Below are 91,675 nucleotides of genomic sequence, written 5' to 3'. Positions count from 1 at the left end.
AATGACTTTAATTCCGAAGCATCAGAACTGAAATTGTGAAGGCTCGAAGATTGCGAATCAATGAGCCTTTGCTCAAAGCAGCCCTTTTTTTTCTAATCTCTTGTCACCATAGAGACTAGTAGAAGATGTAGTTTTCATTATTTATACTTTTTAGTCCTCACTAAATATATAAAAAATTTATAATATATAAAAAGATGTGTCCTAATGACAGAGCAAAACTGACGGTTGCGGGTGCCTTTCGAATCCGCTCGCCATAAAAGTAAATTGTATTGAAATAAAAAAAAGCTCCAATCATCTAAGATTGAAGCTTTTATCTTGAGGTCGCGAGCACGAACAGCGTAAAAAAAAGGTTTGGGAAACCTTTTTAGCTGAGACCCGAAACTAACACGATCTGACGTTGCGCAGCAATAATGCCAGGGGCATTATAGTCAGTGACCCGTCAGCAAAACTGACGGTTGCGGGTGCCTTTCGAATCCGCGGCTACCATGTTGAAAATAAATGAAATAATAAAAGCTCCAGTAAATTAATACTGAAGCTTAATAGTTGAGGTCGCGAGCACGAGCTGACGATGCGTAGCAATAATGCCAGAGGCATTATAGTCAGTGACCTGCCAGCAAACCTGGCGGATGGGCAGCTTCGAATCCGCGAATAATACCTAGGAAATAAATGGAATAAAAAAAGCTCCAATCATCTAAGATTGAAGCTTTTAACTTGAGGTCGCGAGCGGATTCGAACCGCTGTAACTGGTTTTGCAGACCAGTGCCTAAGCCACTCGGCCACGCGACCCTTTTTGTAAAGGAATGCAAATATAAACGAATTTTTATAAATTATGTTTTCATTCCACAGAATAAGTTTCAAAAATCACGCCAGTAACTTAATTTTTGAAGATATTTGCGGATTCCAATATATATAGTATTTTAACATTTTGTAATTGCTGATAAGGATGAATTTAGAGGAATTAGAGTCAAAGTTTATTGCTGTTTTCAATCAAGAACCTAGTATTTTCAGGGCGCCTGGTCGTGTTAACATTATTGGAGAACATACAGACTACAATCAAGGTCTCGTCCTTCCTTTTCCTATAAAACAAGCCATCTATTTCGCAGCAACAAAGCGTTCCGATCGCGAAATTCACATCCATGCGCTTGATATTCAGAAAGATACCATCATAAATTTGGATGATGTCAAACTTTTAGAGCCTTGGACAAGATTTTTTGTTGGTGTTTTAAATGTTTTAGCTGAAGATAAATTCTCTTTTGGTGGATTTAACATCATGATTAATGGCGATATTCCATTCGGCGCAGGAATTTCTTCCTCTTCTGCATTAACTTGCGGATTCCTTTATACCATTAAATCTCTGTATAACTTAAATTATACTAAGCGTGATATCGTTTTCTTAGCCAGTAGAGCTGAAAATGGAACCGGTGTAAATGGTGGAAAAATGGATCAATTCTCTATTTGTATGGGTGAAGAAAACAAAGCCATACTGCTAGATTGCAAAGATTACTCGTACACACTCATTGAAAATAATACCCAGAACGCTTCTTGGTTTTTATTTAATTCCAATGTTGAACATAACTTAGCAGAAACAGAATACAACGACAGAAGGGCAGATTGCGATGAAGCTCTTCAGATTATCAACCAGAAAAATCCAGAAATTACGTCGCTTAGAGACTTAGATACAGAAAGTGTAAACCTTTACATTGACCTAATCAGTAAAAAGCAATTCGATAGAATTACGCACTATGTAGATGAAAACAAACGCGTCTTGCAAATGGTCAAAGACCTTGAAAGCAATAATCTGGAAAATGCAGGAATCCTTCTTTATGAATCACATCAGAGCTTGGCAGAACTTTACGAAGTGAGCTGCGAAGAGCTTGATTTTATAGTGGCTAAGTTGAAAGAAGAAGATTACTGTTATGGTGCAAGAATGATGGGTGGTGGATTCGGAGGTAGCGTCATTGCACTCTTAAAGGATACAGAAAATGATTTTAAAGACTTGAAGAAAAGCTACTTTGATAGCTTTGGATTAGAAATGGATATCATACCTGTCGTTAGTAAAAATGGTATAGAAAAAATAAAATAACATGTTTAAATTGACTCTTAGCACAACCATGATGCTTTTCCTAATGGTCAATTTTTTAAAAGGACAGCCCATATCTTTAAAGGCTCAAATAGATAAAATACTACCAGGAGTAGAAATTAATAAATTAAATGCTTCGGATCATTTTCTCGAAGAATATGAGATCTTGATTCCTCAGATGGTGGATCATAAAGATCCTAAGGCAGGAACATTCATGCAGCGAGTTTTTCTGGGACACTTTGACTATGAAAGTCCGATAGTAATGGTCACAGAAGGGTATTCTGCCAATGATGTTACCTATGAAATTGCTAAAAAATTAAGATCGAATCAACTCATTGTTGAATACAGATATTTTGGGAAGTCGGTTCCAGAAGATGCAGAATGGAAGTATCTAACCAATGAAAATGCAATGAAAGACTTGCACAGAATTCATGTGCTTTTCTCTAAAATTTACAAATCTAAAAACTGGATTACCACTGGAATTAGCAAAGGAGGAACAACTTGCCTTTTTTATGAAGCTGCATATCCGAAAGACTCTAGAATTGCAATTCCTTATGTAGGCCCGATGGCAGATAGTCCCACAGATGTTCGATGTGATGAACACCTGAAATCAATAGGAGATTCTGGATGTCGACAAGCATTAATGGATTTCCAAGAACGAGTTCTAGATCAAAAAGAAGAGATTCTTCCTAAGCTGGATTCGATGTCTAAACAACGAGATATGGTCTTTTCCATGGGAATCGAGAAGGCACTCGAATATAGCGTCTTAGAATTAAGTTTTTCCTTTTGGCAATATGCACATCAGTGTGATAAAATTCCAACAAACTCTACACCAAACCAAAGTTTTCAATACCTGGAAAGCATCTCTGGCTTCGCTTTTTATGCGGATGCAACCATTGATTATTTCAGACCCTCCTTTTATCAATTCATGACAGAGAATGGTTACTACGGCTTTGTTCATGAGCACCTTGATGATAAATTGACCGAAATAAAACAATTCAATAATCAATATTTCGCTCCGAGAAATACCGACCTAACCTATAGACCAGAGTTTATGATAAAGGCCAAAAAGAAATTGACAAAGAGAAAAAGAGTCCTTCAGATTCAAGGAGAATTGGATCCTTGGTCTGCATGTGGATTAAAACTGGAAGGGAAAGATCAATTTTATTTCGTGAAACAAGGCGGAGGCCACTCGGTTAGGATTGCTAGTTTTGAAAAAGAGAAGCAAGATGAAATTTGGAATATAATTTATTCATGGATGAAGTAATCAATTCTATTCAGACTAGGATGTCTTTAGTTTTTTCTTGCCAATGAAGTAGCCAATCAGAAAAATGAGAACGGCAATAAATGCTGTAATTCTAAAATTTAGATTGTTACCCTTGAAAACGAGAGGTTCTGTGTTACCGTGTAAGATAAAGCTTCCCCAGAAAAAAGGATGCTTCAGTCCATCTACTGTTTGATTTTGGATATAGTTTAGTTTCGCATTACGCAATGCCGAAGCCTTGGATTCTCCTTGTTTTAGTTCACCATAAAAAGCGGTCATTAGTTCTTTAGTCGCTTTGTCCGGTGCACTCCACAGACTAGAAACGATAGATGGAACGCCAGCATAGGTGAATGCTCGATTCACAGAAACCATTCCTTCACCTGTTTTTTCCTTTCCGACACCAGTATTGCAGGCACTAAGAACAGCAAGTTTCGCTTTCAGATTCATACCATAAAGCTCACTAATAAAGAGTTCGTTATCATCATCACCATCATAGAAAACCAAACTACTCAATTCAGGATCTTCATCATTCATAAAGGAGTGCATGGATAAATGTAAAAGGTCGAAACTCCCCGCCTCTTTGACAAAGAGCGCTTTATTCGCCGATTCTCTAATATATTTTTTGCTATTTATGATGTCAGAAATGGCCTCAGCTTCCGCAAGAGCACCCTCTAGATCATATGCTGCACCTCTTACTGCTAATTGCTGATCATTGAGAATATACTGATCATATGATGGGGCAATGATCATTGCGTTATTAATCTTGTTGTCATTCTCGGCCAACTCTAATAAAGACAATGAACTAGCATTACTCACGATATTGTTTTCCAATAAATACATCCCATTCTTTCTCAGCAGATCGAATGGTAAGTAATTAAGCAATCCGTCCGCAACAATTAGAATTTCCGGCTTTAGCGATTCTGGTAATAATATATTATACAACACTCCTCCTAGAGCATTTAATTCCTGGACATCCGAATTCGGAGTTCTTAACAGATTAACAAATTGCTGTACTTTTTCATTAATGATCTGAAGACTGTCCAGAGGCTGAATAGAAATAGTATCCTTCGTTATTTCATAAACATAGAGCATACTATCTAGAAATTCATACTTGAGAACTAACTGGTCGTCTGATAACTTAGACTTAAATGCTGCAAAATTAAAGTCAAAATCTTCGTATTGATAGAAGGAATTAAATTTATTCCTGTTTTCTAACTCTATTCGTTCTAAGTCCAGCTCTCTTTCAAAAATTTCAGCGGAAATTTCAATACTATCCATTCCAGTATTTCCAAGTTTCAAGTCGGTAATCTGAGATCGGAGTTCCTGGATTTTTGCCAGAGTTTCTTTGTCTAACAAGTCCAGCCTTTTATTCTTAAACTTGAATTTTTCCCAAAGATATCTGGAGGTAGCATTTTCGGAGAAACGAATAATTTCATCGTAAGAAAGACCGGACTGCCCTAAATACGCATCGGTTTTAAGTAGACCTTCTAACATCATTTCATATTCTTTCTGGGATTTCTCATTGAACAATGCCTGCTTAAAATTGGACTGGAAAAGTTTAATTGCCAGCTGGTAAAGGCTATTCATTGCCATGTTAGATTCCCTAGAATCAGGAATGTGAGTTTCTATTGTTTGTGCAGCAGAGGATAGCAAGTACGCAGCATCTAAGTTAGATTTTGGAATAAATTCAGGTATGCCTTTTTGGGTAACGAGGTCAATTTCAACGTCAGAATCGTTTTGGAATGCAACTAATTGATTGAAACGGGGTAAGCTTTCTTCGAAATAACCTTGTTCTAGAAGTGCTTTTACGTCATAAAAATAGAAAAAGGAAAGTCGATAATCGTTGATAGATTCCCCCTTTCGAATAATAGAAGCGGAGGTCTCTCTAGCCTTTTTATAGTTTTTAGAGTTCAAGTAAGCCTTCCCTAGATTGAATTCGAACATTAATCCGTATCTAAGATCATCTTTGTTGTCATATATTTCTATAGCTTTCTGGTAATATTTAAAACTTTTCTCTGGTTGATCTTTGACGTACAATTCTCCCATATAATTATAGATTGCCGCAAGTCTTAATTTAAAAAAAGGATCTTTATTATCACCGAATTTTTCAGTAGCTTCTTCCAAGGTTTTTTTGCCATTTTCTAGATCCTTCGTTTCGGAGTAGAGCCTCATATAATTATAGAGTAGCGAAATTTCTTTCCTTGCTATAGCCTCCGGATTGCCACGTGTAATTTCCTTTTTTTTGTTCTCATAAAGCTTCGCCGACTTATTAAGGTAGTTTCTTGCTTTTTCTATATAACTAAAGTCTAGTGACGTTGAGAATAGATCAAGGTAGACCGTTTGCAAATAATCTAAATTTGGGTTTTCTAACTTGGATAGTTCTGCTTCACTTTTTTCAACAAGCTCATAACTCTTTTGAAAATCGAAAAGTCCCGAATAAGCATTCGCAAGGTTAAAGTAAATAACTCCGATCATGCTTTCATTTCTCGTATCGATCTGCTGTGCGATTGCAAGCGCTTTTTCCAAAACTCCAGTAGCTTCTATATTTCGATCGAGTTCATAGAGTAAGTTCCCTTTATTATGCAGTAAGTGCATAAGGAGAAAACTATCTTTTTTTTCGCTTTTTTCATGTAGAGCTACAGCTTGATTTATGACAGAGAGATTATAGCTATTCTTAGAGTCATCAGCAATCATTAATTCAGTGTAGTAGCCGATATAGTTAATCTTTGCTAGATTAGAAAAAGGAGCTTCGACGTTTGCTGCGATAATAGAATCCATCGTAGTAATAACCTCTTCTTCGCTCTTATCACTCCGAAGAATAGACATTACGTTTTTACGAAAAGAGACCGCTGGATCATCATCATTAATGAGTGAGAGGTAATATAGGCAAGAATCTACGTGTTGTTCTTGAATAAAATAGTCAGCTTTCTTGAGGTATGCTTCCTTAGTAGCGTTTTTTCCAAAAACACAGGATAAAAAGAAAATAAATAAAATCGTAAGCCTTATGTTCATCATAACTAGATTACCTACAAATAGGAAGTCAGCTCAACGCCGACTTCCTATTAACCCCCAAATGGTTGTTTAGAAATAGTTATATAAAAGTACAAATTTTATTCTTCACATACTTTTGTTATTGCTGGACTATTGTTGATGAATTCATATTTACTTCCTCCGAAATTGCTAAGAAGTACCTCACAACTTCCACTTCTTGCTGAGGTAGAATTATTAAGCTCTAGTTTCCCTTCTTGTTCTATAGAAATGTTTGCTTTAGCATTTGCATAGGTCAATGCTTTTCCTCCACCGTCTGATATATCTAGGTATTCGAATACATTTCCACTATTTTCAGAAGTGATAAATATTCCCTGCCAATAGCCGTTTTCAGATTCTAAGCCTCTGATTACGACGTGTTCATTTTCAGTGCCTTTTATTTCAAATCGGTAGTCATCACCTGCGACATGTAATAAAACACTATTTTCATCCATGACGAATTCTACACCCCGACCTAGCGTAAGGTTAGCATACAATTCGAATTGCCCTTGTATAAAATAAGGAATTTCTAGCCCTTCTAAGTCCGTATTTACATTCAGACGATCAGAATAGGTATCTTCGATACCTATCATATTAATACCATTATCATTGAATACATTATTTGAAAGTTCTAATGCGCCTACGTAATTTATGTTAGTTAGAATTGGAAAATTTTTGCATGACTTGATGGTATTTCCACTGAATGAGGTGATATCAGAAGCATTTCCGTCATTGATCTTTACACCTACATCGCCACTTTTAGAAATGGTCGTGTTTTCTATGCTTACTTTTCCATCGATGGTAATGGCAGCGGCATTTTCATTATAGACACCATATTCTTCTCCTGCACCAGCATTTTCTATTTGTACATAGTGAAGTTTGTTAGATTTGTTGGTATTAATGTATATACCAGCCCATGATGGTTCGTTGGTTTTAGCAATCATGCGGATAGGTTCACCAGAAGTTCCTACTGCATCTATTTTGCCTTCGATACCGACGATGATAGAAGCTCCATCTGCAAACTCTATAGTTACCCCTGGTTCTATCTTCATGGTCCCATTATATAATTCTATTTCATCAGAAGCGATGTAATCAACTCCGTCTTCATTATGGTCTGTTAGGGTAATGTTTTCATCGTATCTGTCCTTAAGAAGAATAGGTTCTATCTTTTTAGGATTGTCGATAATTCCTCCACCTATATCCAATTTGCATGAAGACATAGTGATAATTACTGCTGTTAAAATCAATAAGTTTGATGTACTTTTCATGTTTAATTTATTTTTTTAGAATTGTAATTTTCTTTTGGTCGCATGAAAAAAGGAGAGGTTAACTTAGCTGGTGGAAAAAGAAAAATTATTTTTGATGTTAACTTAATATAAAGTAGTTCGATTAAATGGTAAATGCTGAAAAGGAGGTATTAATTAGAATAGCGAAAGATGATAAAAGCGTACTCGATGCCCTGTATAAGGAATATAGAGATCCATTTTTGAATTATTTCAAAAGGTATGCGTTATCAGAAGATGCAATCAAGGATCTGTATCAAGAAACGATGATTGCATTTTATCAGAACGGAGTTCGTGGTAAGTTAAAGGATTTAAGCAGCTCTATTAAGACCTATATTTTTGGAATAGGTAAATATAAAGCGATAGATATGATTCGAAAGCAAAAGAAGAATGCTGAACTTCTGAATGTTTCTGATGAGTTTGAAACCATTGAACTAGATGAAAAAGAGTTAACTACTGAGCAGCAAAAATTAAAAAGACATTTTACTCAGTTAGGAGAAAGTTGTCAGAAAATGCTAACCATGTTTTATTACAGAGGACTTGATATTAGTGACATTGTGGAAATCGGAGGTTATAAGGATGCGAACTCTGTGAAAAGTCATAAATCAAGATGTGTGAAACAATTGCGAAGCTTAGTAAATAAGAAATAATGGATAAGAAAACATTAATTGATAAGTACATTATCAGTGAGCTGAATAAGGAAGAGCAAGTTCAGTTTGATCAGTGGATGAAGGAAGATGAGAAATTTAGGAATGATGTTCAATTTTATAGCAATCTAAGTGTGGTTGCGGAATCACACGAGAAAGATGTGTTAAGTGCTAGATTAACTAAAGTAGAAGATAAGATGGGTAACAAAAAGAAAAGTTTAATCAGAAGAGTATTATTAATTGTCCTAGGTGTTTTATTGCTAGTTGCTGCCTTCGTGGGATATCGATTAGATAAGATGAAGAACACACCATCTGGAATCTATGCCACTCATTTTGAGGTTTATCCGAATGTGTATTATCCGACCACCCGTGGCAATGGAGATCTGATGACTAAGGCATTTATGGCTTACGAAAATGGAGATTATGTTGCTGCAGCAGATCTCTTAGAAGAAAGAATCAAAACGAGTGAGGCCATAGAGTTAAAGTTTTATCAAGCGATGGCTTATGCAGGAATGGGCAATCTTCCACTAGCCATTAAGAATCTAGAAAATATTAGACGTTTTCAGTCAGCATATTATGATGAATGCCTCTGGTATCTAGGTTTGTTTTATCTCAAGCTTGGGAATGCACCTGCAGCCATAGACCGGTTTCAGACTTTTTATGAAGTCAGTGATGATGCTGCTAAGAAAAAAGTAGCGGCAGATGCTATTCGAATGCTTAATGCGAATTAATTAGAATCTAAGACAATTCTTCGGACTTCCTGTCGGATTAGATTCGCTCCTTCTTCAGTTTTCTTGAAGGCTTCTTCTGCATCGCCTAACATGTCGAAATAACGACTAGGGTCATCGGTTAATAAATCACCCATATTCTTGTAATGGTCTACGGTAGCATACTTTTCCTTATAGAGTGTTCCTTCAGGTAGGAGCTTTCTCAAGACAACCCATCCTTCTAGCTTGTCATCTTTGATCCTAGCTTCATGTATAGGACTCCAGATGGACTGTACTGCTACAAAGTCATCCGGTGTGTAACCATCATTTATGGAAAAGTAGTTGAATTTCGAATATCGCCAATCTTCATCGTTTTGATCTGCATCATCCATTTCACTCATTAATTGCCAGACCTCTGTTTTTACTAAGGATCTTGATTTTTCAGTGTTATTGTAAATGATCATTTCTTCCTTTGTCAATATTTCAGAGAGATTGCTAGGAACGAAGTCTCCTTCGATAAAGTTCGAGTATTGCTTAGCATTTTCAAATGAAATTCTAGCGATATAATTATAATCATATAATGTACCCACTGGCGAAAGAACTTCTTGTATGGTCCAGAACTGATATTTCCCTTCCTTAATGTTGTATTGATGTATTTTTTTCCAAATCTTTTCGACGCTAATATATAGGTCAATGTTTTCTGGAAACACCTTCATGTATGCGACTTGGCTGATGCTCCGAGGTAGTTCATTTTGTCCTTGACTTGGTCTTGCCATGATAAGAAGGGTGGCGATTACGATACTGATGCATATTGCTTTTTTCATTGTCTTAAATTTTTGATTAAGTAATCTATTCTGAAAAGCTGCGATAGGAATTTCTCTAATGCTAAGACTAGATGACGGAATACAGCGCGTACCCTATTTGTCTTAAGAATTAAAGATTGAGTATTGTCGCATATACGTTTATATGTTTTGATAAATACGTTATATGTAAAATAATAAATATTAAATAATTATTATAATAAAATAATATATTGATTTATTTATCTCCTTTATTGTATTTAGCTGCGAGTAGCGAACCAGAGTGTTCTAGTCTATGATTACGACCGATACTATGTGCTAGTTTCACAGCATCTTTTCCAAAGCGCTTTCTCAATTGATCCATTTCTTGTAATAGACGGATGTGCTTTTCGCTATCTTCGAATAGACTGATCTGATATTTTCCGTGAACGAGTCCAGAAAACCGCACCCCGACCAGCCTTATTAGTTGGCGTCGTTCATATAAACTATTAAAAAGCTCTTTCGTCGTATCAATGAGGAAGTGATCATTCGCCGTATAGGTAATTCTTTTCTGCTTTGTGTACGTGTTGAAATCTGCGTATCGGATTTTGACAGTAATGCATGAGCATAGTTTTTCTGAATCTCGAAGTTCGAAAGCAAGCTCTTCTACCATACGCATTAGAAGACTTTTGATCATCTGGAGATCTAGCGTGTCTTCGGTGAAGGTTCGTTCCTTAGAAATAGATTTTTTCTCTGAATAAGGAACAACAGGAGAATTGTCTATGGCATTCGCCTTGTTCCAGAGCGAGCGTCCTGATTTACCAAACTCTCTCTCGAGCAATCGCTGAGGGATTTCGCTCAATGTTTTTATACTTCTAACGCCCATAAAACTGAGCTTTTTATACATTTCTTTTCCTACACCAGGAATCTTTTTTGTAGAAAGTGGAGCAAGAAAATTCTTTTCTTCGCCGACAGGAACAGCCTTTTCTCCGTTAGGTTTCCCTTCTCCTGTTCCCACTTTAGAAACCAACTTGTTCACAGATAATCCAAATGAAATAGGTAATCCGCTATTGTCTATGATCCGTTTGCGCATTTCTACTGACCATTTCAGACAGCCGAAATATTTATCCATTCCACTGAGGTCTAAGTAGAATTCATCGATGGACGCCTTTTCAAATATCGGCGCATCTTCAGCGATGATGTCGGTCACCACTTTAGAATGATAAGAATAACTGTCCATATCTCCTTTCAGGATGATTGCATGTGGACAAAGTCGTCTTGCCATTTTCATCGGCATAGCAGAATGTATACCGAATCGCCGAGCTTCATAACTACACGAGGCAACAACACCTCGGTTGCTGCTCCCTCCGATTAAGAGAGGCTTGCCTATAAAATCTGAATTTTTTAAACACTCTACGGACACAAAGAAAGAGTCCAGGTCTAAGTGGAGTACAGCTCTATTATACATTATTTAGTCGATTAAAACGCCCAACAAAGACGAATTATTCGCCAATATCTAAATTATATTCAATATTTACAGCGAAGTTTCTGATTTATTTATTGGAAGAGATGTTAATTTTTAAACACAAAAAGATGGAAAAATCGTCAGAAACCCACGAATATTCCGCTTTTAGGCTAATATTTATTATGAATACCGAAAAAACCGACGTATTTTTGATGTGCTTCACAGAAATATTATGCTCGCAGAAAATTTAAAATACCTTCGAAAGAAGAAAAAGCTATCTCAACAAGAACTTGCAGATACACTAGAGATTCCTAGAACAACATTGGGAGATTATGAACGAGGGAAAACAGAACCGAATATCGATACCCTCATTAGATTTTCCTCGTTTTATGAAACCAATCTAGATCGATTGCTGACCTCTAACCTTGGACTGCAAGACTATGAAATCATAAAAAATCAAAACTTTAGAGTGCTTGCCATTTCTGTAGACCAAAATAACAATGGAAATATAGAACTAGTAGACACGAAAGCAGAAGCCGGATACTTAGAAAGTTTTAGTGATCCCGAATACATCAAAGACCTTCCTAAAATCCAGTTTCCGAATATTCCTGATGGAACCTTTAGAGGCTTCGAAATAGAAGGAGAATCCATGTTGCCGATGGAGCCTGGGAGTATTGTGGTCTGCTCATATGTAGAAAATCTAAGTCAGATAAAAGACGACCGAACGTATATTATTGTTGGCAAAAACGAAGGCCTCGTTTATAAGCGCGTTATCAGAAATGAAGGAAGACGGTCTCTCATCCTGATGTCAGATAATCCATTATATGCACCATATGAGATAAATTACGAAGATGTAGCAGAAATTTGGCAGTACTATGCACATCTAAGTTTTTCGGATGAGAAGAAAATATTTGACAATAGAGTAGAAGACAGAATCATCGATATTCAAAAAAACATTGAAGAAATAAAAGGATTTATAAAGAAGTAAAGCACTTTTCTGCACAGCGGTGTTTTTTTTAATAAATTGCTTCTTATGAAAAAAACAATACTTTTCATACTTGCTGCTCTACTTTTATTATTGCTAGTAATGGTTGTTAAAACCCTTGTGTATCATGCTCCAGAAACGATTCAAGTGGAAAAGCTGGAGATGGAAGTGGACGCAGGAGCAATAAGTAGATTCCAAGGAGCCATACGAATTCCTACAATATCATATCCTGATAGAGCAGATACTGCGACCATGCTTACCTTTCACGAATACCTTGAAACGGAATTTCCCATGATTCACGGATCATTAGAAAAACAAGTTGTGGGTGACTTAAGTCTCGTTTATCATTGGAAAGGAAAAGATAGTAGTGTGGATCCAGCATTGTTTCTAGCACACATGGATGTTGTCCCTGTAGATGAATCCTCAGAATCGAATTGGGACTTTGATGCTTTTTCAGGAGAAGAAGTGGATGGGTATATTTTGGGACGAGGGACGATGGATGATAAAGGATCTGTCCTCAGTATCTTAGAAGCTACGGAAGGATTGTTGAAAAAAGGATTTGTGCCAGAACATGACATTTATTTTGCGTTCGGACACGATGAAGAGATAGGAGGTGAAATGGGTGCGGTTAAGATTGTTGAGAAATTTGCAAAGGAAAAACTAAAATTCAGTTTTATTATAGATGAAGGATTAGTCGTAATTACCGATGGGCTTTCAGGGATATCTAAGCCGATAGGATTGATAGGCTTAGCTGAAAAAGGAGCAATGAGTATGACGCTAACTGTCAATTTAGAAAATGGTGGTCACGCGATGATGCCACCTAAAGAAACAGCCATTACGATTCTTAGTGAAGCCTTGGTCAAGCTGAAAAACAGTCCGCCGAAAGTTCAGTTTAATGAATCTGTGGATAAGATGTTTGCTAACATTGGCCCACAAATGAAATGGCCAGAAAAATTATTCTTCGCGAACCAATGGTTGTTTAAGCCACTGATTGCTAGCAGTCTAAGTAAAAGCAATGCCGCGAATGCCTTGATTAAGACAACCTTAGCACCGACGATTATAGAAGGAGGAATCATGGATAATGTGCTACCTAGCCAAGCAAAAGCAACAATCAATGTTCGGATTGTACCCGGAGAAACAGTGGAATCGGTATTGGAATATGTGAACGCAACAATAGATGATGACCGAATCAGTGTCAGCTCAGAAGCGGTAAATAAACCACGAAATCCTACGGCCATTTCGCCTACAGACCACATCGGATTCGAGAGTATTCGGAAGAGCATATACGAAGTATTCGGCGATGTGATTGTCGCTCCAGGATTAGTTATTGCAGGAACAGATGCGCGTCATTATTCAGAAGTTGTGGAAGCAACCTACAGATTCATGCCGGTAATGGTTTCGAATAAAGACTTAGAAGGTATTCATGGCGTGAATGAAAAACTCAGCATTGAAAACTATAAGAACATGGTTAGGTTCTATAATAGATTAATTACCAATTTTAAATAACTCCTAAGAATAACTCCTATTCAGTATGGAAACTAGGCACTAGCTAGCATTTTTTCGATTACCTTTTCATAGTAAGCTTCATATTTAGGAAGTATATTTTTTATGTCGAATGTTTTAGCATGAGCATATGCAGCTTCACTAAATTGTGTATGAGTAGCTTCATCTTTTAGGATGTAAATTCCCTTTTCTGCCATTCCATCTACATCGCCTACATCTAAAGTGTAACCTGTTTTTCCATCCAGGTTTAATTCAGGAAGACCTCCAGCGTTCGAAGAAATTACGGGAACACCGCAAGCCATTGCCTCTAATGCCGCAAGTCCGAAACTCTCATTTTCTGAAGGAATGATGAAAAGATCTGCAACAGCAAGTAATTCCTCTACTGCATTTTGCTTTCCTAAAAATCGAATATGATCACATAGTCCAATTGTTCTGCACAACTGCTCTAGATTATTTCTTTCTGGACCGTCACCGATTAATAACAACTTCGATGGAATTTCTTTATGAATTTTTGCAAAGGCCATAATGACATCTTGAACGCGCTTCACTTTTCGGAAATTCGAAGTGTGTGCTATGATTTTTTCACCATTAGGTGAAATGGCCATTTTGAAATGGTTCTTGTCAATTTTATTAAAACGCTCGAAATCGATGAAGTTATAGATCACTTCTATTTCATTCGTAATGTTGAAACTATCGAAAGTTGCCTCCCGAAGATGGTTCGATACAGCTGTTACACCATTAGAAAAATTAATACTGAATTCTACTACGGGAGAAAAAGCAGGATCATTTCCTACAAGGGTAATGTCTGTCCCGTGCAAAGTCGTAACAATAGGAATAAACTTACCTCTGCTTTTAAGAATTTGCTGAGCCATATAAGCAACAGCTGCATGTGGTATGGCATAGTGAACATGAAGAATATCTAAGTTTTCATGAAGTACTACGTCTACCATTTTCGAAGCTAATGCCGTTTCGTATGGCTTATATTCAAAGAGCGGGTACTCATAAGTACTTACCTCATGGTAGAAAACATTCTCCATAAACGGAGTTAGTCTTGCAGGACGCTTATAAGTCATAAAGTGAACTTGGTGTCCTTTTTTAGATAGTGCAATCCCTAATTCTGTAGCAACAACGCCACTTCCTCCGAAAGTGGGATAACAAACTATTCCTATATTCATTCTTTAAAATTTATCTTAAAAATAATTATAAAACGATAACAAATAATATTTTAGCCGATTCATATGGCTTATATGAACATTTATTCATCCAATATGTTTGCATTACAACAAATTATAACGAAGCTTTGGTAATCTATTCGATAAAAGACCTTGAACATCTTGCAGGTGTGAAAGCCCATACCATCAGGATATGGGAGAAGAGGTATAGTATCGTTACGCCTAAGAGAACAGAAACCAATATTCGATATTATCTTGAAACGGATTTACAGCACATTCTTAATGTGGCCTTGCTTAACAATCATGGGCATAAAATTTCCCACATTGCGAAAATGCCGAAAGAGGAAATTGCTAAAAGAGTTGCAGAGATTTCAGATTTTGATGATGGACTAGAGGATCGGGTAGATTGTTTGACGATGTCACTAATGGAGCTTAATGAATTCAAGTTTAATAGGATCATAGAAGCGAATATTAACCAATTGGGTTTTGAGCGATCTATGGAGGAGGTGATTTTCCCGCTTCTAGACAAGGTAGGACAGTTATGGATGAGTGGTTGCATAAAGCCAGTGCATGAATTATTTGTCTCAGAAATCATCAAACGGAAGATAATTAAGGCAATTGACGAAATACCGATTAATACAGACATAACAGTCCCTAGTTTCTTAATATTTTTGCCTAAAAATGAAAACTCAGATCTAAGTTTGCTTTATTTGCATTTTATGTTGAAAAAGGATGGATTAAGAGTGACGAATATAGGGAAGGGAATCACTAAAGAGATGATTATTGAAACATGTGATATAATCGATCCTGATTATTTAGTATTATTTGCAAATGAGTCTTTCGAGGGCAACAAGTTAGAGTTGTACTTAAATGATCTATGCAAAAACATTAACAACACGAGTGTTCTACTGACAGGATATCAGACAATAGAGCAAAAGATTAAATCATCTCGTAAGGTTAAGGTATTATCAAGTCTTGAACAAATATTGACTTACTGTAGTAAGCAATTAGTAAAATAAATATTACGTAAAACAATTAATCAACTAATTATGAAGATTCTATTTAAATTATCTTTTATGATCATGTTAGTGAGCTTTTTAGCTTCTTGTGGTCCTAAAGGGGAGAAAGCTGCAACTGGAGATGCTAAAGAAGTAGCAGAAGCAACAGGCAAAGCATATGCTGTTAATACAGCTAACAGTTCTATTATGTGGGAAGGAAGTAAAGTAACTGGAAGCCACAATGGAACAATTGACATTTCTGAAGGTACAATTAATTTTGAATCAGGAACTTTGACAGGTGGTAGTTTCACAATCGATATGAATTCAATAAAAGATTTAGACTTACCAGAAGATAAGCAAGCTAATCTAGTGAATCACTTGAAAGGAACAGTCGAAGGAAAAGAAACTGATTTCTTTAATACTCCGAAATTTCCAACTGCTAAATTTGAAATTACTAAGGCAACTAAGTTGATGAATAATGAAGAAGGAAATTATGTGGTGACAGGGAATCTAACATTGAAAGATATTACTAAGAGTGTAAGCTTTAAAGCAATGGTTTCTGAAGCAAATGGTAAAGTAAACGTAACTACGCCGCAATTTACAATTGATAGAACAGAATGGGATATCAAATACGGATCTGCAAAATTTGTGGATGGTCTTAAGGACAAAGCGATCAATGATGAAATCGCACTTAAGATAAATGTTACAGCAGGATAAAATCAATTCTATAGCAAGAATACATTTAGCCGCAGCGACTTGTTCGTTGTGGCTTTTTTTATGGATCATTCGGAACACTCCCAGCAGTTTTCGGAGTCGTATTCTAATCAGACTAAACACTTGCTTTTTTATTATACTTTTAATCCATATTTTGAGACATGAAATTCATTCTGAGAGTCTTATTGACTGGTTTAGTGTATACCTTATTAAGCTATTTCATCAGAGGTAGTGAATTCGATATCAAATCAACCCTTATTATCGGGTTAATATTTGGATTAATAATGTCTATCCTTTTCGATTCTGTTTACAAGCGGCTAAAAAAGAAATAAAGAAACATATTGTATCAATATTACGCAAAGGAGCTCGGGTTTTAACCCGAGAAAGGTTAAGGAAAATCTCGCACTGAAGTAGGAGGTCCTATACTACTTAAAGGTAGTAAACAATAAGTTCAGAGTATCCAAAGGAGCTCGGGTTTTAACCCGAGAAAGAGAATAATCATACTAAGTTTGTTAACATTCCCTATCGTTATTTTATAAAATAAGTATGGAAAATGAAAAAATATTTTATAAAAGAAATTTACCACACATCCAAACAGTAGGCGCTATCTTCTTCATAACCTGCTCTCTTAAAGGATCTATTTCTAAAAATAAATTGGCGGAAATAAGAGAGGAGTATAATCTACGAAAAACGATAATAGACGACTCAATGTCGAAAAAGGAAATTAATTATCAGAAATACTTCGCTCGAAGGAAATATATACTGGATATAGATAATATTATTCACGAAAATAAAGGACCTAGCTATCTAGACTCTCCTGCTAATGCAAGAATATTACTAGAAAGAATCGAATCATACCATAAAAAATACTACAATTTATTGGCAGTGACAATTATGTCTAATCATTTTCATATGCTTATAGATACAAGTGTTCAGTTAAAAGGGAATTTAGTTCCTGATTTTATACCTGAAAATTATGTTCAACTTGATAAGGTTATGAAATTAATCAAAGGAGGATCTGCAAAATTTATCAATGAATATTGCAAAACTCCAGGTCGACAGGTTTGGGAGAATGAAAGTTTTGACATCTATATCAGAAATGAAAAGATGTTGAGTAAGGTTGTGGGTTATATTTTAAATAACCCTGTTAAGGCAGGAATAGTTAATACATTTGAGGAACATCCTTTTACTTTTGTTGCTGAAGAAATCTCGTACTGAAGTACGAGGTCCTATGGAAGTAGGACTAGATTGATAGTTATGAAAATGGAGTCTGCTTTATTTATCAGTTGAAAATTTTTAAAAAAAAGTAGTTAAACAATTAAATCAGAGTATCCAAAGGAGCTCGGGTTTTAACCCGAGAAAGGTTAAGGAAAATCTTTCACTAAAGTACGAGGTCCTATGAGCACTACAACTAGTTTGTTAAATTGATATTAGAACTTTGAGTATTAACCCTAAGAAATATCTATCACTTCCCTTACTTTTCAAGCATTTCTAAGATTAGGTCATACAAGGTTTCGAATGGAATTACTTCTAGGTCAATGTTGGGGTAAGAAAGTTCGAAAGGATACTCTTCTAGTCGTTGTCGATATTTTTTTTCATTCACATCAACCTTTATTATCAATATACTTTCATCAACCCGAAAACCACATTGATAGCCTCAGCTTGAGGTGAGACCAACAGTGGTTTCCCCTTATTTCTAAAGCATATCTAAGACTAGGTCATACAAGGTTTCGAAAGGGATTACTTCTAGGTCAATGTTGGGTAAGAAAGTTCGAAGGGGTGTTCTTCTAGTCGTTTTCTATATTTTTTCACACAACGTTCCCAGCGGACAGGGTGGTAATTAGCATCAGGAAGTTTCGCTAGCATTTTAATAAAGCAATTCGAACGGAAAGCATCGGATGGTCCTGAGTAACCTAATGATTCAGCTGCTAGGTCTTCAGTTTTACATGTGCCATTTGCTACATTTTGATAGAACTTCCCAATTTTTGTTGTTGGATCTTTACTTCATTAATTAATTTCGACTTTATACAGCTTCTGTTTTGAGATTAAATCGGATAATGAAATGATAGCGCCTAACATTTATTATGATTTTAATATTATAACTTTATGATTAATAGAAGTATACGTAATAAAAGTTATAATTTAATTCAAATAACTATGGCGGATATATTACGACTTTTGTTATATAATTTAAGAGATATGGTGCTTATATTTGATATAAATCAGATCTGATTTATAAATTTATTGGTTGAGCTTTTTTGAATGTTATTAAAGAAGTAGAATAAAAAAGAAGAACCTACAATCACCTTTTTAAAAGGTTCATGCAGGCTCCATGTGGTAATTGAGCTGCAAATATAAGGTTATTCTTATTATTCAATATTCTTTGGGAGAATATTGTTCCTCTTCCTGAATCGTATTGTAAATGGGACACATTTTAATTTGAATAATGAAGAAATTTAATTTTGTAATTGCAGTATTATTATTTGCTTTAATTTCTTGTAATAAAGATCTTTTACAAAAAGAGAAAAAAAATTTAACAGAAGTAGAATTACGCCTTTATGATTTAGATTATATATACAACTCAAATCCATATATAATTGATAAAAATTCAGTAGATAATAGAGAGAATAAAGACGAGATTATCCTAAGAATTATTGGTGAAATGATTCTGAAAGATAAGGAATTTAATTACTTAGAAATAGTTTACGACAATTGATTGAAAGTAGTCCAGAAATAAAAATTAACGAATTATTTTAATATGTTTTATATAATAAATAATAGTGCAGAAAAACATGAAGTTGGGGTGTATCCCCAAGTACAGACTTTTGAGCCACAACACAAAGATAATTTGGTAATCTACAATGATGGATGGGAAGACGATAACGAGAGTTCAATCCTGTTGTTTAAATACGAACTTGATAAACGGGCACAACTAACAGATATGTTGTCTTGTAGCTTTTTGCAATGGAAGTTTAGACTTGTGAGCGAAAGACTTAAGAAACTTCTTGAATCTAACATGAAAAGCAAAGAATTATACAAATTTTTCTCTGTCAATTTGGATTGTGGTGAATTCAAAGAAAAGTACTTTATAACGTATTTGCCAATTGTTAATAGTGAAGTAATCAATATTGAAAATTCTGAGGTTGTAGCAACTAATGCTATTGGTTTTTATGAACAAAGTCTTAACGTAAATTCGCATAGAGAATATGAAGTAGCTGTTTCTAAATATAAGAGACAGAGAATACGCTTTAGAAAATTATCGCTATTCGAAGAAAAAATTTCAGGTGATTGTTTCATTCTTGAAACTATTAGAAAAATGGTTGTTTCCGAAAAGGTTAAACAAGAATTGGAATTAATAAATATTTCAGGAATTGAATTTATTCCAATAGTAGAGTTTTGTGATGTAAGGTTGCCGTCTAAACCAAGATAGATAAAAAATATGCAATTATGTTTTCCTGCAAAGATGCTTACTTTTTTAATTAATAGAATACTCAATTATTTAATTTTAAATCTATTTGAAGCAGGAAGATCATTTTCGTTCAATAATCCGATGATTATCGAGTGGTTGGTGGTGAGCAATAAAGTCCAATTTCAGTCTCGACACATATGATGAAGCTCATCATTTAAATCCGTGGGAATTTTGGAATCACCCAACCATCCAAAAAGCTGCGAATAAGTATGATTAACCTTTTCATATGAATCATCCAAAAATCGGAATATCGTTAAAGAGATTAAGGAAAAATTTTGATGATGGTGGTGTCCATGCCAATCATCCAAGTTATACTGCTTTTGTGAGAGAAAGTTTATAATTATTAGACATCAATAGTCCAGAATTATCGCAGCATATTATAAATCTTTATCATCCAAGATTGTTAAAACAAATTCGCTCAGTTTTTATGAAAAAGAAATTGATGTGTTTTCTGAATCAAATTATTTATTACGAAGTAATTCTTATCAGGAGATTTCCAATTTAAGGAAAGAGAAAATTGGAAGGGATGTTTTAGACGTTGCTGGTGAAGTTCAGCCTAGAGTAAATGTTAGATACTGCAACAGTTATTTTACTAGTAAATTAAGAGGAGTAGGTAAAATTCAATTAAATACATATGCTGTTTATTGGGATGTTGCAGTAACTACATCAAATTGGAAAAAAGGTGTTTTCGGATGGTACAAAATTAAAGCAGATCAGCTAATTAATCAAGGATATGTAAATATTAGATATAAAAACACACCAATAAGTAGTTGGACTTACTTAAATGCGGGTGCATATAATTCTAGTTATGGGTCTAAAAAGAAAGATATTTATCTCACCATTAAGTCTTGGTACAGTGGCCCACCTGCTGTAGAATTTTTAGATGCAGATGTAGAACACAAGATTACAGATCACGGTTCGTTAGTATCCTGTACTAACATGATTTAAACAAAATTTCTTAATTTGAATGGTAAGGAAAGTACTTTTTATATTATTGGGAATAACACTAAGCACAATAGTTACTGCACAATCATTGATTTCTATTGTCGGTGATGTTTCAGATTTGAAGTCTACTGAAAAACTTATTGGAGCTTCAATATACACACCTGATTTTAGGTATCATACAAGTTCGAATGAATTTGGTGCGTTCCAGATTAATGTTCCTGACACTTGCACATATCTATTAGCAAGTTATATCGGTTTTAAACAAGATACCTTAGAAATTAATTCAACATTACATTTTTTATTAGAAGCTGAAAATTACTTAGACAGCATCTTTATTCAAGCTCCTATAATCAGACAGAAACAAGAAGTTAGCGGAAAAATTTCCATGCCTATCAGTATTGCCGAAAAGCTACCACAATTATTTGGTAGTACAGATATAATGAAATCACTTGCTTTATATCCTGGTATACAATCAGGAGTAGAAGGTACATCTGGATTATTTATTCGCGGTGGCGGTCCAGGTCAAAACCTAATTCTACTCGATGAAAATAAAGTTTATAACAATTCTCACTTATATGGATTTAGTTCAGTGTTTAACCCCAATGTGGTAAAGTCTGTAGATTTGTATAAGTCTGGTTTTCCAGCACAATATGGAAGTAGGGTCTCATCAATTTTGAGTATAAATACAATAGATGGAAATTCAAAAAAACAAGAAACGAAAATTACTGCGGGTATATTAGAATCCGGAATATCTACTCATGGTCCTATAAAAAATCTTAATGCTACTTACGTTTTTGCAGGACGAGTATTTTATCTTAGTGCATTTACATTACCTAGTTTGATTAGATATAATATTGGAAAAAACAATAGTTATAGAAATTATTTTTTCTACGATATTAATGGTAAAGTAAAATTCAAAATCGGAAAAAAGCAATCTGTCAGTCTATCGTATTTTCAAGGGGATGATAATTTTTCATTACGTGACAGATCCTCCAACGAATACTCATATGAAAGCGCTGTAAACTGGGGAAGCGAACTAATGAATATACGGTATACGAACCATGTATCTAAAAACCATTTTGTAAATTTTAATATATTGCGAAATCAATACTTGTACCAATTGCGAAATAGCACTTTATCAGGGATCGATATTGGTGAATTTAAAAACTTATCTAAGATTGTTGAATATGAAATAAATCTTAAAGCAGAATTTCGACCCAACAACAATTTGAAAATAGAATATGGTTTTAACATTACTAATCCAAGGTATTCTCCATTTGAAATAGATACCAAAATTAATTTTGCCGATACAAGCAAAACCCTTTCAAAAAAAAACTCCTCAACTTTCTATCAACAAGGATATTATGTCGACATGAATATAGCGCTGCCCAGTAACTTTACTGCAAATATTGGTGCTAGGGTTGACAACTACAATGTCCCATCTGAAACAAAATTATACTATTCTCCAAGACTTAAAATTCAGTATTATAATAAATCTCACAAATTTTCTTTCACATATGATAAGGCTTCTCAGTTTGAACATTTATTATCTGGCAATAATGGTGGTGTTCCAAGTGATATATTTATCCCAAGTCTAGAAATTAGTCCTCAACTTTCAGATCAATATGCAATAGGTTATTTCAAAAATTTCAAGAAACACAATCTTAGTCTAAATGGTGATCTATTTTTCCGAAGTTTAAAAAATCAAATCCTATACCTTCCAGATTTTTATGACCTTTATCTTGCTAATTCTTCTTTTGTTGACAACCTCATTAAAGATGGCGTCGGTAAAGTTTATGGTTTTGAATTTTTTCTTCGACAAGAAAAAACCAGGTTTCAATATTCTTTTTCTTACACTTTTCTATATAATACAAGGGTGTTTCCAGGTTTTAATGAAGGCAAAGCTTTTAATTCAGCATTTTCTAGAAAACATGATTTGCAATTAAACTTTAATTATATTCTTAAAGAAAAGCTAAACCTGAACATTAATTTTATATACTCTTCAGGCCATTATATTACGCTTCCTAATACATCATATATAGATCAAAACGGATATCCAACTGCTATAATAGATGAATGGAATGGTGTTAAAACTCGTGATTATAATAGAGCTGATATTGCAATAATATATAAATACAAAAAGAAAAAAAGAGAAGTTAAATGGAAGTTTGGCATTTATAATCTCTATGCATATCAGAACCCAATGTTTTACGAATACACTTTTATTGGTACGTTTAGAAATGAAAACGGTGTATCTAAACCGGTAGAATCCCAGTCTGTAATATATGGTCAATCTAATTTTATTTTAATACCCAGCATATCATATGAAACAAAGTTTTAAATTATTATCAATCATTATTTTACTTATAAGTTGCGGAAAGATTTATGATTTGGATATTCCTGAAAAAGAACCAGAACTAGTTGTTGAGTCATTTATTTCCGCTCAGAAAGGTGTAAAAGTTTATTTAACGAGTACTTATCCAGTTGGCACAAAGTTTAAGGACTTTAGTAGTTATGGGATTTCTAATGCTAGGATATTACTTTACAATTCTAATAACATAAAAGTTGACTCTTTAATTGAATCTCAAAATGGAAAGTATAGTTCTTCTTCGCCTATTGTACTTGATATTACTGAAAGTTATAGACTAGAAATTAGTCATGATAATTACCCGACCGCAACAACTGCTTGGGTTGATATTCCCAAACCGTTTAAAAAAATTGACACTACTTATCAAATTTTTAACGATACCATTGTTGTTGATTTATCACTGACACATTCTAATGAAGACATGTCAGATTTTTCCTTTGGTTTTGATTTGGGAGCAAACCCACTTAACTTTAAATATTTACCAACAAGTAATCCGAATATTGAAAACTGTCAGACAACACGATTCTCATACAAGAACTTATCTGTTTATAATAAAGATTGTTTCATTGGAAATGTAGTTGAGTTTCAAGAAAGAACAATTTCAAATGGAAACAGTGACGAAATATTATATTTTATTGGGCTTATTAGCCCAGAAGCTAGAATCTATTACCGCTCTATTAATAACCAACCTAGCGAATTTGAACAAATTGTTTCAAGCCCAATAATTACAAAGGGGAATATCATTAATGGAGAAGGAGTGTTTTATGCTATTTATGAATATGAATTAAACATTAAACTATAAAATTAAGTATAGGATACGCTTGAGAAGCTCTCCAGGAATAGTCAATTCATTTGAGGAATATCCTTTTATTTTTGTTGCTGAAGAAATCTCGACCTGAAGTACGAGGTCTAGGAGGTAAGGCTAGATTGATAGTTGGGGATAGGGAGTCTGCTTTATTTATCAGTTGAAAATTTTTAAAAAAAAGTAGTTAAACAATTAAATCAGAGTATCCAAAGGAGCTCGGGTTTTAACCCGAGAAAGGTTAAGGAAAATCTTTCACTAAAGTACGAGGTCCTATGAGCACTACAACTAGTTTGTTAAATTGATATTAGAACTTTGAGTATTAACCCTAAGAAATATCTATCACTTCCCTTACTTTTCAAGCATTTCTAAGATTAGGTCATACAAGGTTTCGAATGGAATTACTTCTAGGTCAATGTTGGGGTAAGAAAGTTCGAAAGGATACTCTTCTAGTCGTTGTCGATATTTTTTTTCATTCACATCAACCTTTATTATCAATATACTTTCATCAACCCGAAAACCACATTGATAGCCTCAGCTTGAGGTGAGACCAACAGTGGTTTCCCCTTATTTCTAAAGCATATCTAAGACTAGGTCATACAAGGTTTCGAAAGGGATTACTTCTAGGTCAATGTTGGGTAAGAAAGTTCGAAGGGGTGTTCTTCTAGTCGTTTTCTATATTTTTTCACACAACGTTCCCAGCGGACAGGGTGGTAATTAGCATCAGGAAGTTTCGCTAGCATTTTAATAAAGCAATTCGAACGGAAAGCATCGGATGGTCCTGAGTAACCTAATGATTCAGCTGCTAGGTCTTCAGTTTTACATGTGCCATTTGCTACATTTTGATAGAACTTCCCAATTTTTGTTGTTGGATCTTTACTTCATTAATTAATTTCGACTTTATACATCTCCTGAAACCGCTTTAAATAATTTTAAGAAAATGTTAGATAATGTGAAAGATCAGTTAAAATCTGGAAAAACATTGGACAAAATTACTTTTATTGTTTATTAATTGGAAAGCATGTTTTATAAAATACTGAATGAGTTTGATTCTAAAATAGTGGGAAAGAATTATCCACAAATTGCTACTATGGTAAAAGGTTATGACTATAATAAACCCGATTCTGTTTGGCACTTTAGACAAAATCAAGTTACACCAAATCTTAATTACTTTCAATTAGAAAAAAGCTCGAAACTTACAAACGTTATGAGTGAAGGACTAATTGGTGGATCTACAATATTTATAGATGACCTTGGTTACAAAATCTTTAGTAGTTTTAATTTTAGCGAGCATCAACATTATTTAGCAAAATTGATTACAACTCATTATGAACCAAGTGTTTGTCTAGACTGCCACGTACTTGTTTTTCCTTTTCATAAATTTAAAAATCGGAGTGATCTTAACTTGTCAGAATCAAGGTTTTACATTATTGACCACAACAAGGGCGACTTGGAAATTGATATTAATGTGAAAGGTGCTACACTGGAAGATTTGAAAGATATTTCAATTCTGAATGAGAACGGTATTCTAAACTTAGAATCAGGACAAAATTTAAGAGCAAGAAAAATATTCATTCGAAAGGAGAAAGCTTATGATATCTTTGATATTCCAATTTTAGAAATGTCGGGAAGGTATTGTAATGAACTTGTGAAGAAGGATATAGAAGAAAGTGGAATTACAGGCATAAGATTTGAAGAAATTCCTTGGCTAGAATACGCTTAAGATGAAATCAATAGAATATACAATAAAGAGTTTTCTTGAAAGAATTGCATTATTAGATTTTGCTGAATATTTTTGTGATAATTCATTTTCTACGGAAGATAGTATTACCAGGATTCATGCCATAGAAATTGCAAGTCTATGGTATGAATCTTTTCTTAACGGAAGTGATGGGAAGCAACAAAGTGAAGATTTTAAAAATGAAGTGGTTACGCGGTTAAAAATTAAAGAAAGTAGATATAAAAGTACCTATGATTTCTTTCAGCAGTACGCAGCAATGTGCAATTATACTCAGATTATGGAACACAAGTTCCATTGTGCTCTTTATGGTGTCTATCGACATATTCTTCAAGAAGATGTCAGCATAGATCCATTCGATGCAGAAATAGATGAATATATTAGAAAGCACATTTCAAAGAATAAGGAAGGAAGGTTGCAGTTTTGTATTAAGTTAGATGGGTTAAATTCAACAATTGTTAAGCTTCCAGATCAGTTCTATTCTTGGACAGAATATGGAGATATGTTAATATTTGAATATTAGTGCATTTTCCCCTCCAACTACGAAAACCACATTTGATAGCCTCCCGCTGGTGATCGGACAAGCAACTGAATGTGTAAGACCATCAAGTTGTTTTTATGCTCACAGGAGCCCCGCAGAAAATGCGGGACAGGCTTTGGGTTTTAACCCTAGAAATAGATTGGAAAATCTCGCACTGAAGTACGAGGTCCTATGAACACTACAACAAGTTTGTTAAATTGATATTAGAACTTTGAGTATTAACCCTAAGAAATATCTATCATTTCCCTTACTTTTCAAGCATCTCTAAAACCAGCTCATACAACGCTTCGAAAGGAATAACTTCTAGATCTATGTTGTGGTAGGAGAGCTCGAAGGGATGTTCTTCGAGTCGTTGTTAGGGACAGTAAGGAAATAAATATTCATACCTCGTTTATCCTTGGAAATGAAAGCATTTTATTCAGAAATAGTATATGTTTGATCTTGTAAATTATTGATTAATAGAAGTATGTAAGATTATGTTTATTTATTTATACAAATAACTGTGGCGGTAATATTTTGTGTTTTGTTATATTCTTCCAGACTTGAGTTGCATATATTTGATATAAATCAGAAAATCGAGAAGAAGAAATAAAAAAGAGCCCACGATCACCTATCGAAATAGGATACGCAGACTCCGTCGTTGTTGACTGCAAATATAGGGTTTTTTCATTTCATTTTTCTTGGGTAGAAATGCAATTTTGCTAGCCGAAAGACTACCTAAAAAAGGAGTAGGGCTTATTTTATAAATTTTTAAGGAATGAAAAAGTTTATTTATTTTTTTATGTATTTTGGATTTGGGCTTTTGATAGTCTCATGTCAAAAGGAAGAAACTATTGATGAATCGATTAAAGATTTTTTTATCGAATATGATTTTAATTTTGGAATTGCTAATATTATCTCTGCTACGGATAAACAAATATCTAGAGCACAAGATATAAACTCATCAATATACTCTCAGAATAATGTATATGATGCGATGTTTCAAGAAGTAATAGTTAGTAAATCATCACAAATTTTGGAGACAGATGTTTCTGGTACTATCAATTTTATAGAAGATCATATGAATTTGAATAAAGAAAATTTTAAATATTGGACTGGTGGGAAAGTACAAATGAGTGAACAACAAAATATCCTATTTAATGAAATTTCTAATTTCTTATTGAGCATGCCTTCTAAATCGGAAGTAGATTTAAAATTATTTACAATTTATGTAAAGTACAATGCAAGTTTTGAAAAAGAGGGATTAAGACAAGTATTGTCAATTGCGCGAGCGTCTTATTTACAAGCTAGTCTTGAATTTCAGGACTACGTTAACTCATTTGAGGGTTCTAATTCCGAAAGTTCAAACAGATCTTATAACAGTTGTATGAGAGACAATGTAGTTGGAGGAATAGTTACAGGTGCTGTTGGAGGGGGAATTTCTGCTTGCATTTTCTCTGGTTGCACTGGAGCAGCCCCAGCTGCATTAGTTGGGGGAGTAGTTGGTGGAGTTCTTGGAAGCATTTGGGGAGCAATAACATGTTAGAAATGAAGTATATATCATTAAAGTCAGTTTTGAGTGGATTAATTATGTTTGTGGTGTATCATGCTTATTTTCTTTTCAAGAGTTCAAATCATTATAGTAGCAAATATGTCTATCTTCTTGTGATTTTGTCATTTGTACTTTTCCAAATTGGAGGAGTTATAATTTCTATTATGACGATAAACAAATCAAAAAAGAAGAAAGAGTAAAATGTAGTAAATCAAAATTAATTGATGCTTTCTTGGCTAATGGACTATATGGCAATTTAAATTGAGCATTTTAGAATGATAATAGAGTTGTTGTTGCAAGACCTGCCTTCATCGCTTGTGTAATCGCAGTTGGTGGTGCATTTCTTCTTTCAAGAATAAGAAGATTTTGTGGTAATCAATGTAATGTTTAAAAAAGTAGGAGGTGCATTTTATATGCACCTCTTTTAAAAAGTTGATCATGAAATATATTATTAGTTTTTTATTTGTTTTTTCAAATTTAACAATCTTTGGGCAATTCTATACCAGTTCGCAGTTCAGCTTTACCTCAATCCAGAGTGTTGAAAATTATAAAACAAATATTCCACTGGAAAGCACTTTAAGTTTTGAATTAGGATATAGATTAAAGAAGTATTCTTTCGATTTACTTATTACTGATACAGAATACAGGGTTTTTGACAATTCTACGCCTGTCAATTTTCTTACAGAATATGGGCTGCTTTTTAGCGGTATACAAACATCGCAGTTATCACCAAATAATTAGTTAAAGTATGGATTTGGTGTAATTCAATCATTCTACGCTGATCAGCCAATTTCTTCTCAAAAAGGGAGTCGAACAGGTATAATCTTTCAACTCAAGTATGATCTAAAGTTTACCGAATGTGCTTCTTATGGTCTATTTTTTAGATCTTCTAGAGAACTTTGGAATCATAATTTAAGTGAAAACCAGTTTAAAATATTGAAGCAATCTCTTGACATAGGAGTTACAGTTAACTTAAATCATGCTTTTAAAAATAAATTCTGTAGGCAATAAATAAATTGAAACAAATGGGTATTTTAAAGTATTGATGCTTTAATATATAATTCGAGCGGAGTTGCAAACTCCTCACAGTTTACAGGAAGTGAAGTTCTTTATGATGCTGCAACTGGAGCACTCACAGCATCAATTGGTTTATAATAAAAAATTATGATTCTACAATTAACTATTATGTCTTTGGAATTTTTAATATCTCGAATTTTTATTATTCTTGGAGTTCTTTTATTCTTTTGGATAGGGAAGTATATTTTTAAAAAGGTATTCCCAGATAGATAATAAGATTTAAGAGGCAGGGTGTCATCCAAATGGAATGGCTCCCTGCATATTATGTTTATTGAAATGATTTATTACTAATGCTCATATTCTTTAGACCTCCCTTGTTTTGATTCGAGCGGAGTTTCCGAACTCCGTTTCGAAGATCTAATGCAATAATATATGAGACTCAAAAAGGAGTTACCAACTCCTTATAGCGGTTAAACCGAGGAACACAACGCTGAGTTACAAACTCCTTGCAGCGGTTTTCGCATCAACCTCTATTATCAACCCTTTCATCAACTTTCTTCAACCAGAAAACCACATTTGAGACCATCAAGTGGTTTTTGGTCCCCCCTCACTTCTCCAGCATTTCGATAACCAGATCATACAGTGTTTCGAAAGGGATTACTTCTAAGTCAATGTTGTGGTAGGAAAGTTCGAAGGGATGTTCTTCTAGTCGTTGTCGATATTTTTTCACATACCGCTCCCATCGGATGGGGTGATAGTCGGCATCAGGAAGTTTTGCTAACATTTTAATGAAGCAATTCGAACGAAAAGTATTGTCGCTTCTTAAGTATCGGTGACTATACATGTTCAAGGCATCTAGCTTGTCTATGATTTCGCCATATTTTTTATTCTGAACAAGAAGGATCATCTGGATGATAAGGATGGAAATATTAACACCACGCTTATCTTTCGAGAAAATAGGGGTTTCATTTAGAAACCTACCCAGTCTGAATTTCCTTAAGGGCTTTTCTTTGGATTTAGAGGGGTCTATTTTTCCAAGTTCTATCAAAAAATGGAAGTAGGCTTCTTTAATCTTAAAGAGTTGCACAATTATGGGATGCGCTTTTTCGAAGTTAGGTGAATTAAAAACAATGGTAAGGATGTCATAAGTGTCAAGATATCGTTCTGTATTAATGTATAATGAGCTTAGGTAGTTATAAGTAGAATACCAATTGGTTGTATTGGGTCGAGAAATTTTATTAAGCATTATAAAATAATTCTCAGCACTTTTATAATCTTTCAACATAAAGTAAGCAAGGCCAGCACGGATTTTTATCATAAATTCCGCATCCATGGAGTTAATACCTTGTTTTTTAAAAAAATGTAAAGCTTCGTCTGCCAAGGTAATTAATTCCGTATATTTTCTGGTTTCAAGAAAAAAATTGATTTGATACAAGTAAGCGAAAAGATTGTATCGATAAGTATGGATTTCTTTTTGAGTCTTCCTTATAGTATTTATGTTTTCGGCATGTTCATGCAATTTTTTTTCATTTAATCCAGTACCACTTTTAGATAATTCCATGTCAAAGATGGCTTTAAGTTCTCGAATGTCATTTTCGGCAATCATTGCTTTCAAGTAGTAATTTTTGAATTTTTTATATTTATTGTATTTTGATTTATCAAAGGCTATAGCTGCATAGTGATCGGTAAGGATCGATGCTAATAGATAATTTAGATCTGTGAAACCATATTTTTTAGAAACCTTGATCGTTTTATGAGCTAAATCAATAGCAATATCTCTTTTTCTACTTCCTATTAAAAGTCTAATGGCAGAATAATTTTTAAATGCATTTTTAGCAGCAGTTAAGGAATCACTATATAAAGAACTCGATTGGTCGATAAAGAAAACTGAGTTAACCATTCGATTAAAAAGGTCACTTTTTAAATTATTGTAATTTTTGTCGGTTGGTCCTGAATACCCTAATGATTCTGCTGCTTGCTCTTCAGTTTTAAAAGTACCATTGGATACATTTTGATAGAACCTCCCAATTTTTGTTGTTGGATTTTTTACTTCATCTATAATTTCAACTTTATAAAGCTTTTGTTTTGTAATTAAATCGGCTAATGAAATGATTGTGTCTAACATTTATTATGATTGTAATATTATAACGTTATGATTAATAGAAGTATGTAAATTATATATTTAATTATTATATTAATAGCTATGGCGGTAAAATACGTAGTTTGTTATTTGTTTTATGCGAAAAGCGGCTTGTATTTGTAATAAATCAGTTCGGATTTATAATAAAATTTGAGAAAAGGTAATAAAAAAGAGCTGGGGCAGTTATTGTTGGATTTGGAGCAGTTGGATGTGCAGCTGGTTAAAAAACATATGAAATGAAATTAATAGATATCTTGTTTTTAATTGTTGCAATTTGTATTGTAATAAGAGTATCCATTGTAAGTGAGGATATAGTTTTTAGGGTATTAATTTATATTCTTTTTATAATTGGATTATTTAGTAAGTATCTCCTTTATAAGAAGAATTCAAATTGACACCACATTGATAGCCTCAGCTTGAGGTGAGACCATCAGTGGTTTCCCCTTATTTCTTCAGCATCTCTAAGACCAGCTCATACAAAGTAAGACCAGCTCATACAAAGTTTCGAAAGGGATTACATCTAGGTCAATGTTGGGGTAAGAAAGTTCGAAAGGATGTTCTTCGAGTCGTTGTCGATATTTTTTTCATTCACATCAACCTTTATAATCAACCTTTCATATACTTTCATCAACCCGAAAACCACATTGATAGCCTCAGCTTGAGGTGAGACCATCAGTGGTTTCCCCTTATTTCTTCAGCATCTCTAAGACCAGCTCATACAAAGTTTCGAAAGGGATTACTTCTAGGTCAATGTTATGGTAAGAAAGTTCGAAAGGATGTTCTTCGAGTCGTTGTCGATACTTTTTCACATATCGCTCCCATCGGATGGGGTGATAGTCGGCATCAGGAAGTTTTGCTAACATTTTAATGAAGCAATTCGAACGAAAAGTATTGTCGCTTCTTAAGTATCGGTGACTATACATGTTCAAGGCATCTAGCTTGTCTATGATTTCGCCATGTTTTTTATTCTGAACAAGAAGGATCATCTGGATGATAAGGATGGAAATATTAACACCACGCTTATCTTTCGAGAAAATAGGAGTTTCATTTAGAAACCTGCCCAGTCTGAATTTCCTTAAGGGCTTTTCTTTGGATTTAGAGGGGTCTATTTTTCCAAGTTCTATCAAAAAATGGAAGTAGGCTTCTTTAATCTTAAAGAGTTGCACGAGTATGGGATGCGCTTTTTCGAAGTTAGGTGAATTAAAAACAATGGAAAGGATGTCATAAGTGTCATGATATCGTTCTGTATTTATATATAAAGAGCTTAGGTAATTATAGGTAGAGTGCCAGTTAGTGGTATAAGGTCGAGAAATTTTATTAAGCGTAATGAAATTATTCTCAGCACTTTTATAATCTTTCAACATAAAGTAAGCAAGGCCAGCACGGATTTTTATCATTAATTCCGCATCCATGGAGTTAATACCTTGTTTTTTAAAAAAATGTAAAGCTTCGTCAGCCAAGGTAATTAATTCCGTATACTTTCTGGTTTCAAGAAAAAAATTGATTTGATACAAGTAAGCGTAAAGATTATATCGATAAGTATGGATTTCTTTTTGAGTCTTCCTTATAGTCTTTATGTTTTCGGCATGTTCATGCAATTCTTTTTCATTTAGTCCGGAGCTACTTTTAGATAAGTCCATATTGAAAATAGCTTGTAATTCTTGAATGTCATTTTCGGCAATCATTGCTTTTAAGTAGTAATTTTTGAACTTTTTATATTTCTTGTATTTTGTTTTATCAAAGGCAATGGCTACATAGTGGTCAGTGAGAATTGAGGTTAGTAAATAATTTAGATCTGTAAAGCCATACTTTTTTGAAACCTTGAAAGTTTTATGTGCAAGATCAATCGCAACCCCTCTTTTTCTACTTCCTATTAAAAGTCTAATGGCAGAATAATTTTTAAATGCGTTCTTAGCAGCGGTAAGAGAATCACTGTATAAAGAGTTAGACTGATCTATAAAGAAAATAGAATTGATGAGCTTGTTGTATAATCGATTTTTTAGTTTTTTAAGTCTGCTAATGTGTTCTAGAGACCCATAAAGTGAGATTGTTGCAGATTTTTCATCTGTTATTTTTCCATTATTGATTTCATTGTATAACTTAGAGAGCAGGTTTTCAGAATCATCTAGCTCATCAACAACCTCAATCTGATGAAGTTTTTGCTTACTTAATAAGTCGATAAGTGATATTAGTTCTTCCATCTTTGATTGTTACAGATTGATAATCAGTATTGTATAAATTATAATTTAGAATTAGCGTGCTATTTAGGTAGTCCTAGTTTATAATATATTGTTATAGTTTGTAATATAAATATAAAATATATTTGTATTGTACTTAACATACAGCACCTAATTGCAACTTTGACAGTGATAATACATTGACTTAGAGTTGATTGTATTATGGTGAAGTATTAAAAATTATATAAATGATTGTCCTCAAAGGAGGCTTTCTGTTATATTTTTATCGATACCTAGTAGGTAACTTTGTTTTATTAATTAAACAAAATAAAAATTACTTGCTATGGATTTTTACGAAATGATGTCTATGATGTTCTTCTCTACTTCAATTGTTGACGATAGTGGAGGATTCTAGATTAAAAAATACGAAATACACTTAAGAAATATATTCTATTGTTCTCATTTTAGGTTTTAAGGGTGTTAAATGGCTTGGCTCTCCTCTCTCCAGAGGAGGGTCATTCCTTTTTTAGGGAGGATCGTAAAGGCCGAAGATATTTATAAGTCCATGGTCTAATTATTCTTAAAGGAAATTCACTCGATCTTTGTTCTCGTTCTTTCCAAATCGGCCTAAAGTATAAGCTCCTATAGCTACACCAGACTCAATAATCATAAGTCCGTAAATAATTTAATAATCTGAAACTCTGACCTATAGTCGGCCTCATTATGATCAGGGGTTTGAAAGGAATGCTGCATCACAGCCACAAAACTTCTAATAGCCGGCATGATTGCCAGCGGATTCTTTACTTGCTCAAGCAAAACTATAATGTCAGATTGAATATTCTGAAATGTTGTAAGCCCAAAACATTCTTAGGCTTCTGCTGGTAATCGGACAAGTACTAGAGGTGATACTATTAAGCTTTTCTCAATGATCTTGGTTTCTGGATATCAAAACTGGATCATGCATCTCCCACTCTGTCAGTGCATTAAATATTTTAAGTTTGGAAAAATCCGAAATGTCTTCCGCTTTAATCGATCGAGGAATTATTTTTCCTTCCTTAATTAATTTCGCCCTAAAAGTACCCTCGAGTAAAGGCTTTGCTGGTGTGTACCACCTTCCATTTTGTAGAAATGCTAGATTCGCATAGTAAGAATCGGTTATAAAATTGTCTTTGACAATAATGATATCATCAGCTTCCTCCCTCATATTATATAAGGAATCTAGGGCAGATCGATCCAATGATTTTTCTGAATAGCTAATTTCATTTGCATTTACAAGTTTAAAAGTTCTCGGATTTCTAAAGTGATACTTTTCAAAAGTTATTTCTTGTATCAATCGACCATAAACCACTCTGCACTTAACGATTCCATCTTGAAATTCATCAGGAACATAGATGAAATCCCGAAGGTCTATATCTCGGATCTCATGAAAATGACGATTTCGAACACGATTCATCCTATGGTTGTGTCCATCCAGATTGATCCTTCGACCATTATTAATTTTAATTGTTTCTAAAAACAGGGACATAAATCTTATCTATTAGTTCTGAGTATTCACTATTGAGATCACTCATAAAAGTGATACCACCACCACTTCTATAGAAATATTGGTCACCTTTCTTTTCTATAAATCGAATCATCACTCCAGCATCCAGCGTGACTCCATTATAATAACCCATTATACCAGTATAGTAACCTCTTTTCTGGTTTTCAGCAGCTTGAATAATTTCTACTGTTTTCTTTTTCGGCGCTCCAGAGATGCTTCCAGCGGGTAGAATTTTTTCTAGAATACTCCCAATTTCATTGTGCCACTCAGAGGAAAGGTCTCCCTCTATCTTACTTGATAACTGATAAAGCACTTGATTGTTAGACGCGATGGTTTCTAAATATCTAAACTTACTCACCCGCACATTATCTGCAACAATGGAAAGGTCGTTTCGTATTAAGTCAACAATAGTATAATGCTCAGAAAGTTCTTTTTCGTTCGCTATTAATTTCTCTGCGGCGTTCGGTATATTCGCATTAGCCGTACCTTTCATCGGATAACTAGATATGATATCATTGTCAATTTTAATAAAAGGTTCCGGCGAAAAACATACAAATTCATCCTTGAAAAATAACTTATACTTTGCTTTAGAATTGAGAAAAATATCAAACAAACTATTATTTAGTTTAATTTCTGTTGCACTTGTAAGATTAAGGAGAAATGTGTTTCCGTATTGCAATTCCTTATAAACCAGATCGAAGGATTTTTTATAATCCATAAACGGAATTCTCCCTTTCTCTAGTTTAATGTTCGCTTGTCCATAGGGGATATGGTGATTCTTAACGCCATTCACATCGAAAAAGACATCATCTAATTCATCAAGCTTGAAAACGTTAATGTTTTCTAACTCGAAGTCTATCATAAAGAAAAATGGTGTCCTACTTGCACCAAGGTGATTCATTTTTTCGAATCCAGCTATTTCAGTCAATTTATTTTATGCAATTGAGATGAATTAAAACACGAATTTAGCATTAATATCGAAGCTTAATTCCAGCGGACATTGATAATTGCTAGATTTTAATAAACGAATAGGTTCCTTTTTCAGAGTGTATGAAATAAATACCATTCGGAAGGAAGGCCACATCTAAGTGATGAATGTGATCACTAGACGCTTTTATCCCAATTTTTCTTGTGATATCTTCTCCCATTTCATTGTATATACGAAACCAGTTCAACTTGCCTTTAATGCTTATCATTTCAGAAGAAGGATTAGGATAAATTTCTACAACGGTCCTTTGATTATTGTTATCTATAAGAATAATTTTTGAATAGGAAAACTGACCATTAAGATCTGTTTGTTTAAGTCTATAATAGTTTATTTCATGGTTCAGGTTTCTATCGATTGTAGTGTACGAATTGTCTTGACGATAGTTGCCTTGACTATTAACAGTAGCAAGAAGTGCCCAGTTTTCTTGGTCAATGGATTTTTCCACCTCAAAAAAATCATTATTGATTTCCGAGGCAGTCACCCAGTTGATTTCATTATGATTTTCCATTTTTTGACCAGAGAAAGATATATATTCTACTGGGAGTGCAGTCTGGTCTTGGTCTATGGTTGCCAATGTAAATCTTACGCTGTCCGCAATCTCAGTAATGCCCAAAAATGCGTATTGGTTTCCTCCTATAGACGTGGCTCCACTAATCGGAGTTTCATCCGAAAAAATACCATCATTGTCTGTATCTATTAATAACCTAAGATCGCTAGCTATTATTCCTCCTAGATTAGATAAATCCCATGTCAAATCTACTGCTCCTACATCTATCGAAGTTTGACTTCCATTTACTTCACTGACTCTCCATTCTCTCTCGAAACGGGCATCTATTCCAAAGGGAACATCTGAGTTGTTGTTTGCCACTTGGGTTTTATTATTGTGGCCCCATATAAGATATTCATCATCATTCAAGTCTGTAGGATTAGATATTCGTAATATGGAACAAGCTTTCGCATTATCTACGATAGTACTTGCATCTATTCTACCGATTCCTGTAACGTCAAAATCATAATCTCCATTCGTGCTATTATCTTGAACATATACATCATTCATTCCCAGTGGAATATTATATTTTGCTGATAAATAGTTAGAAACTAATATGTGCTCTAGACTATCTAAAGAATAATTAAATTGAATGACTTCTGCATAATCCGCTCCTAGATAGGTGCCATAGTTCGCATTAAGTGCGCCCAGAACAAGATCTTGATCACTATCTATAATAGAAGTGGATGTTTCTGAAGCGATGGCAGAAATATTTCCATTGCTATACATTCTGCTTCTTTCTGTCAATGGTTGGCTCCCATCGAAATCAAGACTTAAGATATAATTATTATTATTTGAGTAAGTAGTAGAACCAGAACTAAATCGATTATTTGCTGTATTTATATCAGTGTAAAGTCTAGAATTGGTGTAAAAAAACCAAGTATAGGCATAATCAATATTGGTATTATAAGTTATTCGTTTTCCAAGAATTCCTCGAGGTGCAGAGGTAAGATTTCTAGGTCTCACTACTGCATAGTAGGTAAGCCCTGAACTTCCATCCAGAATCGCTGCATCAGAAATATATAATTGGTCATTCGTACCATCTAATCTCACAACTGGTTGGCCGTTAAGATTACTGCTTTCTAAATATACAGGTTGCAAAGAGGCGGTAGTTTGTTCAGCATCGTTCATGTTTCCAGAAACATCCTGCCATTCGGACACGAAGGAACTATCTGCTTGTTGAATTTTATCGGCACGAAGCCAAAGTCCATTATTTAGACTGTTTCCTACGCCTGCTGGTCCATCTTGTGCTATGAGGTAAAAGGGCAAAAGAAAGGCGAATACTAATGGGTAGTTAGAAATTCTCATAAAAAGGTGTTATTTTAATATAAGACCCAATTAGAAAAGTAATACCCCACCAGAATGTGGAATTTAACTTTTAAAAAACATTTATAAACCCTGATTTTGAGCAATTCGAAATGAAACCATCCTTTTAATGAGGTCATATGGGATGGCACTGTCTAGGGGAAACTGTACAGAACCTTTTCCTTGTTTATATTTTGAAAGTTCTTCTGCGAAGGCCTCATGACCCTGGGGCGTTGCATAAAATCCGATGTGTTTTTTATATCCTGCATAATAGACTAGAGGCTTTTTATTTAGCTTATATGCTGGCATTCCGTATGAGATAGATTCTTCAGCATAAGGAGCAAGTTCAATAATAATACTTCTAATCTGACGCAGTATTTCTTGAACTTCTGCGGGAAATTGACCAATATATGCTGTCACGTCTTTCATTGATAATATTTTTTGTTCCACGTTATAAAAATACCTAAAGGGAAATTAAATTTCGCATCTGGAAATGATATTATTCCTTCCATTTTATAACATAATTAGACGTATCCAACTTAAAATAACTGGTGTCAATACTACCTTTAATTGTATTCCCCATTCCATTTATAAATTGACCTAAACCCATAAATCTTTCATATTCATCTATGGAAGCAGCTCCGACGATCGTCTTGCACTTATCCTTATCAGAAAGGGTAGTAATCAGCAATGTTTCGAAGGGTAGGCCCCAAGTTATCGGTTTCAATTCTTCAGGAAGCCCATTTTTCGAAATGATCACTTTACTTTCTTTATGTTCAGCTGTGATTTTTTCTACTTGCACGATTCGGTCTGAGTAGAGGTGGGCAACTAAAGTAATTTTCAGAAGGCATAAAATGAATATAGAGGCGATGGCATATAGTCCCATTCGATTCCCTTTTATGACATCGAATAGTAAGGGAATAGCAACGAAAAATGCAAGAGGCATATAACTCGCCTCGGCATAGAAGATCGCCATAGAATCTCGATTCGTTACGTTATATATGAGTAATAATGCAAACGTAAAGCAAACTAAGAGTAATGATTTATAATATTTTTTTTGCCTTATTAAGACAATGAATGAAATTAAAAAAGTAACGGAATATAACAGCAAGTCTTTGTATAGCCAGTGAATAAAATCGCTAAAGGACTCGCTTTGAAAAACCTGAAATTGATAAGTTTTTATGTTGGCCATTAAGCCTTCGAACTTCATAGCGTCGTACCAATTAGGGAAAAGCATGGACTTAAGGAAGAAGATAACAACACAGATTAGTGGAAAGATCACATCCCGTGTTGTCCATTTTACTTCTGATAATAGATACAGTAGACCGAAGATTAAGCAAATCAGACTTTGTGGATGGTAAAAAGATAAAATAATACTGCCGATCATAGTTGTAAAAACAGATAGTGACCATCGTTCTTTTCGGTAGAAGTTCATGGTGATGGCAAGGATCAGAACACAAAGTGAAATCGCTTGGAGAATTTCTGAAGCACACCAGAAAAAGGAATGGCCAGTGAGCAAGGCAATTGTTACGGGAATAACAAGAGCGTATCTTACATCACTTGCAAGGTACCGAGTGAGTCCATAAACAAGGAGATGAAATAAAGCATAAGATGCTGAAAATAGCACCATAATTATAGGTAAAGAGGCGCCTGACTTTACGGCTAATAATGGCAGAACTCTAATCGAAATCGAAGGCCAGCGATCGACCATAATTGTTATAGACTTTTCGTGAATAAGGAGAAAGGTCTGAAAAGCATTATCGAGAAAAATAATGCGTTCCTTGAAAAAATAGATAGAAAGAATAAGTAAGAAAAATAGAAAGAAACCACCTAAATGGTAACCATACCTTTTCAAGGTCAAATGATCAAGATTTAAAGACATGGATAAGCAGTTTTATATATTATGAGTGAAAGTTAACGCTCAACGCTATTACACCGTAATAATTTTTTATATTCATTCCTTCAAAGTTAAATATAAAATATGATCAAGCTATATAAGTCTTTTTTAATCATTTTCGCAATCGTAACCTTTAGTTCCTGTGATAAGGATGTTACGGTGATAGAAGAAGAAGGAAGACCTCATTCTCCATGGGTTTTTCGTTCGGTAATGGATGAAATGCCAAGAGCAATTACATTCGCATTAGATGATGATCTGTGGGTGTCTTATTCTGCAAAGAATGCCTCATTATATAAGGCATGGAAAGGATCTGTCGATTTTTCCGGAGCGGTATATACGCAAGCACATGGACCACAACCTAAGGTTATAGGAGATGCTTACATCGATAATAAGTACGAACATCCATGGCGGATTAAATCAGGTGGTGAAATTACTGAAGTGATGGCAGCTTATAAAGGTCACAAAATGGTAGGAGATCAAGCGACCATGATGTATGAAATAACGACGCCTAATAATCAGGTTATTAAAATTACCGAAACGCCAGAAGCTATAAAACTTCCTGATGGAAAAGTTGCATTTGAAAGGGTATTCACACTGGATGGTGTTCCATCAGGCGTGGAAGTTGGGCTAAGGTCCAATTTTAGTTCTATTCTTATTCCGAGTAATGTTACTACAGATGGAAAGCTCGAAGTGATCGAAAGTAAAGATATTAAGAAAGGAATTGTTACTTCTTTAGAACTAGATGGAATCGTATGGATGAAGTCTGATGGACCGACTTCCCTTACCGTCGATTTTGTAACAAAGCCGATGATCGAAAATAAGCTGTACAAGAAAAAGCCAGGAGCGGAAACTGCAAATGAAGGTTTGACCTTGATTTCTAAAAGTGACTGTAGAACTTGTCATAATATATCAGCGAAGACGGTGGGACCTTCTTATAAAAGTATAGCAGCAAGATATACAGCAACACCAGAAAATTATTCTTACCTGAAAAATAAAATTAAGACTGGAGGAAATGGTGTGTGGGGAGAACAAGTGATGACTCCTCACCCGAATGTGTCGGATGATGATCTTCAGAAAATGGTAGAATATATCGTAGGGTTAGTTCCGGAATCTGAAAAAGCAGCGAGTGCAGCACAAAGCGAGATTGCTAAGGAAGATTATATGAAAGCATCAGATATTAGTGAAAACAATCTAATATTAGGAGCTAAAGTTAAGGTGTTTAATGCTAGTCCTGGAATTTCATTGATACCGGATTATCGAACATTAAGTAAACCAGTCATGGGTGGAATTATGCCAAGTCTTGGTAATATTTCAGATACTAAATTTGTGGACTTAGGAGATAATTTTGTTCTGATTGCTGATGGCTATTTAAATATCGAAAAGGATATGCAGGCTACTTTCAGAATGTGGAGTGATGATGGTTCTAAGCTATACATAGATGATAAATTAATAGTGGATCACGATGGTCCACATGGAGTGGAAGGAAAAGAAGCAAATGTGGCTTTAAATAAAGGCTTTCATGCTTTCAGAATCGAGTACTATAATGGAGAAGGTGGTAAGTTTTTATCGTTTAACTGGAAACCTGAAGGTGCCGGTTCTTTCGAACTTGTTCCAGCAGCTGTTATCTATCACGACCGAACAAAAGTAAATGATATTCAGGGGCTTTCTTTACCGATGTCAACCGTAAATGCAATCCCGGGAGATAAATCTGTTCTGAATGGAGTGCATCCTAGTTTCGATCTGAGTCAAGCAAGACCTGGATCTTTTCAGCCTAAAGTAGGTGGGATGGATTTTCTTCCAGATGGCAGACTTGCTGTCAGTACTTGGGATGAAGAAGGTGGCGTTTATTTAATCACGAATCCTGAATCGGGTAACCCATCCGAAATGTCTGTTAAGCAAATTGCAGGAGGGCTTGCTGAGCCTCTGGGTCTGAAAGTGGTAGATGGAGTGATTTACATTATGCAGAAACAAGAACTAACGAAGTTAGTAGATACGAATGGAGATGATATTATAGATGAATATATCACTGTTTCTAACGACTGGGATGTTTCCACGAATTTTCATGAATTTGGTTTCGGATTAGGTTATAAAGATGGTAATTTTTATGCAACTTTAGCAACGGCTATTCTTCCTGGTGGAGCAAGTAGACAACCTCAGATTCAAGATAGAGGAAAAGTAATTAAAGTTAATAAAGAGACAGGTGAGCTCGAGTTTATTGCTCAAGGGTTAAGAACTCCGAACGGTATAGGAATCGGTGTTGATAATGAATTCTTCATTGCCGATAACCAAGGTGATTGGCTTCCTTCAAGCAAAATTCTTCACTTATCAGAAGGTGACTTTTTCGGAGGTCGGTCCGTGGATTTCGAAGGAACAGCAAACTTAAAGGAAAAACCACCTGTAGTTTGGCTACCACAAGATGAAATAGGAAATTCTCCATCTACTCCTACGTATATCAATGTGGGACCTTTTAAGGGACAGATGTTACATGGAGAAGTAACACATGGTGGACTTAAGCGGGTCTTCGTGGAGAAAATCAATGGAGAATATCAAGGAGCGGTATTTAGATTTACCCAAGGACTGGAGGCTGGAGTAAACAGAGTGGTTTGGGGTCCAGATGGTGCATTATATGTAGGTGGAGTAGGAAATCCTGGAAACTGGCAGAATGTGGGGACCAACTGGTTCGGAGTACAACGTCTTGAATACAATGAAAAATCCACCTTCGAGATGTTAGCAGTGAGGTCGAAGTCGAATGGTATAGAAATAGAATTTACTGAAGCGCTTAAAGAAGGTGATGGCTGGAAAGCGTCAGATTATGATATCAAGCAATACTATTATAAGCCGACCGTAGAATATGGTGGTCCTAAATTAGATCAAAGAACGCTTCCGATTAGATCGGTAAATGTTTCAGCTGATAGGAAGAAAGTATTTTTGGAGTTATCTGGGATGAAGAAAGGTCATGTGATTTATGTTCACTTGAATAATATGTTTATTAGTGAAATGGGACATGAGCTTTGGTCGACGGATGCTTGGTACACAATGAATAATATCTCTACGACTCCAGGTGAAAGAACAAAGCCAACATACGTTGCTACGGACAATACACTTTCTCCATCTGAAAAAGAAGCTGGATGGGAATTGTTATTTGATGGTCAGAGTTTAGATGCTTTCAAGGGTTACCAAAAAGATAAGCCTGGATCTAGTTGGATCGCTAAAAATGGGATGATCACTTTAACGGTGCAGCCTAATGATGAAGGAAAATTAAAAGTTGTGGATGGCGGAGACCTGATGACTAAGGATACCTACAAGGATTTTGAATTTACGGTAGACTGGAAAATATCCAATTGTGGAAATAGTGGTATTATTTATTATATCCATGAGTCGGATGAATACAATAAGACTTATAGAACAGGACCAGAAATGCAGATTCTTGATGATATCTGTCATCCAGATACAAAGTATCCTACGCACCGAGCTGGAGACCTATATGATATGATAGAAGGAAAGTACAAAACGGTGAAACCTGCAGGCGAATGGAATACTGCTCGGATTGTATCTAAAGACGGGAAAGTAGAGCAATGGCAGAATGGAAGAAAAGTGGTAGAGTTTACTATGTTTGATGAGCAATGGAAAACCATGATTTCCAATTCTAAATTTAAGGACTGGAAAGGTTTTGGAACCTATAACGTAGGGCATATTGCTTTCCAAGATCATAGTAATGAAGTTTGGTTTAAAAATATTAAGGTTCGTAAACTATAAAGACTAGTAGGATAGTTAATTATATAAAGAAAATTCTAAATAAAGATGTCAAGAAAAATTAGAATGGGAATGGTCGGAGGTGGCCGTGGAGCATTTATCGGAGGAGTTCATAGAATGGCTGCAGCAATAGATGGTCAGATAGAATTAGTGTGTGGTGCGTTTTCAAGCAATCCAGAGAAATCGAAACTTTCAGGTCAAGATTTTTATCTTCCAGAAGATAGAGTTTATGGTTCTTACGAGGAAATGATATTGAAAGAAAAAGAATTACCGGAAGATATCAGAATGGATTTTATTTCTATTGTCACACCGAATCACATGCACTTTGGTCCAGCTAAGATGGCACTAGAGAATGGTTTTCACGTGGTATGTGATAAGCCTTTATCCTTCGATATGGCGGAAGCAAAGGAGTTAGTAGAATTGGTAAATAAGACGGGGTTAATATTTGCATTGACCCATAATTATACTGGATATCCGATGGTGAAACAAGCGAGGATGATGGTGAAGAATGGAGATATCGGAGAAGTTAGAAGAATAGTAGTGGAATATCCACAAGGATGGTTGAGTACTAAAGTGGAAGATGATGTAGATAACAAGCAGGCATCATGGAGGACAGATCCGAAACGATCAGGTGCAGCCGGAGCAATGGGCGATATTGGAACACATGCAGAAAACCTGGCGGAATACATTTCTGGCTTGGAAATTTCAGAAATGTGTGCTGATCTGCACACTCATATTAAAGGCAGATTATTGGATGACGATGGAAGTGTGTTGTTAAGATTTAACAATGGCGCTAGAGGGGTATTGTACGCTTCGCAAATATCAGCTGGAGAAGAAAATGCATTGACCATTAGAATATATGGAACAAAAGCTGGGCTGGAATGGCATCAGATGGAGCCTAATTCATTATTGGTTAAACACCTGGACAAGCCAACCGAGTTGATGCGAACTGGAGTGGGGAATTTATACCCAGAATCGACAGCACACACAAGAATTCCTGCAGGGCACCCTGAAGGATATTTAGAAGCATTTGGAAATATTTATCGTAACTTTGCTAAATGTGTTCAAGCTAGGTTAGCTGGAACAGAGGTGGATCCGATTTATAAGGACTTTCCATCAGTAGAAGACGGTTTAAGAGGAATGCAATTTATAGAAGCTGTTGTTGCATCTTCGAATAGTAATGAAAAATGGTATAAATTATAAAAATATGAGAAATATTATTATCCTATTATTTGCAATTGTAAGTGTTGCATGTGCTCAAAACAAAGAAGTTGTAACGACTGATGAAGGACAACATTTCGGAGAAATGATGGATGGTTCAGGTGCAATTACTTATGATGAATTGCTTGCGCAGTTAGAGTCGAAAGATGAAGTTGATGGTGTGAAAGTTATAGGGAAAGTAGAAGGAGTATGTCAATCGATAGGTTGCTGGATGAATATTGTTTCGGAAACAGAAGGAGCTGAGCCAATGTTCGTTAAATTCAAGGATTATGGATTCTTTATGCCAAAGGATATTGCTGGTGAAACTGTAATTCTAAGAGGAAAAGCGTATAAAGAAGAGACTTCAGTAGACGAGTTACGTCACTATGCAGAAGACAATGGAGATTCTAAAGAAGTAATAGAAGCGATTACTGAACCTAAGGTAGAGTTGAAGTTTATGGCTGATGCGGTAATTCTGAAGTGAGTATAATCTATTCTATTGACCTTATCGGGACATTCGTTTTCGCGATAAGTGGCGTAATGACTGGAATTTCGAAGAAATTTGACATCTTCGGTACGTTAGTGCTTGGGTTTGTTACAGCTATTGGTGGAGGTACATTGAGGGATATGCTTACAGGTGCATTGCCTGTAGCTTGGATTCAAGACATCAACTATGTGATTTTAATTATTGCAGCTCTTCCTATGGTGTATTTATTTCAAAAGCAAATATTGAAACTAAGGAAGACGATGTTCCTATTTGATTCTATAGGAATAGGATTGTTCACTGTCTTAGGTGTTCAGAAAACTTTAGCGCTTGGCTTATCACCGATCATCTGTATTTTAATGGGTGCGATCGGTGCCGTATTCGGTGGTGTACTAAGAGATACCTTATCTAATGAAGTTCCATTAATATTCAGGAAAGAAATCTATGCAACGGCTTGTTTGCTGGGAGGAACGATTTTCTACTTTTTACTTCAATTAGCAATACCAATTTATGTTGCACAGTCGATTTCGATATTTATTGTGATTTTGATTAGAATTCTTGCGGTTAGAAATCATTGGTCATTAAATTTTAATAAGTAGTAGTTTCTTGTTGAGAATCTATGACTTAAGCAATGTCAATATTTCTAATATGAGGAATATGACTATGCGGACAGTGCCGTCATTCCTAGCTTTGGCACAGTTTATGCGTTTCATAAAATGCATGAATATCGAAGAATTAAATAGAAAACATTTTTTAGAAACAGACATGTTTTACCGTGTAGGATACGGTCTATCTTCTAAATTAATAGACTACAGAAATGGAGTAATTCATTTAGAAGTAGTCATCGGCAGAAAGTGGAGAAAGTCACATAACGCGACAGCACACGAGCTGGGAAATTGTTGGAGAAAGACTCATCCTGAGTTGAATAAAGCAATAGCTTGTAAGGTATTTATTATTGATACTAGACGATATCCATATAAGAAATCATTAATGAATTCCGGGATTCAGGCGGAGTATGATTCTAAAAAAGGCGTTCTGTTTTCAGAGAATTATTTGAATTAGATTTTTTTACCGTCATAAACTTCAAAGTCTATCCAGCATTTTCTGTGGGTTCCTATACTGTTCTTGAGATTAAGAAACATTGAATAAACCTTCACTTTTAAGAATGCTTGAATGTTTTTTCAGAGTTGCATCTACATTTAGCTTCGCAGTCCTTGCTTTCTCTACAAGGCTCCACGCGGCTTACGAGTCTAAATGTTCACTGGATTTTCAGCCAGAATTCATCGTGATTCAAACTAAATAAATATCACCCAATGGTCCTATAGAATTATATTAGTATTAATATTCATGAAATCCCGTTTCGTGGAAAAAGTCAACAGATTTATTTTACATTTTACATAATTGTTAGATAACAGATAGCTTTAGTTGCCATGACTTTTCTACTTAATTTCCTTGTACATAAAACACATTCATAGGCTTCCGTTGGTAAAAGGACAAGTCTAGAGGTGATGCGATGAAGTTTTTCTCCTTTTTTATTAACTAATCAGGACTTTCAAAAAAACATTCATAGGCTCACGGTAGGTGATACGATGAAGTTTTTCTGCCTTTTTTAAAAAATAATCAAAACTTTACTGGACAAATTCGCGTTTCCTTACACTAGTACAATAGAACTTATAAATTAACTTTCGTACGAGCCGAATGATTATTCGGGAAGGTTAGCTGCCTTTGTTGGTAAATAGTTCTGTGACTTATCGGGTATATATTAAATTTGTACGTATATTTAATTTTTATAATATTAAATTAATTATGAGTAAAGATGACAAGCTAAAAGCACTGAGTTTAGCAATGGCAAATATTGAAAAGAATTATGGTAAAGGAACCATAATGAAATTAGGTGATAAAAAAGTAGTAGACGCAGAAGTGATTTCTACTGGATCACTTGGACTGGATATAGGATTAGGAGTAGGTGGATTTGCTAAAGGAAGAGTTATAGAAATTTATGGTCCTGAGTCATCAGGAAAAACGACATTAGCAATTCACGCAATAGCAGAATGTCAGAAGAAAGGAGGAATTGCAGCATTTATTGATGCGGAGCATGCTTTCGATCGATTTTATGCAGAAGCACTTGGTGTAGATACAGAGAACTTATTGATATCACAGCCAGATAATGGTGAGCAAGCGTTAGAGATTGCTGAAAACTTGATTCGTTCAGGTGCAGTTGATATCCTAGTGATAGATTCTGTTGCAGCATTGGTGCCGAGAAGTGAGATAGAAGGAGAAATGGGAGATTCTAAGATGGGTCTTCAGGCAAGGTTGATGTCACAAGCGATGAGAAAACTAACTGGGTCTATCGGTAAGACAGGCTGTTGTTGTATTTTCATTAACCAGTTAAGAGAGAAAATCGGAGTGATGTTCGGTAATCCAGAAACAACAACTGGTGGAAACGCACTTAAGTTTTATGCTTCTATGCGATTAGACATCAGAAGATCAGGTTCTGCGATTAAGGATAAAGAAGGAAATGTAGTTGGGAATCCAGTGAAAGTAAAAGTGGTAAAGAACAAGTTAGCGCCACCGTTTAGAATAGCCATGTTTGATATCATGTATGGTGAAGGAATTTCTAAAGTTGGTGAGATTGTCGATCTTGGTGTGGAATGTGAAGTAATTCAGAAATCTGGGTCTTGGTATTCTTATAATAGTACTAAGGTTGCTCAAGGTAGAGAAGGTGCGAAACAATTTATGAGAGATAATCCTGAGTTGGCACTTGAAATAGAGAACTTGATTAAAGCAAAATATAATGTTGGCGTGGATAGAAATGAATCTGCTAAAGATGCAAAAGCTGTAAAGGCTTAAAACGTCAACCAATTCCTTATTGAGAACAAGGAACATAGGCACTTCTGAAAAGAGGTGCCTTTTTTTGTTTTACAATCTATCTCTTCATTAATCTGACAGCACTTTCAGTGATGTAAGATCTGGTGTGGAAGACTGATGTCATCGCTTTAGAGCGCTAACATCAGGAAGGATGACGTTTTGTTAATCTGACAGCACTCTTAGTGAATTAAGATTTGGTGAGGAAGACTGATGTCATCGCTTTAGAGTCCTAACATCAGGAAGGAATTACTTCCATTCAAAAGACTCAATCACCCGAAGCACATCTTCTTTTACGAAGTCATAAATGGGTGCAATAGAATCAGGATATACCTTACTATTAAAATACAAGGAAGCTCTAAAGAAGTGGTTCGTAGAATCTGTAAGATAAAATTGCAAATTAGAAGCAACATCACCTCTAAGTTCGAACATCATTCCAGAAACGTTGTTTTCCTTTTGAATAGGAAAATCATCTCTATACTGTGCTTTAATATTATGTTTTCCAACTAACGTAAACGCATCATTCACCATCTTATCGAAGTGTTCCCTATTATTTAAAGGAATATAACTGCAATGCAAGTCACCATTAAAAGGAGCAAGATTAAGGTTAAACCAACATTCATTGATCGGTTTTCCATCAAAAAAGAATTCATCCTTTTCTACGGTTGCGTAATCTGGATAGTCAAATGTGAAAGCACAATAATTAGTGTCAAAAGTAACATAGTTTCTTTCGGGAAAGTCAATTTTTGGAAAGGATCGTGGCTTCGGATTGTATATTTGCTCCGAGCTGCAGGCCCATATAAATAAAAAGAGGAATAGAATTGATAAATACTTCATGCTACGATTAACGCTTAATCATTAAATTAATTTTTTCAATCCTCTTATTTGTCATGGAAACAATTTTTAATTTATAAGGATTCAAATCTAATTCACTATCTACTTTAGGGAATCGTCCAGTAACTTCTAGAAACATTCCTGCCAAGGAATCTGACTCCCCTTTTATTTCATCAAAGATATTAATATCCTCTCCGATCACTCTGCAAACATCGTTGAGAAGTGTTTTTCCTTCGAAAATAAAGTTGTTGTCATCAATCCTCAAGAATTCAATATCACTATCTTCATCGAATTCATCTCTTATATCTCCGATGATTTCTTCCATAATATCTTCGAGTGTCACAATTCCTGAAGTTCCACCATATTCATCAACTACAATCGCCATATGAAGTCTCTTCAATTGAAACTCTCGTAGAAGTTCATTAATTTTTTTCGATTCAGGAATGTATAACATATCCTTTCGGATGAATTGTTGCCAATTATAATCTTGGTTGTTGTCTGTATGTCCTAGTAAGTCTTTTACATAAAGGATACCTTCTAGGTTGTCAAAATCTTCCTTATAGACAGGAATTCTTGAATAACCTGATTCTTTAACAACCTTAAGTACTTCTGTAAATGATGTCTGCATGTCTACAGAAACGGTATCCATTCTAGAAGTCATAATTTGCTTAACCAAAACATCACTAAATTTCAAGATCCCTTTCAGTATGTCTGCTTCCTCTTCAGCATTTTCTTCTTGACTAACGGTTAGATCAATGGCCTTATCAATATCATCTTTTAATCTTGACTTAGCACTTCCTTTATGTTTGTCTACCTTGCTTTCTATTTGGTTAGACCACTTTACGAGAATTTTACTGAAACCTCCTAATAAGAACATAAGAACAGCCAGTGGTGTTGCCATTAGCTTTGCAAATTTGATCTTATTAATATTCGCATATATTTTCGGAAGTACCTCTCCGAATAATACCAATAAAAAAGTTACACCAACTACGGTTATGAAAAAGATGATGGCATTAGAAATAGCTGGGATAGAAAGCCCTTTCAAAAAAAAGATGTTCTCTTGAAACCATGTTGCGGTATTGTTAAAATAGCCTTCAGGAAGTAATTCGGTAAAGATTAAATCTGAAATAATAATGATAGCAATATTTATAAAGTTATTGCTGATCAGAATGGTAGCCAATAATGAACGAGGCTTATCTCTCAGTTTTAGTAAGCGGGTATTACTTTCACCTTTTTTTAGTTCTTCTACATCATTATTGTTTAATGAAAAGAAAGCCACTTCTGAGCCTGAAATGAGAGCTGAGCATATTAATAATACAAATAGCATTAGTAATAAACCAATTAAGCCCCAGTTAACGGTGATGAGTAAAAAAACGTTTAATATTAACAAACCCAGTTCGGGAGGAGGTTCAATACCCAAGATTTTATGATTTCGTTAAATAAATAGCCATTATTAAAATGGTAAGTCATCATCTACTCCTGAGAAATCTTGTGCAGCTGGTTTTTCTGGACTTTTTGCTTTTTCTCCTGGCAGATTAAATTCGGTTTTAGTGGATGAATTTCCAAAACTTTTCAATTCATCTTCTTCGGAAGGAAAGTTATTACCGGATTCACCTGAACTCTCTTTACGATCTAGTGCTCTCAAGTAATTACCCACAACATCTGTTGTATAACGGTCATTACCATCTTTATCCTGCCATTTTCTAGTCGTTAATTTCCCTTCTATATAAACTTGCATTCCCTTTTTAAGGGTTTTTTCAGCTTTTTCAGCAAGACCCCTCCATACGACAACATTATGCCACTCCGTTATGGTTTGCCATTCACCACTCTTGTCTCGGTAATTCTCATTGGTCGCAACAGAGAATTTTGCAACAACACTTCCACTCTCTAAGTGCCTCACTTCAGGATCTTTTCCTAAGTTACCGATTAAGATTACTTTATTAACCATTTCAAGTTTATTTTTAATATTTTAAATATATCGAATTCTTATCGAAATACCAATCAAATGCTTTTGGGAACGCAAATTTCCGTAAGTTTTCTCGCTCTACCAAAAAATAGCTTGTCCCATTTTTTAAAATAAGTTTTTGCGCTTCATAATTGTGAAAGGTGATGCTCAGGTTTTGATGAGTAAGAACATGTTTTATTGGCCCTTGAATTCCATCAAGTTTATAATCTATTGCTGAAAAATCCTCCTCATTTATTCCACCATCTGCCGTTAACTCATAGAAATCATGCAAATGTCTCCATATATCCTTCCCGATGCGTTTCTTGATCAGTATTTTACCACGATAGGAAATGACTGCGAAGTTTAAACTTCTATTGACCTTTTTAATTTTCTTCACTTTCAATGGTAATTCTGAAACCATTTCATTCTGAAAAGCATAACAATCATCATTGAAAACGCAAGAGTTGCAGTCCGAATTTTTAGGCTTACAGAATAAAGCACCAAAATCCATTATGGCTTGATTAAATGCGGCAGGTTTTTCCTTGTCAAATACTTGCTCAACTGTTTTTTCAATGAGTGCTTTCCCTTCCTTTGTGTCGATTCCTTCTCTTATGCCAAATATCCTAGAGATAACCCGATTTACATTTCCATCTACTACGGGAACAGGAAGTCCATATGCAAAACTACCTATGGCAGCGGCAGTATATGGTCCTATGCCTGGAAGCGCTTTTAACCCTTCGTAAGTGTCTGGAAAATTTCCTCCAGAATCATGAATGAGCTTAGCAGCTTTGTGGAGGTTTCTTGCTCTACTATAGTACCCAAGACCCTCCCATAACTTCATGAGTTCTTCATCTGAGCATTCAGCGAGTTCTTTTACTGTCTTGAATCGGTTTCTAAATTTAAGGAAATAAGGAATACCTTGTTCTACTCTTGTTTGTTGAAGAATGATTTCAGAAAGCCATATGTGAAAAACATTCGGATTGTCCTTCCAAGGTAGTTCTCGTTGAATTGTTTCATGCCATGAAAGTAACGTTGAAGAAAATGAAGCCATCTAAAATACTATTGGAGTAAAATAAAATAAAAAATCAGTGTAAGCAACTTATTGAGCTTACACTGATCATTAATTATTTTTTGTGTTGTTCTACTATACTGCTTTGGCTGTATGTAGTTCACCAAATTGTTTCTGGATCATCTCTTTTAATGCTCTTCTTGCGAAGAAAATTCTACTTTTTACAGTACCTAAAGGGAGATCTAACTCGTCTGCAATTTCTTGGTATTTGAAACCTTGGTAATGCATTTCAAAAGGTACTTTGATCGAATCTTCTAAGCTATCTATCATTCCATGCAATTCAGTCATTAGAATGTTAGAGTGAGCATCGTTAGATATCGCTGCTCCACCAGAATTGATAAAGTACATATTATCTGTAGAATCGATAATCGTGTTCGCTTTTGCTTTTCTTCTATAATTATTAATGAAGATGTTTTTCATTATAGTAAACAACCAAGCCTTAAAGTTAGTACCAGGTCTAAATTTATCTCTATTAGTAATAGCTCTGTATGCAGTCTCTTGATATAGATCTTTTGCATCTTCGGTATTCTTAGTTAAGTTATATGCAAAAGAATGAAGCAAGCCTGAAAGACTGTTTAATTTTGAATCAAATTCTATTGTTGACATAACGTTTGTTTTTTTTGTTTAACAAATATACAAAAATATTAAACAAAACATAGGTCTTGACGAAGACTTTTTGCTCTGTATGCTCTAAAGTACTACTATATAACGATTTGTTTGTTGAAATATTTTTAAAAAAAGTTAAACAAAGTGTTAATGAGGGGTAAAAGTCTTGTTTGCGATAGCTAAAGTGTGCCTAATAAGACAATTACGTTGATACTGATTTAAGAATATACTATGCTTTATTGAAGTGGATATCAGTAAAACAGTCTAAAAGCAATAAATTAAGTCTTTAGAATTAGACTATTTCTGCGCTCTAAACAATAAGACGATTGCAACAATGGTAAATATTATATTGGGAATCCATATGCCGACTAATGGAGTTAAAGTCTGACTGTAGGCAAAAGTGGTAGAGAACTTCGATATCAATACGAACAATGACCCTAGCAATAAACCCAAGGCTAAATTTAGACCCAACCCACCACGTACTTTTCTAGAAGCAAGAGACATTCCGATAATGGTCAATATGATAATAGTGAATGGATCGGCATTTCTCCGATGATACTCTACAAGGAATTTTTTCGGATTGGTAATCCCTTTCTCGTTCTGATCTTCTATATAATTCAGAATCTCAGGAGAAGTCATCATTTCCATTTGATTAGAAAATCGGATAAACTCTTCTGGCGTGAAATTCAACAAAGTATCTAACTCTTTCCCCGATTCTATCTCCATGCTTTCATTCATTCCATCGAAAGTCCTAACCATATAATCCTTCATGGTCCACTTGCCTGAAGAATTATTAAACTTTAATCGTTTAGCTTTTAGAAACCTTGTTAATTGGCCTTCCTCAAAGGTTTCTAAACGAAAGTCGATCATAGTGGAATCTCGTTGCCGGAAATATCGGACAAATATTTTTTCATTTGGCGCAATCCGCATATGCACATTTTCATTCAGCGTCTTTTTATTTCCTCTCCAGATATATGTATTCTCGAAGGTGGCTTTTTTTTCATTACTGATCGGAATGATGTAATTATTCCCTACCCATAATAATGTTGCTAAGAAACAGGATGCAATTAAATAAGGAACCATGATTCTGTAGTAACTAACTCCAGATGCTAGGATTGAAATGATCTCGGAGTCCTTAGCCAGTCTACTAGTGAAGAAAATAACTGCGATCAGGGCAAATAGTGGCCACAAGAGACCATTTATCCATGGAATAAAATTGAGGTAGTAGTCGAAGACAATTTCATTAAAGCTAATTTCCTCATCTAAAAATTTCCCGACCTTTTCGCTGAAATCAATCACCACGGCAACCATAGTGATGAGCAAAATGGTAAAGAAGAAAGTAGTTAAGTACTTCTTAATGATATATCTGTCTATTTTTTTAAGCACTAATACCTTATAATCTGGTTTGTAATTTAACGACCATCTGATTTTTCCATTCTACGAATGTTCCATCGATAATTCTTGTTCTAGCTTCTCTAACTAATTTCAAAAAGAAACTCAAGTTATGCAAACTCGTAATCTGTGGTCCTAACAGCTCTTTAACTTGAAACAAGTGTCTAACGTATGCTTTCGTAAATCTGGTACTTGTTTCGATTCCTAATTCAGGATCTAAAGGACTAAAATCTTCTGCCCATTTAGAATTCTTTATATTAATAACGCCTTCATTTGTATATATTAACCCATGTCTCGCATTTCTTGTAGGCAATACACAATCAAACATATCAATTCCCAATGCAATACTTTCTAGCAAGTTAGCTGGAGTTCCTACACCCATTAGATATCTCGGTTTGTCTTCGGGCAATATATCCGTCACTATTTCGGTCATCGCATAAAGGTCCTCATGTGGCTCTCCTACTGATAAACCTCCGATGGCATTAATATCAGCGTCTTTGCTCGCAATATATTCAGCAGATTGCTTTCTCAGATCCTTGTAGACACTTCCTTGTACTATTGGAGCTAAGCATTGCTCATAGCCATATAAACCTTCAGTTTTTTTCATATGAACCATACATCGATCTAACCAACGATGTGTCATATGCATGCTTCGCTTAGCGTAATTGTATTCGCATGGATAAGGTGTACATTCATCGAATGCCATAATAATATCCGCACCTATATTTTTTTGTATGTCAATGGCTTTTTCAGGACTAAAGAAATGCTTTGAACCATCGATATGACTAGAGAACATCACGCCCTCTTCCTTTATCTTCCGATTATTACTTAAGGAATAAACTTGATAACCACCACTATCTGTTAAGATAGGACGATCCCATGAAATAAACTTATGAAGCCCACCTGCTTTATTGATAATATCAATTCCTGGTCTCAAATAAAGGTGGTAGGTATTACCTAAAATGATATCTGCATTAATAACATCTTCCAGTTCTTTCTGATGGATTCCTTTCACAGTTCCGATAGTCCCTACAGGCATAAAGATAGGTGTCTCTATGATCCCATGGTCTGTATGAATTGATCCAGCTCTTGCTCTAGATCCTTCGTCTTTCTTTAAAATATCAAATTTCATATTATCTGGATAAGTCCATTTTTAGTAGTACACCAATCATTAGTGAAAATGCAAGTAAGGAGGTTCCTCCTTGACTTAAAAAAGGCAAAGGTATCCCAATGACAGGCATAATACCCATCGTCATACCTATATTTATAAAATAGTGAACGAATAAGATGCCCGCCACTCCGTATCCGTAGTGCCTCACAAAGTTGCTCTTAGATCTTTCCGCGATGACTATAATTCTATACAGTAGTAATAGGAATAGAAGAACGACACTTATTACGCCCAAGAAACCTTGCTCTTCTCCGATGATACTAAAGATAAAATCGGAAGATTTTTCTGGTACATAATTCAGTTTTGTCATATCACCTTGAAGAAAACCTTTACCCTGAAGTCCTCCTGAGCCAATGGCTAACTTCGACTGAATGATATTATATTTTACATCATAGCTAGCTAGGTCTGGCCTTAACCAAACATTAATCCTGTCTTGCTGATGTGGAGCTAGTACTTTCTCAAATGCATAATTGGAACCATACGAAAATAGACCTGAAATTAATATGACGGAACCTATGATAATGTAGTATGATAGCTTTCGCGCGTCCCATTGAAGAAAAAGAACAACGAAGAATAGAGCGATAGATGCAAGGACAGTATAGATAAAGTCAGTCTTAGGGACAAACACGAGACTTAAAATCACTGCAGCTAAAAGTCCCAAAACCCATGGCGTTCTATTTTTGAAATTTGAAATTAGAACGCCTATACCTAATGCAATTAATAGAAAGATCACTGTTATAGGACCGAAAATTAATGAGAAAACAAAGATTCCTAAAAGTGAAAGTCCTATTACAAAGTAAAGAGGGGAAATCCCTTCTCTAAAGAGCAATATAAAAAAGGAAAAGAATACAATTGCTGAACCTGCATCTGGTTGTAATATGATCAAGAATGAAGGCAAGATGAAAATACTTATCGCAATTGCTTGGGACTTAAGTGTACTCAGATCTGTTTTGTAAGAACTCAGATAGGACGACAAGGCTAGACAAGTAAAAAACTTTGCGGTCTCCCCTGGTTGAAAACTTAATCCAAAAAAGGAATACCATGACCTAGCATCATTGATTTCTAGTCCAAATATTAAAACTCCAATTAGGGATAGAATTCCAAGAGCGTAGAATACATAGGAAAAAGTATCCCAGAACTTCCAGTCTATGAATAAGGTACAAATGAAAACAAAAAAGGAAATGATTACCCAAATAAAATGACCACTAAATAAATCTGCGAATGAAAATGCTGATTCTTCTACACTTGAATCGGCGTTCGAAGAATAGATCATTAGCCAACCGATTAAAACCAAAGCAAGATAGGTAGACAAAGCTACCCAGTCGATTCCAGATCTAATGGCAGTATTTATTCTAGCCATATATTATCTTAATAATTCAACTTTCCTGATTTTATCCATTACTGGAATTGCATTGGGAAAATCTTCTTTGAGTTCAAGTAAAAAACTTTGTAATTCTAACTTCGTTCTATATGCGCCTATCTGCACTTGATAATAAGGACTCACATGTTTCCACTCTGCTTCTAAATCAGGATACAAGGAAGCGCATTTCGATCTAGCAGCTTCCATTTTCCTCCTATCATTCGTTGTGATCAATTGAATTCTCCAGCCTTGAACATATTCCGAAGAACGACTTTGACTAATATAAGAATTCATTAATCTGGAAATGTTCGGCTCTTCTGTAATGGCAACTTGACCATTAAGAGAAAAACAAATTCCTAAAAAACACAGAATGATGATCGACTTCATAGTTTTATACTTTTCCGTGACACAGTTTAAATTTCTTACCACTTCCACATGGACAAGGATCATTTCTACCTACTTTTTTCTCCGTTCTAATAAACGTTTCAGGTTTCTCTTGAGTTCTACTCACACCTTCAGCAGCTGCTCTCGCTTCTTGTTCTGCTCTACTTGTTCTCACTTTACTCAAATCTGTCTTTTGCTCTTGAGCTTCTGACATTTCCTGATTGTTTCCAAGAAGTATTTTTCCTTTCATTAAGTAAGAAGCAACATCTTTATTGATAAGGTAAACGATACTTTCAAATAATTCGTATGCTTCCATTTTATAAACAACCAACGGATCTTTTTGCTCGAAAGATGCTGCTTGAGATGATTCTTTCAGCTCATCCATAGACCTTAAGTGCTCTTTCCAGTTCTCATCTATCAGAGCTAAAGTAACAGCCATTTCTATTTCTCTCATTAAAGAAGCTCCTTCAGACTTAACAGATTCTTCTAAATTCGCAGAAACAGGAAGTGGATTAGTTCTTCCATCAGTAAATGGTATTGCGATACGCTTGTATTTGTGACCTTCATTAGCATAGACATTTTTAATTACTGGAAGAAGAATTTCAGTGATCTTTTCTGATTTTCTATCATAAAATTCATGAAGATCTGACTTCAGCTGAGCAATCAAATCTTGTTCATTACCCTCTTGGAAAGAAGCTGCATCTATCTTAGGATCGAAACCTAAGAAAGTAAGCACTTCATTTCTGAAAGTGTCATAGTTACCAGCATTTTTGTGATCTACAACAATGTTCTCTGCAATAGCGTTAAACATATTGTTCAGATCAACCTTGATCCGATTACCAGATAATGCGTTATTTCTTTTTTTGTAAATGGCTTCCCGCTGAATATTCATTACATCATCATATTCAAGCAATCTCTTCCTGATACCAAAGTTATTTTCTTCTACTTTTTTCTGAGCTCTTTCTAGAGACTTAGTTACCATAGAGTGTTGAATAACCTCCCCATCTTTATGACCCATTCTATCCATCACTTTCGCAATCCGCTCGGAGTGGAAAAGTCTCATTAGATTATCTTCTAAAGAAACAAAAAACTGAGATGATCCAGGATCTCCTTGTCTACCTGCACGACCTCTTAACTGTCTATCGACCCTTCTTGAATCGTGACGCTCTGTGGCGATAATACCTAGACCACCAGCGGCTTTCACTTCGTCAGAGATTTTTATATCCGTTCCCCTACCGGCCATGTTTGTTGCAATCGTAACATTTCCAGCTTTACCAGCCTCAGCAACAATGTCTGCTTCTCTTTGATGCTGTTTCGCATTTAAAACATTGTGCTTGATGTTTTTCATTTGTAACATCCTGCTTAATCTTTCAGAGATGTCTACAGAAGTTGTACCAACTAGTACAGGTCTTCCTTTCTTCGTCATTGATTCAATTTCATCAATAACGGCATTGAATTTTTCTCGTGCGGTCTTAAATACTAAGTCCTCTCTATCATCCCTTATGATTGGTTTGTTAGTAGGAATTACAACCACATCTAATTTATAGATTTCCCAAAACTCACTTGCTTCCGTTTCGGCAGTACCAGTCATCCCGGAGAGTTTGTGGTACATTCTGAAGTAATTCTGCAAAGTAACAGTTGCATAGGTTTGTGTGATGTCACCTACTTTTACATTTTCTTTTGCTTCAAGTGCTTGGTGTAGACCATCTGAATACCGACGACCTTCCATCATACGACCTGTTTGCTCATCTACTATTTTCACTTGACCATCCATGACCACATACTCTTCATTACTTTCGAATAAAGTGTAGGCTTTTAATAGTTGGCTTACAGAGTGTAATCTTCTAGATTTAATAGAATAATCGCTGATGATGCTTTCTCTTAATTCTCTTTCTTTATCTGGAGAAAGTCCCTTTTCCTGTAAAGATTGGATTTCTAAAGCAATGTCAGGCATGATGAAGAAGTTAGCATCTTCCTCACCTTTTGCAAGAAACTCAGAACCTTTCTCAGTTAACTCTACGTTTCTGTTTTTTTCATCGATTGTAAAGTAAAGTGGCTCATCTACAAGGTGCATGTTTTTAGACTGCTCTTGCATGAAAAAGTTCTCCGTTTTCTGGAGCATTACTTTTATTCCCTCTTCTGATAAATACTTAATAAGAGGTCTATATTTAGGTAGAGAACGGTAAGCTCTTAAAAGCGCCATTCCTGCTTCACCTTCATTGTTTCCAAGTTTGCCTTCTTTTACCAACTTTTTAGCTTGAGCTAAATATTCAGTAGCTTGTTTTTTCTGAACATCATATAACCGCTGAACTTTTGGTTTCAGTGCATAATATTCTTGTTCTTCAGTACCTTCTGGAACGGGTCCTGAAATAATTAATGGCGTTCTTGCGTCATCTATTAATACAGAATCGACCTCATCGACCATGGTAAAGTGGTGCTTACCTTGAACTTTTTCTTTTTCATTTCGCACCATATTATCTCTTAGATAATCGAAGCCAAATTCGTTATTTGTTCCATAGGTAATATCGCAATTGTATGCTCTTTTTCTATCTGGAGAATGTGGTCTATACTTATCTATACAATCGATCGTAAGAAGTAAAAATTCGAAAATAGGTCCTATCCATTCACTATCCCTTCTTGCCAAGTAATCATTCACGGTAATGACATGAACACCTTGTCCAGAAAGTCCATTCAGATATGCAGGTAAGGTTGCAACTAGTGTTTTTCCCTCTCCCGTCTGCATTTCTGCAATCTTTCCATCATGAAGCACCATACCACCGATAAGTTGCACATCATAGTGAACCATATTCCAGGTGATTTCACCTCCAGCTGCGAGCCATGTATTGCTATAGATAGCTTTATCACCTTTTATCGTGATGTAATTTTTCTTAGCGGCTAGATTTCGATCATGCTCAGTTGCTGTAACCTCTATGGTTTCATTGTTACTGAACCTGTTTGCTGTTTCTTTAACAACCGCGAAAGCCTCTGGCAATATTTCTTTCAGCACTTCCTCTAGATGCTCGTCCCGCTTTTTTATAAATGCATCTATTTGATTATAGATTTCTTCGGTTTTTTCTAGGTCCTTTTCCTTATTGGCTTCTTCTTGTAAAGCTTCTATATCGGAATCTATTCCCTTTAAATGCTCAGAAATTTTATCCCTAAAATGAAGGGTTTTATTTCTAAGTTCATCATTCGAGATATTTTTATAGGAATCGAAATGTTTATTTATAACCTCTACAACGGGGCTGTATGTTTTAACATCTCTATCATACTTCGTCCCGAACAACTTTTGAAAAACATTTAACATGATCTTGTTTTATTATGCCACAAAGATATTGATTGCCCTTTAAGTTTCACCAGGAGTTCTGATTTATTTATATAAATGACAGTCAATATTATAACGTTTACCTCTAGTACATAAGTTGTACCAACACTTTATTTATGAAATTATACGCCATATTGGCATGGTAAAAAAGAATTATGAGACTTTTTGGCGATGGATTTCAGTACTTTATGATCTCAATCTTTTTTTGTGCAATGATTCCTTTTGAATTTGAATGGTTTTTTGCCTTCCTTTAAAAAATGCAAATACCTCTAAGCAAAGAATAATACTAATTGCGCTTCCAATGGTGAATAATTGAATGTTTCCAACTTTAACAATCTGTTCTGGGTAGAAACTGTGAATAACTAACAAGTCGAAACAAGTAAAACAAATGCCGAAAATGAGCATCATTACTGCTACAGCTCTTATGCCTTTGGTCTTTTGCTTAATCAATTTATAACCAGCATTCGTTAAAATTAAATTAGACTCTAAGGAAGTGGGATCAATTTTTAATAATTCGCTAGAAACGTGTTGTGCTTTTTCAAATTCGCCAATATTAAAAAGTGCGAAGGCTTTTCTTTTCAACAACACACAGAATAAATCATCGGAGCCTTGTTGAAAATTCTCATTGATTACATCAAAAATCAATAAGTCTAAATGGTCTAGACATTTTTTGAAATGCCCGATTTCATAAAGCGCGATATTATATTTGTCAAGGAGATCTATCCGAAAATCGGACTCCATATTTTCTACAATCTCTCTATTTTTTTCAATAAAATAAATCTGTCTGGAATAGTTCTTTTCCGGAATCTGCTTGAAGCCTAAAACCACATCAGCATAATATGTAGAATTAATGGCGGACATTTTATTTATTTGATGATAGAATGTTCAAATATAAGAGACAACAAGTTAATCAGATTTGTTCTGAAAGACAATGAAGTAAATAAAGAAAAAATAATTATTTTTTAGGTCGCTCTAATCTTGCCTGATACTCTGTATGAAATTTGTCAGCTTGATGTTATTAATTTCTAGAATCCTTTCCCCACAATAATTTGTTGTGAATGGTTTCCTGAAACGAAACGCCTTCTAATTGCACAAGTCTCGCTGGAAACTCACATTTTCTGACAGATAGTTTATGATCTGACGTAATGATTTCGAATCTTGAATCGAGCGTACACAAAAAGTTCTCTCCTCTCCCTTCGATCACAAAACTCAGTTCCGTCTTATCTGAAAGGACTACTGGACGAGCATTCATGTCGTGTGGCGCCACTGGGGTGATGATGAAATTTCCAGAGTAGGGAAAGACAATCGGACCTCCACAACTGAGGGAATAACCTGTCGAACCAGTAGGCGTCGAAACAATAAGTCCATCTGCCCAGTAAGAATTTAGAAAAGAACCGTCGATAAAGGTATGCACCTTAATCATTGCCGATGTATCTCGTTTATGAAGCGTAAAGTCGTTCAGCGCGAATGACTTTTCTCCGAATAACTCATCGGCACCATTCAATCTCAACATGACTCTTTCTCCGATAGAATATCTGCCAGCGAACAACTTATCTAGTGCTCGCTCTATTTTATTTTTTTCAATGATGGCTAGAAAACCGAGACGTCCCAGATTTATACCTAAAATAGGTATTTGAAGATCCTGAATTAAGGTTATAGCAGTAAGAATGGTCCCATCTCCTCCTAATGTAATGACAAAGTCTACATTTGCTTCTTTTAACTCAGCTGTTGTATCGATTACACTACACTCCGAGCAAAAATTAATATTTTGTTCAGCAAGAATATCCTGATAAAGCTTATTCACATAAACTTTTGCTGCTCTTTTTTCTAGCGAACTAACTAATGTGTGAAGGTATACTTCGTTTCCTTCCTTGAATCCTTTGCCAAACAATAATATATTCATATGACGAATTTAGAACTATTCAAGGAAAATTTTGGGTTCCGTTTGTAAAAAGTAAGGATCCATCTCATTTTTCTTGATTTTTCTAAAGTGGAAAGCCTTAGAACGAAATCTTATTGGATACAAAAAATCCTCCTTCGCCTAAGTGATTCCAACTATAGTCAAGTTGGAATAAATAAGTATTATACAACATTAAGCCAAAAGAAGGTCCATATCCATATAACCAACGATTATTAAAGGTGTTTGTTTCGATGTAGTGGCGCTCATTAACGTATCCAGCATCAGCTTCTAAACTTAGGTAGAGTTTTAGGTCAATTTTATTAAATTGGGTCAGCGGAATCCATTTGCTCACATCAAATAAATGCTCATACATTTTATAATGTACGCCAGTTTGTAAATAGAAATAGTCGCTTCCATCCACTCTATATCGGTCGTATCCTCTTATTACCTCACCTCCTCCAAGAGCTTCATTGTTCGCATATGCTAATTGATTACGGATCAAATTATACTTCCCCTTCACTCTGTAATTCCAGATAAACTTAGATTCTTTATTGAAATATTTTTCATACTCTACAGCTAGAGAGAGGTTATTCAAATCTTTAAAAAGAAAAAGACCTTCTTTTTTAAGGTTCACATGTACAAAATCTCCAGCCTCTGGAAAAATTCTAAACTCTCTCCTATCGAAAAAGAAAGCATAATTAAAAAACATAAATTGATTCCTAGTCTTTCCATCAAGGAAGTAGTCTGGATTAAGTTCTGATGCAGCGTAGGGATTAATTTTGTTATCGTGATATTCTAAACGAAAAACATGAGTTACAAATAGGTTCGGACGATAACCGATATCCGCTCCTAATCGAAACCTTGTCGCCATGACTTCGTCATTGAAAGTTGCAAATTGTGGCTTATTGCCGATTGTTTTGTAGGTGATTTCTCTCACATCTGCGTAAAATGCATTAATGGATGTCGTCCACTTTCCGCTTGCATCTAAGAAAGGGAAGTAATATTTTAACTCTAATTTTCGAGTATAACCCAGCTGAAAAGTAAGGGTCATTTTATCCCTGTGGCCAGTGAGGTTAACGTGTTCAGCGCGGAGGCCGTAATTGACTCTGCTTAGGTCTCTCATCTGGTCATACCACCAAAAATTAAAATTTTGGTCAGCTAGTTCAAAGATGGGATTGGGGAAAATATACCAGTTTTCATTGACATTAATAAAGGCCGTATTATTCTTAATCTTGATGATTACCTCATTAAAGAGTCCGATGCTGAGCAGTCTCTTTTCATTGAATTCTTCTACCTCTTCTATATTGGTATCGGTGGTGTATTCGGTTCCAATTTTAAAATTGAGTTCTCTTAAGATGACCTTCTCTTTAGTTCTTTTATTACCAGTAATAACAATGTTGTGTATAGTGATTTGCTGGCTTAAGAGCACATTGACAAATAGTAAAAAGAAGAAAATTAGGGATTGCCTCATGTCAGGCGTCGAATATAATATTAAACATTCAGAAAATGCATCAAAGAATCAAATCGTTCTTTCATCGAATCTATATACTCCGTTTCAGCAAAGGTAGACTTGATGGTATATTCATAACGTTCCAGCGTAGCAATGATGTGCTGGATGTCCTGTACATTTAATTTTAATGTTACTAATATTTCATCTGAATTAGGACTATTCGTAATGAAAGAGCTTAGTATCGAAGCATTTTCCATTTCAATAATCCTAGAAATTTCTGCAAGCGAATAATCTCGCTTTCTTGTTTTTAGCACAAGGATGCTCCCACTTTCTGTAAAAGAGAAACTCTTCGCATAGAATTGAATTAAATCATCCTGTGTAATGAGCCCTATATAATCTCCTTTTTGATCTACTACGGGAACAACGGTCAGATTATATTCAGCCATAATAGACATGACTTCGAACATGTGATCTTCAGCTTTTGCATACGGCTTGTGCATAGACAAGGTGTATGATCCAATCGGCTCAGATAATTCGTGTCCTAGAATCTCTTCTTCAGATATAACACCAAGTAATTGTTCATTATTGACAATAGGAAGATGTTTCACATGAAAAATATTCATGATCGTAATAGCTTCTTCACCCAAGTCAGAAGTCCTAAGGGAGGAAACTGTTTGTGATATGAGTTCGTTAGCTATCATTTACTTATTGTTTTTTAATAAGACGTTTTTTTCGAAGGTTATGCACAAACTTTAACATTCTTTAACGTCTCATTAGTTTTTCTTTCTCTAAAGAATATTCCTTGTCAGACAAAAGGCCTTTATTTCTTAATTCTGACAATTTCTGTAATTGTGATAATAAAATATCATCTTGAATTACAACTTCAGGTTCTACTTTATCTATGGTTTCGATAGGAGATCCAGAGGTATTGAATTTATATCCATTTTCCTGAAACTCCTCGAATTCTTCTTGTATTCTCAGATAAGCAAGGTCATCATGGGTCTTAATTTTCTCGAAATCCTTGAATCCATTTTCGACTGCTTTCTGTAAGTGATAAAAGCCTTTTTTCGGCTTTTCAGTTAAAGAGTAAGCACATGCTAAGTTAAAATGTAACGCCATATCCGCAGGATCTAACTCTATCCCTTTATTGAAATCTTCTATTGCGCCATCGATGTCATAATCCTTATATTTAGAGATTCCAGTTTTCTTAAATGGATTCTCTCTAGGCCTCCTCACTTTGTTCTGAGTGGGCGCTGGTTTTTTATAGCTCTCTCTTCTGACTTCATAGCTTCCTTGCTGCCTTCTGCTGGTAGTGCTTTGTCTTGGAGGATATCGTCTTTGCTGCCTTGAATCGTATCTGCTGTTTCTGCTCTGTCCACGTCGATCTGTCCTCGTATCGTAAGACTTGTTATACTTTGCATCAAACTTTTCATCTGACATCGTAAATAAAACAAAAGCATCCACCATTCCTAGAAATGCCGAAATAGGTAATCTCATAGAACTACCAACCATGAATAAGATTAGATAAAATATACCAGCTCCAGAATCCCTGAGGTAGAACTTATGAGCTCCAAAGGATCCTAAAAAAAGTGCTATTATCGCTGCCGTAATTCTATTCTTCATTATAAGATCCCCAAATTAATATTTTCAAATTTATTTATCATAAAACTTTACAAGTTAATATAGCAATGTCATCTGGATACGATTGGCTTCCCTTGAAATTATCGATTTCTGATAGTAAGAGATTATTAAACGTTTCCGCTGATTCATGTGAATTAGCTTGTATAAAAGTATCTATTTTTTCGTCTTCAAAGTAGTCGCCCATTTCATTCTTTAGGTCTACTAAACCATCAGTAAAACTAAATATCATGCTATTATGTTCAAGATCTAGCTCTTCTTCTTCAATATGCGGTAGTTTTTCAAACGCTCCGATGATGGTACAACCCTTATCTAAACGTCTCATTTTTCCATTTTGATACAAGAATGGTGGATAATGTCCAGCATTAATATATCTTAGTTTCATGGTAGACACATCTATTTCACCTATGAAAAAGGTAATGTACTTATCACTCTTTGTTATTCTGAACACGGATTGATTAAGTGCAAATACAAAGGTTTCAAGATCTCGATATTGAAAAATCAACCCTTGAATAATGGCCTGAAAATTTGCCATTAATAAAGCAGCTGCGACTCCTTTTCCCGAAATATCTGCAATACAAAATGCAAATTTATCATTGTCAAACTTAATATAATCCAGATAATCGCCTCCTACATTAAAGTGAGGTTTATAGATTTTAGAGAGCTCATAACGGTCATTGATCGGTAGTTTTTCAGGAATCAGCATCTTCTGAACCTCACTCGCAAGCTCTATCTCTTTCTTAAACCGTTCTTGCCTGATTTGCTTTTTGAAAAGTCTTTTATTTTCAATAGCAACAGCAATGATATTCGTAATTGTCGTTATAAACTGGATTTTGTTATAGACATCTTCTTGGTCCTTAATTCCACCGATGACCGCATAAGCAATCGGGTGATCCTTATGCATTACAGGAATAATAATGTCAAAGGCCTGCAAAACTTCAGGATCTTCTGGCTTAATCGTATGTAGCCTTTCATAGTTAAGTATGACAAGCGCAAGTTCGTTAATAATCCATTCTGTTTCGATGTTGATATGAGAGGTACACATCCAGGAATCATCTTCTAAGACAAAGAGCACCATTTTATGAACACCCATTTCCCAGCTCAAGAATGATTTATACATATTGTACAAGCCCTCTGTGGAAACATTCTTATTAATGGCCTGGGTAATGGTCAATAGAGATTTGATCTGAAGCTGCTTAAGGCTTAGTTCCTTTTCAAGTTTCTCCAATATTGCTAATTCTCTACTCATATAGAATCAAAAATAGTCATTCTTATCTAATTCAATATTCATTCCAAGAAAATAGAAAAATAGAGTACCAAATAGATGCTTCTTAGAAAAGCATAAAAAGCTTGCCTTTGGATTTGTTTTCAAACATTAAATTTCAAGAGAAGAAATTGCTGCCTAGCCCTTTCGGGATATCATCAAGAGATATAAAATTACTTACTAAATGGAAACTTTCCTTTTTGGGAGCATAAAAAAAGGTGGCCCTCGCGAGCCACCTCCATAAAAAAAAACTTACTATAATTATTCTTTACATGCCTCTACGAGTGCGTCGAATGCTTCATTATCTTCAATTTCTACTACTTCGCCAGAATCTTTCATCGTCACAGAAATAGGGAAGGAAACTTCTGGGATTTCATCTGGTCTATTTGACAACCATGATTTTAACACATCTTTCATGTCTCTTTTTTCTTCTATCTCGATGACCTCTCCATCTGCCATCACTACTGAAATCGGAAGTTGAACTTCGAAACATTTATTATCAAGATACCGACCAAAAGCACCACATTTTCTATGTCTGTTCTGATATATTCTACATTCCGCTCGAAGTACTGCAATCTCTTCCTGTGAATTAACCTCGATAATCTCACCATCTAATCTGGTGATGCTAAATGGAAACTGAATAGTTGGTCTTTCTTCCGCATCTGGATTTGCTTCTTTCCAAGTTTTGAGTGCAGATACAAACTCCCTTCGATCAGCAACTTCAGATGTAGTTTCATCAGAGAATACGATTGTTAATGGGAAATTAGCACGATAACATCTGTGATGGCCTCCAATTGCTCCGTCTCTCATTTCCTTATAAGTATCGGTCACATAATTATCTACAACTGACCATTCTTCTTTAGAACAAGAGGATAAAAGAATCCCAATAGCCAAAAATAAAACTGCATAACTTTTCATAACTTCTATAATTTTAAAATGTTTATTAATCTTTTAACAGAAGGAAGAGTCAAAGAATAGATTTTTGTACTTACCATTACTTTGTTAAAATTCTGTTAAAGCTTTTTTGCTTAGAATGATTGGTAGGAACTTAAGAAATTATGAATATCGTTTCTGAATAAATAGGTGTTTCTAATTTTAGCATTATTCATTAATTTGTGCCTATATTTAAAACATTGGAAGGAATAAATTGCATGCAGCTTTTATTGGATGGTCAGCGAGATGGACTTGCCTGTCTATATAAGCTGTTTGCTAAAGACCTCTATAAATACGGTATGGCAATATGCAGTGATGATCATGAAGTGTCGGAATGTCTACATGATTTCTTTATTTACTTATGGGAGAATAGGACAAAATTCGACAATGTAAATCATCCGAAAGCATATCTTTTTACTTCATTTAAGAGGAAATTAATTAAACAATTAGCTAAGAATAAAAAGCACGATGAACTAAGCTATAAGCATGATGGTTTAATTTCTCAAGAAAGTATAGAAGAAACTATTTCTAAAGAGGAAGGTCAGGTAGAATATACATTGAGATTAAATAAGGCGATTAAAAACCTATCTGATAGAGAAAGAGAGGTTATTCATCTTAAGTATTTTCAACGTTATAAGAACGAAGAGATAGCTGGTATACTCGAAATCAATAATCAATCAGTTCGAAATTTACTTTATCGGGCTATTCAGAATTTAAAAAAGAAACTATGAGTACAAAACGACTATTTACGGCTCCTTATAATATGACAATGAAATATCTACTGTTTTTTATAGTATTGGTTTGTGTAGGATCTTGTGCTAAGGAGTATGGATATGATGTAGATCCTGAAATTCAGCCATTTTTTGATCTTTTCGAAGAAGAGGCAGCATTAAGAGGAATTACAGTTGATCTCGACGCTGCGGGGATAGGTGCAACCATTGATTTTATCAGAGATAATAGTACGGTAGGTCAATGTCAAAATAGTGATGAAGGAAATAGGAGAGTATTGGTTGATAAGTCTTTTTGGGCTGACTACGATTATTACGGCAAGGAATTTATCATCTTTCACGAATTAGGACACTGTTACCTAGATAGACTACACGAAAATTCAGTATTGACAGGAAATATATGCGCAAGTATTATGCAGAGTGGTGTGAGCGGATGTATAAATGCTTATGGTGAAGAAACAAGAGAAGAATATTTAAATGAGTTATTCGGACAATAAATATGATAACTATGCTATAGAAGATTGGGTCATCGATGATGACTTCATCTCCTATGTTAATGGGGAGCACGACTCAACATTAATAGATAGTCTGAAGCTTGATCCGAAGCATTCAGAGAATATTCAAGAATCAACTAAAATTATTCAAAACTTAAGTGCAGATACAATCACAATCGAAGATCAGAAGTTAGATGGCATATTTAACCGAATCAACGAAACGATAGACAGCACTGCTGAAGAACCGAAAGCCAAGACTAAGATCAAGTCGATGAGATGGGTGGGAGTTGCTGCAGCTATAGTAACCTTATTTGTCATCGCTTTTCCATTTATCTTCAAAAGTGAAAATAGTCATGTGACAACGATTGCCGAACAAGATTCTTTTAAACTTCCAGATAGCTCTGTTGTCGAATTGAATAGTGTTTCTACCCTGAAATATAATGAGCGTTCTTGGGAGAAAAGCAGGTTCCTCGTTCTAGAAGGAGAAGCATTTTTCAAAGTAAAAAAAGGCTCTAAGTTTACCGTGAAAAGCCCACAAGGTGTAGTTTCCGTGCTTGGAACCCAGTTTAATATTACGGATCGGATCGGCTTTTATGAGGTAGAGTGCTTAGAAGGAAAAGTTCAGGTCTCTATCAAACTTCAGGATTCATATATATTAAACAAAGGTGACCGATTTATACTAAAAGACAATCAAGAACCAGTTATAGAGAAAAATGTAGTAAAGAAGATTGATTGGCTTGATAAATTTGTGAATTTTGACAATCAGAATCTGAGCTATGTTTTAGATGAAGTGGGGCGCCATTTTGATGTTAAGTTTGAAAATGTCGATGCACTATTAGATAAAAAGTATACTGGTTTCTTCACAACGGTTTCAATAGATAGTGCGATGCAACAAATATTTTGGCCAATGGATGTTAACTATGAAATCAAGGGTAAAAAAGTCATTGTCAAATAATTTTTTTGAAATATATTATTCTTATACTATGCTTAATTAATGGCTCTATTTATGCACAAAATAAGCCTAGAACTAGTATTGAATTCCTAGAACAATACACTTCCCAGTTCGGAATCGAATTTGCTTACAGCCCAGAAAAAATTGGCAGTATTACCTTAAAACAGGCTAATTCGTTAGAAGAATTAAAGTCAGTTTTTTCCGATGTTAATTTAACCATCCTCGAAATAGATACGAAAAGGTGGTTGCTCCGAAATCAGGACGAATCTTCCGAAAAAAAGACGACTTATGTAAGAGGGCGTGTATTAGATTCTGACGGAAGTCCACTGGTGAGTTCATTAATCTATACCAATTCTGGAAAGTATTCCACATTAACTGATGATGATGGAGCTTTCATACTGGAAATTCCTGACGAAAATATCTATCAAGTTTGCTGCCAGTATCTCGGCTTTAAGCCCCAATGTATTTCCTCTGATAAAGAACTTGCTTTTGAATTAGAACCATTAGCTTTATTGATAGATGATGTAGAAATCAGTACTAAAAAAGTACAATGCAGCTTAGATGCGCTAGATGATAAAGAAATACTAAGACTTAAGTCATCTGGACTGTTGAATTCGGCATTGGGGAAAGATGTCATGCGTGCTGTTCAGATGCTAGGGGGAGTAGATGCGACTAATGATCTAAGCGCCTCCATGAGCGTTCGTGCATCCTCAGGATTTCAGTCTTTAGTGACCTTAGACGGAATACCTATATATAATGCGGAAAGTGCTTTCGGGATGTTCAGTGTGCTGAACCCAATGGTTGTTACTAAAGCAGAGTTATACAAAAACTCGATGCCTCTAGAGTACGGAGAATTTACAGGCGGGTATCTGGCTTGTGAAGGATTAACGAATATCCATCATAAAGTGAAGTTAGACATTGACCTAAACACCTTACAATCATCGGGATCTATTCAACTTCCTCTAGGCAAGCGGACACAAGTTAGTGCGGCAGCTAGAATTTCTAACGGGCGGATTAGTAATAAGCAATATTATAGCACCTTAAGAACAAAACGTTCAAATAATACGGACTTACCTCTTTTCTTTGAAAGACCTGAAAATATAAATACTTCACTAGAGAATGCATTTGCCGATGCCTATCTTAATTTTTCTCATCAATGGAAAAAGAATAGCAAACTCAGTTTTAGTCTTTTTGGGAATATTGATGCAACCGGTTCTTCTTATAATTATACCACACTTTTTAAAAGAGGAATTAAAGAAGACATTACGGTTATTGAAAATTATACCCAGTCGAAAGTAAAAGCTAATGTGGGAATGAGCCTTCGATATCATAAGCGATACGAAAATGATAGTGAACTCTTATTTGCAATTTATTCATCATCGTATGGATTAAGAGATTCGATTCGATTAAATATTCTTGTCCAGAATAGTACAGAAGACAAGAGTCACTTTTTTAATTCTAATATATTTAATTCGATCAGAGATAACAATATAAAATTTCAGTATTTAACCAATAAGGAACGAACGTGGAGTGCAAAAGTAGGTGTGGATTTTCGTCGGTTAGGCACGAATTTTAATTTTAGATCTAATAACATATCACCCTTTAGACAACAATTAGAAGTGCCATCGATAACGCCGTACGCTGGTATCAGATACAATTACAAAGGCATTTTCTTAGCAGATATAGGATTGAGAAATGCTATTATTCCGATTAAGAACCCGGTCAATTTTGCTTCTCCTAGAGCTAAAATTCTCGTGAAGCTAAATAAAGAGGTTTTCTTTAAATCATCGATTTCCTATAACCAGCAATTTTTCAGGCCTATAGAATTAGAAAGACAATTAGGGCAGTCGACTTCCGCGAATATTATTGCTACGAATAGAAATATTCCAATTATGAAAAGTGCGCAGATAACAATGGGAGGGAATTATTTCAAAAACGGTTTCAAGTTAAATGGTGATTTATTCCTGCGAGAAAACACTGGAATTTTAGAACAAGTATTAACCATGCCTGGACTGGGTGATGGGTCTAATGTCTTCGCGAATAATAGCTACAAGTTGTTCAGTGGAACGAATAAAGTCATAGGATTGGATATTACTTCTAGCTATGAAAAAGGAAGATTTATGGGATTGCTCAGTTATACGATTTCTAAATCTGAAGATAATTTTGAAGAATTATTTGATAACAAACCGATCCCTGACCAAAATAATAGAACACACCAGTGGAACCTATTTGCGTCTTATGAGCTCAATGCTTGGTCTTTTTCTACGACTTATGTCTATGGGTCAGGATTGTACACCCTAGATAGATCAGCTTTAGATCAAAATGTAGAACGTGAAGACATAGATCCTGCTGTTTTATTTAAGCAACTTCCAGCTTATAATCGATGGGATGTAAGTGTCTCTCGCACCTGGAACACGAAATTAGGAGACTTTTCGCTCGACGTAGGCATTTACAATTTTATGAACAGCAATAATGTTAATTCTGAGCTAGACATTTATTCTTTCCAAGACGAAAACAAAACGGCCACAGGAGGAGCCGAAGTGAGTCTGCTCGGTCGAATCTGGACGTTAGGTTTGCGCTATGGTCTTAATTAATTACTGTTTTACAATATTCGCTAAGTGACCACTCATTTTTTGATATCCTTCTAAGTTCGGATGGAGTCCATCTGAGAAAAGTTCTTCTTTTAAATTTCCATCATCATCTACGAATACGTTTCCGAGATAGTCATATTTGATGCGATGCTTTTCCGATAGTCTAGCAATCTCAAGATTCAATGCTTGAATCCTTTCCACATAATCCCGACGTGGCAGAAGCCCCATTAGAACGATCTCTGCCTTCGGTTGTCTATTTTTAATGGCTTCCACTAAAAGATCTAACCCTGCTATGATTTCTTCATCCGAATTAAGGTGAATATTATTCGTTCCGATCATTACGAGGACACGTTTCGCTTCGAAACCGTCTAACTCTCCATGATATACCCGCCAAAGTACATTTTCGATTCTATCCCAACCGTAAGCCATATTTCTTAACCCAGCAGGTGTGAATATCTTATCCCATGATTCTGAATCTCTAGCCATATTAGCGGCAGGCTTGCCACCCCAGTAGTGAACAATAGAGTTAGCGATAATGACTTGCTTCGGAGGGTTGCTTTTGTTTAAAGCTAGAATTTCTAAGTGGCGCTTTTCCCAATCATAATTACCAGGTTCTCGATATTGAGTAATGGGAAGAGTCGTAGAAAAGAATCCGGTCGGTTCTGCTAAAATCGAACGGAGCTTTTTTTCATATGCAACGGCGTATTGCATCATACCCAAGTCTGTCGGATGTACACCATCCACCATCGCATCCACACTTAACCCGATATCTTCCTTAGTGAGATAGAATAGTCCTTGTACACCTTCCTCTTTAAGCTGCCGAAACGCTTCTTCTTGCAAATCGTTCACCACGGCATAATCCTTCTCACGTTTTTCGCTGACTCCAGCCTCTGTATAACCTGCATGCTCGACTAATAAAACAGGAGTCTCTGGATGCTTAGATTTTAAAAACCGAACAGCATTAAGAACACGGTCTATAAGATCCTGGTCACTTTTAATTTTATATTTTTCCCATGCCGTAAGACTTAGATTAGGTAGGCAGTCTAAAACATAGACTTTCGCATCGATTTCTGCTATTAAGTCGAGTACTGGTTGCTCTAGTCTTCCAGATCCACTAAATCCAAGGTTGATCAGTGGCCTATCCATTGCTCGACCAACGATCGCAGTCCACGCCATACCTGGTCTTAATGCACATGCTCCTTGAGCGATAGACGTTCCATAAACCACGATGGGTTTCTCTGGTCTAGGACTTACAAATTCAAAATAATCTCCATCGTCTACACCGATTTCCATCCACTCTACATGATTGTACAAAGGTAAGTATAAGCGATATTCCCGTCCCTTTTTATGATATCTGTCATTCGGGTTTAAGTGATTGAAACGGTATACGATCGTATCGGAAAAGGAACGGCGTCCTGCGCACCAGAGCTCTTTACCGTCGCTATCGATAGCATAGAGATCTACTCCACTCTTTCCAGTGGCAGGCATGTGATTCATTCCGAAATTCTTATCTGATACGCCATATCTGATCACAATATTTTTAGCATTGGATCGAAAACGAACCATTAGGCCTGCGGATCTCAAGGAATTGCCCCAGACATCTCCAGCTACAGAACCTTCTGCTCTAGCAGGTAAGCGATCATAGGTACTTTTTGTTTCATCTGGCCAAGCTTGCCCTTCTAGATATTCAGAGGGATCGTACCACTGAGCATTTCCTAGATAAGCTAAGGCGAGAAATAAAATGGTAAAAATAGATCTGATGTTCACTTATTCTATGGTTTGAATTTTTTCTAATAATAACATCTCTGGATAAAATTGCCAGTCGAAATTTAAAGATTGGTTCGCATTGTGAGTATGGTGATCTTGGTCTAAGATATAGTTAGCAGGTTTGTTAAGAACCCTTGCTTTAGCATAGACTGTTTCTAGTTTTTCACGTAATTCATCGAAGTCCGTATTCATTTTTTTGATGTCTTCTAGTGCTGCATTTTCAGTATCTCCAGTGGCCAGATCATAAGTCTCTAATTTCAGTAATCCTTCATAGGAAAACTGTACCAATTTAGTAACCTGTTCATACATTTCTAAGGTGTAAGGATTTCGATTAGACTCTTTTTTTAGTAGCGCGATTCTTTGTTCCACGGTGTCTAATTCGGCTAATTGTTTTCGAGCATTTTCTAACCGTTTCTCATGCTTCTTAGCCCATTCTCCTTTCGCATTTTTACTAGGCAATTCTATAGACGCTTCGCTCAATGGATCTTCCAGTTTTCGCAGTTGATTTCTTTGTTTCCCTTCGATAAGCAGTGCATTTTTCCAGTGAGCGACGGGGCCTTCTAGTCGATCGATAAAGGCATATTCATTGCCTGAAAATTCAGAGCCAAATGTTCGTTGTCGATAAGCTTCCTTGAATTCCTCTTTAGTTCTTTGGTCCCCAGACCATGTATATTCAGAAAAGGCGATAATCCCTCTGATGTAAAGCTCGAAATGTGGTGAATCATCATCCCAAAGGGTTAATAATAACCCATCTAAGTTTTTTTCAATCGAAGAAAGCGCGAAAGATCTAATATTAGAAATATTTCCTTCGTTTTGCGGCATTAATGACCATCTGGTCTGGCCTGCCGTTGCGCCCATTACTTGGAAACCATGTGAAGAAAACCACTCCATGGCTTTTAGGTTTCCGTAGGTTTCTGGGGTTTGGTAATTCCATCGCATGTAGACGCAGTTCTTTGGAAATTTGTCTATAAACTTCACAAGCTCATGCTCATTGGTTTCCCAGATACTATCCACCTTTTCTGGTGAAATATTCCTATCAAACATTGGGCGATATACATTCGCATGTTTTAGCGGCATATCATCCCAGAAAATAGGAATTCTTCCTTGTTCTTCTGCAAACTTACAGACCTTATCGAGCCATATTAATTGTAACTCTAATGCCGATTTTTCACTTTGGCGACCAGAAGTGTGTACTTCATCACCTCCGATGTGTAGGTATTTTCCATCTGGTAGTGCTTCTAGCGCATCCAGATACAAATCAAACTGAACTTCGTATGTCTTCGGATCTAACGGATTAAATGCCCAGTCACTTTCAGGATCGTCTCTTAATTCGCGATATTCATCGTGTTTAAGAACGAAGGAGGCATGACCGATTCCTTGAACCAGTGGACTGATTTCTATATTTCTTTCTTTGGCATATTTACTTAGTTTCTCCCACTCTTCTATGGTTAGTGCATCTTCGGAAGCAACTTTAGGTTGTCTTACATACTTGATTTTGTCCTCTACTTCGGCAATGATGCCATTTATCTTGTATGCTGCCAGTCGATCCATTAATTCATAATAATAATCCAAGGTTTCCATATGGTGCTTTACATCAAGGTGGATTGCACGATAAGCTAATAAAGGAAAGTCCTCTATATCTACCATCGGTAGGTTTACATTCTGATCTACGGCATCTTGAATAAGTTGGGAAAGAGTTATTAACCCATACATAGCACCGGCATTATCTTTAGCAGTTATAGATATTTTTTCATTGTCAATTTTTAAATGGTAGCCTTCTGTATTAATATTAGAAGCATCATCGATAGTGATTTTTACTGGACTATCTTTTTCATTTTCTATTTTTTTGAAAAGCTTAGCAATTCCTCGAACGGTTTCATTGTTTTCTGAATAATAGGAATTAATGCTTTCAGGATTGAGACTAGAACTTCCCTGTAAAAGCATCTTTTGGGGAGAAGGAACTATGGTAAAGCTAGCATTGTCAGGAACTGATTGTTGGCAAGAAAAAATGAGCAAACAAAAAGCGAAAAGTAGTATGGTGTATTTCATGATGTTAAAATAGTAAAATGCTCCAAAAAAAACCCTTAAACACTAGGTTTAAAGGTTCTTTATTTTTGAGATGATGCACATAAGGCATCTTTCAGGTAATTCACATTACCCAATGTTGATTTTCTTGTAATGAAGACTAATCGATCTCGAAAGTAATTTTTACATTGACTCTAAAGTCAGTAACTTCTCCATCTGTAACGACAGTTGTCATTTCATTCACATATGCAGATCGAATATTCTTTACTGATTTAGAAGCTTTCTTTACTGCTTTCTTTGTTGCGTCTTCCCAACTTTCTTTTGAGCTTGATAGTACTTCTATCACTTTCAATATTGCCATTATTTTAAAAATTTAAATACGTTAAAAAATTAAATATCAACCTATATAAATATAGATCTTTACGAGTTGAATGCTTTTCTTAGAACTATTGTTCGTTAATTTGCTTTAAAATATAAAATAACTAGATGAATAATAAATTATTTATAGCACTAATTGCAGGTTTTGCAATTTATGCACTTGTTCGGTATTTTTATATGAAGCCCAAATTCAGGAATGGAGAAGATATTCCGAAGATAGAAGCGACACTCATTGACGGAAAAGAATTTAATATAGATGAGTTATCAGGCAAGTATGTTTTAGTTGATTTTTGGGGAAGTTGGTGTGGACCTTGTCGAAAAGAGAACCCATCATTGGTCAAATTATATGAGAAGTATCACGATCAGGAATTTAAAAATGCGTCGGGATTTGAGGTGGTGAGTATTGCTATCGAAACAGACGAATCAAAGTGGAAGAGAGCGATCGAAATGGATAAACTGATCTGGCCATACCACATTGTTCAGCTGGATCGATTTTCTTCACCTATTGCTAAAGAGTTCGGGGTAAGAGAAATTCCAACGAAGTATCTACTAAACGAAAAGGGGAAAATTATTTCTGTAAATGCCACAATAGACATATTAGATCGATTATTGGCAGACAGAATCTGACATTTTCTGCCAAATTGACAAGTTATTGCACATGGCAAAAATATTGCCATTGATTAGAGTTGAACATTAATCGTTATAAATGATGACAAATAAAATAGAAGATCTGGAAAACGAAGAAGAAAGAAAGGAAGAAGTCGTGGAAGAAAAGCCAAGAAAAGGCTGGGGCGCTAAGAAGGATAGTAAATTGAAAAAAGAATTGGAAGAGAAAGAAATCGAATTAGCGGAAGCTAAAGACAAATACCTTAGGCTGTTTGCGGAATTTGATAATTACAAGAAAAGAAGCATTAAGGAGCGCCTTGATTACATGAAAAGTGCAGCACAAGATACGATTGAAGACTTGTTACCTGTTCTTGATGATTTTGCACGAGCTAAGCAAAGTGCTGAAGATGAAAGTTCTACAGAGCCATTCAGCGAAGGTGTTTCTTTAGTGTATAATAAGCTTTTTAATACACTGAAAGCGAAAGGTCTTCAAGCGATGGAGTCTACTGGAAAAGAATTTAATCCTGAGTTTCATGAGGCTATTACTAAAATTCCGGCACCAACTGAAGACATGAAAGGTAAAATCATAGATACGGTAACCACTGGTTATACGTTAAATGATAAGATTATTAGACATCCTAAAGTTGTAGTAGGAGAATAAAGAAATATGGCAAAACGAGATTTTTACGAAATTCTAGGCGTTGATAAGTCAGCTGATACTGGAACAATAAAGAAAGCATATAGGAAAATTGCTATGCAGTTTCACCCGGATAAGAACCCTGGGAATAAGGAAGCTGAAGAAAAGTTCAAAGAAGCAGCAGAGGCTTATGAAGTTTTAAGTGATGAAGATAAGAAGGCTAGATATGATAGATTCGGCCATGCTGGTGTAAGCAATAATGGAGGCTTCGGCGGAGGTGGCGGAAGAACTGTAGAAGATATTTTTTCTCAGTTTGGAGATATATTCGGTGATGGTGGAAGTCCTTTTGAATCTTTTTTCGGTGGTGGAGGAGGTGGCTCAAGGACTAGAGCTAGAGGCCAGAAAGGGTCTAACCTTAGAATTAAGGTTTCTTTATCCCTCCAAGAAGTAGAAGCAGGAGTCACGAAAAAAATTAAGGTAAAGAAACAAGTAAGTTGTAAGACTTGTAGTGGAAGTGGAGCGAAAGATAGCTCTTCGCAGAAAACATGTGGAACATGTCAAGGTAGTGGATATGTAAGACAAGTAAGAAGTACTTTCTTAGGTCATATGCAGACAACAACAGCTTGTCCTACCTGTTCTGGAACAGGTCAAGTGATCACTGCTAACTGTAACACTTGTAAAGGTGAGGGAAGAAACTATGAAAGTGAAACACTGGAAATAGATATCCCTGCAGGAGTAGAAGATGGCATGCAATTGTCGATGAGAGGAAAAGGTAACGCTGGTAAAAACGGTGGTCCTTCAGGTGACTTGTTAATCAGCATCGAAGTTAAAGAAGATGAAGATTTAGCAAGAGATGGTCAGAACATCATCTACGATTTATTCTTGAACTTTGCAGACGCGGCACTTGGAACTTCAGTAGAAGTACCGACCTTAGGTGGAAAAGTGAAGATTAAAATTCCAGCAGGAACTCAAGCAGGAAAGATCTTGAGATTAAGAGGGAAAGGATTACCTTCTGTTCAGGATTATGGTAAGGGAGACCAGCTGATTCATGTGAATCTTTGGACACCTAAGACGATGAATGCAGAGGAAAAGGAGCTGATGGAGAGATTGCGAGATATGCCTAATTTCAAGCCAATGCCTGGTAAGTCAGAAAAAGGATTTTTTGAAAAAATGAAAGATTATTTCAAGTGAGAAAATGGATAGGTTTTTCTCTTCTTGTATTTTTGATTGCTTGTAATAACGATGTTTATTACAAGCAATCCTATGCTATTCCTAGTAGTGGATGGGAGTATGACACGCCCGCTACGTTCGAATTTAATGTTGATGATTTAGAAACATATTTCGATCTTATCTTAGATGTGGATCACTCTATTGATTACGTATATGAGAATACATACGTTAAGATTCACACCACATTTCCATCAGGAGAAAAAATTACAGATCAAGTTTCACTTCAGTTAGCTGATGATCTTGATCAATGGGAAGGCAAGTGCTCTGGTACCAATTGTACGGTAAGCATTTTACTCCAAAATAGAGTGTTCTTCAAAGAGGCTGGTAAGCACATCATTGAGATAGAACAATTTAATAGAGTAGAGCCACTGATGGGTATTAATAGTCTGGAATTAAAAATAGTGAACGCAGAAAAATAGGCTATTTATTTAGGTCAATTTTTCTCACTTGAATTGCCTCAATGACTACAAATCAATTACGATTATGCAGGTAACATTCTTTAAGCTAGGTCTATTCTCTATACTCGTTTTCGTCGCAACAAATTTACTTGGCCAATCTCAATCTTATTCTGAAGGTGACTATTCTGATTATATTCAAGAGCTCATCGGTGGTGAAAGAGAATATTCAGTGGAAAGTGGACGAATAGATCTTCTGACGGAAGAATATGCATTCGAAATCGACTGGCGAATAAGTGGAAGGAATCGATAGGTCAAGCTTTATGGTATGCTGTTCAGACGAATAGGAAACCTGGAATAATTCTCATTCTGAAGTCCAAAAAAGACTATAAATACTTCATTCAGTTGAATACAGCATTAGCCTATGCAGATCTTGTAGATAAGGTTTCAGTCTTTGTATTTCCTAATGACTTCGAAGAATTAATGGATGCTAAGTAAAGGAATATCATACTTGAGCGTAAAGTCTCATTAAGTAAAAAAACCTGTGCAGAACGTTAATTCTACACAGGTTTTATAATTTCTTAATGATCTAGTTTTGACTAGTTTCCGCCACCTGTGGCTCCACCGCCTTGTTGCTGACCATCACCTCCTTGTAACAAGTCATTATTCTTGATGGAAGTCTTTCTTTCTTTGAATTTCAAGTTTCCAAATCGGTAATCAAAACTTACACCCACAGAACGGAAAGGTATTCCGAAGCTACTTTCTAGGTTGAATCCATTTCCACTTTGATTAGAATTAAAGTACTTGTATTCATTAAATGGTTCGATCACTCTAATCCCTAAGCTTGCTTTAATTTTTGGAAATTCTTTCTTAATACCAAGTCCGTAGATAGAGAAGTTAGGTTGTTTCCCTTGAATCGTAAATCGTGGAGATCTAAAGAATCCAAAAAAGTCAATTTTAAAGTCTTTAGGAAGATTAACCGTTCCTCCGAAATTCACATTGTATTCATATCCTTTTGGATTCGTAACAGCAACTTCTGCTAACTTAGAGCTATAATTAAAGGTACCTAAGTTGAACCCACCTCTCAAGGTAAATGCATTCACATTTTTCGTAGCGAAGATGTTTAAACCAACTGAATTATTTATACCTACATTTTCAAAGGTGTTAAATCCAACTCCGTTAGCATTGATCGCTAGCAATTGTTGAATAATATCTTCTGTGTATTTGTAGTACAATGAAGAAAATATTCCAAAACCTTTGATGAAAGTATTGTATGAAAGATCTACTTGATGAACAATCTCTGGAGTTAAAGTAGGGTTACCTACTTGAATATTCAGACTATCTACACTATTCTGAAATGGATTAATATAAATCAAACTCGGTCTCTGTATTCTTTGATTGTAACTCAATTTCAACGTTTGGAAATTCTTTAACGATCTAGAAATAATCAGGTTAGGAAGGATATTCTGATAAGGGTCTGGTTTCACTGTTTCCTGCCCCTCTTCGAAGTCTCCTGCTATTGACGTTCTTTCATAACGTACACCTGCTATTACTGAAAACTTCTTAATTAAAAAGGTCAATGACGCATAACCTGCAACAACATTTTGGTTATAATTAAAAGCATTCGATCTAGCTTGGTCTATTTGGTAACTTCCATTATTCTTAATGCTATAAGTATAATCGGAGTCTATATTTCTCAATACGGTTTTCGCACCTACTTCTAGTTTCATTGCATTCGCAAATGGATGAACATAATCAGCTTGGAAAGTGGTTTCTAAGTTGTCTCCATCATTGTAGATTAATTCATCCCGTGTTGGGAAAATGCCGTTTGTATACGTCTGAAGAATATTGTTGTCCGCATCATTCTGATCACCACTTAGTTGAAATGCAAGTGTGAATTCTCTATCCTTTTCTTCAAATGTCTTTTTGTAGTCTGTAGACCAATCATAACCAGATCTTCCATTTACTCCGCCAGAAGTTCTGGTGAAATTATAGCCATTATTGAAAATAGGATCGGTTAATGAGCCATCTAATGTTCCATCAGAATTAAAACTAAATCCTCTTGTCGAGAAGGAAGTATTCAAACTGTTATAAGCATTGAAATCATAGAACATTCCCGCCGTTCCTCTAAATCCTAATCGCGTATTATTAGTGGTTCCATTTTGCTCTAGAACTCTTTGTAAGCTGTTGATGGTATCTACTCTTTTGAATGTGTTAATGGCATCAGCTGGATTAGAATAGAATACAGACCCGTTAGCATTTACTCCGAATCTACCCTTCGCACCATTAAGACTTGCAGTAGCGTTGTTCTGTCTGTTTCCTACAGAAGCACTTACCGATCCACTGTATCCATCTGCAGTTTTCTTCTTAGTGATAATATTAATAATTCCACCAGCTCCTTCCGCATCATATTTTGCAGAAGGTGTCGTAATTACTTCGACTTGCTTAATTTCATCTGCAGGAATCATTTTTAATGCGTCAGCTACGTTACTCGAGAACATACCTGATGGCTTTCCATTAATAAGAATTCTTAGATTCTGAGATCCTCTTAAGGAAACATTACCATCGTAATCAACAGATAGTAGCGGTACTTTTCTTAAAACTTCCGTTGCATCTCCTCCAGAAATCGAAGCATCTTGCTCCGCATTGAATACGAGCTTGTCAACTTTAATCTCGGTTAGAGCTCTCTGGTCCGTAATTTCTACTTGATCAAGTACATAATTAGCCGGCTTAAGAAAAATAGGATCTACATTGAGATCTGGCTTGGCTGGTGTAGTTTCAACTTGTATCACTTTTTCATCATAGCCCAAGAAAGAAATATACATATCGTACTTGTCAGCAGGAATGTCAGAAAGTCTGAACTTTCCATTATCTTCACTTAATACACCATTGACCTCTTTATCACTCCCTTCTTTCTTTAATACGATCGTCGCATAGGCAACAGGTTGTTTGGTAATAGAATCAATTAATTCACCTGCGATAAACCCTTTGATCGCTTCTTTTTTCTTTCCAAAACCACCCATGGGGAATTGTGAAAAAGCAGAAGTAGAAATGGAGCATATTGCAATTAATAGTAGCAGTTTTTTCATTATATATTTGTTTGTCATATTAAAGCGCAAAAGTAGATATAAACGTTCATATTATGCCCAATTTTCGATTAGTAGAGCATTTTCATTGATGTAGGTTAGGTTCCTGTGTTATCTTAAGTTATTTAAACTTAACCTATTATCAATCTATATGTTCATATTTATTGATTATAAGTCTAGTTTCTTACCTTGTAGTGCCTGAAGTTTTTTAACTATTTTATATAACCTTGTTAATAATTCCCAAATCATTTCTATTAATGAACAGAAGCAGGTATAATAATTTAGAAGATTTCAAATCGGCGCTCCAGCAAAAAGGCATTGTCGTGCTAGATGAAATTTACTTGGAATATAAAGCCGAGTTCTTCTTATTTGCTAAAAAATACAATATGTCCAATGAGGATCTTTGTGATGTTTATCAAGATACCATTATAGCGTTTTATGAAAATGTTATCAATGGAAAACTGACAGAATTATCAAGTTCCTTAAAGACTTACATCTTTAGTATTGGTAAATATGGTATTTATAATAAAATTAAAAAGGAGTCTAAACTGATTTCCTTGGAAAAGGAACAGCTGGCTAATTTGGATTTGAGTGCTGTAAAATTGGATTTTAGTACGAATAAAAAGTCAGACATGATAAGGCTGGCAATGGAAAAACTAGGGGGTCGATGCAAAAGGATGTTGATTCTGTTTTATTACCATTCTTATTCTATAGAAGCTTTAATGCAAGAATTCAAGTATAAAAATGAAAATGTTGTTAGGAGCCATAAGTCTCGATGCTTAAAAAACCTAAAAACATTGGTTAACGAGGAAAAATAAGGGTTATGAAACAGGATGAAATATTTGCAGAAGGAAAAGAATTTTCCGATGCCTTTCTTGAATCTGCTAAGATTATCGGTCGAAGTCAACTAAAGTCTCGGTTTCGCAATTTAGATAAAGTTAGAAGACTTAAGAAACGTAATATTTTAGGAGTTGCAGCTACCATTGCGATTCTTATTGCAGCCTCTATATTTATGTTCAGACCATCTTCAGAGCAACAGCTATATTCAGCATACTACCATAAAATGCCTAATAAAGTTGTCTCTATCACAAGGGGCGTTTCTGAAACTGATGATTTGAAATTGGCTTTTTTGGCCTATGAGAAAAGCAATTATCTTGATGCGAAAGAACAGTTTTTAACTTTGGAAAATACAAGTCCTGAGGTGAAATTATACTTGGGAATCATTGCGATGGAAGAATATAATTACGACGAAGCATTAAACATACTTCTACCACTATCGGATGATTCTAACTATCATTTTAAAACCGATGCAAAGTGGTATGCTGCACTGTGTTATCTGAAGACTGGAGAATTAGAAAAATCCAAAAATTACCTTCTAGAAATCCAGAATGGCGATTCTACCTATAAGGTTAGGGCTACAGAACTGTTAGCTAAACTTTAAAATAAATAGTCAAAAACACCGAAAAGCTTGAAGATTGCAAGAATCACAATGGTCACTAGCAATCGATATGCCCAGATATCTGCTTTTGGAAATTTAGAAGCAAAATTGGCCGCTAAATAGCCACCGATTAATTGCCCTAAGGCAATAATTCCTCCAGCCTTCCAGTCTACTAATCCTTTATAGTGAAAAATAGCAAGTACGACTACTGAGTAAAGCAAAACTGTGAAACCTTTTATGGCATTCGCATCAATAAGATTATACTTTCCTACCAATACGGTAATCAATAAAAAGAAAACACCCATTCCCATCTGAATAAAACCTCCATAGAAACCGAGTGCTAGAAAAAGAGGAATCGCGATCCATGGATTCAGCTTTGCTTCTGCATTGGGTGGATTTAACCATCTCTTAGGCTTTATCAATAAAACGAAAAACACAGCAATCATTAGGTATTTGAAAACCGTCTTGAACTGTTCATTACTTACATTAAGCGCTACATATACGCCTAGCAAAGCGCCGATAAAACAGCAAGTAAGTAGTAATCGATGTTTTTTAATTTCTAGACGGCCATTTTTGTAAAACCCAAAACTCCCACTGATACCTTGCGCAACTACACCCACCCGGTTAGATCCGTTAGAGATATTTCCAGGAAGTCCCATCATTTCTGATAAAATAGTAAGCGTTATCGCTGAACCAAAACCAGACAAAGTATTAATCACACCTGCGACTAATCCACCTGCAACGGCTATTACATATATATACCATTCCATACTTAGTCTGGGATTTCTTGGCAGAGTTCTATTAATACACCGTTCGCAGACTTTGGATGAACAAAACAAACCCATTTATTATCTGCACCTCGTTTCGGTTCATCGCTAAGCACTCTAAAGCCTTCCTCCTTTAGTCGTTTCATTTCAGCTTTAATATCTGTAACTGCGAATGCTATGTGATGGACACCTTCGCCCCTTTTTTCGATAAACTTAGCAATAGGACTTGCTGGATCAGTGCTTTCTAGAAGCTCTATTTTATTCGGTCCATTATTGAAAAAAGAAGTGGTTACCATTTCACTTTCTACAGCTTCTCGTTTGTATGGTTGGGAATTCAGAAGTCTAGAATAATTAAATTCTGCTTCTTCCAAATTTTTCACTGCAATACCAATATGTTCTATTTTCTGCATGCTGCAAAAGTAATTATTTGAAACATGGAAATACTAGGATTGACTTAAAATATGTAATTCATAAAATGAATATTGTCACAATGACAATATTTGTTATCTTTGTATTATGGCATACCATCCACAATCTGAACTTTTAGCGAATCCATCTCCAGAAGATGAATTAATGCACTCCATTTCGGTGGATTGTGTCATCCTCGGTTTCGAAGATGAAAAACTTAAGGTACTGTTGATTCAACACCATGGTGGCCCTAAAGATGGAGAATGGGCATTGCCAGGAGATTTCATAAAAAAGAACATTGACCTAGAAAAAATGCCCTATGATGTATTGCATCGATTAACAGGAATTCAGAATATTTTTGTAGATCAATTTGGCACCTTTGGAAACTTGAATAGAGTTGATTATAGAAGGATCATTACGGTGGGATATTACGCATTAGTAAGTCCTCAGAAGTATGACTTGAAATTGGGAAAAGCCGCTAAAAAAGTAGAATGGTTCGATGTTTCGGATACGCCGAATCTAATATTTGATCATTCCTTCTTGCTTGAGTCGGCTATAAAAAAATTACAAGAAGATTTGGAAACTAAGCCGATCGGCCACGAGTTGCTTGCGGAAGAATTTACACTTACTCAGATGCAAAAGCTTTATGAAGCGATCTTAGGTGAGAAGCAAGATATTAGAAATTTTCGTAGAAAAATACTCAACTTGAAGGTTCTGGAAGAAACAGGAAATGTGGATGATTCTGTACCATACAGGGCACCGAAACTATATAAATTTAAAAAGAAATGAAGTATGCCTTAGGTATAGACGTAGGAAGTTCCTCCGTTAAGATTGCTATTGTCAACGCATCGAATGGGGAAGCCATAACGAATGCTCAGTTTCCACCAAGTGAAATGCCGATGATCACTGTTCAGAAATCATGGGCAGAACAAGAGCCTGTCATGTGGTGGGACGCTTTTCTAGAGTGCTTGAAAAATATAGATGCTTCTATCTTAAGTGAGATCTCCCACATAGGTATTTCATATCAGATGCACGGGTTAGTTTGTGTAGATAAGAATCAGGATGTCCTTCGACCTTCGATCATCTGGTGCGACAGTAGAGCGGTTTCCATTGGAGAAAAAGGAATGGAAGCACTTGGGGAAGATTACTGCCTGAAGAGCTTACTTAATAGTCCAGGAAACTTCACAGCATCTAAGTTGAAATGGGTGAAGGAAAATGAGCCTGACATTTATCAACAGATCGATAAGGTGATGTTGCCAGGAGATTATATGGCAATGAAATTATCGGGTGAAATTGGTACTTCGATTTCTGGCTTGTCTGAGGGTGTATTTTGGGATTTTAAAGGTAAATGTGTTTCTAAAGAACTACTGGAAGAGTATGGATTTGATGAGAAACTAATTCCTGAGTTTAAGACGAGTTTTGCGGAGCATACGAAGATTGATGCGGGTGTTGCTAAATCATTAGGAATCAGTCAAGATGCAAAAATAACTTATAAGGCAGGAGACCAGCCGAATAATGCATTATCCTTAAATGTTTTAGAACCAGGTGAAATAGCTGCAACCGCAGGAACATCAGGAGTAGTATATGGCGTAGTTGATTCTCTTTTTGTAGATGAGAAACAGCGGGTTAATAGTTTTGCTCATGTTAATTATTCAACAGAAAGTGATAGAATCGGTGTGCTACTATGCATAAATGGTGTAGGAATTTCTAATGCTTGGGTAAAGAAGCAGTTTAGATTTGATGATTACCTTTCTATGAACGAAGCAGCTCATCAGGTAGAAGCAGGAGCAAACGGGCTGATGTTTTATCCATTTGGGAATGGAGCAGAAAGAATGCTAGGAAATGAAAACATAGAAGCGTCTATAGAAGGGCTTAATTATAATATGCATCAGAGAGAACATTTCGCAAGAGCGGTGCAAGAAGGAATAGCTTTTTCTTTCGCTTACGGAATGGAAGCATTTTCTGAAAAAAATATAACGATTCATAAAATAAAAGCTGGACATGCTAATATGTTTTTGAGTGACTTGTTTGCTCAAACGTTAGCGGATTTAGTAAATGTAGAAATTGAATTGTACAATACTGACGGAGCAGTGGGTGCTGCTAGAGGCGCGTTAATAGGTGGAAATGTTCTAACGAAGGAAGAAGCTTTTTCAAACTTGAATGTGATAAAATCTTATGGACCAATGGCAGATTCGCCCTATCCTGCTTTATATGTTGAATGGAAAAATACATTGACCAATAAAAAATTAAAAAAATAACTGTTATGAGTAAAACTTATTTTCCTTCGGTAGGAAAGATACCTTTCGAAGGTTCGTCTTCTAAGAACCCAATGGCATTCACGCACTATGATGAAAATAAAAGCATTCAGGGTAAGCCCATGAAAGAGCTTTTCAAATTCGCTGTTTCATACTGGCATAGCTTCTGCGGAACAGGTGCTGATCCATTTGGCCCAGGAACTAGAATTCTAGAATGGGATAATAGCGGTGATGCTTACCAAAGAGCGACTGATAAAATGGATGCAGCTTTCGAATTCATCAGTAAGTTAGGAGTTCCTTACTACTGTTTTCATGATGTGGATCTGATAGATGAAGGTGATACGATTGGGGAATATGAAAAAAGAATGCAATTCATCACGGATTATGCTCTTCAAAAGCAAGAGGAAACAGGGATTAAGTTGTTGTGGGGAACTGCCAATTTATTTTCTAATCCAAGATATATGAATGGAGCAGCAACCAATCCTGATTTCAATGTTGTTGCTAGAGGTGCTGTTCAAGTGAAGAATTCTATAGATGCGACGATCAAATTAGGTGGTCAAAATTATGTGTTCTGGGGAGGTAGAGAAGGATATATGAGTTTGCTGAACACAGATATGAAGAGAGAAAAGCAACACTTAGCTACCTTCTTAAAGAAAGCTAGAGATTATGCTAGAAAGAATGGTTTCGAAGGGACTTTTTTAATTGAGCCGAAACCAATGGAGCCATCTAAACATCAGTATGATTTTGATGCAGCGACATGTATTGCTTTTCTGCAGGAGCATGACCTGATGAATGATTTCAAACTCAACATCGAGGTAAATCATGCAACGTTGGCGTCACATACTTTCGAACATGAACTTCAGGTTTCTGCTGATTCAGGAGTTTTGGGAAGTATAGATGCTAATCGTGGTGACTATCAGAATGGTTGGGATACGGATCAATTTCCAGTTGACCTTATGGAGTTAACACAAGCGATGTTGGTCTTGTTAGAATCAGAACCTCTTACAGGTGGAGTAAATTTTGATGCTAAGGTGAGAAGAAACTCTACAGATATGGAAGATATGTTTATTGCACATATTAGTGGAATGGACAATTTCGCAAGAGCAGCTGAAATTGCAAGTGATATTTTAGAAAATTCTCAGTACAAGCCATTGAGAAAAGAAAGGTACAGCTCATTTGATGCAGGTGACGGAGCAAAATTTGAAAAGGGTGAATTAAGTTTTGAAGCTTTGCGAGAAATAGCTTTAAAATCAGGAGAGCCGAAGCAAATAAGTGGCCGCCAGGAGCTTTATGAGCGAATCATTAACATGTACATATAAGGATATAAGTTGTAAAAATCTAAATATTATAAAAAAGCTGGGCGGTGGAATCATCGTTCAGCTTTTTAATTTTTAGGAAGACATTCTTCTATTTTATAGGTGTTTAGGAATGATTTAGCTTAATATTTCTTTAGATAAGTTAGAAAAAAACACGGAAACAAAAATTTTATAAAAATATTAACACTTGTTAACAACAAATATTGGTTAAAACAACTTATGTTTGTGTTAACAATCGTTTAGTACGGTATTTATTAAAGAAATAAAATTTAAAGTAAAATGAAAAAAGGATTTTTAATGTTTTTGGCAGCTACAGCATTTGTAGCATTTTCGTTCACGAATGTGATCATTGAAACACTTTCTGCAGATGTAATGGAAAGTGAAATAACATGGAAAGGTTATAAAGTTACGGGTTCACATACTGGGACTGTAATGTTAAAAGAAGGAAACCTTGAATTTACTGATGGAGCTTTGACTGGCGGAAATTTTGCAATTGACATGGCAACATTAGGGTCTACAGATTTAGAAGGAGAGTGGAAAGGTAAATTAGACGGTCACTTGAAATCTGATGACTTTTTTGGTGTAGAGAAATATCCTACAGCTAATCTAGTAATAACTAAAGTTGCACCTAAAGGAACACCTGGTGATTACAAAGTATATGGTGATCTTACTATTAAAGAAACTACTGAACCAATCACTTTTTATGCAAATGTAAAAGAAGAAGGTGATAAAAAAGTGGCTACTGCTTCAATTAAAGTGGATAGATCTTCTTATAATGTAAAATATGGATCTGGAAGTTTCTTTTCAGGCTTAGGTGACAAAACAATTTATGACGAGTTTGACTTAGACGTGAAGTTAGTCGTTAAATAAATAATAGAATTAACATCTTTGCATCGCAGCTATTCTTAAAGTTTACTGCGATGCACTTTTTTTAAAAAAAGTATGAGACTAGAAGAAGAAATAAATCAAAAGACATTTAATTCAGAACATCAGAAATTAATTCTGAATCTGATGTATACTTATAGTTGGATAGAAAAACCACTTAAGGATACAATGGCTAAAGAGCAGTTGACCATGCCTCAGTATAACATTCTTAGGATTCTGAAAGGTGCTCATCCAAATCCAGTTTCGCCCCAAGATGTTAAAAAAGTGATGCTTAATAAGAAGTCAGATCTTACTAGATTGTTAGATCGCTTGGTTTCTAAAGAAATTATTGGTCGTAGAATTTGTCCTTCGAACAGAAGAAAAATGGACTTATCCATTACAGAAAAAGGAATTGATTTATTGGAAAGATTAAATCCAAGAATAAAAGAAGTGTTCGAGGTTAGAATTTCTGATAACATATCAGCAGAAGAAGCAAAACAAGCTAATGACATTATTGATAAAATGAGAGGATAGTAGATAAATACTAGGTGCTCCAAATAACTAATATCACAAGTTTGCTATTTCGCGCGAATTAATTGCCTTCAAATATTCAGAAACTTGAAATTCTGAGAAAAATTTAAATTCCCACCATACAAATATTAACTTCGCGTCTTCAAAAATAATTTCATCGATGAAGCGCACGAAAATTAAGGCATTACTTGCCTCACAAGAAACTGGTCAACAAGTCTGTGTAAAGGGTTGGGTTAGGTCTTTTAGAAATAATCAATTTATCGCCATCAATGATGGATCTACGGTAAAAACCATCCAAGCTGTTGCTGCATTAGATAAGTTTGATGATGCTACTCGGAAAAGGCTTACGGTCGGTGCTGCTGTTGGAATTGTTGGCGAATTAGTAGAATCACAAGGCAAGGGACAGAGTGTAGAAATTGTGGCAAATGAGATTACAATTTATGGCGATGCTGATCCAGAAAAATATCCATTACAGCCGAAAAAGCATAGCATGGAATTTCTTCGGGAAATCTCCCATCTCAGATTCAGAACCAATACTTTCGGAGCTATTTTCAGAATAAGACATGCTGCGGCGTTCGCTATTCATCAGTTTTTTAATGATAAAGGCTTTGTATATCTCCATTCTCCGATCATCACCGGTTCAGATGCGGAAGGTGCTGGAGAAATGTTTCGGGTAACGACTTTCGAGCCGAACGAAGCTCCACTAACAGAAGATGGAAAAATTGACTACAAGAAAGACTTTTTTGGAAAAGAAACAAATCTAACAGTTTCAGGTCAATTAGAGGCTGAGCTGGGAGCACTAGCATTTTCGGATGTATATACTTTTGGTCCAACGTTCAGAGCTGAGAATTCAAATACTTCAAGACACCTAGCAGAATTCTGGATGATCGAACCAGAAATAGCATTTGCTGGCTTGCAAGAGAATATGGATCTCGCAGAAGAAATGCTTAAGTATATTGTCAAATATGCATTGGAACATTGTGCTGACGATATTGAGTTCTTAGAGAAGAGGTTATTAGATGAGGAGAAATCTAAGCCAATGGCGGAAAGATCTCCGATGCCATTAAAGGAAAAGCTAGAGTTTTGTCTTGACAATGATTTTGTCAGATTAACATATACAGAGGCGATAGAAATATTGAGAAATTCTAAGCCTAATAAGAAGAAAAAATTCAAATTCCCAATTGATGAATGGGGCGCTGATTTACAATCGGAGCACGAGCGTTACTTGGTTGAAAAGCACTTTAAGAAACCAGTTATATTAACGGATTATCCAGCGTCGATCAAGGCGTTTTATATGAGATTGAACGAAGATGAAAAGACAGTAGCGGCAATGGATATCTTGTTTCCTGGAATCGGTGAGATCGTTGGAGGTTCAGTGAGAGAGGAGCGTTATGAAGTATTGAAAGGAAAGATGGAAGCGCAGGATATTTCACCAGAGGAAATGTCTTGGTATCTGGATACAAGGCGTTTCGGTACTTGTCCACATGCAGGGTATGGCCTAGGATTTGCGAGAATGATCTTGTTTTTGACAGGAATGGGGAATATAAGGGATGTTATTCCATTCCCACGTACCCCAGGAAACGCAGGGTTTTAAAAGCTGATTAGGAAAGGATTACAAAGTATAATTTTGATAGGAAAGGAATGGAATAACATGCCATCCCATCCGCTTTCGCGGTTCACTCACTTTGAGTACGGACACTTGTAGAAAAGCTATAGCGAGAAAGCTGGAAAGTGTAAGGTTTGAATTAAGTCCGAAAAATCTTAGATTCAAGTAAAACTTCCTCGCGGTATGCGCTGTCATTAGGACACATCTTTTTATATATTATAAATTTTTTATATATTTAGTGAGGACTAAAAAGTATAAATAATGAAAACTAGATCTTCTACTAGTCTCTATGGTGACAAGAGATTAGAAAAAAAAGGGCTGCTTTGAGCAAAGGCTCATTGATTCGCAATCTTCGAGCCTTCACAATTTCAGTTCTGATGCTTCGGAATTAAAGTCATT

78 protein-coding genes and 1 tRNA gene are annotated in these 91,675 nt (G+C 35.4%); 41 read left to right on the top strand and 38 right to left on the bottom strand.

Translation table 11 applies throughout. From position 1 onward, the window contains the following. Nucleotides 1-714: 714 nt before the first annotated feature. Nucleotides 715-786, bottom strand: a tRNA-Cys gene (locus L2586_RS23425). Nucleotides 787-943: 157 nt separating this feature from the next. Here L2586_RS23425 and galK point away from each other — a divergent pair. Together galK and L2586_RS23415 are read left to right on the top strand one after the other, a co-directional pair. Further along, entirely contained in the window at nucleotides 944-2,083 is a 1,140-nt protein-coding gene (gene galK, locus L2586_RS23420; RefSeq protein WP_235295436.1) for a galactokinase, read from the top strand. Between the two features lies 1 nt (nucleotide 2,084). Continuing rightward, nucleotides 2,085-3,347 carry a S28 family serine protease gene (locus L2586_RS23415; RefSeq protein ID WP_235295435.1) on the top strand — a complete coding sequence of 421 codons (1,263 nt, stop codon included), beginning with the start codon at nucleotides 2,085-2,087 and terminating at the stop codon, nucleotides 3,345-3,347. A 15-nt stretch (nucleotides 3,348-3,362) separates the two neighbouring features. Here L2586_RS23415 and L2586_RS23410 read toward each other — a convergent pair whose 3' ends face one another. Both L2586_RS23410 and L2586_RS23405 read right to left on the bottom strand, forming a co-directional pair. Beyond that, entirely contained in the window at nucleotides 3,363-6,356 is a 2,994-nt protein-coding gene (locus L2586_RS23410; RefSeq protein WP_235295434.1) for a CHAT domain-containing protein, read from the bottom strand. Between the two features lie 98 nt (nucleotides 6,357-6,454). Then, nucleotides 6,455-7,639, bottom strand: a complete 1,185-nt coding sequence (locus L2586_RS23405) for a hypothetical protein (protein ID WP_235295433.1) — start codon at nucleotides 7,637-7,639, stop codon at nucleotides 6,455-6,457. A 125-nt stretch (nucleotides 7,640-7,764) separates the two neighbouring features. Here L2586_RS23405 and L2586_RS23400 point away from each other — a divergent pair, with 125 nt between their 5' ends. Both L2586_RS23400 and L2586_RS23395 read left to right on the top strand, forming a co-directional pair. Next, on the top strand, nucleotides 7,765-8,304 hold the full coding sequence (locus tag L2586_RS23400) for an RNA polymerase sigma factor (RefSeq protein WP_235295432.1): 540 nt from the start codon (nucleotides 7,765-7,767) through the stop codon (nucleotides 8,302-8,304). Continuing rightward, complete coding sequence (locus L2586_RS23395) at nucleotides 8,304-9,032, top strand: tetratricopeptide repeat protein (protein ID WP_235295431.1); 729 nt, start codon at nucleotides 8,304-8,306, stop codon at nucleotides 9,030-9,032. Before L2586_RS23400 ends, L2586_RS23395 begins: the two co-directional genes overlap by 1 nt. Here the strand turns inward: L2586_RS23395 and L2586_RS23390 are convergent. Both L2586_RS23390 and dinB read right to left on the bottom strand, forming a co-directional pair. After that, nucleotides 9,029-9,832 carry a hypothetical protein gene (locus L2586_RS23390; RefSeq protein ID WP_235295430.1) on the bottom strand — a complete coding sequence of 268 codons (804 nt, stop codon included), beginning with the start codon at nucleotides 9,830-9,832 and terminating at the stop codon, nucleotides 9,029-9,031. The two genes, L2586_RS23395 and L2586_RS23390, sit on opposite strands and share 4 nt — an antisense overlap. A 214-nt stretch (nucleotides 9,833-10,046) precedes the next feature. After that, nucleotides 10,047-11,255: a DNA polymerase IV gene (gene dinB / locus L2586_RS23385; protein WP_235295429.1), complete on the bottom strand. Its 1,209-nt coding sequence runs from the start codon at nucleotides 11,253-11,255 to the stop codon at nucleotides 10,047-10,049. Nucleotides 11,256-11,484: 229 nt separating this feature from the next. Here dinB and L2586_RS23380 point away from each other — a divergent pair, with 229 nt between their 5' ends. Then, a complete protein-coding gene (locus tag L2586_RS23380; RefSeq protein ID WP_235295428.1) occupies nucleotides 11,485-12,240 on the top strand; it encodes an XRE family transcriptional regulator in 756 nt (251 codons plus the stop codon). A 45-nt stretch (nucleotides 12,241-12,285) separates the two neighbouring features. Beyond that, nucleotides 12,286-13,743: a M20/M25/M40 family metallo-hydrolase gene (locus L2586_RS23375; protein WP_235295427.1), complete on the top strand. Its 1,458-nt coding sequence runs from the start codon at nucleotides 12,286-12,288 to the stop codon at nucleotides 13,741-13,743. 32 nt (nucleotides 13,744-13,775) lie between these two features. Here the strand turns inward: L2586_RS23375 and bshA are convergent, their stop codons facing one another. Next, nucleotides 13,776-14,915 (bottom strand): N-acetyl-alpha-D-glucosaminyl L-malate synthase BshA, encoded by a 1,140-nt coding sequence (gene bshA / locus L2586_RS23370; protein ID WP_235295426.1) that lies wholly within the window; start codon nucleotides 14,913-14,915, stop codon nucleotides 13,776-13,778. A 125-nt stretch (nucleotides 14,916-15,040) separates the two neighbouring features. On the opposite strand from bshA, the gene L2586_RS23365 reads away from it, so the two are divergent. From L2586_RS23365 to L2586_RS23355, 3 genes are all read left to right on the top strand, one after another. Beyond that, a complete protein-coding gene (locus tag L2586_RS23365; protein WP_235295425.1) occupies nucleotides 15,041-15,931 on the top strand; it encodes a MerR family transcriptional regulator in 891 nt (296 codons plus the stop codon). 30 nt (nucleotides 15,932-15,961) lie between these two features. Then, nucleotides 15,962-16,627, top strand: a complete 666-nt coding sequence (locus tag L2586_RS23360) for a YceI family protein (RefSeq protein ID WP_235295424.1) — start codon at nucleotides 15,962-15,964, stop codon at nucleotides 16,625-16,627. A 543-nt stretch (nucleotides 16,628-17,170) separates the two neighbouring features. Then, nucleotides 17,171-17,842 (top strand): transposase, encoded by a 672-nt coding sequence (locus L2586_RS23355; RefSeq protein WP_235295423.1) that lies wholly within the window; start codon nucleotides 17,171-17,173, stop codon nucleotides 17,840-17,842. 256 nt (nucleotides 17,843-18,098) lie between these two features. On the opposite strand, the gene L2586_RS24580 is transcribed toward L2586_RS23355, so the two are convergent. Beyond that, nucleotides 18,099-18,227, bottom strand: a complete 129-nt coding sequence (locus tag L2586_RS24580) for a hypothetical protein (protein WP_262914216.1) — start codon at nucleotides 18,225-18,227, stop codon at nucleotides 18,099-18,101. Nucleotides 18,228-19,070: 843 nt separating this feature from the next. On the opposite strand from L2586_RS24580, the gene L2586_RS23350 reads away from it, so the two are divergent. The 5 genes from L2586_RS23350 (at nucleotide 19,071) to L2586_RS23330 (ending at nucleotide 24,208) form a co-directional block, all read left to right on the top strand. Further along, nucleotides 19,071-19,340, top strand: coding sequence for a hypothetical protein (locus L2586_RS23350; RefSeq protein WP_235295422.1), 270 nt, complete (start codon nucleotides 19,071-19,073; stop codon nucleotides 19,338-19,340). Between the two features lie 42 nt (nucleotides 19,341-19,382). Beyond that, a complete protein-coding gene (locus L2586_RS23345; protein ID WP_235295421.1) occupies nucleotides 19,383-20,054 on the top strand; it encodes an imm11 family protein in 672 nt (223 codons plus the stop codon). 483 nt (nucleotides 20,055-20,537) lie between these two features. Further along, the gene (locus L2586_RS23340; RefSeq protein ID WP_235295420.1) at nucleotides 20,538-21,041 is read left to right on the top strand and encodes a hypothetical protein; all 504 of its coding nucleotides are present in this window, start codon (nucleotides 20,538-20,540) and stop codon (nucleotides 21,039-21,041) included. Between the two features lie 19 nt (nucleotides 21,042-21,060). After that, entirely contained in the window at nucleotides 21,061-23,379 is a 2,319-nt protein-coding gene (locus L2586_RS23335) for a TonB-dependent receptor (RefSeq protein WP_235295419.1), read from the top strand. Continuing rightward, nucleotides 23,363-24,208, top strand: a complete 846-nt coding sequence (locus L2586_RS23330; protein ID WP_235295418.1) for a DUF4249 domain-containing protein — start codon at nucleotides 23,363-23,365, stop codon at nucleotides 24,206-24,208. The genes L2586_RS23335 and L2586_RS23330 overlap by 17 nt, the downstream gene beginning before the upstream one ends. Before the next feature lie 351 nt (nucleotides 24,209-24,559). Here the strand turns inward: L2586_RS23330 and L2586_RS24575 are convergent, their stop codons facing one another. Continuing rightward, nucleotides 24,560-24,688: a hypothetical protein gene (locus L2586_RS24575; RefSeq protein ID WP_262914216.1), complete on the bottom strand. Its 129-nt coding sequence runs from the start codon at nucleotides 24,686-24,688 to the stop codon at nucleotides 24,560-24,562. A 541-nt stretch (nucleotides 24,689-25,229) separates the two neighbouring features. Here L2586_RS24575 and L2586_RS23325 point away from each other — a divergent pair. The 4 genes from L2586_RS23325 (at nucleotide 25,230) to L2586_RS23310 (ending at nucleotide 28,759) form a co-directional block, all read left to right on the top strand. Beyond that, the gene (locus L2586_RS23325; protein ID WP_235295417.1) at nucleotides 25,230-25,931 is read left to right on the top strand and encodes a hypothetical protein; all 702 of its coding nucleotides are present in this window, start codon (nucleotides 25,230-25,232) and stop codon (nucleotides 25,929-25,931) included. A 1-nt stretch (nucleotide 25,932) separates the two neighbouring features. Next, nucleotides 25,933-26,469, top strand: coding sequence for a hypothetical protein (locus L2586_RS23320; RefSeq protein ID WP_235295416.1), 537 nt, complete (start codon nucleotides 25,933-25,935; stop codon nucleotides 26,467-26,469). A gap of 775 nt (nucleotides 26,470-27,244) precedes the next feature. Continuing rightward, complete coding sequence (locus L2586_RS23315) at nucleotides 27,245-28,012, top strand: hypothetical protein (protein ID WP_235295415.1); 768 nt, start codon at nucleotides 27,245-27,247, stop codon at nucleotides 28,010-28,012. 444 nt (nucleotides 28,013-28,456) lie between these two features. Next, nucleotides 28,457-28,759, top strand: a complete 303-nt coding sequence (locus tag L2586_RS23310; protein ID WP_235295414.1) for a hypothetical protein — start codon at nucleotides 28,457-28,459, stop codon at nucleotides 28,757-28,759. A gap of 883 nt (nucleotides 28,760-29,642) precedes the next feature. On the opposite strand, the gene L2586_RS23305 is transcribed toward L2586_RS23310, so the two are convergent. The 7 genes from L2586_RS23305 to L2586_RS23275 form a co-directional block, all read right to left on the bottom strand. After that, entirely contained in the window at nucleotides 29,643-31,160 is a 1,518-nt protein-coding gene (locus tag L2586_RS23305; protein WP_235295413.1) for a hypothetical protein, read from the bottom strand. Between the two features lie 701 nt (nucleotides 31,161-31,861). Continuing rightward, nucleotides 31,862-33,376 carry a hypothetical protein gene (locus tag L2586_RS23300; RefSeq protein WP_235295412.1) on the bottom strand — a complete coding sequence of 505 codons (1,515 nt, stop codon included), beginning with the start codon at nucleotides 33,374-33,376 and terminating at the stop codon, nucleotides 31,862-31,864. 898 nt (nucleotides 33,377-34,274) lie between these two features. After that, nucleotides 34,275-34,877: an aminotransferase class IV gene (locus tag L2586_RS23295; protein WP_235295411.1), complete on the bottom strand. Its 603-nt coding sequence runs from the start codon at nucleotides 34,875-34,877 to the stop codon at nucleotides 34,275-34,277. Then, the gene (locus tag L2586_RS23290; protein WP_394804431.1) at nucleotides 34,852-35,796 is read right to left on the bottom strand and encodes an aminodeoxychorismate synthase component I; all 945 of its coding nucleotides are present in this window, start codon (nucleotides 35,794-35,796) and stop codon (nucleotides 34,852-34,854) included. Before L2586_RS23290 ends, L2586_RS23295 begins: the two co-directional genes overlap by 26 nt. 109 nt (nucleotides 35,797-35,905) lie before the next feature. Continuing rightward, nucleotides 35,906-37,738 carry a T9SS type A sorting domain-containing protein gene (locus tag L2586_RS23285; protein WP_235295409.1) on the bottom strand — a complete coding sequence of 611 codons (1,833 nt, stop codon included), beginning with the start codon at nucleotides 37,736-37,738 and terminating at the stop codon, nucleotides 35,906-35,908. 81 nt (nucleotides 37,739-37,819) lie between these two features. Next, nucleotides 37,820-38,164, bottom strand: coding sequence for an iron chaperone (locus L2586_RS23280; RefSeq protein ID WP_235295408.1), 345 nt, complete (start codon nucleotides 38,162-38,164; stop codon nucleotides 37,820-37,822). Between the two features lie 70 nt (nucleotides 38,165-38,234). Then, on the bottom strand, nucleotides 38,235-39,617 hold the full coding sequence (locus L2586_RS23275; RefSeq protein ID WP_235295407.1) for a hypothetical protein: 1,383 nt from the start codon (nucleotides 39,615-39,617) through the stop codon (nucleotides 38,235-38,237). Nucleotides 39,618-39,716: 99 nt separating this feature from the next. Here L2586_RS23275 and L2586_RS23270 point away from each other — a divergent pair, with 99 nt between their 5' ends. From L2586_RS23270 to recA, 6 genes are all read left to right on the top strand, one after another. Beyond that, nucleotides 39,717-43,388, top strand: coding sequence for a family 16 glycoside hydrolase (locus tag L2586_RS23270; protein WP_235295406.1), 3,672 nt, complete (start codon nucleotides 39,717-39,719; stop codon nucleotides 43,386-43,388). 45 nt (nucleotides 43,389-43,433) lie between these two features. Continuing rightward, the gene (locus tag L2586_RS23265; protein WP_235295405.1) at nucleotides 43,434-44,588 is read left to right on the top strand and encodes a Gfo/Idh/MocA family protein; all 1,155 of its coding nucleotides are present in this window, start codon (nucleotides 43,434-43,436) and stop codon (nucleotides 44,586-44,588) included. A gap of 4 nt (nucleotides 44,589-44,592) precedes the next feature. Next, nucleotides 44,593-45,069, top strand: a complete 477-nt coding sequence (locus tag L2586_RS23260; protein WP_235295404.1) for a DUF4920 domain-containing protein — start codon at nucleotides 44,593-44,595, stop codon at nucleotides 45,067-45,069. Beyond that, the gene (locus L2586_RS24740) at nucleotides 45,066-45,668 is read left to right on the top strand and encodes a trimeric intracellular cation channel family protein (protein ID WP_235295403.1); all 603 of its coding nucleotides are present in this window, start codon (nucleotides 45,066-45,068) and stop codon (nucleotides 45,666-45,668) included. Before L2586_RS23260 ends, L2586_RS24740 begins: the two co-directional genes overlap by 4 nt. 121 nt (nucleotides 45,669-45,789) lie before the next feature. Next, nucleotides 45,790-46,131 (top strand): hypothetical protein, encoded by a 342-nt coding sequence (locus tag L2586_RS23250; RefSeq protein WP_235295402.1) that lies wholly within the window; start codon nucleotides 45,790-45,792, stop codon nucleotides 46,129-46,131. 744 nt (nucleotides 46,132-46,875) lie between these two features. Then, nucleotides 46,876-47,919 (top strand): recombinase RecA, encoded by a 1,044-nt coding sequence (gene recA, locus L2586_RS23245; protein ID WP_235295401.1) that lies wholly within the window; start codon nucleotides 46,876-46,878, stop codon nucleotides 47,917-47,919. A 264-nt stretch (nucleotides 47,920-48,183) separates the two neighbouring features. On the opposite strand, the gene gldD is transcribed toward recA, so the two are convergent. The 17 genes from gldD to L2586_RS23160 all read right to left on the bottom strand — a co-directional run bounded on the left by gldD (nucleotide 48,184) and on the right by L2586_RS23160 (nucleotide 67,187). Next, entirely contained in the window at nucleotides 48,184-48,771 is a 588-nt protein-coding gene (gene gldD, locus L2586_RS23240) for a gliding motility lipoprotein GldD (protein WP_235295400.1), read from the bottom strand. Between the two features lie 7 nt (nucleotides 48,772-48,778). Beyond that, the gene (gldE, locus tag L2586_RS23235; protein ID WP_235295399.1) at nucleotides 48,779-50,188 is read right to left on the bottom strand and encodes a gliding motility-associated protein GldE; all 1,410 of its coding nucleotides are present in this window, start codon (nucleotides 50,186-50,188) and stop codon (nucleotides 48,779-48,781) included. Nucleotides 50,189-50,221: 33 nt separating this feature from the next. Continuing rightward, nucleotides 50,222-50,716 carry a single-stranded DNA-binding protein gene (locus tag L2586_RS23230; RefSeq protein WP_235295398.1) on the bottom strand — a complete coding sequence of 165 codons (495 nt, stop codon included), beginning with the start codon at nucleotides 50,714-50,716 and terminating at the stop codon, nucleotides 50,222-50,224. 13 nt (nucleotides 50,717-50,729) lie between these two features. Next, nucleotides 50,730-51,764, bottom strand: a complete 1,035-nt coding sequence (mutY, locus tag L2586_RS23225) for an A/G-specific adenine glycosylase (RefSeq protein ID WP_235295397.1) — start codon at nucleotides 51,762-51,764, stop codon at nucleotides 50,730-50,732. Between the two features lie 93 nt (nucleotides 51,765-51,857). Next, nucleotides 51,858-52,388, bottom strand: coding sequence for an RNA polymerase sigma factor (locus L2586_RS23220; RefSeq protein WP_235295396.1), 531 nt, complete (start codon nucleotides 52,386-52,388; stop codon nucleotides 51,858-51,860). Nucleotides 52,389-52,685: 297 nt separating this feature from the next. Continuing rightward, on the bottom strand, nucleotides 52,686-53,774 hold the full coding sequence (locus L2586_RS23215; RefSeq protein ID WP_235295395.1) for an LptF/LptG family permease: 1,089 nt from the start codon (nucleotides 53,772-53,774) through the stop codon (nucleotides 52,686-52,688). A 7-nt stretch (nucleotides 53,775-53,781) separates the two neighbouring features. Next, entirely contained in the window at nucleotides 53,782-54,912 is a 1,131-nt protein-coding gene (gene tgt / locus L2586_RS23210) for a tRNA guanosine(34) transglycosylase Tgt (protein WP_235295394.1), read from the bottom strand. 1 nt (nucleotide 54,913) lies between these two features. Beyond that, entirely contained in the window at nucleotides 54,914-56,308 is a 1,395-nt protein-coding gene (gene rodA, locus L2586_RS23205; RefSeq protein WP_235295393.1) for a rod shape-determining protein RodA, read from the bottom strand. Between the two features lie 3 nt (nucleotides 56,309-56,311). Further along, entirely contained in the window at nucleotides 56,312-56,695 is a 384-nt protein-coding gene (locus tag L2586_RS23200) for an SPOR domain-containing protein (RefSeq protein ID WP_235295392.1), read from the bottom strand. 4 nt (nucleotides 56,696-56,699) lie between these two features. Beyond that, a complete protein-coding gene (gene secA, locus L2586_RS23195; RefSeq protein WP_235295391.1) occupies nucleotides 56,700-59,999 on the bottom strand; it encodes a preprotein translocase subunit SecA in 3,300 nt (1,099 codons plus the stop codon). Between the two features lie 204 nt (nucleotides 60,000-60,203). Then, a complete protein-coding gene (locus tag L2586_RS23190; RefSeq protein ID WP_235295390.1) occupies nucleotides 60,204-60,878 on the bottom strand; it encodes a hypothetical protein in 675 nt (224 codons plus the stop codon). A gap of 157 nt (nucleotides 60,879-61,035) precedes the next feature. Continuing rightward, nucleotides 61,036-61,920, bottom strand: a complete 885-nt coding sequence (locus L2586_RS23185; protein ID WP_235295389.1) for an NAD kinase — start codon at nucleotides 61,918-61,920, stop codon at nucleotides 61,036-61,038. A 97-nt stretch (nucleotides 61,921-62,017) separates the two neighbouring features. Further along, nucleotides 62,018-63,388, bottom strand: coding sequence for a BamA/TamA family outer membrane protein (locus tag L2586_RS23180; RefSeq protein WP_235295388.1), 1,371 nt, complete (start codon nucleotides 63,386-63,388; stop codon nucleotides 62,018-62,020). 20 nt (nucleotides 63,389-63,408) lie between these two features. Beyond that, nucleotides 63,409-64,068 carry a CBS domain-containing protein gene (locus tag L2586_RS23175; protein ID WP_235295387.1) on the bottom strand — a complete coding sequence of 220 codons (660 nt, stop codon included), beginning with the start codon at nucleotides 64,066-64,068 and terminating at the stop codon, nucleotides 63,409-63,411. A 61-nt stretch (nucleotides 64,069-64,129) separates the two neighbouring features. Next, nucleotides 64,130-64,990 carry an NINE protein gene (locus L2586_RS23170; RefSeq protein WP_235295386.1) on the bottom strand — a complete coding sequence of 287 codons (861 nt, stop codon included), beginning with the start codon at nucleotides 64,988-64,990 and terminating at the stop codon, nucleotides 64,130-64,132. Between the two features lie 37 nt (nucleotides 64,991-65,027). After that, complete coding sequence (locus L2586_RS23165; protein ID WP_235295385.1) at nucleotides 65,028-66,254, bottom strand: GAF domain-containing SpoIIE family protein phosphatase; 1,227 nt, start codon at nucleotides 66,252-66,254, stop codon at nucleotides 65,028-65,030. Between the two features lie 276 nt (nucleotides 66,255-66,530). Next, nucleotides 66,531-67,187 carry a hypothetical protein gene (locus tag L2586_RS23160; RefSeq protein ID WP_235295384.1) on the bottom strand — a complete coding sequence of 219 codons (657 nt, stop codon included), beginning with the start codon at nucleotides 67,185-67,187 and terminating at the stop codon, nucleotides 66,531-66,533. 233 nt (nucleotides 67,188-67,420) lie between these two features. Here L2586_RS23160 and L2586_RS23155 point away from each other — a divergent pair, with 233 nt between their 5' ends. Genes L2586_RS23155 through L2586_RS23140 form a run of 4 tightly spaced genes read left to right on the top strand, consistent with a single transcriptional unit; the run spans nucleotide 67,421 to nucleotide 71,970 of the window. After that, on the top strand, nucleotides 67,421-67,933 hold the full coding sequence (locus tag L2586_RS23155) for an RNA polymerase sigma factor (RefSeq protein ID WP_235295383.1): 513 nt from the start codon (nucleotides 67,421-67,423) through the stop codon (nucleotides 67,931-67,933). Beyond that, entirely contained in the window at nucleotides 67,930-68,427 is a 498-nt protein-coding gene (locus L2586_RS23150) for a hypothetical protein (RefSeq protein ID WP_235295382.1), read from the top strand. The genes L2586_RS23155 and L2586_RS23150 overlap by 4 nt, the downstream gene beginning before the upstream one ends. Then, a complete protein-coding gene (locus L2586_RS23145) occupies nucleotides 68,408-69,379 on the top strand; it encodes a FecR family protein (protein ID WP_235295381.1) in 972 nt (323 codons plus the stop codon). The genes L2586_RS23150 and L2586_RS23145 overlap by 20 nt, the downstream gene beginning before the upstream one ends. A 5-nt stretch (nucleotides 69,380-69,384) precedes the next feature. Further along, nucleotides 69,385-71,970: a peptidase associated domain and porin domain-containing protein gene (locus tag L2586_RS23140; protein WP_235295380.1), complete on the top strand. Its 2,586-nt coding sequence runs from the start codon at nucleotides 69,385-69,387 to the stop codon at nucleotides 71,968-71,970. Here the strand turns inward: L2586_RS23140 and L2586_RS24735 are convergent, their stop codons facing one another. From L2586_RS24735 to L2586_RS23125, 3 genes are all read right to left on the bottom strand, one after another. Next, nucleotides 71,971-73,734, bottom strand: a complete 1,764-nt coding sequence (locus tag L2586_RS24735) for an SGNH/GDSL hydrolase family protein (protein ID WP_235295379.1) — start codon at nucleotides 73,732-73,734, stop codon at nucleotides 71,971-71,973. It lies immediately after the preceding gene. Further along, nucleotides 73,735-75,783: a glycoside hydrolase family 20 zincin-like fold domain-containing protein gene (locus L2586_RS23130; RefSeq protein WP_235295378.1), complete on the bottom strand. Its 2,049-nt coding sequence runs from the start codon at nucleotides 75,781-75,783 to the stop codon at nucleotides 73,735-73,737. It lies immediately after the preceding gene. Between the two features lie 136 nt (nucleotides 75,784-75,919). Beyond that, complete coding sequence (locus L2586_RS23125; RefSeq protein ID WP_235295377.1) at nucleotides 75,920-76,120, bottom strand: dodecin family protein; 201 nt, start codon at nucleotides 76,118-76,120, stop codon at nucleotides 75,920-75,922. A gap of 125 nt (nucleotides 76,121-76,245) precedes the next feature. On the opposite strand from L2586_RS23125, the gene L2586_RS23120 reads away from it, so the two are divergent. The 5 genes from L2586_RS23120 to L2586_RS23100 all read left to right on the top strand — a co-directional run bounded on the left by L2586_RS23120 (nucleotide 76,246) and on the right by L2586_RS23100 (nucleotide 79,318). Continuing rightward, nucleotides 76,246-76,764, top strand: a complete 519-nt coding sequence (locus L2586_RS23120) for a TlpA family protein disulfide reductase (protein ID WP_235295376.1) — start codon at nucleotides 76,246-76,248, stop codon at nucleotides 76,762-76,764. 79 nt (nucleotides 76,765-76,843) lie between these two features. Next, entirely contained in the window at nucleotides 76,844-77,404 is a 561-nt protein-coding gene (locus L2586_RS23115; RefSeq protein ID WP_235295375.1) for a nucleotide exchange factor GrpE, read from the top strand. Between the two features lie 6 nt (nucleotides 77,405-77,410). Further along, nucleotides 77,411-78,571: a molecular chaperone DnaJ gene (dnaJ, locus tag L2586_RS23110; protein ID WP_235295374.1), complete on the top strand. Its 1,161-nt coding sequence runs from the start codon at nucleotides 77,411-77,413 to the stop codon at nucleotides 78,569-78,571. Continuing rightward, nucleotides 78,568-79,029, top strand: coding sequence for a gliding motility lipoprotein GldH (locus L2586_RS23105; protein ID WP_235295373.1), 462 nt, complete (start codon nucleotides 78,568-78,570; stop codon nucleotides 79,027-79,029). Before dnaJ ends, L2586_RS23105 begins: the two co-directional genes overlap by 4 nt. A gap of 64 nt (nucleotides 79,030-79,093) precedes the next feature. Continuing rightward, nucleotides 79,094-79,318, top strand: a complete 225-nt coding sequence (locus L2586_RS23100; protein ID WP_235295372.1) for a hypothetical protein — start codon at nucleotides 79,094-79,096, stop codon at nucleotides 79,316-79,318. 286 nt (nucleotides 79,319-79,604) lie between these two features. Here L2586_RS23100 and L2586_RS23095 read toward each other — a convergent pair whose 3' ends face one another. Then, entirely contained in the window at nucleotides 79,605-82,094 is a 2,490-nt protein-coding gene (locus L2586_RS23095; RefSeq protein WP_235295371.1) for a TonB-dependent receptor domain-containing protein, read from the bottom strand. Nucleotides 82,095-82,348: 254 nt separating this feature from the next. Between L2586_RS23095 and L2586_RS23090 the strand changes: the two genes are divergently transcribed. Continuing rightward, entirely contained in the window at nucleotides 82,349-82,909 is a 561-nt protein-coding gene (locus L2586_RS23090) for an RNA polymerase sigma factor (protein WP_235295370.1), read from the top strand. A gap of 5 nt (nucleotides 82,910-82,914) precedes the next feature. Next, nucleotides 82,915-83,532, top strand: coding sequence for a tetratricopeptide repeat protein (locus L2586_RS23085; protein ID WP_235295369.1), 618 nt, complete (start codon nucleotides 82,915-82,917; stop codon nucleotides 83,530-83,532). Here L2586_RS23085 and L2586_RS23080 read toward each other — a convergent pair. Further along, nucleotides 83,529-84,299 carry a sulfite exporter TauE/SafE family protein gene (locus L2586_RS23080; RefSeq protein WP_235295368.1) on the bottom strand — a complete coding sequence of 257 codons (771 nt, stop codon included), beginning with the start codon at nucleotides 84,297-84,299 and terminating at the stop codon, nucleotides 83,529-83,531. The genes L2586_RS23085 and L2586_RS23080 overlap by 4 nt on opposite strands. A 2-nt stretch (nucleotides 84,300-84,301) precedes the next feature. Further along, complete coding sequence (gene mce / locus L2586_RS23075) at nucleotides 84,302-84,706, bottom strand: methylmalonyl-CoA epimerase (RefSeq protein ID WP_235295367.1); 405 nt, start codon at nucleotides 84,704-84,706, stop codon at nucleotides 84,302-84,304. Nucleotides 84,707-84,812: 106 nt separating this feature from the next. Here mce and L2586_RS23070 point away from each other — a divergent pair, with 106 nt between their 5' ends. The 6 genes from L2586_RS23070 (at nucleotide 84,813) to asnS (ending at nucleotide 91,264) form a co-directional block, all read left to right on the top strand. Continuing rightward, complete coding sequence (locus L2586_RS23070) at nucleotides 84,813-85,493, top strand: NUDIX hydrolase (RefSeq protein ID WP_235295366.1); 681 nt, start codon at nucleotides 84,813-84,815, stop codon at nucleotides 85,491-85,493. Next, a complete protein-coding gene (locus L2586_RS23065) occupies nucleotides 85,490-86,962 on the top strand; it encodes a xylulokinase (protein ID WP_235295365.1) in 1,473 nt (490 codons plus the stop codon). The genes L2586_RS23070 and L2586_RS23065 overlap by 4 nt, the downstream gene beginning before the upstream one ends. A gap of 5 nt (nucleotides 86,963-86,967) precedes the next feature. Next, a complete protein-coding gene (xylA, locus tag L2586_RS23060; protein WP_235295364.1) occupies nucleotides 86,968-88,278 on the top strand; it encodes a xylose isomerase in 1,311 nt (436 codons plus the stop codon). A 276-nt stretch (nucleotides 88,279-88,554) separates the two neighbouring features. Next, nucleotides 88,555-89,145, top strand: a complete 591-nt coding sequence (locus L2586_RS23055; protein WP_235295363.1) for a YceI family protein — start codon at nucleotides 88,555-88,557, stop codon at nucleotides 89,143-89,145. A 72-nt stretch (nucleotides 89,146-89,217) separates the two neighbouring features. Then, nucleotides 89,218-89,673 carry a MarR family winged helix-turn-helix transcriptional regulator gene (locus tag L2586_RS23050; protein WP_235295362.1) on the top strand — a complete coding sequence of 152 codons (456 nt, stop codon included), beginning with the start codon at nucleotides 89,218-89,220 and terminating at the stop codon, nucleotides 89,671-89,673. A gap of 157 nt (nucleotides 89,674-89,830) precedes the next feature. Beyond that, entirely contained in the window at nucleotides 89,831-91,264 is a 1,434-nt protein-coding gene (gene asnS, locus L2586_RS23045) for an asparagine--tRNA ligase (RefSeq protein WP_235295361.1), read from the top strand. Nucleotides 91,265-91,675 lie beyond the last annotated feature (411 nt).

The organism is Portibacter lacus (assembly GCF_021533215.1).
GTDB lineage: Bacteria > Bacteroidota > Bacteroidia > Chitinophagales > Saprospiraceae > Portibacter > Portibacter lacus.
Note: the sequence above shows the minus strand (reverse complement) of the source record. Positions and strands in the feature narration are given on the sequence as shown.

Coding starts and splice junctions, on each gene's coding strand:
- L2586_RS23275 (WP_235295407.1), bottom strand. CDS start 39,617: ATGTCTTTAAATCTTGATCATTTGACCTTGAAAAGGTATGGTTACCAT.
- bshA (WP_235295426.1), bottom strand. CDS start 14,915: ATGAATATAGGAATAGTTTGTTATCCCACTTTCGGAGGAAGTGGCGTT.
- L2586_RS23145 (WP_235295381.1), top strand. CDS start 68,408: ATGAGTTATTCGGACAATAAATATGATAACTATGCTATAGAAGATTGG.
- L2586_RS23230 (WP_235295398.1), bottom strand. CDS start 50,716: ATGGTTAATAAAGTAATCTTAATCGGTAACTTAGGAAAAGATCCTGAA.
- L2586_RS23090 (WP_235295370.1), top strand. CDS start 82,349: ATGAACAGAAGCAGGTATAATAATTTAGAAGATTTCAAATCGGCGCTC.
- L2586_RS23190 (WP_235295390.1), bottom strand. CDS start 60,878: ATGTCCGCCATTAATTCTACATATTATGCTGATGTGGTTTTAGGCTTC.
- L2586_RS23070 (WP_235295366.1), top strand. CDS start 84,813: ATGGCATACCATCCACAATCTGAACTTTTAGCGAATCCATCTCCAGAA.
- L2586_RS23250 (WP_235295402.1), top strand. CDS start 45,790: ATGAATATCGAAGAATTAAATAGAAAACATTTTTTAGAAACAGACATG.
- L2586_RS23175 (WP_235295387.1), bottom strand. CDS start 64,068: ATGATAGCTAACGAACTCATATCACAAACAGTTTCCTCCCTTAGGACT.
- L2586_RS23120 (WP_235295376.1), top strand. CDS start 76,246: ATGAATAATAAATTATTTATAGCACTAATTGCAGGTTTTGCAATTTAT.
- L2586_RS23160 (WP_235295384.1), bottom strand. CDS start 67,187: ATGAAAAGTTATGCAGTTTTATTTTTGGCTATTGGGATTCTTTTATCC.
- rodA (WP_235295393.1), bottom strand. CDS start 56,308: ATGGCTAGAATAAATACTGCCATTAGATCTGGAATCGACTGGGTAGCT.
- L2586_RS23415 (WP_235295435.1), top strand. CDS start 2,085: ATGTTTAAATTGACTCTTAGCACAACCATGATGCTTTTCCTAATGGTC.
- mutY (WP_235295397.1), bottom strand. CDS start 51,764: ATGGCTTCATTTTCTTCAACGTTACTTTCATGGCATGAAACAATTCAA.
- L2586_RS23085 (WP_235295369.1), top strand. CDS start 82,915: ATGAAACAGGATGAAATATTTGCAGAAGGAAAAGAATTTTCCGATGCC.
- L2586_RS23200 (WP_235295392.1), bottom strand. CDS start 56,695: ATGAAGTCGATCATCATTCTGTGTTTTTTAGGAATTTGTTTTTCTCTT.
- L2586_RS23310 (WP_235295414.1), top strand. CDS start 28,457: ATGAAATATATTATTAGTTTTTTATTTGTTTTTTCAAATTTAACAATC.
- galK (WP_235295436.1), top strand. CDS start 944: ATGAATTTAGAGGAATTAGAGTCAAAGTTTATTGCTGTTTTCAATCAA.
- L2586_RS23360 (WP_235295424.1), top strand. CDS start 15,962: ATGAAGATTCTATTTAAATTATCTTTTATGATCATGTTAGTGAGCTTT.
- xylA (WP_235295364.1), top strand. CDS start 86,968: ATGAGTAAAACTTATTTTCCTTCGGTAGGAAAGATACCTTTCGAAGGT.
- gldD (WP_235295400.1), bottom strand. CDS start 48,771: ATGAAGTATTTATCAATTCTATTCCTCTTTTTATTTATATGGGCCTGC.
- L2586_RS23165 (WP_235295385.1), bottom strand. CDS start 66,254: ATGAGTAGAGAATTAGCAATATTGGAGAAACTTGAAAAGGAACTAAGC.
- L2586_RS23265 (WP_235295405.1), top strand. CDS start 43,434: ATGTCAAGAAAAATTAGAATGGGAATGGTCGGAGGTGGCCGTGGAGCA.
- L2586_RS23220 (WP_235295396.1), bottom strand. CDS start 52,388: ATGTCAACAATAGAATTTGATTCAAAATTAAACAGTCTTTCAGGCTTG.
- L2586_RS23390 (WP_235295430.1), bottom strand. CDS start 9,832: ATGAAAAAAGCAATATGCATCAGTATCGTAATCGCCACCCTTCTTATC.
- L2586_RS23180 (WP_235295388.1), bottom strand. CDS start 63,388: ATGAGGCAATCCCTAATTTTCTTCTTTTTACTATTTGTCAATGTGCTC.
- L2586_RS23155 (WP_235295383.1), top strand. CDS start 67,421: ATGCAGCTTTTATTGGATGGTCAGCGAGATGGACTTGCCTGTCTATAT.
- L2586_RS23355 (WP_235295423.1), top strand. CDS start 17,171: ATGGAAAATGAAAAAATATTTTATAAAAGAAATTTACCACACATCCAA.
- L2586_RS23280 (WP_235295408.1), bottom strand. CDS start 38,164: ATGAAAGACGTGACAGCATATATTGGTCAATTTCCCGCAGAAGTTCAA.
- L2586_RS23170 (WP_235295386.1), bottom strand. CDS start 64,990: ATGAAGAATAGAATTACGGCAGCGATAATAGCACTTTTTTTAGGATCC.
- asnS (WP_235295361.1), top strand. CDS start 89,831: ATGAAGCGCACGAAAATTAAGGCATTACTTGCCTCACAAGAAACTGGT.
- L2586_RS23150 (WP_235295382.1), top strand. CDS start 67,930: ATGAGTACAAAACGACTATTTACGGCTCCTTATAATATGACAATGAAA.
- L2586_RS23300 (WP_235295412.1), bottom strand. CDS start 33,376: ATGGAAGAACTAATATCACTTATCGACTTATTAAGTAAGCAAAAACTT.
- L2586_RS23095 (WP_235295371.1), bottom strand. CDS start 82,094: ATGAAAAAACTGCTACTATTAATTGCAATATGCTCCATTTCTACTTCT.
- L2586_RS23345 (WP_235295421.1), top strand. CDS start 19,383: ATGTTTTATATAATAAATAATAGTGCAGAAAAACATGAAGTTGGGGTG.
- L2586_RS23400 (WP_235295432.1), top strand. CDS start 7,765: ATGGTAAATGCTGAAAAGGAGGTATTAATTAGAATAGCGAAAGATGAT.
- L2586_RS23295 (WP_235295411.1), bottom strand. CDS start 34,877: ATGTCCCTGTTTTTAGAAACAATTAAAATTAATAATGGTCGAAGGATC.
- L2586_RS23260 (WP_235295404.1), top strand. CDS start 44,593: ATGAGAAATATTATTATCCTATTATTTGCAATTGTAAGTGTTGCATGT.
- L2586_RS23405 (WP_235295433.1), bottom strand. CDS start 7,639: ATGAAAAGTACATCAAACTTATTGATTTTAACAGCAGTAATTATCACT.
- L2586_RS23080 (WP_235295368.1), bottom strand. CDS start 84,299: ATGGAATGGTATATATATGTAATAGCCGTTGCAGGTGGATTAGTCGCA.
- L2586_RS23320 (WP_235295416.1), top strand. CDS start 25,933: ATGAAATCAATAGAATATACAATAAAGAGTTTTCTTGAAAGAATTGCA.
- L2586_RS23315 (WP_235295415.1), top strand. CDS start 27,245: ATGAAAAAGTTTATTTATTTTTTTATGTATTTTGGATTTGGGCTTTTG.
- L2586_RS23330 (WP_235295418.1), top strand. CDS start 23,363: ATGAAACAAAGTTTTAAATTATTATCAATCATTATTTTACTTATAAGT.
- recA (WP_235295401.1), top strand. CDS start 46,876: ATGAGTAAAGATGACAAGCTAAAAGCACTGAGTTTAGCAATGGCAAAT.
- mce (WP_235295367.1), bottom strand. CDS start 84,706: ATGCAGAAAATAGAACATATTGGTATTGCAGTGAAAAATTTGGAAGAA.
- dinB (WP_235295429.1), bottom strand. CDS start 11,255: ATGTATAATAGAGCTGTACTCCACTTAGACCTGGACTCTTTCTTTGTG.
- L2586_RS23395 (WP_235295431.1), top strand. CDS start 8,304: ATGGATAAGAAAACATTAATTGATAAGTACATTATCAGTGAGCTGAAT.
- dnaJ (WP_235295374.1), top strand. CDS start 77,411: ATGGCAAAACGAGATTTTTACGAAATTCTAGGCGTTGATAAGTCAGCT.
- L2586_RS23335 (WP_235295419.1), top strand. CDS start 21,061: ATGGTAAGGAAAGTACTTTTTATATTATTGGGAATAACACTAAGCACA.
- L2586_RS23130 (WP_235295378.1), bottom strand. CDS start 75,783: ATGAAATACACCATACTACTTTTCGCTTTTTGTTTGCTCATTTTTTCT.
- tgt (WP_235295394.1), bottom strand. CDS start 54,912: ATGAAATTTGATATTTTAAAGAAAGACGAAGGATCTAGAGCAAGAGCT.
- L2586_RS23285 (WP_235295409.1), bottom strand. CDS start 37,738: ATGAGAATTTCTAACTACCCATTAGTATTCGCCTTTCTTTTGCCCTTT.
- L2586_RS23100 (WP_235295372.1), top strand. CDS start 79,094: ATGCAGGTAACATTCTTTAAGCTAGGTCTATTCTCTATACTCGTTTTC.
- L2586_RS23380 (WP_235295428.1), top strand. CDS start 11,485: ATGCTCGCAGAAAATTTAAAATACCTTCGAAAGAAGAAAAAGCTATCT.
- L2586_RS23290 (WP_394804431.1), bottom strand. CDS start 35,796: ATGAATCACCTTGGTGCAAGTAGGACACCATTTTTCTTTATGATAGAC.
- L2586_RS23375 (WP_235295427.1), top strand. CDS start 12,286: ATGAAAAAAACAATACTTTTCATACTTGCTGCTCTACTTTTATTATTG.
- secA (WP_235295391.1), bottom strand. CDS start 59,999: ATGTTAAATGTTTTTCAAAAGTTGTTCGGGACGAAGTATGATAGAGAT.
- L2586_RS23350 (WP_235295422.1), top strand. CDS start 19,071: ATGAAGAAATTTAATTTTGTAATTGCAGTATTATTATTTGCTTTAATT.
- L2586_RS23270 (WP_235295406.1), top strand. CDS start 39,717: ATGATCAAGCTATATAAGTCTTTTTTAATCATTTTCGCAATCGTAACC.
- L2586_RS23410 (WP_235295434.1), bottom strand. CDS start 6,356: ATGAACATAAGGCTTACGATTTTATTTATTTTCTTTTTATCCTGTGTT.
- L2586_RS23050 (WP_235295362.1), top strand. CDS start 89,218: ATGAGACTAGAAGAAGAAATAAATCAAAAGACATTTAATTCAGAACAT.
- L2586_RS23185 (WP_235295389.1), bottom strand. CDS start 61,920: ATGAATATATTATTGTTTGGCAAAGGATTCAAGGAAGGAAACGAAGTA.
- L2586_RS23125 (WP_235295377.1), bottom strand. CDS start 76,120: ATGGCAATATTGAAAGTGATAGAAGTACTATCAAGCTCAAAAGAAAGT.
- L2586_RS23305 (WP_235295413.1), bottom strand. CDS start 31,160: ATGTTAGACACAATCATTTCATTAGCCGATTTAATTACAAAACAAAAG.
- L2586_RS23115 (WP_235295375.1), top strand. CDS start 76,844: ATGATGACAAATAAAATAGAAGATCTGGAAAACGAAGAAGAAAGAAAG.
- L2586_RS23055 (WP_235295363.1), top strand. CDS start 88,555: ATGAAAAAAGGATTTTTAATGTTTTTGGCAGCTACAGCATTTGTAGCA.
- L2586_RS23325 (WP_235295417.1), top strand. CDS start 25,230: ATGTTTTATAAAATACTGAATGAGTTTGATTCTAAAATAGTGGGAAAG.
- L2586_RS23065 (WP_235295365.1), top strand. CDS start 85,490: ATGAAGTATGCCTTAGGTATAGACGTAGGAAGTTCCTCCGTTAAGATT.